Raw genomic sequence first — 111,102 nt, 5'->3', positions numbered from 1 at the left:
CCGGATTGTGGCGTGCCGGTTCTGGCATCGATGCGTCGGACGATGTTTTGAGGGACGTGCTGGGGGCGGATGAAGCGGACAGTCTCGACCTTTTCGATCGCGCGCAGTTGGCGGCGGTGCTGAAGGTCTGTCGTGAAAGCAGTTCGCTCAGCGCGGCCGGCCGCGAATTGTTCGCGCAGTCGCGCAAGCTGAAGACCAGCGGCAACGATGCCGACAGGCTGCGCAAATATCTTATGCGCTTCGGCCTGAGCTTCGAGGCGGTCGCTTCCTCCCAGCGCTGATCAGCGCGGCGCGCCGAGCGGCAGTTCCTGCATGCCGATGACGGCGAGCCAGGCGTAGCCGCGATAGAGCGGGGTGAAGCGGCAGTCGCGTCCGGCTTCCCGTGCCTGTCGCGACGCCTCCCGGGCGAGGCTTTCGCGCGGGGTGACGTGGAATTTGGCGAGCCAGCGGTGCAGCAGGCCGCGGAACCAGCCGGGCAGCCGCTCCTGCTGGCCGAAATCGACGATGTGCAGCGAGCCATTGGTTGCAGCGAGACCGGCGGCGATCGTGCTCTCCCAGCCGGGGATCATCGACAGCGAATAAGACACGAACACGCGGTCGAAGCTTTTGCGCGCAAACAGCGCCTCGGCATCGAAAGCGGTGGCGTCTGCCTGGGCGAGCGTGATCCTGTCCTGCAGGCCGGCCTTGGCGATTGCAGCGCGCGCAGTGACCAGCATCTCGGCCGAGATGTCGAGCCCGTAGAAATGCGCCTCGGGATAGCGACGGGCCGCGAGGATCAGGTTGCGGCCGGTGCCGCAGCCGAGCTCGAGCACCGTGCCGCCAGGCGGCGGCGCGAGTTCCCCGATCATGCGGTCGCGGCCGAGCAGGTAGTATTTGCGGGTCAGGTCGTAGATGTGGCGCTGGTGCCGGTAGACCTGGTCCATCAGGCCGGAATGGCCGACCGAAAGCTCCGGCGCGCTCATGCGGGCTTCTTCACATAGAGGTGGAAGCCGCCATAGATCGCCGAGCGGTCGCGGGCGGTGTAGTGCAGCGACTGGTCCGCTTCGTAGTGCCACTGGCCGAGCAGGGCAGGCGACAGCCGGCCGGGCAGCAGGCTGGGCTCGGCGGCGGTGCGGAAGATGACGCGGGCGCCAGCTGAGGCGGTGCGGGTGATCTCCGCCCACAGCGCGTTGAGCTGGGCGTCGCTCATCCAGTCCTGGGCGTCGAGAAGCACGTAGCGGTCGACCGAGCCGGCGTCCTTGGCGGCGAGATGCTCGGTGAAGTTGGCGTGGTGGACTGCCACGCGGTCGGCATTGGCGCGGATCGTGGCGTAGTTCGCCTGGTCGAGATAGGCGGGCAGGGCTGCCTCGCCCGGCTTGGGATAACGACGGGCAAAAGCCTGCCAGGCGAAATAATTGTCTTCCAGCGGGAAGTCGCAGGCGAGTTTTTCGAGCCGCGTCCTGAGCACGCCGGCCATCGAGCCGTCGCCTGAGGTCAGCAGCGAGTCGTATTGTGCCGGCGGAATGCCGAGGCCGAAAAGCGACGACTTGCGCGAGGTGACGAAGCGCAGCAGGCGGCGCTCGAACACCGGCGCCAGCCTTTCGTCGAAGAAGCGGCGCTGCTCTGCGCGGCCGCGGGCGATCATGATCTCGGCCGGGTTGACGCCGTAAAGCTTGGCGACGCGATGGCCGGCGGCGATGAACAGGCCGAGCAGGCCGGTCTTGTAGAAATTGCCGTCGAAGGTGGCGATGCGGCGCTTGCCGCGCCAGTTGCGGCTTTCCCAGTAAGTGCGGCTGGCCGCGTCGAGATTGGGGGCGATGAAGCGGTCATAGGCATGCGAGTTGTGGCCGATGCCGGCCTCGCCGAAAAAGCGGAACAGATCGGCCTGCGAGGGCAGGTGGCGGACGGCGGCCAGCTTCATCTTGTTGAGGGCGATGTGAGCGCCGTTGAGGTCGACGGCGTCGATCCGGGCCGGCGAGCGGGTCAGGTAGGCGAGGATGTTGCAGCCGCCCGAGGCGATGGTGACGATGCGGTGGCCCTCGGCGAGCTCCATGGCCTCCATGTCGACATCAGGGTCTTCCCAGATCTGCGGATAGACCAGGCCCGAGAACAGAAGGGCAAAGAGCCGTTCGGAAAGGCCTTCCTTCGAAAGGGCGCGGTTCTGGTAGACCGCCTTTCCAACCTTCTTGCCGCGACGAAAGACAAGTTCTCCGGAAACGTCGGTCATGGAAATGCGATTCCCCGCTTCGTTGTTGGGCGCAGCGGGTAACGCACCGGCATGACAGCGCGGTGACGGGCGCATGACGCGGCTGCGACATACTTCGATCGGGGCTTCGATCGGGCCCCGATCCGGGCTCTGATGTGACATGGCGACACCGAACGTGAAGCAACCCATCCGGAGCCGGAGCATTCTTTCCCCGACGGCCCGCCTGTCGGGCGCATCAGCGAAGGAGATACATCATGAAGAAACTCATTCTCGCGTCGGCCGCCGCCGTAGCACTTCTGACCGTTGCGGCATGCAGCGACAGCACGGACAAGACGACGACGCAGAGCGTCGAGCAGCCTTCGGCGACACAGCCTGCGCCGATGACGCCGGCGCCTGCGACGCCTGAGGTAGCCAAGCCGCCGGCAACCGACAACACGACCACGCAGAGCATCACGCCTTCACCCGATACCGGGTCGGGCACGATGCAGAACAGCGAGCCGATGCAGCCCAAGCCGGTCGAGCCGGCAGCCCCCGCGCAGTAATTCGGCGGGAGGAGGAGAGGCCGGAGCAGATGCTCCGGCCTCTTTCATTGGGGCCGGCCGCTTGCATTCTCTTTCGGGAAGGTCAGCGCGAAACGCGCGCCCGCCTGCCCAGGGCGACGATGGCGATGACGCCCAGGGCGAACAGCAGCGTATGTGCGCCGACATGTTCGCCAAGCAGGAAAGCGGAGATCGCCAGCGTGACGAAGGACTGCAGCAGCTGAACCTGGCTGACGCGGGCAATGCCGCCCATACCGAGGCCGACGTTCCAGGCGAAGAAGCCGAGGAACATCGAGCCGAAACTCAGATAGAAGAATGAAAATGCCTGTGCCGGGGAAGCATTGGCGAATTCAGGATGCCAGCTCCACAACGCTCCGGGGATCGAGACTGGCGCTGTCAGGATCAGCGACCAGCAGATGACCTCCCAACCGGGCACGCGGCGCGACAGCTTGCCTGACACGACATAACCAAGGCTCGCCGACAGCGCCGCGAGGAACAGGAACAGGTCGCCGCTTGAAAGCTGCATGCCGTTGTCGCTGATGGCGAAGGTGACGACGAGAGCCGCACCCGCCACGCCGCAAACCCAGAACAACGCCGATGGCCGCTCGCCGCCGATGATGGCGGCAAAGATGCTGGTGGTCAGCGGCAGGACGCCGAGAACCACCCCGCCATGCGAGGCAGGCACAGTCTGCAAGGCGATGGATGAGAAGATCGGGAAGCCGAAGACCAGAAGCAGGCCGGCGAGGAACAAGGCCGGCGCATCGCCTTTCGGAAACCGCCTGCGCAGGATCAGGAGCAGAAGGGCTGCGGCGAGAGAGGCCATGGCGGCGCGGCCATGGGTGACGAACCATGGCGAAAAATGTGTCAGGGCGACACGCGTTGCCGGCAAGGTGCCGCCGAAAATGACGACGCCGAGCGTGCCAAGCGCCAGGCCGATCGTCTCGCGCGATATGGCTGAGCCGGTTTGGGTGGTGTTGCGTGCATCCATGGGCGCAAGGGTTAGCGGGCCTCGGCGCTTACGTCGCGGAATTTCCGTTGGTCCAGAATTTTGGTCCAGATCTACTTCGGTCGGATCTGCTTCGGCCAGATCGTTTTCAGAGTGTTGCCGACAAAAGTTATGCCTGCGGTACGAAGCCGTCTCGCATTTGCGAAGGTTTCATCCTAAGAAGCGGCCATGTCGATTTGGGACCGTCTCGGCGATTTCATTGCGCGTATCTCGGTGTCTGCCGCCAACGGCGTCGCCGATGTCGTGGAGGCCGTGCGCACCGTATTCTCGGGCGATGCGGAAACGCGCCGCCGGGTGGCGTTCTCAGTGGCGATGATCGCCCTGTCAGCCAAGATGGCGAAGGCCGACGGCGTGGTCTCGCAGGCCGAGATCAGGGCCTTCTACGAAATATTCGCGGTGCCGCCGGAGCATGCGCGCGATGTGGCGCGGCTCTACGAGATCGCCCAGCAGGACGTCGCCGGCTTCGAGTTCTATGCCGAGCGCATGGCCAAGCTCTGCGGTTCCGGGCATGCCAATTGCGGCATGCTGGAGGACATTCTCGACGGGCTGTTCCATATCGCCAAGGCCGATGGGCTGATGCATCAGTGCGAAGGCTCGTTCCTGCACAAGGTGTCGCAGATCTTCCGCATCGACGAAGTGCATTACCAGACGATCCTGGCGCGTCATCTCGATCTCGGCGACGCCGACCCGTATCGCGTGCTGGGCATCGAGCGCGGCAAATCCTTCGAGGATGTGCGCAAGCACTATCGCAAGCTGGTCGCCAACAACCATCCCGACAAGCTGATCGCGCGCGGTCTGCCCGAAGAGTTCATTCGCATCGCAACGACCCGCATTGCTGCGATCAACGCCGCCTACGAGATGATCGAAAGGGGGCTCCGGCACGCATGAGCGGTTTCCTGCCTGATCATCCGCATGCCGAGGTGAGGGTTTCGCCCAACTTCGGACCGCGGCGCGACGGCATGAGACCCAACATGATCGTGCTGCACTATACCGGCATGGAGACCGGCGACGGCGCTGAAGCCTGGCTGTGCAATCCGGCAAGCGAGGTGTCGTCGCATTACCTCGTCCACGAGGACGGGCGGATCGTGCAGATGGTGCGCGAGAGCGACCGAGCCTGGCATGCCGGCAAAAGCTCCTGGCGGGGCCTGACCGACGTGAATTCGGCATCGGTCGGCATCGAGATCGTCAATCCGGGGCACACGCTCGGCTATCGCCGCTTTCCCAAGCGCCAAATGCAGGCAGTGGCAAGGCTTTGCCAGGGGATCATCGCCCGCCATGCGATCGTGCCGGAACGTGTCCTTGCCCACTCGGATGTGGCGCTCGGCCGCAAAATCGACCCGGGCGAACTGTTCCCGTGGCGCAGTCTGCACGGTTCGGGCATCGGTCATTGGGTCGCACCTTCACCACGTCGCGGGCACGACACGCTGCGTCCCGGCGACGCCGGGGATGCGGTCGAGGAGCTGCAATCGATGCTCGCGCTCTATGGCTACGGCGTCGAAATCACCGGCCAGTTCGACCCGCAGACAGCAGTAACTATCCAAGCTTTTCAACGACATTTCCGGACAAGCTGCGTTGACGGGGTGGCCGATCGGTCGACGATTTCGACGCTGCGCCGGCTGCTTGCCGCACTCCCCGATGGGCTTGACGACTAGTTCAGGTTGATTCGACAAGGTTACAACCTGTCACCCAATGTGAATTGCCCGGACATTTTTCCCGCCAGTTCCCTCGGCAAATGCATCGCCGTGCAAGGCGCCGGCTAAATCCTGTCAACGCTCCGAAGAGAGCTCCCGGCGTCAGGAAGGGATGCTGCGCGATCATTTCGCGCGGCCTGTCGAGAACAAGGATAACATGAAGTATTTGACCGTTGTTGCGGTGGCTGTTGCCGCCGGCCTGACTTCTTTTGCCGCAAACGCCCAGGGCGGCGCTGTCAAGGCCTCGAAGACGATCATCACCCAGAGCAAAAAGACCGCCAAGATCGAAGAGAAGAAGGCAGACGAATGCCCCTATCTGTTTGGCTGCTCCAAGAAGGCTGAAATCGACACGTTCACCACTGCGTCCATCGCCGGCAAGGGCGCCAGGAACATCAAGGACCAGGCCGCGAAGGCTGCAAACGCAGCCACGACGACCAGGGCAAACGGCAAGCCTTATGGCGAGATCGTCGCCCGCTACGCATCCGCCTACGGCGTTCCGGTTTCGCTGGCGCATGCCGTCATCAGCGTCGAGAGCAACTATCGTCCGAACACGCGTGGCCGGGCTGGCGAAATCGGCCTGATGCAGATCAAGCCGGCGACGGCGCGCATGATGGGCTACAGCGGCTCGTCCAAGGGCCTGTTCAACCCGGAGACCAACATCAAGTTCGGCATGCTCTATCTTGCCAAGGCGCATGAACTGAGCGGCGGCACCACTTGCGGAACGATCCTGAAGTACAATGCCGGCCATGGCGCCAAGCGCATGAACCCGGTTTCCGCGGCCTATTGCAAGAAGGTCCAGGCCCGCATCGGCGGCTAGAGTGCGGTGCGCCCGAACGGGCGCACAAAGTTCGCTTCAAGTGCTTGAAACTACGCATCGTGCTTTCCGAAAATCGGTTCCGATTTTCGGGCCGATGCGCCGATACCCGATGGAGCCTGGCGGCTCGTGCGACAGGCGAACGTTTTCGTTTGCCTTTTGCCGCGCGAACCCTTTTATACGCCCTGCCAGCTGGCCGGGCGGCCGCACGCGCAATTGTCGAAAGGCAGCGCGTGAGGAAAGTCCGGGCTCCATGGATACACGGTGCCGGTTAATGGCCGGCGGGGGCGACCCCAGGGAAAGTGCCACAGAAAGCAAACCGCCGCGGTTTCCGCGGTAAGGGTGAAAGGGTGGGGTAAGAGCCCACCGCGCGACTGGCAACAGGAGCGGCACGGTAAACCCCACCGGGAGCAAAACCGAATAGGGGTGGTGCGAGGGGAAACCCTCAGGGCTGTTTCCGGCTCACCGCCCGGGTAGGTTGCGTGAGGCGCATGGCAACATGCGTCCAAGAAGAATGGCCGCCACGTTTCCGTGCCGCAAGGTGCGGGGGCCATACAGAACCCGGCTTATAGGCCAGCTGGCGCTGCCTTTCTGCTGCATGTTCAGGGCGTTCGGGTGCTTTCCGCGCATTTCGAATCAAGCGCCGGGCCGGCTTTCGGTCGGCGCATCGCTTGGAAATCCTGTGGAACCAACCGCATTCCAGCCCGGCCGGTCGTGCGATGAGCCCGGGGACGGCACAGTCTGTTGCAGACGGGCGCGTTGACATCCTGCAAGGCCGTTGCGACATCCCGGCAGGCGACATGTCGCGCTGGCGGCTGTCAGCCGCCCAGCCGGTCCAGCGATGCCTTCATTGCCGCCCAGAGTTCCTCCACCGGCTCGCAGCCGACCGACAGCCGGACGAAGCCCGGCGTAACGGCATCGCCGCGGCGCAGCCGGCGTTCGGCGACGGTGTGCACGCCACCGAAGGAGGTGGCTGCGTGCATCAGCTCGCAGCCATTGATGAAGTTTTCCGCCCGTTCTTCCGAGCCCAGGTCGAAGCTGATGAGGAAACCGAAGCGATCCATCTGGACACGCGCCAGATTGTGCGAGGGATCGCCCTCAAGGCCGGGAAAACGCAAGGCGGAGACCGCAGGGTGGGCCTTGAGGCGCGGGGCGAGAATCTCGGCCGACGAGCACATGCGATCGAAGCGCATTTCCAGTGTTTCCAGTCCGCGATGCACGAGCCATGCCTCGAACGGACCGGGGATGCCGCCGGCATTCTGGCGCCATTCGGTGACGGCGGCAATGATCTCGGGGCTGCGGCTGGCGACATGGCCGAACAGCACGTCGGAATGGCCGTTGGGCGCCTTGGTGTCGGCGGCCACGACGATGTCGGCGCCGAGGTCGAGGGGGCGCTGGCCGAACGGCGTCATCGTGGTGTTGTCGACGATCAGCAGGCCGCCTGCCGCATGCACCGCGGCGGCGACCGCTTCGATGTCGCAGATGTCGAGCGTCGGGTTGGATGGGCTTTCGATGAAGACGAGGCGATAACCCTCGAAGCTGCCATCAAGAAAGGTCGCCGTCGGGCGGACGTCGGTCTTGACGCCGAAGGCGCCGAGGAAGCGGTCCGCCAGGATGCGCGTCGTGTGGTAGCCGTCGGAGGCGACGAGGATGCGGTCGCCGCTCTTGAGCAGGGCGAAGAAGGCTGCCGAAATTGCCGCCATTCCTGAAGGAAAGCCGACGCAGGGCGCGCCTTCGAGATGTCCAAGCATCTCTTCGGTAGCCGACCAGTTGGCGTTGCTGAAACGTCCATACTGATTGTGGCCGGTGGCGTCGCCGGGTGCGTGGTAGATCGAGGCCATGGTCAGCGGAACCGGGATCGGATCGCCGACCGACAGCTTCGAACGGCGCAGGTGGGCGAGGGTTGCGGCGCGGGCCTTCATGGTCTCGGACATGATCTGCGGTCTCTCCCTGGCAGTCAGAAGACGCCTCAACGCTAGGCCCCAGGTGCTTGCGCGGCAAGATGAAAAGCCACTCCTGCATTATGCCACGTAAGACTTCGTTAGCCTTAAGGGATCATAAAAATCGGGATGCCGCGAAAGGCCCCGAAAGGGTGGTTGCGACGTCGTTGTGTGCCCAGTTCCCGTTGACGCCCATATTGGCCCATGATATCCCAAATCGGTAACCATGATTTCGTTTCAGTAAAGGGTAGGGCGTTCGCCGGACCGGTAGCCGCGGCGGCTGCGGGTCGCGACCTATTTGCTGACTGCAGGGATTTTCAGGGCTTGCGATTTTGGCCGGACCATCAGGGTTCGGCCGTGACGACGAGGGGCGCGGCCGCAACGGCCGGATCAAGCGATGGACCGGTTTCTCTCGAGTGCGGTGAACAGGATCGATGCGAAGGGGCGGGTCTCCGTTCCGGCGCATTTCCGTGCCGTATTGCAGAAGCGCGGCTACCAGGAACTCTATGCGCTGAGGGCGCTGGACGTTCCGGCGCTGGATGTCGGCGGGCTCGATCTTCTCGACCGCTACGAACAGCGCATCGCGCAAGAGGATCCATTCCTGCAGACGGCGGACGACATGTCCTTCTTCGTGCATGGCGACAGCACTTTCCTGAAACTCGATCAGGATGGGCGTATCTCGGTCTCGGATTTCCTGCGGGAGCATACGGGCATCACGACCGATGTGGCCTTTGTCGGTCGCGGACAGTTTTTTCAGATGTGGGAGCCGGAGCGGCTGCGCGCCTATGGCGCGGACGTGCGTGCCCGGCTTTCGAAGCTTCGGCAGGGGACGAAGCCTGGGGAGCAACCGGAATGATGGCAGGCCACGGCGACGACCATCTCGCTGACGGCGGACCGGCCCGCCACATTCCGGTTCTCCTCGCCGAAGTCCTTGCGGCGCTTCATCCGGCTGAGGGCGAAGTGCATGTCGATGGCACTTTTGGCGCTGGCGGCTACACCAGGGCGATCCTGCAGACGGGCGCTTCGGTTGTCGCCATCGATCGCGATCCTGATGCGATCGCTGCAGGCAGGGCGCTCGAAAGCCAGTCCGGCGGCAAGCTGCGGCTGGTTCAGGCGCCGTTCTCCAGCCTCGACGAGCATGTCGACCAGGTCGATGGCGTCGTGCTCGACATCGGCGTTTCGTCCATGCAGCTCGATCAGGCCGAGCGCGGCTTTTCCTTCCGCGCCGACGGCCCGCTGGACATGCGCATGGCGCAGGCCGGCGCCAGTGCCGCCGACGTGGTCAACCGTTTCAAGGCGGGCGATCTCGCCCGCATCTTCGGCTTCCTCGGCGAGGAGCGTCATGCCGGCCGTATCGCCCGTATGATCGAGAGCCGCCGCGACAAGCGCCCGTTCGAACGCACGCTCGACCTTGCCGACGCCATCGAGACGCATATCGGGCGCGCGCCCAAGGACAAGATCCATCCGGCGACGCGCGTGTTCCAGGCGCTGCGCATCTACGTCAATGACGAGCTGGGCGAACTGGCGCGGGCGCTGTTTGCTGCCGAGCGCGCGCTGAAGCCCGGCGGACGCCTCGTCGTGGTGACCTTCCATTCGCTCGAGGACCGCATCGTCAAGCGCTTCATCACCGACCGTTCGAGCGCGCCGTCGCGGTCGCGCTACATGCCGGAACTCGAGGTGATTGCCACCACCTTCACCAAGGCTGGCGGGGCGGTGGGCCCAAGCGACGCCGAGACTGCCATCAACCCGCGTGCCCGTTCGGCCAAGCTGCGGGCTGCCGTGCGCACCGCCGTTGCGCCGCGCGGCGAAGACTTTTCCATCTTCGGACTTCCGAAGCTCCCCGACGTCGGTCAGTCGGGAGAAAGGTGAACCATGTTCCGCACCAGCGACATAATCCTGATCGCCGCGATGGTCGGGGCCGCGGCCTTCACCTACCAGACCAAGCATGAGGCCGAGAACCGGCTCGAGGCGGTGCGCAAGATCGAGGCGCAGATCCGCTACGAGGAAGACACCATCGACCTGCTTAAGGCCGACTGGAGCCTTCTGACCCAGCCGGCGCGGCTTCAGAAGCTCGCCCAGGCCTATCAGTCGGAACTGAAGCTGGACCCGGTGGATGCGCGCCAGATCGTCAATCTCAAGGACCTGCCGGTTCGTGAACTGACGATCGAGGACCTGACCCGGACCGGCGGCATGGCCGCAGCAGGCACCGACCAGACCGTTACCGGAGGCATCGCTCGATGATCGGCTTGTTCGGCAGGAAGCGCATCAAGGTCAAGACCGAGACCGCGATCGTCGTCGACAGCGCCCGCAAGGCGACCGGCGGGCGAACGCGCAACCGCGTCATCATGACGATGGCCGTGTTCTTCGGCATCTACGCCACCATTGCCGGGCGTCTCGTCTATCTCGGCATGCTCGACCCCGATACATCGGCCGGGCCGGAATCCCGCATCACCGCCTCGCGCCCCGACATCGTCGACCGCAACGGCGAGGTTCTTGCCACCGACATCAAGACGGCCTCGCTGTTTGCCGAGCCGCGCCGCATCGTCGACGCCGACGAGGCCATCGAAAAGCTGTCGACGGTGCTGCCCGACCTCAATGTCGAGCAGACCTACAACAAGCTGAAGAGCGGTACGGGCTTCGTCTGGCTGAAGCGCCAGCTGACGCCGAAGCAGCAGGCCGAGATCATGGCGCTCGGCATTCCCGGCATCGCGTTCCGCACCGAAAAGCGCCGCTTCTATCCGGGCGGCGAGACGACGTCCTACATCGTCGGCCTGACCAATATCGACAACAAGGGCATTTCCGGTCTCGAGAAGTATATCGACGACCAGGGCCTTGCCGACCTGCAGGCCTCGGGCCTTGCGGTTGCCAAGGACCTCAAGCCTGTCCGTCTGTCGATCGACCTGCGCGTCCAGCACATCGTGCGCGACGAGATCCAGGCGGCGATGGAAAAGTACCGCGCCGTGGCTGCCGGTGCTGTCGTGATCAACGTCAAGACAGGCGAAATCCTCGCCATGGGCTCGGTGCCCGACTTCGATCCCAACAATCCGTTCAACGCCCAGGACAAGGACCGGCTGAACCGCATGTCGGCCGGCCTGTTCGAGATGGGCTCGACCATCAAGAGCTTCACCACGGCAATGGCGCTGGATTCGGGCAAGATGTCGCTCAACAGCACCGTTGATGCCAGCCGCCCGCTGACCATCGGCCGCCAGACCATCCGCGACTTCCACGGCAAGGGCCGGGTGCTGACGGTGCCGGAAGTGTTCATCTTCTCGTCCAACATCGGTTCGGCCAAGGAGGCCGACGTCGTCGGCATCGAGGGACACCGCGAGTTCCTCAAGCGTCTCGGCCTGCTCGACCGCCTGCAGACCGAGCTTCCGGAATCGGCGCGTCCCACCGAGCCGAAGGTCTGGAAGAAGGTGCACTCGATCACCGCTGCGTTCGGCCACGGCTTCTCGACGACGCCGCTGCAGACGGCAGCCGGTGCGGTCGCGCTGATGAATGGCGGCCGCTACATGATACCGACCTTCCTGCCGCGCACCCTAGAAGAGGCGATGGCCGTCTCGACCAAGGTGGTGAGCGACCAGACCAGCGCCGACATGCGCTATCTCTATAACCTGAACGCGACGGCCCCCGGTGGTTCCGGCAAGCGCGGTACGGTTCCCGGTTATCGCGTCGGCGGCAAGACCGGAACGGCCGAAAAGGTCGTCAACGGGCGCTATTCGAAGGAAAAGAACTTCAACGCCTTCCTCGCTGCCTTCCCGATGGACGATCCCCAATATCTGGTGCTGACCATCATCGACGAACCGAAGATGGAAGGGTCCACCCGTTCGGCCACGGCCGGCTTCACTGCCGCGCCGATGGTGTCCAACATTATCCGGCGTTCGGCGTCCCTGCTTGGCGTAAAGCCAGAATTCGGCCAAGAAGGTGCGGCAACGCTGGCTTCCTACCCTTGATTCCATGGGCGCGCCTGCGGGGCGCGCCAATTGTTTGTAGCGAACGGACCTCAATGAAACTGATAGACCTTGCCGGTGTCCTGCCTGTCGATGGGCTCAATCCCAACGATGTAGAGGTGAGCGGGGTGTCGTCGGATTCCAGGCAAGTCGTGCCCGGAACCGTGTTTTTTGCCGTTGCCGGCAGCAAGGCCGATGGCGCCGCCTATGCCGGGGATGCCGCCAGGCGCGGTGCGCTGGCCGTCGTGGCTGCCAGGGGCGCCGAACTCGGCTCCATCGGCGTGCCGGTGATTTCGGTCGACGATCCGCGCCAGGCGCTGGCGCTCAGCGCCGCCAAGTTCTTTGGCCGCCAGCCCGAAACCATGGTGGCCGTGACCGGCACCAGCGGCAAGACGTCGGTCGCAGCCTTTACCCGCCAGATCTGGGAGCGGGCGGGTTATGCCGCTGCCAGCATCGGCACGACGGGCGTCGTCGCGCCGGGCCGCAACGAATACGGCCAGCTGACGACGCCGGATCCGGTGGCGCTGCACAGGCTGTTGGCCGAACTTGCCAATGCAGGCGTGACCCATGCGTCGATGGAGGCTTCAAGCCACGGCCTCGACCAGCGCCGGCTGGATGGCGTTCAGCTCGCCGCCGCAGGCTTCACCAATCTCGGTCGCGACCACATGGATTACCATCCGACGGTCGAGGATTACCACCGCGCCAAGCTGCGCCTGTTCGACACGCTGCTGCCCAAGGGCGCGCCGGCGGTGATCTTTGCCGACGATGCCTGGTCGCAGCCGACGGTCGACGCGGCCCGCGCCGCAGGTCTCAAGGTGCTGACGGTCGGACGTCATGGCGATTTCCTCAGCCTCAAGCGCGTCGAGCATGAACGCCATCGCCAGCGCGCCGAAATCGAATGCGGCGGCACGATCTATGAGATCGACCTGCCGCTGGCCGGCGACTTCCAGGTTGCCAATTCGCTGGTGGCGGCAGGCCTCGCGATTGCGACGGGCACCGATGTCGCCAAGGCACTGTCGGCGCTCGAGCATCTCAAGGGGGCGCCGGGCCGTCTCGACCTCGTCGGCACTACGTCTTCGGGCGCCCCCGTCTATGTCGACTACGCCCATAAGCCCGATGCGCTGGAGAATGTGCTCGCCTCGGTGCGGCCGTTCACGACCGGCCGCGTCGTCGTGGTGTTCGGCTGCGGCGGCGACCGCGACCGCGGCAAGCGGCCGATCATGGGCGAGATCGCGACCCGACTGGCCGACATCACGATCGTCACCGACGACAATCCGCGCTCCGAGGTGCCCGAGACCATCCGCGCCGCCATCATGGCTGCAGCACCCGGCGCCATCGAGATCGGCGACCGCCGCAAGGCGATCCATGAGGCGGTGGCGCTGCTGCGCGAGGGCGACACGCTGATCGTGGCCGGCAAGGGCCATGAAGAGGGCCAGACCGTCGGCTCCGAGACGCTGCATTTCTCCGACCATGAAGAAGTGCGCAAGGCGCTCGGAGAGGCTGCATGAGCCTGCTCTGGACCTCCGAGGCTCTCGTCGAGGCGACGGGCGGCAGGCCGCTGGGCCAGATGCCCGAGGGCATATCGGGCATTTCCATCGACAGCCGCACTCTGAAGCCGGGCGAAGCGTTCTTCGCCATCAAGGGCGAGGCGATGGACGGCCACGACTTTGCCACCGCAGCCGTCAAGGCCGGGGCAGGGCTGCTGATCGTCGCCGAAGGCAAGCTGCCGGCACTGGGACGGCTGACCGCGCCGATGATCGTGGTGCCCGACGTGCTGGTCGCGCTCGAAAAGCTCGGCATCGCCGCGCGGGCGCGCTCGCGGGCCCGGATCGTCGCCGTCACAGGTTCGGTCGGCAAGACCAGCACCAAGGAAGCCCTGCGCCACGGGCTGTCCTCGGTCGGCAAGGTGCATGCCTCGGTTGCGTCGTTCAACAACCATTGGGGCGTGCCGCTGACGCTGGCGCGCATGCCCGCCGACAGCGACTACGCCGTGTTCGAGATCGGCATGAACCATCCGGGCGAGATCAGCCCGCTGGTGCGCATGGTCCGCCCGCATGTCGCGATCGTCACCTTGATTGCCGCAGCGCATCTTGGCTTCTTCCGCAGTCTCGACGAGATCGCCAAGGCCAAGGCCGAGATCTTCGAAGGCGTCGAACCTGGCGGTGCTGTGCTGCTCAACCGCGACGACGGCCGCTTCAAATTGCTCGAAAAGCTGGCCCAGACTGCCGGCGTCGAGGATATTCTCGGCTTCGGCGAGGATGCGAAGGCCGAGTATCGCCTGCTGAAATGCACGCTCGAGGCCGATCACTCGATGATCGTCGCCCGTATCGGTGGCCGCGATATCCAGGCCCGCATCGGCGCGCCCGGCCGCCATATCGTCCAGAATGCGCTGGCCGTGCTTGGTGCGGCGCATCTGTGCGGCGCCGACGTGCCGACGGTGGCGACCGCACTCGCTTCGATGTCGGCCGAAAGCGGGCGCGGCAAGCGCCACCTGCTGCAACTGCCTGACGGTCCGGTGACGCTGATCGACGAAAGCTACAACGCCAATCCGGCATCGATGAAGGCTGCGATCGAGCTTCTGGACGCCACGCCGGTGTCCGGAAACGGCCGCCGCATCGCGGTGCTTGGCGACATGCTGGAGCTGGGCGACCATTCGGCCAAGTTGCATTCCGGCCTCGCCGACCTTATCAGCTCAACGCGCACCGACCTTGTGCTCATGGCCGGGCCTGAAATGAAGGCGCTCGCCGATACGCTGCCCGAGGGGATCAGGGCCGAGTATCGCAGCGGTGTCGAGGACCTGAAGCCGCTTCTGCTTGAAACGCTTCGGCCCGGCGATGCCGTCATGATCAAGTCGTCGAAAGGCATCGGCTTTTCGCGCCTGGTCGAGGCGATGATCAAGACTTTCCCGGCTCATGCCGGCAACACCACACAGACCTGACCGGGTCTCGGGGGACGGATACGTATGCTAACTTTGCTTGTCGATTTCGCGGACAAGGTGTCGTTCTTCAACGTCTTCCGCTACATCACCTTTCGAACCGGCGGCGCGCTGATCACCTCGGCGCTGATCGTCTTCATCTTCGGGCCGGCGATCATCAACGCGCTGCGCCTGAGGCAGGGCAAGGGCCAGCCGATCCGCGCCGACGGCCCGCAGACCCATTTCAAGAAAGCCGGCACGCCGACCATGGGCGGCCTGATGATCCTTTGTGGCATCATCGGCTCGACGCTTTTGTGGGCCAACATCGCCTCTGTCTATGTATGGGTGGTGCTGTTCGTCACGCTCGGCTTCGGCGCCATCGGCTTTTATGACGACTATCTCAAGGTCACCAAGCAATCGCATCTCGGCCTGTCCGGCAAGGCGCGCCTGGGCATCGAATTCGTGATCGCCGGCATCGCCGCCTGGATCATCATGCACAACGGCCAGGCGCCGTTCTCGTCGTCGCTGACCTTCCCGTTCATCAAGGACCTGCTGCTCAATCTCGGCTGGTTCTTCATTCCGTTCTCCTGCTTCGTCATCGTCGGCGCCGGCAACGCGGTGAACCTGACCGACGGCCTCGACGGTCTCGCTATCGTGCCGATCATGATCGCGGCAGCATCCTTCGGCGTGATCGCCTACCTCTCGGGTAACGCCGTCTTCGCCGAATATCTGCAGATCCACTTCGTGCCCGGCACCGGTGAGCTTGCCGTCATCCTTGGCGCGGTCATCGGTGCGGGCCTCGGCTTCCTGTGGTTCAACGCGCCGCCCGCCGCCATCTTCATGGGCGACACCGGCTCGCTCGCACTTGGCGGTCTCATCGGCACGGTTGCGGTCGCCACCAAGCACGAGATCGTCATGGCTATCGTCGGCGGCCTGTTCGTGATGGAGGCGCTGTCGGTCATCATCCAGGTCGGCTTCTTCAAGATGACGGGCCGGCGCGTCTTCCTGATGGCGCCGATCCACCACCATTTCGAGAAACTGGGGTGGACCGAAAGCCAGGTCGTCATCCGCTTCTGGATCATCGCCGTCATCCTGGCGCTGATCGGTCTTTCCACCCTCAAGCTGCGCTGAGGCCCGCCATGATCCCCGCCACCTCATTTCAGGGCAAGCGAGTAGCGCTCTTCGGGCTGGGCGGTTCGGGGATTGCGACAGCGCGTGCGCTCGCGGCCGGCGGCGCCGACATCGTGGCGTGGGACGACAATCCCGAAAGCGTAGCCAAGGCAGCGAGCGAAGGCATCGCCACCGCCGACCTGCGCGGCATCGAATGGGCCGGCATCGCCTCCTTCGTGCTGTCGCCCGGCGTACCGCTGACCCACCCCAAGCCGCACTGGACCGTCGAGCTTGCGCGCGGGGCCGGCGTCGAGGTCATCGGCGACATCGAACTGTTTGCGCGCGAACGCATCGCCACTGCCCCGACAGCGCCGTTCATTGCCATCACCGGCACCAACGGCAAGTCGACGACTACGGCACTGACGGCGCACATCCTGCAGTCGGCCGGCCGCGACACGCAGATGGGCGGCAATATCGGCCGCGCAGTCATGACGCTCGATCCGCCTCGGGCCGACCGCCACTATGTCGTCGAGTGCTCGTCCTACCAGATCGACCTTGCGCCATCGATCAATCCGACGGCGGGTATCCTGCTCAACCTGACGCCCGACCATCTCGACCGGCATGGCACCATGCAGCACTATGCTTCGATCAAGGAGCGGCTGGTGGCGGGCAGCGACACCGCCATCATCGGCGTCGACGACGTCTATTGCGCCCAGATCGCCGACAGGCTGGAGCGGGTGGGCAAGGATGTCGTCCGCATTTCTAAGCGACTGCCGCTGACCGACGGTTATTTCGCCGACGGCACCGACATCATGGAAGCGATCGACGGCCGCTACAGCCGCATCGCCTTCCTCGAAGGCATCGGCTCGCTGCGCGGTCAGCACAACGCCCAGAACGCGCTCGCAGCCGTGGTCGCCTGCCTGAAGGTCGGTCTCGACCTCGGCGAGATCCAGGCCGGGCTGGAAGGCTTTCCAGGCCTTGCCCATCGCATGGAGCAGGTCGGGCGCAAGGGGCACGTGCTGTTCGTCAACGATTCCAAGGCGACCAATGCGGATGCGGCGGCACCCGCGCTGTCGAGCTTCCCGCGCGTCTACTGGATCGCCGGCGGGCTGCCCAAGGAGGGCGGCATCGAGCCGCTGCGCAGCTTCTTCCCGCGCATCGCGCGGGCCTATCTGATCGGCGAGGCGGCACCGGCCTTTGCGGCGACGCTGGGCGAGGCGGCACCTTACGAGATATCGGGCACGCTGGCGGCGGCGGTCGAGCATGCCGCCGAGGATGCGGCCAAGGACGACAGCGGCGAGGCGGTGGTTCTGCTCTCGCCGGCCTGCGCCAGCTTTGACCAGTTCAAGAACTTCGAAATTCGCGGCGAAGCCTTCAGGCAAGCTGTGAATGCTATTGATGGCGTCAGCGCTATCGGAGGGGCAAGGTAATGGCTAGCCGTCTCGACAGAAGTCCCGTCGCACTGTGGTGGTGGACGGTCGATCGCTGGTTCCTGGCGGCGTTCCTGTCGCTGATGGGGCTGGGCATCGTGCTTTCATTCGCCGCAAGCCCTGCGGTCGCCGAGCGCATCGGCCTCGGCAGCTTCCACTTCGCCACGCGCCAGATCATCTTCACGCTGCCGGCGGCGGCGGTGATGATCGCAGTGTCGTTCCTCGATTCCCGGCAGATCAGGCGCATGGCGCTGGTCATGCTCGGCATCATGCTGGTGATGATGGTGGCGGTGCTGTTCATCGGCGTCGAGGTCAAGGGCGCGCGGCGCTGGGTGTCGCTCGCCGGCGTCTCGATCCAGCCGTCGGAGTTCCTGAAGCCGGCCTTCGTCGTCATCTGCGCCTGGCTGTTTGCCGAACATGACCGCCAGCCCGACATTCCCGGCAACCTGTTTGCCATGATCCTGCTCGGCCTCGTCGTTGCGCTGCTGGTGGCGCAGCCCGATCTTGGCCAGACCATGCTGGTGCTCGGCACCTGGGGCGTGATGTTCTTCATGGCCGGCATGTCGTGGTTCTGGATCATCGCGCTCGGCATGACCGGCGTCGGCGGCCTGGCTGCGGCCTACACCATCTTCCCGCATGTCGCCGGCCGCATCGACCGTTTCGTCACCGGCGAGGGCGACACCTTCCAGGTCGACATGGGCCGCGATGCCATCATCAATGGCGGCTGGTTCGGCGTCGGACCGGGCGAGGGCACGGTCAAGCGGGTCATCCCCGACAGCCATGCCGACTTCGTGTTCTCGGTGGCCGGCGAGGAGTTCGGCATCATCCTGTGCCTGATCATCATGGCGATCTTCGCCTTCATCGTGCTGCGCGGCCTGCGCACGGCACTGCGCGAGCATGACGACTTCACCCGCTATGCGGTTGCCGGCCTCGTTGTCGTCTTCGGCCTGCAGTCGGTCATCAATATGGGCGTGAACCTGCAGCTGATGCCGGCCAAGGGCATGACGCTGCCCTTCATCTCCTATGGCGGCTCGTCGCTGATCGCCATCGCCATATCGATGGGCATGGTGCTGGCGCTGACCCGCAAGAAGCCGGAGAAGTTCCGCCCGACCGGCTACGCGTCCATGCAGCGAAACCCGCTGCCAGCCGAGTAAGATATGACCAAAGGTACCATCATGCTTGCCGCCGGCGGGACCGGCGGCCATCTGTTTCCGGCCGAAGCGCTGGCGCATGAGCTTGCGTCGCGCGGCTGGCAAGTGCATCTCGCCACGGACGACCGGGCCGAGCGTTTCGCCGGCAAGTTTCCGGCGACGGCGATCCATCCGATCAAGTCCTCGACCATCGGTTCCAAGAACCCGATTGCGCTGGCGCGCGCGTTCTGGAGCATCTGGAGCGGCGTGCGCCAGGCATCCCAGGTGATCGCCAGGATCAAGCCTTCGGTCGTCATCGGCTTCGGCGGTTATCCGACCCTGCCGCCGCTCTATGCCGCGACCCGGCGCGGCGTGCCTGCCATGGTGCATGAGCAGAACGCGGTGATGGGCCGCGCCAACAAGGCGCTGGCCAGCAAGGTCGACGCCATTGCCGGCGGCTTCCTGCCCGAGAATGCGGGCGCCAACAGCGCCAAGATCGTGGTGACGGGCAATCCGGTGCGACCGGCGGTGATCGAGGCTGCGAAGATGCCCTACGTGGCTTCCGGCGGCATGGACCAGTTCAACCTCTTGGTCTTCGGCGGCAGCCAGGGCGCCCAGTTCTTCTCCGAGGCTATGCCGGCGGCGATCGCGCTGCTGCCGGAGGAGCAGCGCAAGCGGCTGCACGTCACCCAGCAGGCGCGCAAGGAAGATGCCGACAAGGTCAAGGCAGCCTATGCCGATCTCGGCATCGCCGCCGACGTGTCGCCCTTCTTCACCGACATGGCTGAGCGTATGGCCGCAGCCCAGCTTGTGATCTCGCGCTCGGGCGCGTCGACCGTTTCCGAGATTTCGGTCATCGGTCGCCCGGCGCTGCTGGTGCCTTACCCTTATGCGCTCGACCATGATCAGGCGGCGAATGCCGCGCGGCTGGCGGCGGCTGGCGGCGGCGAAGTGCATCCGCAGGCGACGCTTTCGGCCCAGCGCATCGCCGAGCTTTTGGGCGACGCGATGAGCGATCCGACGCGGCTTTCGACCATGGCCGCTGCCGCAAAGTCAGTCGGCAAAGCGGATGCCACCAGGTTGCTCGCCGACCTCGCAGAGGCTATTGCGTCCAAAACGCCCGTTTCGGAATTCAAGAAGGGAGTGCGGTCATGAAGATGCCGCAGACCATCGGCCTCGTGCATTTCATCGGCATTGGCGGCATCGGCATGAGCGGCATCGCCGAGGTGCTGCACAATCTCGGCTACAAGGTGCAGGGCTCCGACCAGTCCGACAGCGCCAATGTCCAGCGCCTGCGTGCCAAGGGCATCGAGTGCTTTGTCGGTCACAAGGCCGAGAACCTTGGCGACGCCGAGGTGATCGTGGTTTCGACCGCGATCAAGAAGACCAATCCCGAGCTCATGGCGGCGCGCGAGAAGCTGCTGCCCGTCGTGCGCCGCGCCGAGATGCTGGCCGAACTGATGCGCTTCCGCAATGCGGTCGCCATCGGCGGCACCCACGGCAAGACGACGACGACCTCGATGGTGGCGACGCTGCTCGACGCCGGCGGGCTCGATCCGACCGTCATCAATGGTGGCATCATCAACGCCTACGGCACCAATGCCCGCATGGGCGAGGGCGAGTGGATGGTGGTCGAGGCCGACGAGAGCGACGGCACCTTCCTCAAGCTGCCGGCCGACATTGCCGTGGTCACCAATATCGACCCCGAGCATCTCGACCATTACGGCACCTTCGACAAGGTGCGTGAGGCGTTCCGCCAGTTCGTCGAGAACGTACCGTTCTACGGCTTCGGCGTCATGTGCACCGACCACCCCGAAGTGCAGGCGCTGGTCAGCCACATCGAGGACCGCCGCGTCATCACCTATGGCGAAAACACCCAGGCCGACGTGCGTTTCACCAACCACCGCATGGACGGCGCAGTTTCGGTCTTCGACGTGGTGATCCGCAACCGCAAGTCGGCGTCGTCGAGTGTCATCGAGGGCCTGCGCCTGCCGATGCCGGGCCGCCATAACGTCTCCAATGCCACGGCTGCCATCGCTGTCGCCACCGAACTCGGCATTTCGGCCGAGGCGGTGAAGCGCGGGCTGTCGTCCTTCGGCGGCGTCAAGCGCCGCTTCACGCACACGGGCGCCTGGAACGGCGTCGAGGTGTTCGACGACTACGGCCACCATCCGGTCGAGATCAAGGCCGTGCTGCGCGCCGCGCGCGAGGCGACCGAGGGCCGCGTCATCGCCATTGCCCAGCCGCACCGCTTCACCCGCTTGCGCGATCTGTTCGACGACTTCTCGGCCTGCTTCAACGACGCGGACACGGTCATGGTCGCACCCGTCTATGCAGCCGGGGAGGATGCCATCGACGGCATCAACTCCGAGTCGCTTGTGGCGCGCATCCGTGCGGGCGGCCATCGTGACGCCCGCCATATCGAGGGTCCGGCCTCGATCGCGCCCGTGGTGCGCGATCTGGCCAAGCCTGGCGATTTCGTCGTCTTCCTCGGCGCCGGCAACATCACCCAGTGGGCCTATGCGTTGCCGGGCGAACTGTCAGGGGGCGGGGCGTGACCGGTGGAGGCGAGGCGCTGATCGCAAAGCTCGGGGATCGTCTATCGAGCCTGCGCGGGCGGCTGACGCCCAATGCCGAGATGGAAAAGATCACCTGGTTCCGAGCCGGCGGCATCGCCGACGCGCTGTTCCAGCCGGCCGACGAGGAAGACCTCGCCGATTTCCTGAGGGCGGTGCCCGAGGAGATCCCGGTTCTGGTCGTCGGCATCGGCTCCAACCTGTTGGTGCGCGAAGGCGGTATTCCCGGCTTCGTGGTGCGCCTTTCGGCCAAGGGGTTCGGCGAAGCGACCGCAATCTCGCCGACGGGAATCGCGGCGGGTGCTGCGACGCCCGACAAGCGCGTGGCCGCGCTTGCGCATGACAGCGGCATCGGCGGCTTCCATTTCTATCACGGCATCCCCGGCGCCATCGGTGGGGCGCTGCGCATGAATGCGGGCGCCAACGGCGTCGAGACGCGCGAGCGTGTCGTCGAAGTCCGTGCGCTCGACCGCAAGGGCAACCTGCATGTGCTGTCGAATGCCGATATGGGCTACAGCTATCGCCATTCGTCGGCCGCTGCCGACCTGATCTTCACCTCGGCGACCTTCGAGGGATATGCCGAGGACAAGGACGCCATCAAGGCGGCGATGGATGCGGTCCAGCATCATCGCGAGACGGTGCAGCCGATCCGCGAAAAGACCGGCGGCTCGACCTTCAAGAATCCCGAGGGCACTTCTGCCTGGAAGGAAATCGACAAGGCCGGCTGCCGCGGTTTGATGATCGGCGGCGCGCAGATGTCGCCGATGCACTGCAACTTCATGATCAATACGGGCACGGCCACCGGCTACGATCTCGAATATCTCGGCGAGACGGTGCGCAGCCGCGTGCTCGAGAATTCGGGCATTCGCCTGCAGTGGGAAATCAAGCGCATCGGTCAGTTCAAGCCGGGCCACGAAGTGCAGGAGTTTTTGGGGCAAATGCTTTAGGCGCCTCGCTTGGCTGCATCGCGATTGCCATTTTCGAAGCCCTCGGTGCGCCTGCGCCGGGGGCTTTTTGCTGCCTGATCCTTGTTGCCTGCCGTTGCTTTGGAGTCTCAGTAGATTCGCTTCGCGGTCATCAAATCGCAGCGATTTTCAATCGGTGCTTGCCACGGAATCAAGTCTCTGATTCTCTGACCTAAAGCGTTTCCTGATTTGAGTCGCGTAACGCGTAACCCGCGTTTTCATCCGGAGGTCAACTTCCGGAGGGCTGAGATTCAGTCTTTGGAATCAGGGTGTTGTGCTTGGCATTGAGAGGGGATTTCCGGGGATGAAGTCGAAGCACGTTGCTGTCTTGATGGGTGGATTCTCGTCCGAGCGGCCCGTGTCCCTTTCATCAGGGAATGCCTGTGCGAACGAGCTGGAAAGCGTGGGCTACAAGGTCACGCGGGTCGATGTCGGTCGCGATGTCGGCGAAGTGCTTGCGGCGCTCAAGCCCGATGTCGCCTTCAATGCCTTGCATGGGCCGTTCGGCGAGGATGGCACGATCCAGGGTGTCCTCGAATTCCTTGCCATTCCCTATACGCATTCCGGCGTTCTGGCCTCGGCGCTCGCCATGCACAAGGAGCAGGCCAAGAAGGTCGCCAGGGCGGCCGGCATTCCGGTGGCCGAATCCAGAATTCTCGACCGTTTCACCATCCGCAATGAGCATCCGATGAAGCCGCCCTATGTGGTCAAGCCGGTCGCCGAGGGGTCGAGTTTCGGCGTGGTGATCGTGAAGGAGGATCAGTCTCATCCGCCCCAGATCATCTCGTCGCCCGAGTGGCGCTATGGCGAGGCTGTCATGGTCGAGCGCTACATCCATGGGCGGGAGCTGACCTGCGCGGTGATGGGTGATGTGGCCCTGGGCGTGTGCGAAATCGTGCCGACAGGGCATTCCTTCTACGACTACGATTCAAAATATGTTCCCGGCGGCTCAAAGCACGAATGCCCCGCGAAAGTTTCACCGAATATTTACCAAAAAATACAAACACTGGCGCTCAAGGCTCACCAAGCGATCGGGTGCCGGGGCGTTTCCCGGTCTGACTTCCGGTACGACGACCGCCATTCCGAAAATGGAGAGGTCGTCTGGCTGGAAATCAATACGCAACCCGGGATGACGCCCACGTCGCTGGTGCCGGAAATCGCTGCCCAGGCTGGGCATTCGTTTGGTGATTTGTTGAGTTGGATGGTGGAGGACGCTTCGTGTTTGCGGTGAGGTCGGGATACGGCAGGGAGGTGCGCGGCGCGAAGTCCGGCGTCTTCGGGCTGTCCCTGTCTGCGGAGCACTTCGTGCTGCCGCGGCTGCTGCGCAAGCCTGTCCGCATCCTGGCGCGCTTCGGGCGCGGCGAGTTCACGCCTCCGCCTTATGCCGCAACGATGCTGACGGCGTCGTTCCTGGCCGCAAGCTCGCTTTATGGCGCCTATCTGGGCGGTCACATGCCTGCAATGGTGCAGGGTGTGACGGCCCGCAGCGGTTTTGCCGTCGATCAGATCAAGGTTTCCGGGAATCGCGAAACCTCCGAGATCGACATCCTCGACAAGCTGGAGCTCGATGGCTGGACGTCGCTGGTCGGCTTCAATCCCGAGAGTGCGCGCGAGCGCATCGTTTCGCTGCCGTGGGTGCGCGAAGCAGCCGTCCGCAAGGTCTATCCGAACACGATCGAGGTCCGCGTCGACGAGCGCGATGCCTTCGCCATCTGGCAGCATGGCAGCCAGCTCAGCGTCATCGAGAAGGATGGCGCGGTGATCGCGCCCTATGTCGGCGGTCGTCAGGCCATGCTGCCGCTGGTCGTCGGCCTGGGCGCCGCGGAAGGTGCTGCGGCTTTCGTCGCCAAGGTTCAGGCTTATCCCGAGCTGGCGTCGCGGGTGCGCGGCTATATCCGCGTCGGCGAGCGCCGCTGGGACATGCGTCTCGACAACGGCATCACCGTCAAGCTGCCCGAGACCCAGGTCGAGGCAGCCCTTGCCGATCTCGTGGCGCTCGACAAAAGCGATGCGCTTCTGACCCGCGATATCGCCGCGGTCGACATGCGTTTTACGGACAGGCTCGTCGTGCAGCTGACGCCCGAGGCGATGGAGCGTCGCCAGGACGAGCTGAAAGCCAAGCCGAAGGTCGTCAAGGCGGCGACGGGGAAGAGAATATGAGCTGGTTGGGCGGTCAGAAAGATCCGGCTTCGCGCCGCTCGGGCATCCTGACGGTGCTCGACGTCGGTTCGAACAAGGTCTGCTGCGTGGTGGCCAAGCTGAAGCCTGCAGAGGGCAGCCAGCTGCTCAAGGGGCGTACGCACCAGGCCCAGGTCATCGGCATAGGCCACCAGAAGTCGCAGGGCGTGAAGTCGGGCGTCGTCGTCGATCTCGACCGCGCCGAGCATGCCATCCGCCTGGCTGTCGATGCCGCCGAGCGCATGGCCGGGCTGACCGCGGATTCCCTGATTGTCAATCTCTCCGCCGGCCGCATCAAGAGCGAGTCCTTTACCGCCACGATCAATCTCGGCGGGCATGAGGTCGAGGAAGCCGACGTCAAGCGCGTGCTGTCGGCCGGCGCCAAGCAGGCGCTGCGCGCCGAGCGCGAGGTCATCCATTCGCTGCCTATCGCCTTCTCGCTCGATGCCGAGCGCGGCGTGCGCGATCCGCGCGGCATGGTCGGCGATACGCTTGGCGTCGACATGCATGTGCTGACGGGTGATTCCGCGCCGCTGCGCAATCTCGAACTCTGCATCAACCGTTCGCACCTCTCCGTCGAGCAGATGGTGGCGACCCCCTACGCCAGCGGCCTTGCCGCGCTCGTCGACGACGAGCTGGAAATGGGCGCTGCCTGCATCGACATGGGCGGCGGCACCACGACGCTGTCGGTCTTCTCGGAAGGCCGCTTCGTTCATGCCGACGGGGTTCCCGTCGGCGGCAACCATGTGACGATGGATCTGGCCAAGGGGCTGTCGACCCGCCTCGACGATGCCGAGCGGCTCAAGGTCATGCATGGCTCGGCTCTGCCCGGCAGCACCGACGATCGCGACCTGATCAGCATCCAGCCCATCGGCGTCGATGACAATGAAGTGCCGCTGCAGATCCCGCGTTCGGTGATGACCCGCATCATCCGCGCCCGCATCGACGAGACGCTGGAGCTTTTGCGCGACCGTCTCAACAAGTCCGGCTACGGCAATGCCATCGGCAAGCGCGTGGTGCTCACCGGTGGCGCCAGCCAGCTGGTGGGGCTGCCCGAGGCCGCGCGTCGCATTCTCGGCCGCAACGTTCGCATCGGCCGCCCGCTCGGCGTGGCAGGCCTGCCGGAGGCGGCCAAAGGGCCAGCCTTCGCGACGGCGGTCGGGCTTCTGATCTACCCGCAGATGGTGGGCATCGAGAGCCAGTCGGCGAAGGGGATGTCCGGTTACAGGGCGACCGGGACGGGCGGAAGACTGCATCGCATGAGTCAGTGGTTGAAAGACAGTTTTTAGGAATTGACGGGGTCAGCCCCATAGAAGGCCGCACGGCGAAGCGGCTTCAAAGGCAAAAAGGACGAGGACTATGACGATCAATCTCAAGAAGCCGGACATCACCGAGCTCAAGCCACGCATCACCGTGTTCGGTGTCGGCGGTGGCGGCGGCAACGCGGTCAACAACATGATCACTGCCGGCCTGCGCGGCGTCGAGTTCGTGGTGGCGAACACCGACGCCCAGGCGCTGACGATGTCGAAGGCCGAGCGCCTCATCCAGCTCGGCGCGCATGTCACCGAGGGCCTGGGTGCCGGTTCGCAGCCCGAGGTCGGCCGTGCGGCCGCCGAGGAGTGCATCGACGAGATCATCGATCATCTGTCCAACACCCACATGTGCTTCGTCACCGCCGGCATGGGCGGCGGCACCGGCACGGGTGCTGCTCCGGTCGTGGCCCGCGCCGCGCGCGAAAAAGGCATCCTGACCGTCGGCGTCGTTACCAAGCCGTTCCACTTCGAAGGCCAGCGCCGCATGAAGACGGCCGACTACGGCATCGAAGAGCTGCAGAAGTGCGTCGACACGCTGATCGTCATCCCGAACCAGAACCTCTTCCGCCTCGCCAATGACAAGACGACCTTCGCGGACGCTTTCGCCATGGCAGACCAGGTGCTCTATTCGGGTGTCGCCTGCATCACCGACCTGATGGTCAAGGAAGGCCTGATCAACCTCGACTTCGCCGACGTCCGTTCGGTGATGCGCGAGATGGGCAAGGCCATGATGGGCACCGGCGAAGCTTCGGGCGAGGGCCGCGCAATGGCCGCTGCCGAGGCTGCGATCGCCAACCCGCTGCTCGACGAAACCTCGATGAAGGGTGCGCGGGGGCTGCTGATCTCGATCACCGGCGGCCGCGACCTGACCCTGTTCGAAGTCGACGAAGCTGCGACCCGCATCCGCGAGGAAGTCGACCAGGACGCCAACATCATCCTGGGTGCCACCTTCGACGAAGACCTCGAGGGCGTCATCCGCGTGTCGGTGGTTGCCACCGGCATCGACAAGACCGCCGCCGACATGGCAGCAGCGCCGATCTCCATCCGCCAGACGCCGAAGCCCACCCAGCAGCAGCGTCCGGCCGAAGTGCGCCCGGCACCGCAGCAGGCCGCTCCGGTCGAGCAGCCGCGTATGGAAGTGCGCACCAACGATCCGATCGCCGAGGCCATCCGTCTGGCCGAGGCCAATGCAGCTGGCATGGCCCAGCCGCGCCCAGCCGCGCCGACTGAGGATTTCCGCCCGCAGAGCAAGCTGTTTGCGGCTCCGCCAGCCCAGCCGCAGCCTCAGCCGCAGGCCTACCAGCCCGCGCCGCAGCCGTTCCATCAGCCGGCTCCGCAGCAGTTCCACCAGCCCGCTCCGCAGCAGGCGGTGCAGCCGGCTCCGGTCGCCCCGCGCATGCCGCGCGTCGAAGACTTCCCGCCGATGGTGAAGGCAGAGGTTGCCGCCAAGGCGCAGCCGGTCGATCATGAAGAGCGCGGCCCGATGGGCTTGCTGAAGCGCCTGACGAGCGGCCTGACCCGCCGCGAGGAAGAGCCTGCTCGCCTGCAGCCTGCGCAGCCGCGTGAGCCGAAACTGCGCCAGCCGGCCCCGGAACAGCGCCGCGCCGTCAGCCAGGAATCGCAGCTTTACGCGCCGCGCCGCGGCCAGCTCGACGACCAGGGTCGCCTTGCGCCGCAGGCACGGACTCAGGAAGACGATCAGCTTGAGATTCCGGCGTTCCTGCGCCGGCAAGCAAACTGATCTGTGAACGAGCGGTAACATGGTTTGAAAGGCGGGCGTCTCGACGTCCGCCTTTTGCTCTGAAAAGATCATTTAAAACATGAGCTTGTCAGAGCGAGTCGAAGTGGCCTCGCAGTTACACGGAGTAAGAAACCGTGATTTGGAGTCTCTCATCCGGAAGACTATCTTCGCGCCGTCTGGTGCATTTGACCGGGAGTCGGTCTTGGCTTTCGGAAGAAGCAGCAGCCAGATTTGAAATTTCGAGGCGCCTTTCGCCAGTTCTGACGAACGCATGGCGCCTCAAATTCGGCCGGACGGGTGCAAAGGGGATGAGGCCCCGTCCATCAGAGCCGAGAAGGGCCTGTCGCCGTAGAGCGATAGAACAGGCCTGATGTGGACGGGCATATGGGGATCGACTTGCAGGATTTTCAGACAACACTCAAATCGCGCGCGACCCTGTCGGGGATCGGCGTGCATAGCGGTAAGCCCGTGTCCATCCATTTCCTGCCGGCGGATGCCGACACGGGTGTGGTTTTTCACGTTGATGGCCGAGAGTTCCGCGCAATTGTGTCAGAAGTGGGTGCAACGGATCTTTGCACCTTGCTCGGCGATCCCGCGGGCGTTCATGTCGCCACGATCGAACACCTGATGGCGGCACTGTTCGGCCTCGGCATCGACAATCTGGTGATCGAGGTCGAAGGCGCGGAAGTTCCGATTCTCGACGGCAGTGCTGCGCAGTTCGTCGAAGCCATCGACCAGGCCGGTATCGAGACGCTCGACGTCAAGCGCCGCTATATCCGTGTGCTGAAGCCGGTGCGAATCGAAAGCGGGGCCTCCTGGGCCGAGTTCCGCCCCTATGGCGGCACGCGCTTCGAGGTCGAGATCGATTTCGAGAGCCCGGCCATCGGCCGCCAGTCCTTTGCCTCCGACATCAACGACGATATCTTCCGCAAGGAGATTTCGCGGGCCCGCACCTTCGGCTTCATGAAGGACGTCGAGCGCCTGTGGGCAGCCGGCTATGCGCTCGGCTCGTCGCTGGAGAATTCGGTTGTCATCGGCGATGACGATCACATCATCAATATGGAAGGCCTGCGCTTCTCCAACGAGTTCGTGCGTCACAAGACGCTGGACGCGATGGGTGACCTGGCGCTTGCCGGCGCGCGCTTCATCGGCTGCTTCCGCTCCTATCGCGGTGGCCACAGGCTCAACGCATCTGCCCTGCGTCGCCTGCTTTCCGATCGTTCGGCCTTCGAAATCGTCGAAACATCGCGTCGCGAGCGCGGTCGTTCGGCCGAACTCATCGCCGTCAGCGCGGCTGTCCACGCGCCCTGGATGCTCTGATCGCAGCCTTGCGGGGAAGGGTGGTGTGACCTTGTTGCACCACTCGACCGGCGAAATGGCATGTGCGTTCACGTGCCACAAAATTGCGCGATTGGCCGCTGATAGCGTTGCCCGGCACGGCCAGTTGTGATCTATGGCCAGTGCCTAAAAGCGAAACAGCGCCGAAGGGGCGGAACTCAGTGATGTCATTGATACGAGCCGATCGATCGAAATTGCGCGTGACGCCTCTTGCTGTGGCGCTGTCGCTCGTCATTCCGACGCTTGCGCTCTCCGGTTGCATGTCCGGCGAAGCCGATGTCGATCTGGCGACCTATGTCGAGCAGACCGAGCCGGCCGACGTGCTCTACAATCAGGGTCTTGCCAACCTCAATGCCGGCCGCCTGAAAGAGGCAAGCCGCAAGTTCGAGGCGGTCGACCGTCAGCACCCCTATTCCGAGTGGGCCCGCAAGTCGATGGTGATGGGCGCTTTCGCCAGCTATCGCCAGGGCTCCTATGAAGAAGCCATCAATTCGGCGAAGCGTTATCTCGCGCTCTATCCTTCCACCGACGACGCCGCCTACGCCCAGTACATCATCGGCCTGAGCTATTTCCGCCAGATTCGCGACGTCACGCAGGATCAGAAGGAAGCGCGCCGGACCATCGAGGCGATGCAGGAAGTGGTGCAGCGCTGGCCGGCATCGGAATATGTCGACGACGCCAATGCCAAGATCCGCTTTGCCCGCGACCAGCTCGCCGGCAAGGAGATGCAGATCGGCCGCTATTATCTCGAGCGTCGCGAGTTCATCGCTTCCGCCAAGCGTTTCCGCAACGTGGTCGAGAACTATTCGAACACGCGCCACATCGAAGAAGCGCTCGCTCGCCTCGTCGAGACTTACTACGCGATGGGCCTGACCTCGGAAGCGCAGACGGCAGCTGCCGTGCTCGGCCAGAACTATCCCGACAGCCAGTGGTACAAGGATTCCTACAAGCTGTTGCAGACCAACGGCCTGCAGCCGCGCGAGAATGCCGGCTCATGGATTTCCAAGGCCGGGAAAATGTTCTCCGGCGCCTGACCGCAATTCGATGCTCTCCAGACTGTCGATCCGCGATATCGTCCTGATCGAACGGCTGGATATCGATTTCACGCCAGGCCTTTCCGTGCTGACCGGCGAGACCGGCGCCGGCAAATCCATCCTTCTCGACGCATTGTCGCTCGCGCTCGGCGCGCGCGGCGATGCGTCGCTTGTCCGCCACGGCACCAACCAGGGGCAGGTGACGGCCGTCTTCGACGTGCCGCGCAACCACCCGGTGCGCACGCTTCTGGCCGACAATGCCATCGAGGATGACGGCGACGTCATCCTGAAGCGCGTGCAGACGGCCGACGGGCGCACCCGTGTGTTCGTCAACGACCAGCCCTCCAGCGTGACGCTGATGCGCGACATCGGGCGCGCGCTGGTCGAGATCCATGGCCAGCATGACGACCGCGCCCTTGTCGATGCCGGTGCGCATCGCGACGTGCTCGATTCGTTCGGCGGCCATGTCGGCGAGGCCAAGGCGACGGCCGAGGCGTGGAAGTTGTGGCGCGGCGCAGAGCAGGAGCTTTCGCGGCACCGTGCGCGCGTGGAGGCTGCCGCCCGCGAGGCTGAATATCTGCGCGCTTCGGTGACCGAACTCTCCAAGCTCGATCCGCAACCGGGTGAAGAGAGCGAACTCGCGGAACTGCGCGCCGCGATGATGCGGGTCGAAAAGATCGCTTCGGAAATCCAGGATGCACAGGACGTGCTGTCGGGCTCGTCGTCGCCGCTGCCGCAGCTGGCGAGCCTGTTGCGCCGCCTGCAGCGCAAGGCGGCCGAGGTGCCGGGCCTGCTCGACGACGTCGTGAAGTCGCTCGACGAGGCGATGATCTCGCTGGATGCGGCACAATCGGGTGTCGATGCAGCGCTCAGGGCCACCGAATACGACCCACAGCGGCTGGAAAAGGCCGAAGAGCGGCTGTTTGCGCTGCGTGCCGCCGCCCGCAAGCACAATGTCGCCGTCGACGACCTGGCCAAGCTGCGCGACACGATGGTCGCCGACCTTGCCGATCTCGACGCCGGCGAGGGGCGCCTGAATACCCTGGAGGAGCAGGCGCGGGCCACCCGCGAGGCCTATGACCGGATCGCGGCGAACCTGTCCGGATTGCGCAAGGTGGCAGCCGAGAGCCTGCGCAAGACCGTCATGGCCGAACTGCCGGAACTGAAGCTCGAGCGTGCCGAATTCCTCGTCGAAATGTCGAGCGAGACCGACAATCGCATGCTCGAAGGCATCGACCAGGTCGAGTTCTGGGTGCGCACCAATCCCGGCACGCGGGCCGGGCCGATGATGAAGGTGGCTTCTGGCGGCGAGCTGTCGCGCTTCCTTTTGGCGCTCAAGGTGGCGCTTGCCGATCGCGGCTCGGCGCCGACGCTGGTGTTCGACGAAATCGATACGGGCGTTGGAGGTGCGGTGGCCGACGCCATCGGCCAGCGGCTGGCGCGGCTCTCCAGCCGTGTGCAGGTGCTGTCGGTGACCCACGCGCCCCAGGTGGCGGCGCGGGCGGCGACGCATTTCCTGATCTCCAAGAAGGGCAACACCGACCGGGTCGCGACCGGGATCCACGAGATGGACCGTCCGGCGCGCCAGGAAGAGATCGCCCGCATGCTTTCTGGGGCGACCATCACCGAGGAGGCGCGCGCCGCCGCCGAGCGCCTGCTGCGCGAGAACACGGCCGCTATCTCCTGACTTGCCCGAAGGCCAGGCTCCTGATGTCAGGAGCCTTTGCGACCCTGCCGATTTGACGTGGAATTCGCTGGGGGCGGCTCCCGCGCCGGCGCATCCTGATCTATGGTGCCGGCCATTAGAGCATCCTTTGTGCGTCCGAACGGACGCTCAAAGGATGCTCTAACTTATTGAGTCTGCGCATCGTGCTTCCCGAAAATCGGGTCCGATTTTCGGGCCGACGCGCTAAGATGGAGTGCACCATGTCCGAAAAGCCGGTCGAATCGCTGAGCGAAGCCGAGGCCGCAGCCGAGCTCGAACGGCTGGCGCTGGAGATCGCCGGTCATGACCTGCGCTACCATGCCGAGGATGCGCCGACCATTTCGGATGCGGATTATGACGCACTGCGCCGCCGCAACCTCGCGATCGAGCAGCGATTCCCCAATCTGGTGCGCGAGGATTCGCCGTCGAAGTCGGTAGGCGCGGCCGTTTCCGAGAAGTTCGGCAAGGTTACCCATGTCGTGCCGATGTTGTCGCTCGACAACGCCTTTGCCGATGAGGATGTCAGCGAATTCGTCGGCCGCATCAGGCGGTTTCTCAGGCTCGGCGCGAGCGAGCCGGTGGCGATCACCGCCGAGCCCAAGATCGATGGCCTGTCGCTGTCGATCCGCTACGAGAACGGCAGGCTGGTGACGGCGGCGACGCGTGGCGACGGGCAGGTGGGCGAAAACGTCACCGCCAATGCGCGTACCATAGCCGACATCCCCAATGTGCTGTCGGGCGACTTTCCCGAGGTGCTGGAGGTGCGCGGCGAGGTCTATATGAGCCATCTCGATTTCGCCGAGCTCAACCGGCGCAACGAGGAGGCGGGCAAGCAGATCTTTGCCAATCCGCGCAATGCCGCCGCCGGTTCGCTCCGCCAGCTCGACACTTCGATTACCGCAAGCCGACCGCTGCGCTTCTTTGCCTATGCCTGGGGCGAGGTGAGCGACATGCCCGCCGATACCCAGATGGGCATGGTACAGGCCTTTGGCCGCTACGGCTTCAAGGTCAATCCGCTGATGAAGGTGTTCGACAGCGTTGACGGGCTTCTGTCGCAATACCGGATGATCGAGGCCAATCGCGCCGGGCTCGGCTACGACATCGACGGCGTCGTCTACAAGGTCGACCGGCTTGATCTGCAGCAGCGCCTTGGCTTCGTGTCGCGCAGCCCGCGCTGGGCGATTGCGCACAAGTTCCCGGCCGAGAAGGCAACGACGACACTGCTCGGCATCGACATCCAGGTCGGCCGTACAGGGTCGCTGACGCCGGTGGCAAGGCTGCAGCCGGTGACCGTCGGCGGTGTGGTCGTGACCAACGCCACGCTGCACAATGAAGACTACATCAAGGGCATCGGCAACAGCGGCCAGCCGATCCGCGACGGCCGCGACATCCGCGTCGGCGACACTGCCATCGTCCAGCGGGCAGGGGACGTCATCCCGCAGATTCTCGACGTGGTCATGGAGAAGCGTCCGGCGGCCGCTGAGCGTTACCAGTTTCCAACGCGCTGCCCGGCCTGCGACAGCCATGCCGTGCGCGAAGAGGGCGAGGTGGTGCGGCGCTGCACCGGCGGCCTGATCTGCCCGGCCCAGGCTGTGGAGCGCCTGCGCCATTTCGTGTCGCGCAACGCTTTCGACATCGAGGGCCTTGGCGAAAAGCAGATCGAGTTCTTCTTCCAGTCGCAGGACCCGTCGTTGCATATCGGCTCGCCTGCCGACATCTTCACGCTGAAGAGGCGCCAGGAAGGCTCGCTGACCAAGCTCGAAAACATCGACGGTTTTGGCGCGACCTCGGCACGCAAGCTCTATGCGGCGATCGACGACCGACGCCAGGTCGAGTTTTCGCGCTTCCTGTTTGCGCTCGGCATCCGCCATATCGGCGAGACGAATGCCAAGCGGCTGGCGCGCCACTACATCAGCTTCGACGCGTTGCGAACCGCGGGCATGGTTGCGGTGATGCCCGAGGGCAAGGGCGACAAGGGCAATGCCGCCTGGCAGGAACTGACCGGGATCAACGGCATCGGCACCATCGTCGCCGAGGCAGTGGTCGAGTTCTTCGCCGAGGAGCACAACAGGCAAGTGGTGGAGGCGTTGCTGGCCGAGGTTGTGCCGCTCGACGAGGAGCGCATCGGCGACGTGTCGTCGCCGGTCTCCGGCAAGACCGTGGTCTTCACCGGATCGCTTGAAAAGATGTCGCGCGACGAGGCCAAGGCCATGGCCGAGAAGCTGGGCGCCAAGGTTGCCGGATCGGTGTCGAAGAAGACCGATCTTGTGGTGGCGGGGCCAGGCGCCGGCTCGAAGCTGAAAACGGCGAGTGAACTTGGCATCGAGGTCATATCAGAGGACCAGTGGTTCGAACGCGTCGGGCAGGTGGGCTGACCGACTTCATGCGTGCACTTGCCATTGATTTCGAAACTGCCAACGAAAAGCGCAGCAGCCCGTGTTCCGTTGGCCTTGCCTGGATCGAGGACGGCGCGGTCATCCGCGTCGAGGAGCGGCTCATCCGGCCCAGGGACATGCGCTTTTCACGCTTCAACATGGCCGTCCATGGCATACGCCCTGAAGATGTCGAGGACGCTGCCGAATTCCCCGAGGTTATGGAGGAGTTCGAGGCCGATCTTTCCGACACGCTCGTCATCGCCCACAACGCGTCGTTCGACATGAGCGTGCTCAGGGCGAGCTATCAGCTCTATGGCGTCAGCTGTCCCGACATCGACTATGTCTGCACGCTCAAGATGGCCAAGGTGGTGTGGCGTGAGCTTGCCTCGCACCGGCTCAACGAGGTGTCGCGCCATATCGACTTCTCGTTCAGGCACCACAATGCGGCCGAGGATGCGCATGCATGCGGCGAGGTGGCTCTGGCTGCGGCGCGCAAGCTGAACGTGTCGTCGCTGCGCGACCTGCCGATCAGGCTCGATATGACGACCGGTCGTCTCCATGCGGGCGGCAACACGCCTTGTTCGGTGAAGCCGGCACCGAGGAAGCCGAAAAAGAGCTGAGTTTCGCTGATGCCTTGGCTCAAGCGAATTGATGTGACAGCGACGAACGACTGACCTATTCAAGGCCTTTTTCAGGGAGGCTTGAAGCGTGAGCGATCGTCTGGCGCAGTTTGCGCGCGGTGCCCGGATGAGCGTGCCGGTGGTGGTCGCTTCGGGACCCTTTGCCGTGCTGTTCGGCGCGCTGGCCGTGGACAACGGCTTCACGGTGGCCGAGGCCACCTTGATGAGCGCCACGATCTTCGGCGGGGCCAGCCAGCTGGTCGGCATCGAGCTGTTCGGGCAGCACGTCGCGCCGTGGCTGATCGTGCTGTCGATCTTCGCGGTCAACTTCCGCCATGTGCTCTATTCGGCCGCCATTGGCCCGCACATCGCCCACTGGCCCTGGGTCCAGCAGGCAATCGCCTATTTCTTCCTGACCGACCCGCAATATGCCGAGGCCGAGCGCATTCGCGAGCAGGGCAACAAGGTCAGCTTCGTCTGGTACATGGGCATGGCGCTGACGCTCTACACATGCTGGGTGGTGGAGAGCGGCATCGGCGCGCTGTTTGGACGGTTGATCCCCGACACCCATGCGCTGGGCCTCGACTTCCTGCTGCCGATCTATTTCCTCGGCATCGTCATGAGCTTCCGCAACCGGCCGCGCTGGCTGCCGATCGTGATTGCCAGTGCGATCGCCTCGATGGTTGCCTACAAGACCGTGGGTTCGCCCTGGCATGTCTCGCTCGGCGCGCTTGCCGGCGTGCTGTTTGCCGCGGCAATGCCTGTCCGCACGGCAAAGGCCAACTCATGAGCACGACATTCTGGATCATCATTGCCAGCGCGGTGGCGACCTACCTGACGCGCGTCGGCGGCCATCTGGTGCTGTCACGCTTCGAACGCCTGCATCCGCGCGTCGAAGCCGGGCTCAATGCGGTGCCGGCTGCGGTGCTGACCACCCTTGTGGCGCCGGCCACCCTGTCGGCCGGACCGGCTGAACTGGCGGCACTTGCGGTTGCGGCAGTCGTTTCGCTGCGCAGCGGCCTGATGGCGATGTTTTTGGCCGGGGCTGTGACCCTGATCGCGCTGCGGCACTTTATCGGCTGAGTTCAGGGACCGTGCCGCCGCCTTCCTAAAGCGGCCGGCAAACCGCCGGCCCCAGATGAGGCCGGCAGCAAATCATTCGGCTAGGGAATGGGCGTCGTCGCCTTTTCCAGCCAGGCGAGCGCTTCGCCGTCCAGCATCGGTCCGATCTCCATCAACACCCGGGCGTGATAGGCGTTGAGCCAGTCGAGTTCGTCGCGGGTGAGAAGGTCGGTGCGCAGCAGCCGCTGGTCGAAGGGCGCCAGCGTCAGCGTCTCGAAACCATGCATGGCGATGTCGCCGCCCGGCAGCTCGTCGGGGCGCGTCACCAGGATCAGGTTCTCGAGGCGGATGCCATAGTGACCTTCCTTGTAGTAGCCGGGCTCGTTGGACAGGATCATGCCCGACAGCAGCTTTTCCATGCCGGTCTTGGCGATGCGCTGCGGACCCTCGTGCACGGCGAGATAGGAGCCGACTCCGTGGCCGGTGCCGTGGGCGAAGTCCAGCCCGTGACGCCATAGCGCCATGCGGGCGAGCGCGTCGATATCGGCGCCGCGCGTGCCGGCGGGAAACCGCACCGTCGAGATGGCGATCAGGCCCTTGAGCACGAGCGTGAAGCGTTCGCGCATCTCCTCCGAAGGCTTGCCGACAGGGACGGTCCGGGTGATGTCGGTGGTGCCGTCCTGATATTGGGCGCCCGAATCGAGCAGGAACAGTTCGCCGTCAGCCAGCACGCGGCTGGTCTGGCGCGAGACGCGGTAGTGCATGATCGCACCATTGGGGCCGGCGCCCGAGATGGTGTCGAAGGACACGTCGCGCAGCGGCATCTGGGTTTCTTCGCCGGTGAGGCGACGGGCTTCCTCCAGCCTGGTGACGACTGATATCTCGTCGATGCTGCCAGGCGCCTGGCGATCCAGCCAGCACAGAAGCTTGGCGACGGCGGCACCGTCGCGACGATGGGCGGCACGGGAGCCTGCGATCTCGGCGCTGTTCTTGGTGGCGCGGGGCAGGCGGGCAGGGTCCGTCGCCAGGATGAGCGAGCCGCCATTGTCCTCGATCAGGGCGCGCAGCTTTTCGGCCGCGAGGGCCGGGTCGAGCGCAATCTGCCGACCAGAGCGGGCGAGGGCGGCGATGTCGGCTTCGAGGTCGGCGGGCGCCTTGATGTCGGCAAGCTGGGTCAGATAGGCCTCTTCGGTGCGGCCGAGCTTGCGCTTGTCGAGATAGACGGCATGCGAGCCGTCGGCCGCAAGCACGGCAAAGCCGAGCGCCAGCGGCGTGTGGGGCACGTCGCCGCCACGGATGTTGAAGGTCCAGGCCAGCGACGATGGGTCGGTGAGCACGGCGTGGGTTGCGCCTTCGGCCGAGATGGCCGCGGCGAGGCGCTTGAGCTTGTCCTTGGCGAGCTCGCCGGCAAAAGTTTCCGGATGTATCTCGACCTTGGCATGCGGTGCGTCCGGCTGGTCCTGCCAGACGGCGTCGATGGGGTTCTCTGTCAGCGGCACGAGCGTTGCGCCGACCTTTTCAGCCGAGGCCTTCAGCGCCTTGACGTCGCCGATGGTGTGCAGCCACGGGTCGAAGCCCAGGCGGGTGCCCTTGGCGAGGTTTTCGCGGATCCACAGGGCAGGCGGGGTCTCGATCAGGCTCTCGATGGTGAAGATGCCGAGATCGACCTGGTCGCGCACCTGCAGCGTGTAGCGGCCGTCGACGAAGACATAGGCGCTGTTGGCAAGCACGATGGCGACACCGGCCGAACCCGAGAAGCCAGTCAGCCACTTCAGACGCTCGGAACGGGCGGCGACATACTCGCCCTGGTGCTCGTCGGCGCGGGGCACGATGAAGCCGTCGATGCCGTTCTGCTTCATCCACTGACGAAGCAGGGCGACGCGCGGTTTGCCGACGCTTGGGTCGCCTGATGATTCAAAGGACTGGAACATGGTTGTTTCCCGGGAGAGCTTGATTGTCGGCGACGTTATCGTCGCGTGCAAAGACTGGCAACGCCGCCGGCTTGGGCCAGCGGCGGCGGTCCTGGCGATGACGCAAAAACGGCGTCAGTTCTTGAGGTGGATCGTGACCCAGCCTTCCCTGTGGAAGGTCTCTATGTGGCGGAAGCCTGCCGCGACATAGGCTTCGAGCACCGCGTCATGCTGGCGGTCGAGGATGCCCGACAGCACCAGCGAACCGCTGGCGGCCAGATGTGCGGCCATCTCGGGGGCGAGCAGGATCAGCGGCTGTGCCAGGATGTTGGCGACGATCAGCGCGAAGGGGCCGCGCGCGGCGAAGATCGGGTTGTCGAAGCCTTCGGCCGTCGCCGTCTCGACATGGGCCTCGACGCCGTTGAGGCGGACATTGGCGGCGGCGACATCGGTCGCCACCGGGTCGATGTCGGTGGCGAGAACCGGGATCGGCGCCAGCTTGGCGACCGCGATTGCCAGCACAGCACTGCCGGTGCCGAGGTCGAGCGCGTTGACCGGCTTCTCTGAGGTCACGACCTTTTCGATCATCTCCAGGCAGCCGGCCGTGGTGCCATGGTGCCCGGTGCCGAAGGCAAGGCCTGCCTCGATCTCTATGGCGATCTGTCCGGGGCGCACATCCTCGCGGTCGTGGCCGCCATGGACGATGAAGCGCCCGGCCTCGACCGGCTTGAGGCCTTCAAGCGACTTCGCCACCCAGTCGACATCGGGCAGCACCTCGCGGCCGAGCGGACCCTTATGGCCCGCCTCAGCAATGACCTCGGCCATGCGCCGCGCAATGTCCTCGACCTCGCCGTCGGCATAGAGCGACACCTCGTGGATGTCGCGGTCCTCGTCGACCTCGATCACGGCGATCGGCCAGCCATCTTCCTCGAAGGCGGTCTCGAGGGCGGCGAAGATGCGGTTGGCGGCTTCGCGGCCGGTGGTGATGTGCAGCCGTGTCTGGGTCATGTCGGGTCCGAAAGGGTCAGCCTTCTTTGGCAAGCCGCTGGAGCTTGGCAAGCGCGGCGGTTGGGTTCTCCTCATAGGCGATGGTGCCGAAGAAATCACCCTTGCTGTTGAGCAAAAGCACCGAGGCCGTGTGGTCCATCGTGTAGTCGCCGCCTTCGGTCGGCACCTTCTTGGAGTAGATGCCGAAAGCCTTGGTCATCGCGGCGATCTTTTCCGGCGTGCCGGTGATGCCGATGATGCGGTCGGACACGTTGGTGACGTAGCTGTTCATCACGTCGGCCGTGTCGCGCTCGGGGTCGACCGAAACGAAATAGGCGCGGATGTTCTTGCCTTCGTCGCCGAGCTGCTTGAGCCAGCCGTCGAGTTCGAACAGCGTCGTCGGGCAGACTTCGGGGCAATGGGTGAAGCCGAAGAACACGGCGCTCGGCTGGCCACGGAAGGCCGCCTCGGTGATTTCCTTGCCCTTCTGGTCGACGAGGACGAAAGGCGCGCCGAAGGCCTGGGCGGTGTTCTGCTTCTGGTACCAGTCGAAGGTCAGCCAACCGACGCCGGCTGCCATGAGGACCAGAATGCCGGCAAGGATCGTGCGCATCATCGGGGGAGGGTTCTTTCGGTTTGGGGTGTCGGCGGGATCAGAAGCACCAGGACATGCCGGCGTCGACGAGCGACATGAAGATTCCGCCCGCTTTGTCCAGCCAGGAGGCGAAGGCAAGGCCCGAGGCGGCCGCAAACGCTGCTGCGCCGAGCGCGAGCCACGCGGTCGTCGAGAGCGATATTGGCTGAGCCTGTTTCATCGCTCATTCATAGCGCGATGCGGGCTTTGCCAAAAGTGACATGTTGACGCCGTCTCTGTGCTTGGGAACACCATTTCGCGAGCGCGACGAAGACTTGCGCCTTGCAACCGACAACTGGCGGACCCAAGTTCTGACAGCATCAGATCCCCAGGAGGTTACCATGCGGCTCAGCCTTTTTGTCCTTGCCACCGCCCTTGCAGTTGGCGCCACAGCTCCGGCGTTGGCCGAACAGGTGGGCGAGGTCGGCGTCGACTGGCTCGGCAACGACATCCTCGTCGAGGCGATCAAGGACCCCAAAGTCGAGGGCGTGACCTGCCATGTTTCTTATTTCGACCGCGGCGTGATCGACCGGCTGCAGAAGGGCAACTGGTTCGAAAACCCGTCGGACACGGCGATCTCGTGCCAGCAGACCGGACCGATCACCATCGGCGACATCAGTCTGAAGCAGGGTGGCGAGGAAGTGTTCAAACAGGGCATCAGCCTGATCTGGAAAGAGCAGGTGGTGAACCGCATCTACGACAAGCAGAACCAGACGCTGATCTATCTCGCCCATTCGCGCCAGGTGCAGAACGGCTCGGCCAAGATGTCGATGACGACGGTACCGCTGTACAACCAGAACGTCACCTGGACCAAGGGCAAGCCGCAGTAGCTTGCAGCGCGTGTGGGGCGGGCGTAAACCCGCCTCATGAACGATCAAGCCGACCTTCGCTTCAAGAATGACGAACCGCGCATCCACCCGACCTCGGAGCTGAAAGGCTGCCGGCTCGGCCGCCATGTCGCCATCGGCGAGCGCGTGGTGCTGCGCGAGGTCGTTGTCGGCGACTATTCCTATTTCGAGCGCCATTCGGAGGCGATCTACACCACCATCGGCAAGTTCTGCTCGATCGCGGCCAACACGCGCATCAACGCGCTCGATCACCCGATGGAACGGCTGACGACGCACAAGGTGAGCTACCGGCCGAACGAGTATTTCCGCTATCTCGGCGTCGACGGTGAATTTCGCGAGCGTCGCAGGGCAAAGCCCGTCAGCATCGGGCACGATGTCTGGATCGGGCACGGGGCGGTGGTCATGCCCGGCGTCAGCGTCGGCAATGGCGCGGTCATCGGCGCGAACGCCGTGGTGACCCGCGACATCGCCCCGTTCGAGGTTTTTGTGGGCGTGCCGGCGAAGCGGCTGAAGATGCGTTTTCCGGCGGAGATCATTGTCCGCATAGAGGCGCTTGCCTGGTGGGACTGGCCCGCCGAGCGGCTGTTCGAAGCCATTCCCGACATGCAGACGCTGCCGATCGAGGCGTTTCTGGACCGCTGGGGCTAGGCTGTCTGCGGCCGCGCCCCAGCCATCGTCTGTGGAGGTGCGTATGGCTGATATCCGCATCAAGCGTGTCTATGAGGCACCGTCGCCCGATGACGGCTTGCGCGTACTCGTCGACCGCGTCTGGCCGCGCGGCGTCAGCAAGCAGGCGGCTGCGGTCGATCTCTGGATGAAGGAGATCGCGCCTTCGACCGAACTCCGAAAGTGGTTCGGCCACGAGCCAGCGCGCTGGGATGAGTTTCGCTCACGCTACCTTGCCGAACTCGATGGCCAGCACGCGCAACTCGAAGCGTTGCGGACCCATACCGGCAAGCGGCCGTTGACGCTGGTCTATTCGGCCCGCGACGAGACGCATAACCAGGCCGTCGTTCTCAGGGAGGCGCTGGCGGCATTGTGACCGATGGCCTGGGTGGAACCAGAGCCGCTATCAGGCGGTTTTTCCTGCGAAACGAGGAAATGCCGCGATGTTCGAGCGCCTGTTCACCCGCATTGCCAACAAGGTCGCCTATGCCTCCGGCACGCCCCTGTCGTTCCTGCTGTGCTGCCTGGTTATCCTTGTCTGGGCGGTGACGGGGCCGATGTTCGACTTTTCCGATACGTGGCAGCTGATCATCAACACCGGCACGACGATCGTAACCTTCCTGATGGTGTTTCTCATCCAGAACACCCAGAACCGCGACAGCGCGGCCATCCAGACCAAGCTCGACGAGCTGATCCGCGTCGGCGACGCGCGCAATCTCCTGATCGGCATCGAGCATCTGACCGAAAGCGAGGTCGAGGACATCAGGAAGAAATGCGAGGAGGCAGCGAAGCGCAATCGGAAGACGAGAGGGTAGGCGTCCAGCTTTGCGCCTGCAGGTTGACGATCCCGCCTTGGAGGGACAAGATCATGGTGGGGTTTGGGTGCGTTGTGACTGACTGGTTGAAGATACTCAGCGAACAGGCCGAGACCGGCGCGCAGATGGCGCTCGAGGTGCCAGCCACGCTCGCCAGCCCCGACATCAGCCGCGACCAGGTGAAGAAGCTGTTTGCCGCGCTCGAGCAGCAGGCCGAGTTCGTCGAAAAACTCAGGCAGGTGCTCGAGGCCAACGATTTCGAACCGGAGGTGCTGGTCGCAGCCGAGGCGCTGGAAGACCAGTATGCCGAGCTTGCAGCCTCCGCCGCCGAGCGGTTGCGCGACATGCGCGCCGGAACACGCTCAGTGCCCAGCCAGTAGGATTGTCGCGACCGGGAGCGAATCGGTCGTCACGAATGTCGTCGCTCGCCGCCGCAGCCTGACAAGCGGGCCGCGGCCAGTCATGCCATTTGACCGATGCGACCCTGAGACACGGGTCCCGGATGCCAGCAGCGTGCGCCCTATCAGGACGTTTCTAATTGGGCGGGGCGCCCTTGTGGATCACTTTCCTGATTTCGGCGCGGAAGGCCGGCGTGTCCTGGGCACTGTGGACGGAAACCGCGTGCTGGACGGCAGCATTGATCAATTCGTCCTCGCTGTCGGCCGAAATGGCAACCGTGCACTTCATTTCGCTGGGGTATTCACGGCAGTCGATATACTGGCGCATCGTCATCGCCTCCCTGCGTGATTAGTTTAGTGCATACTAATACTATTCCTGCGCAGGCGGGGCGGCAACCGATTAGTGGCAGGGGGCTTGGGGCAAGCGTATGAGCCTTGGCCTGGGGTTGCCGGCGAACGAGCGTCGCCAGCGCCTTACGCCGCCGGCAGCCGGATTTCGAAGCGCGCGCCTTTTTCTGCGCTCGAAAGCCGGATCGTTCCCTCATGGGCGTTGAGCAGCGTCGTCACGATGCCGAGGCCCAGGCCGGTACCGCCGCTTTCGCGCCTGGTGGTGAAGAAGGGCTCGAAGATGCGTTCGCGATTGTTTGCCGACACGCCATGGCCGTCGTCGGCGGCAGCGATGACGACGATGCCGTCCGAACTGCTTGCGTCCAGTACAAAACGGCTGGCGCCATGACGCAACGAGTTGTCGACGAGATTGGAAAGGATTGCCGCTCCGTTTTCCGGCGAGATGGCAAAGCGGGTGTCGGCGCCCGAAACGATCGAAACATCGACACCTTCGACAGGGGCGAGGTGGCAGAGGATTTCGGCAAGTGACGTGCTCTGGCCGGACAGGCCGGGATTGTCGGCACGGGCCAGTTCGATCAGGCGGCGAACCAGGCGGTTCAACCGGTCGGTGTCGGCGACGATGTTGTCGAGGAAGCGTATCCGCGTGGCCGGGTCCATGTCGTCGCCGGCGTCGCGCAGCAGCTCAGCGGCGCCCTGAATAGCCGTCAGCGGCGATTTCAGCTCATGCGAGACATGGGTGGCGAAAGTGCGGATCGTGTCAGATCGCGCCTGCAGCTTGCGCGCCATGTCGAGGAAGGCCTTCGACAGTTCCGCCATCTCGCGCGTGCCATGATGGGCAAGCGGGCGGACGGCGTCGACTTCGCCTTCGGCGATGCGTGCGGTCCGCTCCATCAGATTGTGCATGGGGCGGGTTATGGTGCGGATGAAGACGAAGGCGATCAGCAGGGTGACGCCGACGACCGTGGCGGACGCGGCGATTGCGCCTTGCGACACCAGTGCCGCGCCGGCGTCTGCGCCGAAGCGCTGCTCATAAATCTGGAAGCAGAACAGCCCTACCAGCGGCAGAGCCATCACGGTCATCAGGATGGCCAGCACGACGATGCCGATCGGTGGGCGCCATTTGTCGTTCACGCGCCGCACCGCCCGAGCCGGAAGCCCACGCCGTGAACGGTCTCGATCACGTCTGTGCAACCCGATGTGGCAAACTTGGCGCGGATGTTTCTGACGTGGCTGTCCACGGTGCGCTCGGAAATGTGGATGTTGGCGGCATGGCTGGCCTCGATCAGCTGATTGCGCTTCAGCACATGCGCCGGCCGGACCATCAGCGTCTTGACGATGGTGAACTCGGTGGCCGTAAGATCGAGGTCGCGATTGTCGAAGCTGACCGCCCGCCTCGCCGGATCGAGCGCGAGGCGGCCGTGAGCCAGGCACTGCGGCGCGGCATCCATGGGGGCGGTGCGTGCACGGCGCAGGATGACGTTGACGCGCGCCACCAGCTCCCTCGGACTGAACGGTTTGGTGACGTAATCGTCGCCGCCCATCTCGAGGCCGAGGATGCGGTCGATTTCCTCGTCGCGGGCCGAGAGGAACAACACCGGCACGTCGGAGGTGCGCCGGAGCCTGCGGCACAGTTCCAGCCCATCCATCTCGGGCATGCCGACATCGAGCACGATCAGGTCGGGCATGCGGCGTTCGATGCGCTCAAGGGCCGCCATGCCGTCGGCCACGGGCTCGGTCTCCATGCCGGCCTTGTCGAGGGCAAAGCAGATCACGTCTCGGATATGAGGATCGTCGTCGACGACGAGTATGTGGCGGGACATCGCCGTCACCGCGGAGCATTCATGGTGGGAACAAGCGGCTGCCCGAGATACCGTGCGAGCCGGTGGTTGCGGAAGCTCCACGCACGCCAGTTCTGCTGGTCGATGCGGAAACGGTCCGTTTCGCGCCAACGCGCCCAGAAGCTTGGCTCCATGTCTGCCCCCATGCCGTTCGAGCGTTTGTAGGCCAGATCTAGCGCGGGGATCGCGGCAGGCCCGAGCGAATGCAGATATGACCAGTCCAATTCAGTTCCCCTGCCGGACATTTCACGACTATGGGTAACGTTGTAGTGGGCGATGATTGCGGCGAAGTTGACGAAACAACAGGTGTAGAGAACCGCAGAAAGCGTCAGCATGTTGGCGCCCAGCAACCATTCGTTCGACTTCTCGAGCACGATGCGGGCGACAATCAGCACGATGCCCGTCGCCACCAGCCCCATCCAGATGAAGGCAGCGACGCGCCAGTAGGTCAGCGAATAGATGTCGACATAGAGATCGAGCCGCAGGATCGACGATATCACCAGCACGACGTTCTGCGCGGACCAGAGATAGACAAGAGCGCGGATGCGACGATCGGCCGACGTTGGACTGCCGGGCCTGAGGGCGGCAAGCACGAAGACTGCGGCAAGCAGGGCCGTGACGATCAGGGCATAGGCGCCTCGATGGGCATAGGCTGCATAGGTCAGCCCGGCGGGCAGCTCGACGCCGCCCCAGAGATAGGCGCCGTCGAGCACGGTCTGCACGGCAAACAGCAGGTTGAACACGACGAGGGCGCGCAGGATCGCGGCCGTGCCGAACATCGCCTGTTGCAGGGTGGAGACCGTGCTGCCGTCCTGGTCGGGTGTGGAGGTTCTCACCGTGGAAGAGATGTATCTGCGGCACCAGCGAGGCAGTCGCGGCCGGAGGAAGCCCCAGACGAGCCCGATCACGATGAGCCAGAAGGCCAGCCGCCAGATGTCGAGAAGGTCGAGGATGGCCCTCAGGTCGATGAGCGATATCCAGTGGCCGATGACGGGGTTTGCGATGCCGAAGAGCGTGATGAACACGCCCCCCCAGCGCAACAGTGAGCGTCCATGCCGCGAGACTTGCGAAGCGCACGCCTTTGCCGGACCTGGTCAGTTTCCGCAGGCGCGGGACGTCGTGCATCAGGCTGAAGGGAACGGCCACGAGAAATCCGGCGACGAGCTTGAGGACGTTTGTCGAGCCTGATCGCAGGCGCGCCGAGATCGACAGGGCAAAGACAGAAAGTCCAGCAGTCGAAACCGCTGCCGAAAGCGGGCTGACATTCTCGGCAAGCGGCAATACGGCCGCGGTGGCGATCGCCAGCTTGGCCAGGAGCGGACCGGGGTAGGGCGATCTCGGGTGGAGGGCGATCAAGGCCGCGGCGACAAGGCCCGCGAAGATGAACAGGGAGATGCCCAAGGGCTGTCTGAACAGCAGGAAATCTGCTGCCAGCGTCAGCAGCAGAACGATGCCGATCCTGGTGGATAGAGCTGCCGGAGACGCGGAGAGCTTCATGCGCTGCGCTCCATCTCGCCGGCCCGGCGTTCTGTCGATTTGACCCTGGAAAGCGGGATGACCGCAGCAGGCGTGTGGGGCCGAGCTGGATCAGCCAGCCACCAGGCTTCCGAGAGGAGCCTTACGGGCAGTTGCAGGGGCGTGCGGGCAGCGATGTCTGATGTCGTTTGCATGCGGCATATGTGCCGCCGCATCGGGCAGGCATGGTGGCCGGAACGAGGATATGTTCAGGAGTTTCGTGCAGGTTTCGTGCAGGGCGTCGTCGAATGGCAACGCGCCGGATGCTCACACCGGGTTCACGAACCCGTCCAGCACCTTTTTCTGGCCGGCCTTGTCGAAGTCGATGGTCAGCTTGTTGCCGTCGATGGCCGAGATGTTGCCGTTGCCGAATTTCTGGTGGAACACCCGGTCGCCGACCTTGAAGCGCGACGGTTCGGTGGCGACGGATTTTGCCACCAGTTCGCCGTCGATGGTGCGCCCCTTGACCGAGCCGCGGCCGGCGCCGAAGCCGGAATCGGTCTCGCCATAGCCGATGCGCTCGACCGAGTGGCCCGAGCGCGAGCCCCAGTTGCGGTCGGTGGCCTCGGTGCGGTTCTGCTGCGCCCGCTGCCAGCCGGGCGTGGCATAGGTATTGGAGAAGGATTTCTGGCCGACATCGTCGAAACGCGAGGCGCCATAGGGATTGCGGCTGCCGCCGCCATAGCCGCCATATGAATTGCCGGCATCCGCCACCTCGACATGCGCCTCGGGCAATTCGTCGAGGAAGCGCGAGGGGATCGTCGATTGCCACAGGCCGTGGATGCGGCGGTTGGAGACGAACCACAGATGCAGGTTCTTCTTGGCGCGGGTCAGGCCGACATAAGCAAGGCGGCGTTCTTCCTCGAGACCCGAGCGGCCGCCTTCGTCGAGCGCGCGCTGGTGCGGGAACAGGCCTTCCTCCCAGCCGGGCAGGAACACGGTCTCGAATTCGAGGCCCTTGGCCGAGTGCAGCGTCATGATCGAGACGGCGTCGAGCTGCTCGTCCTGCTCGGCGTCCATGACGAGCGCGACATGCTCGAGGAAGGAACGCAGCGACTCGTATTCCTCCATGGAGCGGATGAGCTCCTTGAGGTTTTCGAGCCTGCCCGGCGCTTCGGCCGAGCGGTCGTTCTTCCACATGTCGGTATAGCCGCTCTCTTCGAGAATGATCTCGGCGAGTTCGGTGTGCGGGGTGTTGTCGAGCGCCTTCTGCCAGCGTTCGAAATTGGCCGCGACCTCGCGAAGGGCGGCGCGCGGCTTGGGCTTGAGCTCATCGCTTTCGGCAAGCTGGGCGGCCGCCTGGAGCATCGGCATGCCGAGCGCGCGGGCGGTGTCATGGATCTGACGAATGGTGGCTTCGCCGAGGCCGCGCTTGGGCACGTTGACGATGCGCTCGAAGGCGAGGTCGTCGGCCCCTTGGGCGACGACCCGGAAATAGGCCATGGCGTCGCGGATCTCCTGACGCTCGTAGAAGCGCGGGCCGCCGATGACGCGGTAGTTGAGGCCAAGCGTGACGAAGCGGTCTTCGAACTCGCGCATCTGGAACGAGGCGCGCACCAGGATCGCCATGTCGTTGAGATTGTGCTTCTGGCGCTGCAACTGCTCGATCGTCTCACCGACGGCGCGGGCCTCCTCCTCGGAATCCCATGCAGCGTGAACATTGACCTTGGCGTCGTCGGGATCGGCCTGTTCGGTGAACAGGGTCTTGCCGAGGCGACCCTCATTGTGGGCGATCAGATGGGCGGCAGCGCCCAGGATGTGGGCGGTCGAGCGATAGTTGCGCTCGAGCCGGATGACGACGGCGCCGGGAAAATCCTTGTCGAAGCGCAGGATGTTGTCGACCTCGGCGCCGCGCCAGCCATAGATCGACTGGTCGTCGTCGCCGACGCAGCAGACGTTCTTTTGCCCCGGAGCGCCGGTCTCCTGGGCCAGGAGGCGCAGCCACATATACTGGGCCGTATTGGTGTCCTGGTACTCGTCGACCAGGATGTATTTGAAGCGCTTGTGGTATTCCTTGAGCACGTCAGGATAGGCGCGGAAGATGCGGATCGGGTGGCACAGAAGGTCGCCGAAATCGCAGGCGTTCAGCGTCTGCAACCGGTCCTGATAGGCCCTGTAGAGCTCGCGGCCCTTGCCATTGGCAAAGGAGCGGGCATCGCCCTCGGGAATCTCCGACGGGCCGAGGCCCTTGTTCTTCCAGCCGTCGATCATCATGGCGAACTGGCGCGCCGGCCAGCGCTTGTCGTCGAGGCCCTCGGCCTGGATCAGCTGCTTGATCAGGCGGATGACGTCGTCGGTGTCCAAGATGGTGAAGTCGGAACGCAGGCCGGCCAGCTCGGCATGGCGGCGCAGCATCTTGACGCCGATGGAGTGGAAGGTGCCGAGCCAGGGCATGCCTTCGACCGCTTCGCCGACAAGATGGCCGATGCGCTGCTTCATCTCGCGCGCCGCCTTGTTGGTGAAGGTGACGGCGAGGACCTGACTGGGATAGGCGCGACCCTGGCTGAGGATATGGGCGATGCGGGTGGTGAGCACGCGCGTCTTGCCGGTGCCGGCGCCGGCGAGCACGAGAACCGGGCCCTCTGTCGTCTCGACGGCCTGGCGCTGCTCGGGGTTCAGGCCCTTGAGGTAATCGGGCGCCGATGGAGCCTGCCGCGCGGCCATGGCGCGCGCGGCGATACCGCTGGGCGCAGGCGTGCTGGCAGCCCGGGGCGGCATCCCGCCGGGCTCGTCGAAAAAGGGCATGTCGTCCGGAAAGTCTGACATTTGCCCCGAATGTAGTGATTCGGGGCGGAAAGGCCAGCCGCGTCTCTGTTTTGTTCTGGTTTTGCCGGGAAAAGCGACGGCATTGACCCCGCCGCTGCCGCCTTGCTAGCTTGCCACACGGCTTGATGTGGCCGGCAGTCCGCGCCCCGACAAGGGTATGGCGAACACATCGGACGCTTCCGTCACTGATCCCGTGGGATGGTGAGAGCATCGGCAATGCGGGCACTGATGGGATTTCTCGCCACATCCAGAGGATCGAAAGATCATGCGAACCTATCGTGACGCAAAGGCGATGGCGAAGGCCATGCGCGAGGCGCTTGCCCAAAAGAACCTCGATGTCAGCCACAGCGAGGCGCTGGAAATCGTCGCCCGCCAGTTCGGCGTCGACACCTGGAACATCCTGTCGAGCAAGCTGGACAAGGCGGAAGAGCCCTCGGCCGGCGTTGTGAGTTTCACCCAGCCGGTGCCGATCTTCCGCATCTTCGACGAAGACAAAGCGAGGGGCTTTTATGAAGGCTTTCTCGACTGCACGATCGACTGGGAGCATCGCTTCCATCCCGGCGCGCCGCTCTACTGCCAGGTGTCGCGCGGAGGCTTGAGGCTGCACCTGTCGGAGCATTCCGGCGATGCCAGCCCCGGTGCGACGGCCGTCTGCTACATGAAGGGCGTCGAAGCCTTCCAGAAAGGCTTGATCGCCAAGAACTACAAATACAACCGGCCTGGCCTGGAGAAGCAGGAGTGGGGGCTGGAGTGCGAGGTGATCGACCCGTTCGGCAATCGCATCCGCTTCATGGAAAGCCAGGACTAGGCAGCTTTTGACCGGGCAGCTTTCGAAACGCGCCTGCGCTGCTTTCGGCGCGGGCGCGCGGAACTTCACGCAACCGTGACACCAACTACATTTGCATACGCTACACTCGCCGCCTGAAGTCGAAGACAGGGAGCGAGACATGACAGGACCTGCCATCACCCAGGCGATGATCGATGCCTATGACGAATACACCCATCTGACGCTCGACCGGCGTGGCTTCATGGAGAAGCTGACCAAGCTGGCGGGCTCCGGCGCGGCAGCGGCGGTCATCGTGCCCATGCTTGCAGCCAACCAGGCGCGCGCGGCAATCGTCGCCGACGACGACAAGCGCCTGAAGGCCGAGGATATCGCCTATCCGGGCGCCACAGGCGAAATGAAGGGCTATCTGGTCCATCCCGCCGACCAGTCGGGCAAGCTGCCGGCGGTCATCGTCATCCACGAGAATCGCGGCCTGAACCCGCATATTCGCGACGTGGCGCGGCGCTTTGCGCTCGAAGGCTTCGTCGCGCTGGCTCCCGACTTCCTGTCGCCGCAGGGCGGAACGCCTGCCGATGAGGACAAGGCGCGCGAGATGTTCGGCAAGATGGACGCGGCGCAGACAACCGCAAATGGCGTGGCGACGGTGGCCTTCCTCAAGGCCAATGAGCTGTCCAACGGCAAGGTCGGCGCGGTCGGATTCTGCTGGGGCGGCGGCCTGGTCAACACGCTGGCGGTCAATGCGCCGGAGCTTTCGGCCGGCGTCGCCTATTACGGCGCCCAACCCAAGGACGAGGCTGACATTGCCAGGATCAAGGCGGCGCTGATGCTGCATTATGCCGGCAAGGATGAGCGCATCAACGCGGGCATCGATGCCTACAAGGCGGCTCTGGAGAAAGCCGGCAAGGAGTTTCAGGTCTTCGTCTACGATGGCGCGCAGCATGCCTTCAACAACGACACGTCGGAAGCACGCTACGACAAGGCGGCGGCCGATCTCGCCTGGGGGCGGACGGTCGCGTTCCTGAAGGACAAGCTGGGATAGGGCGTTTTCCGCTTCGATCCTGAATCCCGTCCACGGAAAAGCCCGCGCACATGGCGCGGGCTTTTTCGTCTGGCTTGAAGTCAGAGCCCGAAATGCCCCTTGAGTGCGGGCACCGCCTCGACGAGGCCGTTGACGGCGGTGGGGCCGGCGGCAGTCTTGGCCTGGCTGATCAGGGTCTCGCCTGCCTGCTCGATCTGGCTCGTGTCGAGACCGAGCGATTGCAGCTGCGAGAAGCCGTTGACCATGGCGCCGGCTTTTTCGCCGAGCAGGCCGCCAAGCGCCGAGCTCAAGCTGCCGAACAGGCCGCCCTGGCCGCCGGAAGCAGCCATGACGTCGTTGTTGTGGGCGAGGTCGTCGGCGCCGGGTATCTTCGAGAAGATCCCGGCACTGGCCACCCCGCCGGACTCATGTTCGATCACCGAAAGCAGCATGCCGACAGCCTTCTCGGCTATCGCCGGATCGACGCCGATCTGGGTCGCTACGGAATCGACGATGTCCTGAGCATTCATGCCTTGCCTCCTTAGCCCTGGGCCTTCAGCTTGGCGTTGCACTGGCTCCAGAATTGCGGCCACTTGGCGCCTGCAGGCAGCGTGCCAGCGGACTTTTCGCTCTGCCATTCGGTCGAGCATTCATGGATGCGCTGACGGAAGGCGACTTCACCCGGCGACAGCGGCTTGCCGTTGGCCGAGGTGGCGGGCATGGCCTGCTTGGCCGAAGCGACGGTGGGTTCGGCCGGCATCGTGGCATCGGATTTGTCGTTCTTGATGCTGGCGCTGCAGCTTGACAGGAAGTCGGGCCACTTCTGGCTGCCGAGCGTGCCGGCCGTCTTGGCCGCCTGATATTGCTGGCTGCAGATCTGCTGGGTGGTCTGATGGCCGGCTGTGTTGCCTGAGGCGGCCGATGCGGACTTGGTGATTGCTGACTTGGTGGTGCTGGTGTTGGTGTTTGCCGGCGCCATGGCATTGGTCTGCTTCTTGGCGGGGGCGGTTGCGGGCGCTGCGTTTGTGTTCATCGCTGCGCTGCACTTGGACAGGAACTCAGGCCATTTCTCGCCATTCAGGGTGTTGGCCTTCTTGGCGGCCTGGTATTGCTGGCTGCAGGCCTTGGTGGTCGATTGCGCCGCCGACGGGTTGGCGGCGAAGCCTGGCGTGGCGAGCGCCACGAAGGCCACCCCCGTCAGGCCGAACGCACATGAAGTTACAAGCCTGGAAAAGCTCATTGTCTCGTCCTCCTTGCGGACAAAGCTGCGCCCCCCGGGACGAACCATCCGTCCCGACCAGAAACGAGCTCATGGAGGCATCGGAATGCGCCAGTGGATCGCCGGAGAATGGGCGAAGACGCTGCGTGCATGGCGAAGCCAGCGCAGCCATGCTTCGCCTCGATTGTGGCGGCACTCTCGGGGCCGCGGCACATGACAAAAATTTAATATTTCGGAAAGGTTAGGCCCTGCGCGGGCGCGAATTCAGGCGACGCCGCGCTTGGACCGCGCCTGGCGCAGGATGACCCGCCAGCGCAGCATCTCGATCGGGATCGGCTCGTTGTTGTTGGCGATCTCGAAGATCTCGTTGTTGAGGTTGCGGAGCGAACGCCAGAAGTCGTAGTCGCTGATGCGCGGATCGCAGGCGAGCTTGCTGGCAGTCGCTTCGATGTCAGTGTGCATGCCTTGCCTCAGAGACGTCCGGTGCCCGCCGCGACTCAACTTCGCCTGTGTGGAAGTGTCGGAGCGGGGCGCGGTCCAGGCAACGAACCGACGGCTGCAAAGCATGTTTATGAACAGGTAACGTTAATCCTGGCAGCCTGATGTGGCCGTCAGGCCACTATGCCGGCTTGCGCTTGATGCCGATCGAGCGGCCGGCCCGTTCGGGCATGGGCAGGGCCGCATGGGCGGCGCGCATGGCATCGAGATTGGCCATGATATCCCCAGGGAAGGGGGCGACCTTGGGGCCGGTCATGTCGACATGCAGCGCGAGATATTCCGATGTCGCCGCCAGCCAGCCATCGACATGGCGCAGCTCCTGATAGACGCGCAGGCGCTTGTCGTCATGGTCGAGCAGTTGGAAGGTCGCGGTGACCAGATGCTCGAGATGCAGCTCCTGCACGTAGCAGACATGGACTTCCGCCGTGTAGATGGTGAGTTTCCTGTCGCGGACGTAAGCTGCGCCCATGCCGAGCGCATCGAGCGCCTCGTCGCTGCAGCGGTCGAACAGCACGTTGTAGTAGGCCATGTTGAGATGGCCGTTATAGTCGATCCAGCCTTTCTCGATCTCCATGACGCTTGAGACGAATGGCACTGGCATGGACGATCCTCTTCGACTTGGCCTTTGGTGGCGCTGGACAAACCACCGATGCTGGCAGATTACCGGAGCATAAGATGCCGGCAAGGCGCCAGGCTGTTCCAATCGCGGAGGAAAACATGGCTCTGAGCGACCTGAGGGCGATGGTCCGGAACGAGGAGGGCATTGCCACGGCGCTCGGCATCCTCAAGCAGAAATTCGGCGAGCGCTTCCAGACCGGCCAGTCGATCCGCGAGCAGCACGGCCACACCACCACCTACCTGCCCAACCAGATGCCCGATGGCGTGATGTTTGCCGAAAGCACCGCAGATGTGCAGGACGTGGTGCGCGTCTGCGCGCAACATCGTGTGCCGGTGATTGCCTTCGGCACGGGCACGTCGCTGGAAGGTCATGTCAACGCGCCGGCCGGCGGCATCTCGGTTGATACGTCGCGAATGGACAAGATCCTGTCCGTCAATGCCGAAGACCTCGACTGTACGGTCGAGGCGGGGGTGACGCGCGAGGCGCTGAACACGCATCTGCGCGCCACCGGCCTGTTCTTCCCCATCGATCCTGGTGCCAATGCCAGCCTCGGCGGCATGGCTGCGACACGGGCATCGGGCACAAACGCGGTGCGCTACGGCACGATGCGCGAGAACGTGCTGTCGCTCAGGGCCGTCATGGCCGACGGCAGCGAGGTTACGACCTCGCATCGTGCCCGGAAGAGTTCGGCCGGTTACGACCTGACACGGCTTTTGGTGGGGTCGGAAGGCACGCTCGGCATCATCACCGAGGTGACGCTCAAGCTGCAGGGCATTCCGCAGGCGATTTCGGGCGGTGTCTGCCCGTTCCCGTCTGTCGAGGCGGCGTGCCAGGCTGTCATCGCGACCATCCAGATGGGCATTCCTGTGGCGCGCATCGAACTGGTCAATGCGCTTCAGATGCGGGCAATGAAGACCTACTCCAAGCTCGATTATCCCGAGAGCCCCTGCCTTTTCCTCGAATTCCATGGCTCGGATACCGGGGTGGCCGAGCAGGCGGAAACGTTCGGCGAGATCGCGGCAGAGTTCGGCGGCGGGCCGTTCCTGTGGACCAAGGTCGCCGAGGAACGCGCCAAGCTGTGGAAGGCGCGGCACGACGCCTACTGGGCGTCGCAGACGCTGCGTCCCGGGGCGCGGGCGCTGTCGACAGATGCCTGCGTGCCGATCTCCAGGCTGGCCGAATGCATTGCCGAGACCGAGGCCGATATCGAGCGGTTGGGTCTTATCGCACCCATCGTCGGCCATGTCGGTGACGGCAATTTCCACACGCTGGTGCTGATGGACCCCAACGACGCGGCCGACATCGGCAAGGCCGAGGAGTTCGTGAAGCGGCTGGCCGAACGGGCCATATCGATGGACGGCACCTCGACCGGAGAGCATGGCATCGGCCAGGGCAAGATGGGGCTGATGGAGCGTGAGCACGGCCATGGCGTCGAGGTGATGCGGGCGATCAAGAGGGCGCTCGACCCGCTCGACATCATGAACCCGGGCAAGATACTGCCTGCGGCTCGGTAGGGGCGTTGACCCGTTGACGCCGGCTTGCTAGTGCGGCGGCGTCCAACAAGGAATCTTATGCGCAGAGACTTCAATCGCTGAAGCGTCGGCACATGCCGATGACGGCCTCACAGCCGAACGGGTGCTCGCACCCATCTCTGAACTGCATATTCCAAGGACAAATCCATGAAACACGCTCACGGCGCGACGATCCGCGCCTATTCCCCAACCGATTGCGATCGCCTGGCCGACATCTGGCTCGAGGCATCGCGCGTCGGCCATCCTTTCCTGTCGGAAGCTGACTTGCTGGACCAGCAGGTCAAGGTCAGGGACATCTACCTGCCGCAGGCCGAGAACTGGGTGGTCGAACTGGACGGCAAGCCGGCGGGCTTCATCGGCCTGATCGACGACTTCATCGGCGGCCTGTTCATCGACCCTTCGGCGCATGGTCTCGGGCTGGGCAAGGCGCTGGTGCTGCAGGTGGCGGGACTCAAGGGCGCGCTCGACGTCGAGGTCTATGCCGACAATGATGCGGCGCTCGGCTTTTACCGGCGCCTCGGTTTTGCCGAGACGTTGAGGCATGCCCAGGATGATGAGGGGCGGGCGCTCGAAGTGGTCCGCATGCACCGGCCGGCTTGACCGCGCCATAGTTCGGGCGGACAGTCCGGTTGCCTCCCTGCGAGGCAACCGGATGGTCAAGGCCCGGATGATCAAGGCGAGGACATCGACATGGCGGTTTCGCAAAAGCAGGAACAACGGCTGCTGACGAAGGACGAACTGGAACTGGTGCAGAAGTCGCGCCACCCAGGGGTGCAGGAGCTTTCGGACAAGGAACTGCGCGACGTGACCAAGCTGTTGCGCGAGCGGCGCGACAAGGTCCAGTCGGACGCGCATCGCATGCGCCGCGAGATGCGCGGCAAGGCGGCTCCCAAGGGCGCGCAGCCGGTGACCAAGGATCACGGCACCAAGGCCAAGCTCAGCGTGCTGGCCATGGGCATGCGGCGCCTGAACGGCGAGCAGGAGCGCAGGCGCCAGCTGGGCGCGCGCATCGCGCTGGTCGAGAATGCCCGCCACGCGCTGGCGCTGAAGGAGAAAAAGACGGCGAAGGCCGACGATTTCAACACCCGGCACGCGCATGAGGGCATGCGGGCGGTGGAGAACACCAAGGCAAAGAGCCTCGTCAGGCCGATGGAGCGCGGGCGCCTGCGCAAGGCGGCGGCGGTGGCACAGGCCAAGCGCGACGCGCGCTAGAGATATTCAGGTGAGGCCGGCTTGCAAATGCAGGCTTCCTCCGCTTCCGGTACTCACGTACCTAAATGTACGCTCCGTTCCGGTTCTCGGAAGCCAGCATTTTCAGCTCGGCCTGACCTGAATCTCGCGCATCTCGCAGGCTGACGTGCTGAACGGGGTCGCATTTCTCTGTACAGGTGTCGCGCGGCGTTGACGTGCCGGAGCGCACAGCCCAACATGTCACCAAATGACCACGCTCCTGCGGTTAAAAGCCTGGGACACTAACCTGTTTGCCCCGAGGCAATGCTCGCTCGCCTGTTCGTGATTTTTGGTGGCCTGTTCGTGCTGGCGCTTTGTGCGGCGCTGGTGGGGCCGTATTTTATCGACTGGTCGGGCTACAAGGCCGACTTCGAACGCGAGGCCAGCGTCATCCTCGGCCGCAAGGTGACGGTGCAGGGCGATGTGACGGCGCGAATCCTGCCGTTTCCGTCGGTGACCTTCTCCGACGTCGCCGTGGGCGGCGGCACGAACGGCGAGCCGGCGATGACCGTGGAGACCTTCTCCATGGATTCCGAACTGGCGCCGTTCCTGCGCGGCGAGTTCCTGATCTTCGACATGCGGCTGGTCCGGCCGGTCGCCACCATCGATGTCGCCGCCGACGGCACCGTCGACTGGGCGATACGCCCCTCGACGCCCTTCGATGCACGGCAGATATCGATCGAGAAGCTGACGATCAGCGACGGCCAGGTCACGCTGCGCCACGAAGTGAGCGGGCGCGAGCATGTGCTTTCCGGCATCGACATGGCCGTCTCCGCCAAGGCGCTGACGGGGCCGTGGCGGATCGACGGCACGGTGAAGGTCGACGGCATGCCAACGCAGCTGTCGGCGTCGACGGGCGCGCTTGAGCCGACCGGCCAGATGCGGCTGAGGGTGCGCGCAACGCCGGAGCGTTTCGGCGTCGTGCTCGACAGCGACGGCAATGTCAGCATGGACAAGGGGCGAGGGCTCTATTCCGGCAGCTTCACGCTGCTGGAAAACCGTGCGGCGCCGCAGGGACAGCCTGCCGCCGATGCCACGAAGGCGCCGGCAAAACCCGTCGACCCCGGCTTCCGCGTGAAGGGCAGGTTCGCGCTCGACAATGCAAGGCTCGGCATCGAGGAATTCCGTTTCGAGACAGGCCCGCTCGAGGATCCCTACACCGCCGATGGCACAGCCGAGATCGACCTCGGCGCCTCGCCGCGTTTTTCCGTCTCGACCAAGGGCGCGCAGGTGCGTTTTGACGAGGCCGTGGGGGGCGAGACCGGTGGAGCGGGGTTGTCGGTTTCCGAGCGTCTGACGGCGCTGGAAAAGACGCTGGTGGCACTTCCCCGGCCGACGATACCCGGCACCGTCGACGTCGACCTGCCGGCGATCGTTGCCGGCGACACGACGGTTCGCGACGTCAGGCTCAAGGCCGAGCCGTCGGATGATGGCTGGGAGCTCAAGTCGCTGGCAGCAACCTTGCCGGGCCGGGCGCGGCTGGAGGCGGAGGGCTTCCTGCATACCAAGGATGCGCTCGGCTTTGACGGGCAGCTGCTTCTGGCGGTGGGACAGCCGTCCGGTTTTGCCGCCTGGGTGGCGAAGGACATCGACGAGGCGGTGCGCCGGCTGCCGGCAGCGGGCTTCAAGGCCAAGGTTGCGCTGACGCGCGAGCAGCAGCGCCTCGACGACATCGAGCTGATCCTCGGCAAGGCCAGGTTTACCGGCGAACTCGATAGTTTGCAGCCCGGTGATGCCCGTGCTTCGGTGACGATGAAGCTCGATGGCAGCGAGCTCGACCTGGAAGGCATGCGCGCCTTTGCTTCGCTTTTCGTCACCGACCAAGGCGCCAACCGCTTCGCCGACACGGACCTCGACCTCGCGGTGAAGGCGGGACCGGTGAACTTTGCCGGGCTGAGCGCCGACACGCTCGATACCGCGCTCAGGCTGCGGGAAGGCGTGCTGGAGATCGACAGGCTGTCTGTGGGTGGGCTTGCCGGGGCGTCGCTGAGTGCAACCGGCAGGATCAAGGACTTTCCCAAAGCGCCGACCGGCAATCTCGACGCATCCATCGTTGCCGTGGACCTTGCACCGCTGGTGTCGCTTGCCGCCCGGCAATGGCCCGACAATCGCGTGCTGAGCGGGCTCGCCGCGCGTTCCGCCGCATATCCCGATCTTCTGACCGATGCCCGCATCGACTTCGTTGCCAGTGCTGCCGAAAACAGTGACGGATCGGCCGGCCTGGCACTCAGCGCCAAGGGCGAGGCGGGCGGTTCCGATCTTCTGGCGACGTTGTCGGCACCCGCCTATTCCGGTGTGCCGGAAGCAACCGATATCAAGCTCAACCTCTCGGCGCGCAACAATGACGCCACGGCGCTTCTCGCCCTGGCTGGCCTGCCTGTCCTGCCGCTGGGCATGACGGGGCAGGGCGAACTCGAAATCGCAGCGACTGGCGCGGCGCGGAACGGCCTTGACGTCACCGCCAGCATGGCCGGCGAGGACGCATCGGCCGGTTTTACCGGAACGACGACCCTGCGCGACGATGTGGCGAGCCTGCGCGGCAGGGTGACGCTGCAGGCAGCCGATATCGAACCCTGGCTGATGACGACGGGCGTTTCGGTTCCCGGCATGGGCACGGGCACCGCGGTGGAGCTTGTCGCCGACGCCGATCTGTCCCAAGGGCAGCTGGCGCTCGGCAAGCTTACGGGCACCCTCAACGAACGCGCGTTTGCGGGCGATCTCAAGGCGACGCTGGTCGAGGGCGTGCCGTCTCTTGCCGGTTCGCTCAAGGTCGACGAACTCGACCTGAGGCCATTCGCCGAGATGCTGCTTGGCGCCAACGCGCTTGCGGTCGAGGGGCGCGGCTGGCCAAAAACAGCCTTTGCCTCGAAGTCGGCGGTGCCGTTCAATGCCGAACTGGACATCGTTGCCGACACGCTGGCAGCCGAGCCGCTGGCGGTGGTGAACGACGCGTCGCTGGGCCTCAAGATCGACGGGCAGTCGCTCCGGCTGTCCAACATCAGGGGCAAGATCTTCGGCGGCAGCCTCGAGGGGCTGGCCGAACTCAAGAACAATGACGGCACGGGACTTCTGACCGGCCAGCTCAAGCTCGACGGCGCCGACGTCTCGGCCATTCCTGTTGCGGCCGGCCTTGGCGGCAAGGGCGGTTTTTCGGCCAGCCTGTCCGGCAGCGGCAAGTCGGTCGAGGGGCTGGTGGCGTCGCTGTCAGGTTCGGGAACGGCTGTCGTCGACGGTCTTGTCGTGCCGGGCTTCAACCCTGACGCCTTCGGGTCGCTGATTGCCAAGGCCGATGCGTTGGGACGGGATGTCAATGCGGCGCGGGTGGTGGGATTCGCCCCGGCGATAGCGGGCGATGGCAGTTTCAGCGCAGATCGGGCCGATGTCGCCTTTACCGTGGCCGCCGGCATCCTGCGGGCGCCGCCTCTCACACTCAAGAATCCTTCGGCCACGCTGACAGCGGACCTGCGTGCAGATCTCAATTCCGGCACCGTGGCGGGCACTGGCGGCATCGCCTACGCATCCGGCGAGGAAGAGGTCACCGGCTCGGAACCCACGCTCAACTTCCAGCTCGAAGGCAGCCCCGGTGCGACGAACCTTACCTTCGACAGCGCGCCGCTGGCGCAATTCCTGACCCAGCGGGCGCTGGAGAAGGAGCAGGCCCGCGTCGAGGCGATGCAGGCGGTTCTGCTGGAAAAGCAACGGCTGCGGCGCGAGGCTCGCTATTTCGCAGCCCAGCAGGCCGAGCGCGAGCGCATTGCCGAAGAGGCGCGTCTCGCCGAGGAGGCGCGCATCAAGGCGGAGCAGGAGGCGAAGGCCGCGGCCGAAGCGGCCCGCCTGCAGGCCGAAGAAGAAGCCCGTGCGGCCGAAGCGGCGGCCAAGGCCAAGGCCGAGGCGGACGCCGCAGCCGAGAAGGCGCGGCTTGCCGCAGAGGAGGCGGCGCGCCACGAGGCCGAGGCCCGGGCGAAGCAGGAAGCCGAGGCAGCGGCCAAGCGAGACGCCGAGGCCAAGCTGGAGGCCGAACGGAAGGCCAGGCAGGCCGAAGAGGAGAAGGCGAGGCGCGATGCCGAGGCTGCCAAGCCCGAGCCTGCCAAGCCCGAGCCCGCGTCGGAGATTGAACGCGCGCCACTGCCCGAGGCTCGGCCGCTGGACATGCCGGTTGCGCCTGCCGAGCCGATAACAGCACCGGATCCGGCACCAGTGAAAAAGAAGATCGAACCGCTCAGTCTCGACGAATTCCTGAAGTCGCTGGAGCCACAGTAGGGCAGGCTGTGGCGTCATCTGAGCGCCAGGGCAGCACCTGTTGATGCCATGGCTGTCGGCGTCGACGTCTAGGCGGTCTCGACCTCATCGATCCCGCCCAACGTCCCCAATTTCGCCTGTTGGAGCACAAAGAGCCGAAGGGCGGAGGACAGATTGGCGTCGCGCGGGCGGTTGGCGTCGACTTCGGCGACGAGGCCGGCGAGCGTCATCTTACGCATCGCCGCGATGGCCAAAAGATCGTCGTAGAACGGTTTTTCAAGCGAGTAGCTGGTGCGGTGGCCATGGATGCTCACCGAACGCTTGGCGACAAGGCTCATGGTTTGCGGTCTTGAGGGTTGTCGTCCCGGGGCTCGCCGTCTTTGGACCTGCGGTCGCGGCGATGGGCCTCGACGAATTTCTCGGCCTGCTCGATGGTGAGCCTGTCACGCTGCTTTTCGGCCTTGGTGCGGCCGTGGAGCGCGCGATTCTGTTCGGCCTGGGCCTCGCGATCGCCGCGCGCCTTCTGCTTCTTGAACTGGCGGAGATTGACGATATCGGCCATGGCGACCGTCCGGGGTTACTTCTTGCGGAAGGCGTCGAGCGAGACGACTTCGGCGCCCTTGCCGGGTGCAGCTTCGTCCTGGGCTTCCTTGCTTTCCTCTGCGGCCGCGGCCTTTTTCTTCGATTCCTTGCGCTCGGCCGGCTTGACGACGGCCACCGGCTCGACTGGGGTCGGCTCGACTTCGGCAGTGTCGGTCTTGACCTCGAACTCGAGCTCGAAATTGACCGAAGGATCGTAGAAGCCGCGCACCGCCGAGAAGGGGATTTCGAGCTTCTCGGGGATATCGGAGAAGGAGAGGCCCACTTCGAAGCCGGTGTCGGTGACCTTGAGGTCCCAGTACTGGAACTGGATGACGATGGTCATCTGCTCCGGATAGCGCTCGCGCAGGCGGCTGGAGATGCGCACGCCCGGCGCGCCGGTCATGAAGGTGATGAAGAAATGATGGTTGCCCGGCAATCCTGTTCGCGCGACTTCCGCCAGGACCTTGCGCATAACGCCGCGCAGTGCCTCCTGGGCAAGAATGTCATAGCGGATCTGGTCTTCGGCCATAGGACAGTACGGGTCCGATTGAATCGTTCCCTTACCTGTAATCAAGCTTGAGGCCGGCGTAAACCGGATATAGCGCCGTATTGAAGCTTGGTCATGTCGCGATCGGGCGACGCTTGCCATAGGCGCGCAGGAAGCAGCGCACGGCATTGGTCGCGGCTGCCTCGAGCTGCTCCTCGGAGACGGTGTCGCCGAAGATCAATGCCATCTGCAGATCGGCATTGACGAGTGCCAGGAACTGGCGCGCGGCGACGTCGGGATCGTCGAGATCGAGCCAGCCGGCAAGCGTCAGGCGTGCGAAACGGGCGGCCAGTGCTGCCCAGGTCTTGGCCGGACCCTGGTCACGCCAGCCGGCGAACAGTTCGGGATAACGCTCGCCCTCGGTCTGCAACAGCTTGCGCAGGAACTTGCCGTCGCGGTTGCACAGGCAGTTCTGGTTGAGCCTGACCGCAAAGGCGACGAGCTCGGCTTCGAGGTCGACAGGCTTGTCGGGGAAGGTGGCAAGCGTGTCGAAGACGCCGACATTGATGCGCTCGGTGATCTCGCGAACCACCGCAACCAGCAGGTTCTCCTTGTCGCCGTGGTGATTGTAGACGGTCTGCCGGGACACGCCGGCTTCGGCTGCGATCAGGTCGATATTGGCGCCGGCAAAGCCTTCCCGACAAAAGACGCGGGCCGCGGCGTCGAGGATCGAGAGCCGCTTGGCAGAATGGCTGCGCAGGATGGAAATGTCAGGAGCAGTCGCTTGTGTCATCATTTCTATATACAGCTGATTGACGATTTGGACAAGCATGTCTAAAAATCTGGACGTAATCGAGTTTCGGGTCGGGAGGAGTCGCAAACTCGCATTGCCGAACGTCCTTGGATTGCGTGTCGCGACTGCGACCGAAACCAGACTGAAAGAATCACGCCATGACACCCCAATTCCTCCGCGTAGCGGTCGTGCTCGGCCTTTTGTCGGCCATCGGCCCATTCGCCATCGACATGTATCTCCCAGCGCTGCCGACCATCGGCGCCGACCTCAACGCAGGCACCGCGGCCGTTCAGATGAGCCTCCTGGTGTTCTTCCTGTCCATGGGGTTGGCGCAGATCGTCGTCGGCCCGATCTCCGACATGATCGGCCGCAAGGCGCCGCTCTATATAGGTCTCGTGCTGTTCGCCATCGGCGCCGTCGGCGCGGCGGTGGCCCCCAACATCGAGTGGCTGATCGCCTTCCGTTTCCTGCAGGGCCTCGGTGCCTCGGCCGGCATGGTGGTGCCGCGCGCAATCGTGCGTGACCTGCACACCGGAACCGAGGCAGCGCGCCTGATGTCGCTGCTCATGCTCGTCTTCAGCGTGTCGCCTATTCTTGCGCCGCTGACCGGCAGCCTGATCATCGAAAGTCTCGGCTGGCGTGCCGTGTTCTGGACGGTGACGGGTGCTGCGGTGCTGGCGGTCGTCCTTCTGGCAACGTCGCTCAAGGAAACGCGTCCGGCCGATCATCGTGCCGAAAGCTCGATCCGCAGCGCGCTCGTCGGCTACCGCTTCCTGCTCGGCGACCGCAATTTCCTCGGGCTGACCGCGATCGGCGGTTTCGGCATCGCCAGCTTCTTCGTCTATCTCGCCAACTCGTCCTTTATCCTGATCGATCACTACGGGCTGTCGCCGTCGATCTACAGCGTGTTCTTCTCGATCAATGCGGTCGCCTTCATCGGCATGTCGCAGCTGACGGGCTGGCTGACCGAGCGGTTCGGGTTGAAGCGCGTGGTGCGGGTGGCTGTCGTCGGCTACGCCACGATGATGGTGGTGCTGCTTGCCGTCTTCGCCTCGGGCGTCGATCGCCTCGACGTTCTCGCCGCGCTTCTATTCGTCGGCTACGGCTTCCTCGGCCTCGTCATTCCGACGACGTCGGTGCTGGCAATGGAAGAGCATGGCGAGATCGCCGGAACGGCCTCGGCCCTGATGGGCACGCTGCATTTCGCCATCGGCGCGGCCGCCATGGCGGTGGCCGGGCTGTTCTTCGACGGCACGCCGCTGCCGATGGTCGCAGGAATCACGATCTCCGCCGTCATCGCGTTTGCGCTCGCCCAGGTGACGCTCGGCCGTGGCCGCAACGTCGCCGAGATGCCGGCCGAATGAGCTTTTGGGGCCGGGCGCATGCCCGGCCCCAAGTCACCGGACAGCAGGCTCGTTACATGCGCTGCTGGCCCAACCATTCTTGGCCGACTTCACCCAGCCTCGATATCGTCTTGTTTACCTATGGGCCGGTAAGTCTCCGCAAGACCACCGGAAGTAGCGACGACGCCAGAGGCCTGCGGAAAATCTTGAAATTCATCCCTTCGGCCCTGCTGCTGCTGTTTGCAGCGACGTTCTTCTGCGTATGGCTGCTGGAGCGCCGCCGGCGGCACCTGCTGTTTTTCGCGCTTGCATTCGCGGCGGTCGGGGGCGGCACCATCGTGCAGTTCGCCCTGTGGCCGCCCGATATCGGCTACAACACCATCGTCTCCGCCATGCTTTATGCCGCAGGCCCGCTGCTTCTGGTGGAGGGCGTGCTTGCGCGCTCCGGCAGGTCGATGCCGCTGGCCCTGCACGCGGCCTGGTTTGCCGCGATCGTCGGCGTGCTGTGCTATTTCTACTATGTCGACAACAATCTCCAGATCCGCGTCTATGCCCTCAATATCGGCATGGGCTGCATTGTCCTGAGCGGCGCCTGGAAGTTGCGTGACCTGGTGCGCGGCAATGTGATCGACCAGGCCATGGTCTGGCTGCTGTTTGGGCTCGGGGTCACCTTCTTCGTGCGCGTGCTGCTCGACAAGAGCTCGATCCCTTCCGACGACATCGGCGCGTTCTTCGAATCCGAGTTCTGGATCTGGGCGCAGTTCAGCATGTCCGTGCTCGGTGCGGCCAGCGGGCTCGGCCTGCTGGTGGTGGTCTGCGCCGACATCGTGCTGGCGCTGAAGGCCGAGCGCGACACCGACCCGCTGACCGGGCTGCTGAACCGTCGCGGCCTGCAGGGGCGGGAGGCGCGCCTGCACCCTGTCGGTGGCCACAAGCCGCTCAGCGTCGTTGCCTGCGACATCGATCGCTTCAAGGGCATCAACGACCGCTTCGGCCACGCTGCCGGCGATGTGGTGCTGACAGGCTTTGGCGGCATCATCAGGCGCAGCCTGGGTAAGGGAGACGTGGCGGCGCGCACCGGCGGCGAGGAGTTCGTCATGGTGCTGAAGGACAGAACCGTCGACGACGCATTCGCCTTGACCGAGCGGTTGCGGCGCGAGATCGCCGGCTTGAGCTTTTCCGAATTGCCCGACGATTTCCGCGTCACCTGCAGCTTCGGCATCGCGCAATTCCATCCGGGCGAAGATCTTTGGGACGCCATCGCCCGTGCCGACAAGATCCTCTATGCGGCCAAGCGCGCCGGCCGCAACCGCACCTTTGCCGAGGGCGTGCAACTGCCGAGCGCAGCCTAGCCAGGCGGCGGGCGTTCCAGCAGGAAGCGCAGGCATCCGCTACGGCCTGGGCCCGTCCATGTGCTGTTTTCCGGCGGTGCCTTCACAGGCTCGCCTCGGCAAGGACAAAGCGCAGCCGTTCTTCGACCGATGCCTTGGGCAGCGCTACGATCTCATAGCCGAACTCGGCGTAGATCCGCACCGACGAGGCATGGGTGGTGACCGCTTCCCCGAATGACTGCTTCCTTTCGCCGTCATTGGCAAAGATCTCCGGCCATGGCGGCGCGATGAAGACCTTGGGGTTGTAGCGGAAGCGTTCTGCTGCGGTCCTGAAATGTGCCGGCGCCGGCATGCCCATCATCCGGTGGTATCCGGCAAGTTCCGTCACGCCGCGGTCAAAGAAAACCGGCCCCTCCTTGTCCAGCGCCAGGCGGTAGGACTGCATGTCGAAGGCGAGCATTATTTCGGCGAACAGGGCAGGGTCGTTCTGGTGGGTGGCTGGCCCGCCAATCGCTGTCTGGTCCCGGATAATGGCCCGGCCGGCCTCGGCCGTCGTGGCGAAGCCCCGGCGGCCGAGGGCCTCGATCAGCGTGGTCTTGCCCGAGCCGGGGCCACCTGAAAGCACGAAGAAGCGGTCGCAGTCGCGATGCATTTTTGTCTCCAGAGATGAGGTGAGGGGGCGTCGACTGCGGTGCGCGTGCACGGACGTGAAACGGCCTGCGCGGCAATCGTACGCGCGCGGCAGGCAAAATGACCGGAAGGTCCGGCGGGGTCGAAGCCCAGAGGTAGTGAGGGGGGAGAAGTGGAGGTTTCTGTTGCCAGGTACCTCCGAACCCCGCCTAGAAGTGCGAACCGCTAGGACTTAATTTGAAGCTATCGCACCGCATTAAGCAGCGAGACGTGCTTCCGCATAGTTGTCGTTGGCAACTATAAGTTTAGCCCGATAACGGTGGTACAATGCCGAGCAAAAGTCCGATCTTTACACCCTCGTCGATCCTATTTCGCCCCCAGCAAAAACCGTCGCTCTATTGCACGACGACTTTTGGTGGAGGCGCCGGGTACCGCCCCCGGGTCCGAATGGCTTATTTCATCGGCAGTTTATCGCCATAGTCAGTCAAGCTGACGGTGCGAATATAAGGATGCGGCGCTCAAAAGGGAAGGGCGGAAAGCCGCCTAACCTCTCCATCCGCAACAGATTTATGATGCCACGCGAACTCCGAGGGTTGACTCGCGCCTTGCGCGAACAGAAGCTCGCCACGCTGGGGAAAGCTTGCATTGCGCATGAACCGGTCAAGGCCGGCAGTCCCCGCGGGAGATGACGTCAATCTGTCGACGAGGGGAATACTCATGAGCGACTATCTTGCAGACGTGAAGAAGTACGATGCCGGCGCCAAGGAAGAGGCGGTCAGCAAGATCGTCAAGCATCTCGGCATCGCACTGCGCAACCGCGATTCCTCGCTGGTCTCCTGCACCGACCCCAAGGAGCTCGACCGGGTGAAAGCCGGCTGGATTGCCAAGAAGCTCGGCGTCGAGGACGCCAAGAAGGCCGATGGCGCGCTGGAGAAGGTCTGCAAGGCCATGTCGGCCGACCACACCAAGAACCGCGTCACTTTCTACTACCTGGTCGCCAAGGAACTCGGCAAACTCGGCGCGATCTGATCCCTTACCGATCGAATCCTGAAAACCGGGCCGGATTTCGGTTCGGTTTCGGGTGGTTCAGGCCGGGCGGCGCGTGCGCTGCCTGAATTGCCTGTGGCATCGTTGAACGCCGCGCCGTCCGAGCGCAGCCTTGACGCATGGACGCCCGCGTCAATGCGCCTGGGGACAGGAAGCGCATTCGTTTCCAGAGCCGGCCCACTCCGCTATGATCTGGCAAACGACGAATCGAGCCCGACCGATGCGCCAGTATCTCGACCTACTCAGCCATGTCATGGAAAACGGTTCCGACCGCGGCGACCGGACCGGTACCGGTACGCGCTCGGTGTTCGGCTACCAGATGCGTTTCGACCTGGGAAAAGGCTTTCCCGTCCTCACCACCAAGAAGCTGCACCTGAAGTCGATCATCCACGAATTGCTGTGGTTTCTGGCCGGCGACACCAACATCAAGTATCTCAAGGACAACGGCGTTTCGATCTGGGACGAGTGGGCCGACGAGAACGGCGACCTCGGCCCGGTCTATGGCAAGCAGTGGCGCTCGTGGCCGACGCACGACGGCGGCGAGATCGACCAGATCGCCAACCTGCTGGTGCAGATCAGGAAGAACCCGAACTCGCGTCGGCTGATCGTCTCGGCCTGGAACCCGGAAGAAGTGGACGCGATGGCGCTGCCGCCATGCCACTGCCTGTTCCAGTTCTACGTCTCCGACGGCAGGCTTTCGTGCCAGCTCTATCAGCGTTCGGCCGATATATTCCTTGGCGTGCCGTTCAACATCGCGTCCTACGCGCTGCTGACGATGATGGTGGCGCAGGTGACGGGGCTGAAGCCGGGCGATTTCGTCCATACGCTTGGCGACGCCCACATCTACCACAATCACTTCGAGCAGGCCCGTGAGCAGCTTGGGCGCACGCCAAAGGCGCTGCCGACGATGTGGATCAATCCCGAGGTCACCGACCTGTTCGCCTTCCGCTTCGAGGATTTCAGGCTGGAAAACTACGTCGCCGACGCCTCCATCCGCGCGCCGATCGCGGTTTAGACAAGAGCGGACTTTACGCCGTCTGCCTTCCTTCCAGCACCGGGGGCTGGCCGGCAGGCGCAGGCGCCGATCGGGCCTCTCCGTGAAGGATGTGATCGGCTTGAACCGTCAGGCGCATGCCTTGCGGGATCGGGTCAGCAGCCGCTATGGCTCGACGACCTTGCGGGCCTGTTCAAGCTGATTGGCAAAGTTGATGCAGCAATTTGCGCAAATGACGTTGCCAAATGGCCGAAATATACGCCGAACGTTCGGTATCTGCGAGCATGCCCCTCGTCGTAACCGTGGGGCTGGAGAAGCCCCGAACAAGGCGTCGTCCAACCAGATGATCAACTCGTGGAAAGCCTTTGGTTTCTTACGGATGGTGTCTTTGCATCGCCGACAAGTACCATCAGGGGAGTGGACACAACGCCCGTTCACGTCCCGACGAAAACGTGGCAATACGCTGCCGCTTTTCCGGCGCACGGCGCTCTAAAGCTCCCTCAGCCGTTGCGGCGCGTCGGCGTTGCCTATCGCGCGCGTCAGTTGGATCGCCAGCACAATGGACGCCACCAGCAGCAGCAGGACCAGGGCCAGATAGGCGAAGGGGATTGAAAGCGCCTCTGGCGGAGGATCGAACACGCCGGTCAGGAGCTTGACCAGCATCCAGGCGATGGTCAGTCCCGACGCCAGTCCGAAGACCAGCCCGCCGAGGGCCACCAGCAACCCTTCGCCCCACAGGAACGCCGCGAGCTGGTGGGGCTTGGCGCCGATCGCCGAAAGAATGGCGAAGCTGCGCCGCCTGTCGAGGAAGCCGAGGCCGAGCATAAGGCCGGCGGCAGCGACTGCCAGGGCAAGCGCAAAGCTGAGTTCGATCGTCGTCAGGCTCGAAAGGTCCACGGCCGTCAGGCTGGAGCTGATGAGATGGGCGGCGGAGCCCACATCCTTGACCTTGAGGGCGGGGTCGCCAGCCAGCGCTGCCGCAGCTTCGCTGGCCAGATCCGCCGGGTCGCCCCTGGCGTGCATCAGCACATATTCGCTGGCGTCCGAACCGGTCAGTTCGGCGACATAGGCAGCGTTGGCGACCAGGAATGAGTCTCTCGGCGCGGTTGGGAATTCGCGAACCACGCCGATGAAGGTGAACGGCACCTGATGGTACTGATGGTCGGAAGCGTTGAGGAGGCGGAGATTGATGATGTCGCCGACCGAAAGCTGGAAGTCCTGCACGGTTTCTTCCGACACCAGCACGCCATTCGGTGTCTCGGCGAGGCGCGCGAGGATGTTGGCGGCCTTGCCGCCGGCAAAATAGGCGTCTGGAAAATCGGTGGCGTCGTCGATCGACACCGGGTCGATGCCATAGAGATCCTGCAGGTCGTTGCCGACATAGGCAAAGCGGTGCTGCATCGGCTGGACCGCGTCGGCCGAGGGCAGGGCGGCGAGCTGGTCCAGCCTGGCTCCTGCCGGATGCGCCTCGGTCCCGAACACGGTGACGTCGGCGCCGTTGGTGAGCTCCGCATCGACCCGCGATTGAGCATTGTAGGTGGTGTTGAAAACAGCCGTGGAGACGGCGAAGGAGACAGCGAGCGCGGTCATGGCAATGCCCGCAGTGATGCGCGCCGCCTGATGCGACAGGGCCGCGGCCACGATGGTCGAGAGCTTGCCGGCCGCTGGCCTGACCAGGGCCTGCAGCAGCATGCCATTGGCGGCGATGATACGGGCCGAGACGCGGATGGCGAGCAGCGCCGAGCCGATCCAGAACAAAGCCGGCGCGATGAAAGCGTTGTAGTCGACCGCGGTGGCGGCGACGCCCTCGGGCGCGAGCACCACCTGGTATCCGGTGCTCGCCGACTGCCAGAACAGCACAAGTGCCGCGCACAGCAGCAGCACGTCGAGCCAGAGCCGTGCCCACAGGGGCCGGGTGGTGCGGCCGATAACGCGGCGCGATGCGCTTATGCTCTGCGTGCGGCTGTCGCGCCAGGCAGGGTAGAGGAAGGTTGCCAGCGCAAGCAGCATGCCCGTGAGGATGGACAGGCCCATCGCCACCATGCCGAACCCGGCATCGCCGCCGAGCCGCAACTTCGCGAAAAGCAACGCCATCCCGAGCCCGAGTGCAATGCCGATACCGCCGACGAGCAACGCTTCGGCCGAGGCGAGCACGAGGATGCGGCGCAGGCTCGCGCCGCGAACCCTAAGCAGTGCCTGCTCGGCCCGGCGCCGGTCCGCACCGGCTGAACTGACTGCTATCGTGAGCAGGCAGGCCAGGGCGATGCCGGGAATGCCGAGGAACAGGAACAGCACCGCGGCATAGAGCGAATCGCCCCTGACGGCGTCGAGCCGGGCGCCAAGATTGTTGGCGACCAGCGCCTGTCCCGCGACCCTGGCTTCGAGATTGCGTGCCGCACCCGTGACGATCGTCCAGGCGTCGCTCGGTCGCGCCGGCAGCGTCGTCCGGTCGAGCCGCACATGCAGCTGGGTGCGCGTCGTGTCCGGTCGAGCGGTCTGCTGCGGACCGAATACCCGCTGCCACTGATCTGATGGCAGGACGAGCACGTTGTCGGGTGGCGCCTGCGGGGCGGCCTGGGGCGGCAGGCCGACGCTTTGGAACAGGGCATCGGCGTCCGGCAGCTCGATGATGCCATCGATCTTCACGTCGACGGGGGGCAGGGCCACGCGCTTGATGGTGACGATGTCGCCCGGTGCAACATGCAGGTTGGCTGCGGTCTGCTGCGCGGCCAGCACGCCGTCGAGCCGGCCGGACAGCAGCCGCACTTCTTCAGGAAAGTCTTTGAGATAATTTTCGTCGAAGGCGATCGCCTTGCCGGGGCCGGTGGTCTGTACCGTGCCGCCGGCGCTGGCCTCCAACCCGTCGACATTCGCAAAGGACACCTGCCGGACGGCAGTGGTGCCGGCGGACGCGGTGATCGCGTTGCGAACGACTGCGGAATCTGCGTCCGGCGCCAGCTGGACCTGCCAGTCGACAGGCACGGCGGAGACGGCGCGACGCGTCATCGAACTGCTGCTGTCGGCAAGGAAGGCTGCAAGCGATGCGAGCAGCGCAACGGTCACCGCGATGCCGGCGGCGACACCGGCGAGGCGTCCGAACCGGCGGCGCAGCAGGCCGAACAGCCAAAGGCGGGTCACGCGCGCCTCCGTTCCGGTTCGACCGGGTGCGAAAGTCGGCCATGGTCGAGCAACCAGCGCTGGCTCATGCGTTCGGCCACCGCCTCGTCATGCGTGGCGATGAGCAGCGCGGTACCGGTCTTGCGCAGAACGTCGATGGTAAGGTCGATGAAATGCCTGGCGGTTGCGCTGTCGAGCTGGCCTGTCGGCTCGTCGGCCAGCACCAGTCGCGGGCCGGCTGCAAGCGCGCGCGCCATGGCGACACGCTGCGCCTGACCGCCCGAAAGCTCCTCAGGCAGCTTTTGGGCAAGGGCCGACAGTTCGAAGCGCTCGAGCATGGCTGCTGCCTTGGCCTCGATGTCGTCGTTGCGCTCCAGCAAGACCAGCGGAAGGCTGACATTCTGCAGGACGGTGAGCGCCGGAAACAGGCTCGGCGTCTGGAACACCAGGCCGACCTTGCCGGGTCGCAGTGAGGAGCGTGGCCCAAGGGCGGGCCAGGCGACCGCGCCGAGCGTCGGGCTGTCGAGGCCGCCCAGGATATGGAGCAGCGTGGTCTTGCCGCTGCCCGACGCGCCGACCAGCGCAATACGGTCGCCGGCATCGATCTGGCAGCTGACGTCGGAAAGCACGGTCAGGGCGTCGTCGCTGCCGTCGGCGAAGCTCCTGGAGATGCCGGAGGCGGTGACGAGGGCATCAAACATTGTCGATGCGCCCGTCCGCGAGATGGATGATGCGATCGGCCCGCGCGGCAAGGGAGGCGCTGTGGGTGGCGACGAGCGTCGTTTTGCCGGCGGCACGGCGCGCCTCGAAATAGTCGAGCAGGCGCTCCTCCGCCACGCGGTCGATCTCGGCGGTCGGTTCGTCCGCCACCAGCAGCGGCGGATCGGCGGCAAGTGCGGCCGCAAGTCCCGCTCGCGCCGTCTCCCCGCCGGAAAGCTGCGCCGGATAGGCGCGCTCGCGATGCGACAGGCCGACCGCCTGCAGCAGGGCGGTGAGCCTTTCTCTGTCCTTGCGCCCCGACAGTTGCATCGACAGCAGGATGTTCTCACGCACCGTCAGGTGCTGGAAGAGATTTCCCGACTGCAGCAGGATGCCGAAGTTTTCGGCGCGGATCGTGGCCCGATCGGCCTCGGGGCGGCGTGTCATCAGACGGTCGCGGACGGTAACGTAACCTCCGTCAGGTTCGTCGAGACCAGTGAGGCAGGCCAGAAGTGTCGACTTGCCGCTGCCTGAGGGCCCCATCACCGAGACCATCTCGCCAGCCGACAGGAACAGGCTGACGCCGCGCAGCGCCGCGATCTCGTCGTCGCCGACATGGTAGAAGCGGTAGAGTTCGTACGCCTCCAGAACGCTCATGTCAGCGCCATTGGAACGATTCCGACATCAGCTTCCATTGGTCGACATTGTCGGCGCCAAACGGGGCGTAGAGTTCGAGCGCCACGAGCTTTTTGTCCTTGAAATAGAGATAGCGCTGGTTTTCGAGCCGAACCTGCTTGTTGGTGACCTGGTTGGGTGCGGAGTTGGAGCTGTAGGCGATGCGGATGGCGTTGCCGGCCGGCAGCCTGACTGCTTTCACGCCGCCGATCTGCACGGCGCGCTCTTGGCTTTGGAGGACGGGCAGGTAGTCCTTGCGGACGCTGTCGACCGTTGGCGGTTGGGCTGCGTCGCTGCGGGTGACCACCACGCCGTCGAGTTTGTCGACGAAACTGGCGCCTGTCGGAAGATCGGTGCGCGCCCAGCCTTCGGGCACCTTCAGGGCGTAGCCGTCCTTTGAGGCGTAGTCGATGAAGACCTGGCTGTCGGGAATGTCGCCGGGTGGGTTCTTTTCAGCAGCCACGGGCTTTTCGGCTGCGCTCGCCCCGGACGCCGGGACAGCAGCAGCCGTTGCGATTGCCACGAGAGCGAACGTGCTGGACAGAACCGCCATCCGGAGCATTGCTGAAACTCCTCACCTCGCGACAGCGACCACTGCGCATTTTCATCATGCCATTGCGAGGTTACCGAGGCTTCGCGGCCGCCATACGCTTTCGTAAGGTTGGCCTTCGGGCTTGCGAGACCCGTCGCGTTGGACTGCCGGCGGGGGATCGACTAGAGCTTGGGTCGTGGGTGCGGCTTGCCGATGGCTGCCTGCAGAGAGCGGGAGAGGGCGGAATATGTCGAAACACAGGACGTGGGAAATGCGGTCGGGGCTCTTGGCAGTGAGCCTGCTTGCGGCCGTTCCGGCGTCCGCCAACGACACGACGGCACAACTCGGCGCCGGCGGGCTGATACTCGGCCGCAACGACCTTATCGCCATGGAGAGCGAGGACCTGTTCATCTCCGCGGACAAGGTGACGGTCGACTATGTGTTCCGCAACAATTCGGACAAGGATGTCGAGACGCTGGTTGCGTTTCCGATGCCGGACATCGAGGGCAGCCCGTATGCCAATGTCGATATCCCTGTCGATGCGTCCGACAATTTCCTCGGCTTCTCCGTGTCGATCGACGGGCAGGAGGTGAAGCCTCAGCTGCAGCATTCGGTCTATGCGGTTGGCATCGACATCGGCAAGGAACTCGACGCCAACGGCGTTCCCTATTTCCCGTTCGGCGATGCGACGCTGAAGGCGCTGGAGATGCTTTCGCCCGAGGTCGCCGCCGACTGGCAGGAACGCGGCCTCATCACCATCAACGAATATGACGAGGGTTCGGGCATGAAGAGCGTGCGCGAGCCGCTCTGGCAGTTGCGTTCGGCCTATTGGTGGAAGGCCCGTTTTCCGGCCGGCAAACCGGTGAAGGTGGCACACAGCTACACGCCGAGCGTCGGCGGCACGGCCGGCGTGAGCTTCTACATGGATGGCAAGTTCCAGGGCCGATACGACGATTACAAGCGCAGATATTGCCTCGACGACGGTTTCGAACGTGCGGTCACGAAGGCGGCAAAGGCTGCCGCCGACGGTTATCCGCCCTACACCGAGACCTGGCTTTCCTATGTGCTGACATCAGGTGGCAACTGGGCGCTGGGCACCATCGGCAAGTTCAGGCTGACCATCGACAAGGGCGATCCGGCCAGCATCGTCAGCTTCTGCGGCACTGGCGTGAAGAAGACCGGCCCGACGACCTTCGAGATGACGGCGCAGGATTTTAATCCCGAACGCGATATCGATATTCTGATCCTGCAGCCCTACGATACCGGCAAATGAACGGCCGGGCGTAGATTCGCCCTGACAGGGAAGCGCGTCCGATGGAAGTTGCGATCTATGTGGCGATTGCCGAGAACGGCGTGATCGGACGCGACAATGGCTTGCCGTGGAGACTGTCGAGCGACCTCAAGCGCTTCAAGGCCGACACGATGGGCAAGCCGATCGTGATGGGCCGCAAGACCTGGGAGAGCTTTCCCAAGCGGCCGCTGCCGGGGCGATTGAACATCGTCGTTACGCGCGACACGAATTTCCGCGCCGAAGGCGCCGAGGTGGTGCATTCGCTGCAGGATGCCATCACGCTGGCGACCGCGCGCGGGCGCTGCATGCCCGATGCCAATGACATCTGCGTGATCGGCGGCGGCGAAATCTATCGCCAGGCGCTGCCGCTGGCCGACCGGCTGCACGTTACCCATGTGATGGCTTCGCCCGATGGCGACACGCGCTTTCCCGAAATCGATCCCGAGATCTGGGCGGTCGAAAGCTCGGAGGATTTTCCATCAGGTGAAAAAGACAGCCATGCGACACGCTACACAGTTTATCGCAAGCGTCCCGTCACGCATTAAGCGTGTACTCATACATCTGTAGTGAAAAGCGCGGGTGCATCCCGTGGTCGCGTTGAAAGCGCGTGATTGCATCCCTATAGATGGTGTCGGTAAATAAGCGGCCGTCTCAGGCGCGGCCGTCATTGTTTCGCAGTTGAAAGGACATTCATGCCCTGGAACAATCAAAATGGAGGCGGCGGCGGCCCATGGGGTGGCGGCGGCAGCGGCGGCGGGGGCGGTGGCCCCTGGGGACAGGGGCCGCGGCCGAGCGGACCTCCCGGATCGCCTCCCGATCTCGAGGACATCATTCGCAAGGGCCAGGACCGGCTCAAGCGCGCCCTGCCTGGCGGCGGCGGCTCGAGTGCAGCCCTGTTCGGCCTGATCGCGGTCGGTCTGGTGGCGCTGTGGGCCTATCAGGCCGTCTATACCGTGCAGCCGGACGAGCTGGCGGTGGAATTGCGCTTCGGCAAGCCGAAGGAACAGCTGTCGCAGCCGGGCCTGCACTTCCATTGGTGGCCGATGGAAACCGTGGAAAAGGTCAACACCGCTGAAAAGCTGGTCAATATCGGCGAAGTCCGGGGTACTGCGTCTTCGGGCCTGATGCTGTCGGGCGACCAGAACATCGTCGACGTCAAGTTCTCGGTGGCCTACCAGGTCGCCAATCCGACGGCCTATCTGTTCAATGTCGCCGATCCCGACGTGATGGTGCGCCAGGTGGCCGAGAGCGCGATGCGCGAAGTGGTCGGTCGTCGTCCGGCACAGGACGTGTTCCGCGACGACCGCCAGGGCATCGCCGGCAACGTGCGCGACATCATCCAGCAGACGCTCGACAGCTATGGCACCGGCATGACGGTCAACGCCATCTCGATCGAGGACGCAGCGCCGCCGCGCGAAGTGGCCGATGCGTTCGACGAGGTGCAGCGCGCCGAGCAGGACGAAGACCGTTTCGTGGAGGAGTCCAACCAGTACTCCAACCAGAAGCTCGGCCAGGCACGCGGCGAGGCAGCGCAGGTCCGCGAAGATGCGGCCGCCTACAAGAACCGTGTCGTGCAGGAAGCACAGGGTGAGGCGCAGCGCTTCATCTCGGTCTATGACGAATATGCCAAGGCGCCTGACGTCACCCGCAAGCGCCTTTACCTCGAGACGATGGAGAAGGTGCTTCAGGGCTCCGGCAAGGTGATCGTCGAGCAAGGCAACGGCCAGGGCGTAGTGCCCTATCTGCCGCTGCCCGAACTGCAGAAGCGCGCTCCGGCGGCGGGAGGCAACTGATGTCCAATCGTCTTCCCATCATCGGCATCTTCTTTGCCATCATCCTGTTCCTGCTCTGGTCGTCGATCTTCGTGGTCAACGCCCGCCAGCAGGCGATCGTGCTGCGCTTCGGCGAGATCGTCGACGTCAAGACCGAGCCGGGCATCTACTTCAAGGCGCCGTTCTCGATGTTTGAGGCCGACAACATCCAGATCATCGAGGACCGCGTCATGCGCCTCGACCTCGACGATATCCGCGTGCAGGTCTCGGGCGGCAAGTTCTACGATGTGGATGCCTTCGTGGCCTACCGCATCAACGACGCCCGCAAGTTCCGCTCGGCGGTTTCGGGTAGCGTGGAACTGGCCGAACAGCGCCTGCGCACGCGTCTCGACGCAGCGCTGCGCCGGGTCTACGGCGTGCGCGGCTTCGAGTCCGCCCTGTCGGAAGAACGCGCATCGATGATGCGCGACGTGCGCGACCAGTTGCAGCCCGACGCCAATGCGCTCGGCCTGCAGGTCGAGGACGTCCGCATCCGCCGCACCGACCTGACGGCAGAAGTTTCGCAGCAGACCTACGACCGCATGAAGGCGGAGCGTCTGGCCGAAGCTGAAAGGCTGCGCGCCCGTGGCCGCGAAGCGGCGCAGCGCATCCGCGCCCGTGCCGACCGCGAGGTCGTCGAGATCGTCGCCGAGGCACAGAAGGAGTCCGAGATCCTGCGTGGTCAGGGCGAAGCCGAACGCAACTCCGTGTTCGCCGATGCCTTCAAGCGCGATCCTGAGTTCTTCGACTTCTACCGGTCGATGAGTGCCTATGGCACCGCGCTCGACGCCAACGGCACCACCATGGTGCTGTCGCCGGAATCGGAATTCTTCCGTTACTTCCGCAGCCCGGACGGCGGTGCAGCTTCTGCCGCGCCCAAGGCAACGCCCGCCCCGCAGGCCGGCGCTGCCGCTCCCAGCACCAGCAACTGACGGTGCAGGATCTGATCGTCGCCATAGGCCTCGTCCTCGTCATCGAGGGCGTCGTCTATGGCGGCTTTCCCGCTCAGATGAAGCGGCTCGCGGCCCAGATGGCCGACATCCCTGACAATGCTTTGCGCCTGTTCGGCCTGGTGGCAATTGCCATCGGCGTCGGCATCGTCTGGCTCATCAGGGGATAACGGATGATTTATTCCCTTCCGATAGCAATGGTCGCAAACAGGCCTTATTTGTTTCCATCATGACGCTTCGCGTCCGGACGGCCCGGCGCGATCAACGCCAATGCAGCCCGGGAGGCTTCCCTGATGAATTCCACAACCCTTTTGCGCGCCATGCGAAAGGCTTCTCTGGCTGCAACGACGGCGCTGATGATCGGCGCGGTGGCGGCACCGACCTTCGTTGCCCCGGCTTTTGCGCAAGGGCCTGAATCCGTCGCCGACCTCGCCGAAGGGCTTTTGGGCGCAGTGGTCAACATCTCGACGTCGCAGACGGTGAAGAGCGGCGACGGCGACAACGAAAATGCCGTGCCGGTGCCGCAGCTGCCCGAAGGCGCACCTTTCCAGGACTTCTTCGACGACTTCTTCAAGAAGCGCGACGGCCAGGACGGCGCCGCGCCGCAGAAGGTGCAGTCGCTTGGCTCGGGCTTCATCGTCGATGCCGAGCAGGGCATCGTGGTCACCAACAACCACGTCATCGCCGATGCCGACGAGATCGAGGTCAATTTCTCCGACGGCTCGAAGCTGAAGGCGACGCTTATCGGCACCGATACCAAGACCGACATCGCCGTGCTCAAGATCGATCCGAAGGCCAAGAAGCTGACGGCGGTGAAGTTCGGCGATTCCAACAAGATGCGCATCGGCGACTGGGTGATGGCGATCGGCAACCCGTTCGGCCTTGGCGGTACGGTGACGCTGGGCATCGTGTCGGCGCGCAACCGCGACATCAATTCCGGCCCCTATGACGACTTCATCCAGACTGACGCGGCGATCAATCGCGGCAATTCGGGCGGCCCGCTGTTCAACATGTATGGCGAGGTGATCGGCATCAACACGGCGATCATTTCGCCGTCGGGCGGCTCCATCGGCATCGGCTTCTCGATCCCGTCGGAGATTGCGGCCGGCGTGGTCGATCAGCTTCGGCAGTTCGGCGAGACCCGCCGCGGCTGGCTGGGCGTTCGCATCCAGCCGGTGACCGACGACATCGCCGAAAGCCTCGGCATGACGTCGGCCAAGGGCGCGCTGGTTGCCGGCATCATCAAGGGCGGACCGGTCGACAACGGGGCGATCCAGCCTGGTGATGTGGTCATCAAGTTCGATGGCAAGGACATCGTCGAGATGCGCGACCTGCCGCGCGTCGTGGCCGAGAGCCCCGTCGGCAAGGCCGTCGACGTGGTCGTCGTGCGCAAGGGCGTCGAGCAGACCGTCAAGGTGACGCTCGGCCGCCTCGAGGACGGCGAGAAGCTGGCCGAGGGCGAAACCGGCAAGCCGGGCGAAGGAGCCGACAAGGGCGCCGAAGTGGCCGCGGTCAGCGTGCTTGGCATGACGCTTGGCGAACTCAACGACGACACGCGCGCGAAATTCGGCATTGCCGGAGACGTGACCGGTGTCGTGGTGACGGCGGTTGCCAAGGATTCGGCAGCGGCCGAGCGCGGCATCGTCGCCGGCGAGGTCATCACCGAGATCGGCCAGGAAGAGATGAAGTCGCCCAAGCAGGTCACCGACCGCATTGCGGCGCTGAAGGAGCAGGGGCGCAAGAACGCGCTTTTGATGCTGGCGTCCAAGACGGGCGAGCTGAGGTTCGTGACGCTTCGGATGGATTGAGGCCGGCGGCAATTCGCCTGCCTCGGCAGATCGCCGGGGCTGGCCTTCCTGCGTGGAAAAGAAAAAGGCGGCTAGTTGGCCGCCTTTTTTCGTGATCGCCAGTCGTCGCGCGACAGGCGGTAGTAGACATGACGCTTGAGATGGGCGTCGGCGACCCTGGGATGATCGAAATCGCGTGCCGGGTCGTTGCTCATGCCCAGCCGCTTCATGACAGACGTCGAGCGGTCATTGTTCCACACGGCGAACGAGACGACCTCGTCGAGCCCGAGCCGGTCAAAGCAGAATTCGAGCCAGGCTTCGGCAGCTTCGGTGACGTAGCCCTTGCCCCAAAACTCGGGGGCCAGGCGCCAGCCGATCTCGATCGTACCCTTGGGCATGAAGGGCTCGAGATCGGTCGGGTTGATGCCGACAAAGCCGATGCATTGGCCCGTCTCCGCGATCTCGACCGCGGTAAAGCCAAAGCCGTCGCGGTCGATGTTGCCGTGCAGCTTGTCGAAAAGCGCATCGCTCTCGGCCCTGCTGCGGCGAACGCCGAAGAACTCCATCACCTGATCGTCGGAGTTGATGCGATGGAAGAGTTCGCGGTCGCGTTCTTCCCAGTTGCGCAGGATCAGGCGATTTGTGCGGATCGGTTGCATCAGGCGAACTCGGCGCGGCTGTAGCCCTGCAGGTAGAGCAGGGCCGTGAGGTCCGCATTGTCGATGCGGATTTTTGCCTGGGCCGCTACCGACGGCTTGGCGTGGAGGGCAACGCCCGAGCCGGCGAGGCGGATCATGTCGAGATCGTTGGCGCCGTCGCCAACCGCGATTGCGTCATCCGGGGTGAGGCCCAGGCGCGCGGAAATCTCGTCGAGCGCCACCGCCTTGGCGGCGCGGCCGAGGATCGGCTCGGAAACCTGGCCGGTCAGCCGGCCGTCGGTCTCGATCAGGTGGTTGGCGCGGTTCTCGTCGAAACCGAGCATGGCTGCGATGCGCGAGGTGAAGACGTCGAAGCCGCCCGACACCAGCGCCGAATAAGCTCCGTGGGCCTTCATGGTGGCCACCAGCGTCTTGCCGCCGGACGCAAGCGTCAGCCGGTTCTTGATGATGCCGTCGATGACCGAGGCATCGAGCCCGGCAAGCAGGGCAACGCGTTCGCGCAGGGCGGGCTCAAAGGCGATCTCGCCATTCATCGAGCGTGCGGTGATGTCGGCGACGCGATCCTTGACGCCGATCTCGTCGGCCAGTTCGTCGATGCATTCCTGGTCGATCATGGTCGAGTCCATGTCGGCGATCAGGATCTTTTTCCTACGTGTCGCGTTGTCCTGAACGGCGAAATCGATGGGCTCGCCCGACAGCGCCGAAGCGAGCGCCTGGCTTGCCGCTTCCGCCGCAAGGCCCGATGGCAGGGCGATGTCGCAGGCGATGCCATCTGCCAGCCAGACAATGCCGCTTGCGCCGAGGGCGCGTGAGGCCTTATCGGCAAGGGACGGCTGCAGCAGTGCGCGGTCGGGATGGGAAATCAGCGTGGCGACGAGCGGCATCGAAAATTCCGGCAAGAACGAGGGGCGCATCAAGAACGCGACCCTGATAGCCGGGCCTACCGCCAGCGGCAAGTCGGCGCTGGCGCTTAAGCTGGCGGAACGCGACGGCGGCGTGATCGTGAACGCCGATTCCATGCAGGTCTATGGCGTGCTCAACGTTCTGACCGCGAGACCCGGGGCCGATGAGTTGGCGCGCGTTCGTCATTTCCTTTACGGCCATGTCTCGCCGGCGACAGCCTATTCGACCGGTTCGTGGCTGCGCGATGTGGCCGTGCTCGCCGACAGCGGACTGTTCGACGAGCACCGACCTGTTTTCGTCGGCGGAACCGGCCTCTATTTCCGGGCGCTGGCCGAAGGCATTTCCGAGATGCCCGAAATCCCCACTGATATCCGCGACCGCTGGCGCTGGCGCCTCAACGAGGAAGGCGCGCCCAGGCTGCACCGTCTCCTGATGAGGGTCGACAGCGAGGTTGCCATGCGGCTCAAGGCCAGCGACGGCCAGCGCATCGTGCGTGCGCTTGAAGTTCTCCAAGCCTCGGGACGGTCGATCCTCAAATGGCAGGCCGACCGCGGCCATCCGATGATCGATCTCACCACCGCGCGTTTCATCGTCATCGAGCCGGAGCGGCAGGAGCTGATCAGGCGCATCGACATGCGCTTCGACAAGATGATCGAGGCCGGCGCCCTGGACGAGGTCAAGGCGATCACGGCGATGCGGCTTGCACCCGAACTGCCGGCGATGAAGGCCATCGGCGTGCGCGAGCTGGCAAGCGCCATGGCCGGCGAGATGAGCTTCGACGAGGCCATCGAGGGGGCGAAGATCGCCACGAGACAATATTCGAAGCGCCAGTCGACCTGGTTCCGCAACCAGTTCGGCCCGGAATGGCGCCGCATCGGCGGCGAGGTCGGCCGCCCCGGCGGGCTCGCCGACGATTGACCGGCCTTGTGCCGGGGTTGGCATTTGCAGCTGCCGATTAACGGTCCGTAAGGCGCGGCATGGCATAAAAGCTGGTGGGGTTTGACCAGGGTGGCCATGCGCTTTCACAAGGCTGAAACCGCGTTTTTCGTCTTTATCGCGCTGATTTTGACGGCAGCGCTGGCGATATTCTATGGCTGGAGCCTGCTGCACGGGCCTGCTGACCAGCTCTATATGCCCGGCCGGGTCGCAGCCATCGAGCAGGTGCAGGTGCTGCTGCTGGCGGTCATGCTGCTTCTGGCCGGCACGCTGGTGTTCGGGCTGTTCTTCATTTTCCCGCAGATCCGCACCCAGGTGAAGGAAGGCGGCAAGCTGCGCGAGATGACGGCGTCGCTGAGTGCGCGCTCGCGCAATCTGGAACAGGCCGCGCTGACCGATGGCCTGACGGGCATGCAGAACCGGCGCTATTTCGATGACGCGCTCAAGGAATATCTCGGCGAATTCCGGCGTATCGGAAAGCCGGTCGGGCTGATGATCCTCGATCTCGACCATTTCAAGCTGGTCAACGACACCTATGGCCACGATGTCGGCGACGAGGTGCTGCGCTCGGTCGGCAAGTGCCTGAAGAATATGACCCGCTATCACGACGTGGTGGCGCGGCTGGGCGGAGAGGAATTCGCCATTGTTGCGCCCAACATGGACCTGGAACTGCTGCAGCGTTTTGCCGAGCGCATGCGCAAGGCAATCGCCTCGCTTGCCATCGATGCGGGCACCGCCCAGCTCAATGTGACGTCGAGTGTCGGGTTAGCACTTTGGGATCGCGAGGAGAGCGCCGAAGATTTTTACCGACGCGCCGACAAGCAGCTCTACGAAGCCAAAAGGCAGGGCCGCAATCGCGTGTGTGCCTGACGCGGCCATGCGTGCCTCCGGCACGGCGATCCCCAGATGGAATGTCATGTAGGGGTGGGGAGCCGACTTTGTCGGCTGACGAGAGTCCTAACGCAACGCGCCTTTGATCAGCATGTGGCGGTCGCCGACCCGTGTCACCCGCAGCGGCAGTCCGGCCTGTCGTATTTGTGTCTCGACTTCTTCAATCGTGAAAGCCGCGCACAGCGAGTTGTAAAAATCTTCCTTGAGAATTGGATGCTCGTCGGGCGCCACTGTCTCGACAATGTTTCGCGCGTCTTCTTGCGTGGCTGGCCTGATCAGGTCCATCACATGAACAGCTGCCCCCTGCCGTCCCAATCGCCGCGCTTCGCGCCACAGCACCATCGGATCAGGGAGGTGGTGCAGAAGGTCCTTTGAGAGGATCGCATCGAAATCATGCTCACGCAGTGCCAATCCCGGGATGTACCCCTGCATCACCACAATGCGGGCTTCGTGGTTCGCTGCACGCACTGCCTGGGCCGCCAATTCGATCATCGCCGCGGAGCCATCGACCGCGGTTATGCGGATATCAGGGCATGCCTCCGCCAGCCTCAACATTACGTCGCAGGGGCCACAGCCGAGGTCGATGACATCTTTCAAGGCCTGCGGATTGTCCACCAGCAGATGATCGACGAACAGCTGATTTGAACTTGCGAAGTCGGCATTCGCATAGGCGAGGGACTGCTCGGCATCAGCCATGATCTCAGGCTCGAGAGTTCTCTGCATGGGACACCCCGGTTTCGAACCAACGGCAGTGGTATCTCGCGTGACCGATTGTACAGCCAGCGGTCCGCAGTGACAAATGGGCAGGAATACGCCCTGGTTGGCGATGCCGCCGAAACCCGGCGCGCCACGTGGTCTTGCGGACCATCGCCTTGGCGCGTGGGCGTGAACTCGGCGAGCGCAAACGAGTTTCCGATTATTGGCGATTGCCGCCCTTTGCGCGCCCAAGCGGCAAAGTACTCAACGGTTTAGCCGATCTGCCCCATGGAGCGCCCGCCCCGGTGGGGTCGGGCGTCCTTCCAGCTCGCTGGCAGGCTCTCAGCCGCTGCTGCGTCCACCGAAGGTGGTCGGGCGCAGGCCGAAGCGGGTGTCAAAATCGCCGTCGGGCTCGGGCCGGGACGGCGGTTTGCGGTAGTCGCTGTCGCCGGCCTGGCGCTGGACGTCGACCGTTTCGGCAAAACCCAAGGCCGCCTGCGGCTTCGGAACATTGCGCAGCCGCTCGACGATCATGGCGAGATCGACGTCGTTGCCGTCGCCGCCTGGTGCTTCGGCGGCTCGCTTCTGGGTGCCGGGGATCAGGTTGGGCGGCAGCTTCTCGAACTTCAGCCGCATCGTCGTCGCCACGCCTTCGCCAAAGGCGATCGCCTCGCGCTGTCCCATCGACGACAGGAACGACAGTGTCGAGGCCGAGGAATCGGCGATGGCCGAGCGGATGATCGCCTGGTCCTGTTCATTGGCGAGGCGCATGGCGAAAACGGTCGAGCACTGCGACAGGATCGTCGGGTCGAGCTCGCCCGGGCGCTGCGTGACAACGCCGAGATAACAGCCATATTTGCGGCCTTCCTTGGCGATGCGCGACAGCGCATGGCGGGTGGGCGCGAAGCCGAGACGATGGTCGGCCGGCATGTAGCGGTGTGCCTCCTCGCAGAGCAGCAGAAGCTTGAGCTTGCCTTCGCTCCAGAGCGCGAGGTCGAAGGCGAGGCGGGCAAGCACCGAACAGACCGAATTGACGACCTCGGAGGGCAGGCCGGCCATTTCGAAGCAGGTGACCGGGCGCCCCTGGGTCGGAACGCGGAAGATGTTGCCGATGGTCTCGTGGATCGTGTCCTCGATCAGGCGCGAATGGAACATGAAGCGGTAGCGCGGGTCGGACAGAGCCGATTCGATGCGCGTGCGCAGCGACTTCAGGATCGGGCGCTCATTCTTGGATTCGAGCATGCCCATGCGATCGTCGATCTGCTTGATGAGATCGGCGATGCGATAAGGTACCGGCGTGTCGGCGGTCAGCGCGTCGACGCCACGGCGCAGGAAGGCGCCGCCATTGGGATTGCGGTAGAGGTTCTTGGCGACCGGGATGAGGTCGCGCAGGGCGTCGATCTCTTCCGCATCGGTCTCGCGGCCGCGGAACAGCACCTCGGCGAATTCCTCCAGCTTGAACAGCCAGAAGGGCAGGTCGAGCGAGTTGGTGTCGACCTTGACGCAATATTCGGGCAGCGAGGCCGCGAATTCGTTGTGCGGGTCGAGGATCAGGACGCGCAGGTCGGGGCGCTCGGCGATCATCTTGCGCATGAGCAGCGACACGGCGGTCGACTTGCCGACGCCGGTCGTGCCGACCACGGCGAAGTGACGGGCGAGTGTCTCGTCGATGGCAATGCAGGCATCGATGTTCTCGTCCTGCGACAGCTGGCCGATGGTGACGGCATGGCGGCCGGCGAGATCGTAGACGGCCTGCAGGTCGCGGCTGCGGATGCGGTGGGCGACGGCGCCGACATAAGGATAGGTGGTGATGCCGCGGTCGAAGACTGGACGTTTTTCGGTTCCGAGGTCGCGGACCTCGCCGATGAGTTCGACACTGACTTCGATGGGGTTGTCGCCCTGCGGGCTCCAGGAGCGGTCGGCCTTGCCGATGGAATAGACGAGCCCGATGGTGCGAGATGCGCCCAGATTGATCGAGATCATGCGGCCGACAGCCCAGAGCCCCGATGCCGCCGCGCCGCCGCTTTCGGCAAAGGCGCTGATGACGGCGCGGGCGCCGTCGCACTGTACGACATGGCCGAGAATGCGCGCGTCGTCCTGAAGCGGATCGCGGCGTTCCTGCGACGTGGTTTCGCCTGCTGCTGCCTGGCGTTCAACGTACATGCTGAGATTTTTCCCCAATTCTCTGCTGGAACCTTAGCGCTGTGCGGTTAAGGGCGGGTGAGGTCGGATGGTGTCGCAAAGGTTAAGCGGATGCGGAGAATTGGAGCAATGACGTTCGCCTGACGTTGCGGAAAAATCTGCTGACGTCAGGTTGACAGTGGGGCTTTTTGCGCATTAACGTCCGCCCCGATGAACACGACACTCATTCTCGTAGTAGGATTGCGCATGGGCAAGGCGGTGTAACCGCCGGGCGAAATCCCCCATGCGCAGATGCAAAGGCTCCCTCGGGGGCCTTTTTTATTGCCCGAAACAGGACTAACAGAGCAGCAACCGCCAAGTATGGCGAAGGAAAGACGGAACGGACCGATGAGCGGACATAGTGACAGCGGACGGCGCGAAATGACTGGCGCCGAGATGGTGGTTCAGGCGCTGAAGGACAACGGCGTCAAGCACCTCTTCGGCTATCCGGGCGGCGCGGTCCTTCCGATCTATGACGAGCTGTTCCAGCAGGACGATGTCCAGCACATCCTGGTGCGCCACGAGCAGGGCGCAGGCCACGCCGCCGAGGGTTATGCGCGCTCGACCGGCAAGGCTGGCGTGATGCTGGTGACGTCGGGTCCTGGTGCCACCAATGCGGTGACGCCGCTGCAGGACGCGCTCATGGACTCGATCCCGCTGGTCTGCATCACCGGTCAGGTGCCGACGACACTGATCGGTTCCGACGCCTTCCAGGAATGCGATACCGTCGGCATTACCCGTCCCTGCACCAAGCACAACTGGCTGGTGAAGGACGTCAACGACCTGGCCGGCATCCTGCACGAGGCCTTCCATGTCGCCACCACGGGGCGTCCGGGCCCTGTTGTGGTCGACATCCCCAAGGACGTGCAGTTCGCCAAGGGCATCTACACGCCGCCGCAGACCGCGCCGCGCACCTCCTACCAGCCCAAGATCCAGGGTGACCTCGAGAGGATCAAGGAGGCGGTCGCGCTGATGGCCACCGCCAAGCGGCCTGTCATCTATTCCGGTGGCGGCGTGGTGAATTCCGGCACCGAGGCCAGCCATCTGCTGCGCGAACTTGTCGACCTGACCGGCTTCCCCATCACCTCGACGCTGATGGGGCTGGGCGCCTATCCGGCTTCGGGCAAGAACTGGCTCGGCATGCTGGGCATGCATGGCAGCTACGAAGCCAACATGGCGATGCATGATTGCGACGTCATGGTGTGCATCGGCGCGCGCTTCGACGACCGCATCACCGGCCGCCTCAACGCGTTTTCGCCGAACTCGAAGAAGATCCACATCGACATCGATCCGTCGTCGATCAACAAGAACGTGCGCGCCGACGTGCCGATCCTCGGCGATGTCGGCCGCGTGCTCGAAGACATGGTGCGGTTGTGGCGGGCGACCGCCAAGGCCGACAAGAAGGCGCTGTATCCGTGGTGGGAACAGATCGCCAAGTGGCGCGCGCGCGATAGCTACGCCTACAAGGCGAACAGCGAAGTGATCATGCCGCAATATGCGATCCAGCGGCTCTACGAGAACACCAAGCATCTCGACACCTACATCACCACCGAGGTCGGCCAGCACCAGATGTGGGCTGCCCAGCATTACGGCTTCGAAAAGCCGAACCGCTGGATGACGTCAGGCGGCCTGGGCACGATGGGCTACGGCCTGCCGGCGGCTCTCGGCGTGCAGATCGCCCATCCTGAATCGCTCGTCATCGACATCGCCGGCGACGCCTCGGTGCAGATGTGCATCCAGGAGATGAGCGCAGCGCTCCAGTACGATGCGCCGATCAAGGTGTTCATCCTCAACAACTCCTACATGGGCATGGTACGCCAGTGGCAGCAGCTGCTGCACGGCAACCGCCTGTCGCATTCCTACACCGAGGCGATGCCCGACTTCGTCAAGCTGGCCGAGGCCTATGGCGGCCACGGCATCCGCTGCGACAAGCCGGATGAGCTCGATGATGCGATCAAGGAAATGATTTCGGTGAAGAAGCCGGTGATCTTCGATTGCCGCGTGGCGACGCTCGCCAACTGCTTCCCGATGATCCCGTCTGGCAAGGCGCATAACGAGATGCTGCTGCCTGATGAGGCGACCGACGAGGCGGTGGCGAATGCCATCGACGCCAAGGGCCGCGAACTGGTGTGACGAACCGAGTGCGGCCTTCGAGGGAAGGCCGCACAATCAACGAGTTGGCGCAAAAGCCTCAGATCGAGATTCATTCATGAACGCACAGCTACAAGCCACCGGTTCGGCCTATTTCATCGCCAAGGAAACGGCGCTGCCGGAAAATCACACATTGTCGGTGCTGGTCGACAACGAACCGGGCGTGCTCGCCCGTGTCATCGGCCTGTTTTCGGGCCGCGGCTACAACATCGAAAGCCTGACCGTCTCTGAGACCGAGCATGAGAAGCATTTGTCGCGCATCACCATCGTGACGCGCGGCACGCCGCATGTGCTCGAGCAGATCAAGCACCAGCTCGAGCGCATCGTGCCAGTGCATCGCGTGGTCGACCTGTCGGTGCGCGCTGCCGAGCTCGGCCAGGAGCGGCCGCTGGAGCGCGAGCTGGCGCTGGTCAAGGTTGCCGGAACGGGCGACGCCCGGGTCGAGGCGCTGCGCCTGGCGGACGCCTTCCGCGCCAGCGTGATCGATGCCAACACCGAACACTTCATCTTCGAGATCACCGGCAAGGTGTCGAAGATCGAGCAGTTCATCGCCATCATGAAGCCGCTCGGCCTTGTCGAAGTCTGCCGCACCGGCGTGGCGGCGATGAACCGCGGCCCGCAGGCGATGTGATCTGGTCCACACCACGGACGTAAAAAAAAGCCGCCGATGCACTGCACGGCGGCTTTTTGATTTCTAGAAACCAGCTCCTGCCGGCTTCAGAAACCTACATTCTCGTTGATGTAGAAGGTGTTGAGCAGCGAGACGCGCGGGCGCTCGATGGGCGTCTTGATCTTCGGGCGGCCGTGCCAGCTCATCTTCATCAGCGAGTGGTAGGCCTTCAGCACGACGAAGGCGTAGCCGACATTGGGCAGGAAAGGCAGCGTCTTGACCGGCTCGAGCCCGTAGGATCCGACATTCAGCAGGCCCTTCAGCGACGCCTGGTAGAGGGTCGTGCCGAGCTCGCGCTGGCTCTCGTCGGCCGGGCAGTAGAGCTGCATGGTGACAACCTTCTTGCGCGCGTCGGGGTGCGGCTTGATCTGGTAGCCGTCCTTGTCGCTGTAGAGCACGGGCTTGGCCACCAGCCGGAGGTCGTCGACGCTTTTGACCTTGTCGCCGCGGGCGCGGATTTCCAGGCCTTCATGAAGCTGGCGGCGGATGGCGCTTTCGACTTCGCTTGACGTCAGCGTTTCCGACACCGCCGCCCACATGTCGCGCAACTCGGCATCCACCTTGCCGATATTGTCGCCATAGAGCCGCAACGCCATGCGGGTGGCGTCGCCCGTGATCGGGTCATAGCCTTCGGTCGGGATCGATTTGATCAGGTCGGCGTAAAAATCGCGCGGGAAAAAATCGCGAAAGAAGATGTGCGGGAAGGGCAGGGAGAAACGGTCGGCCGCCTCGATGCTCGCCACGGCATGGGCGATGAGTTCGCGCGTAAGGCTGCTGGGCTCGGTCTTGGCGAGTGCTGACATTTCTCTTCCCCTTGAGAATGTTCGATCGTCCGCTTGCTGGCGAACTGGCGCAATGAAACCCTGGATAGGTATTCGGCTAAGGGGTTCGCTTACGCCGTGTCCTGGCCGCGGTCAATATGGAAGCCTGTGCCGAACGATAGGTGCAGCGAGCCCGCTTCTGCCGACCCAGAACGTGCCGAAACACGCGGAATCTTGTTGATCCGGCTCAATAAGGACAGTATTGCTGACGTATAATCCCGGGAGGAGGAAAAGGTGACCTACGACGCGTTCCTCGCATTGCTGGTCTATGCCTTCGTGACCTCGATCACGCCGGGGCCGAACAATTTCATGCTGCTCGCCTCGGGCGTGAATTTCGGCTTTCTGCGAACCATCCCGCACATGCTGGGCATCGGCTTCGGCTTCCTGTCCTTGCTGCTCGGTGTCGGCTTCGGGCTGGGGGCTGTGCTGACGGCCTTTCCGGCGCTGCATACCGTGCTCAAGATCGCTGGCGGCGCTTACCTGCTCTACCTCGCCTGGCGCATCGGCATGTCACGCTCGCTTGGCAAGGACGGCGACGTGAAGGCTCGGCCGATGAGCTTCATCGAGGCATCCGCCTTCCAATGGATCAACCCCAAGGCCTGGGTGATGGCGGTCACGGCCATGGCCGTCTACACCAATCCGGAGGCGCCGTTCCTGTCGGTGCTGTTGATCTCGGGTGCCTTTGCCCTGGTCAATCTGCCAAGCGTTTCGAGTTGGGCCGGCTTCGGTATGGCCCTGCGTGGCTTCCTTGCCGATCCGGTGCGGCTGAAATGGTTCAACATCGCCATGGGCCTGCTTTTGGCCGCGACGCTCTGGCCGATGCTCAAATAATCAGAAAAGCTCGATCGCCGGTCTTGTCAGCATCAGCCAGAAGATGGCGATGACGCTGAAAAAGGCAGGGAATCCGCAAGCGAACCAGATCCGGTAGAGGCGGAAATAGCGCGCCGGCAACGCCTTGCCTGTGCTGGCGGACGAGCGTGCGAGATTTCGCAGCTGGATCTGGATGAACACCACCGGCAGCCAGAACAGACCGGTCAGCACATAAAGCGACAGGGACAGCACAATCCACGGTTCGTCGAGCGGCCAGCCGACCTCATAAGCCAGCCAGGCGCCCGATATTGGCTGGAGGATGACGGCCGTGGCGGTGAAGACCGTGTCAGCGATCACCACAGTGCCGGCGACATGGGCGATGGTGGCTGCGTCACGCGTGCGGTGGGCCATGACCATGAAGAAGGCTATGCCGGCGCCGGTGCCGAACAGGACCGTGGCGCCGATGACGTGGGCGAGGCGCAGCAATTCTTCCATGCTCAGCGCTCGTCCAGGATGGCGAGCGCGACCAGTGCCAACACGATCGACGGCAGCACCTTGACCAAGGGGCCGAGCGGATCTGCCCAGAGATTGGGGGCAAGGATGGTCGCCGATCCGAGATAGGCGAGGGACAGCGCGATCATCCCCTTCAGTGCCAGTCCGGCATGGCGGCGAAAGGCAATGCCGATGCCCAGCGCGATGTCGGCTAGGCTGGTGGCCAGGGTGATCCCCGCAGCGACAGCGGCGGTTGTGCCTGCCGAAACCAGATGCGCGGAGGAAGCATTGAAACGCAGCAGGGCGACTATACCTGATAGCAGCCAGAACAGGCTCAAGGTCGCAAATATCAGTGGCTTGAGCAGATAGAGCCGGGCAAACCATACATCCTGCACGCCGGCGGGATTTCGGGACAGGATATCGCGCAGTGGCTGCAACTGCCGTTCATTGCTGCTGCGATGGCCGGACACGCCGCCAGTGGCAACCTCAAGTGCGGTGGAGCGCAGCGGCGAACGCCAGCCGAGATGACCAAGCAGATCGGCGGTCCCCGATGCCAGGCGGGCGCACAGGCCGGGCAGGTGAAACACCCTGGCCGGGGCCATGCCGAGCCATTGGCAATGTATCGCCACGGTTTCGGCGAGGGTCAGTATCTCCGGCGCGGCAAGGTCGAGGTCGCTGCCGGGGGCAATCGCTCCGGCCAGCGTGTCGCAGACCGTGCTGGCTACATCGTCAAGTGAAACGAACTGCATCGGGCTTTGGCCGTAGACCAATGGGGTGACCACAGGGAATGCCGCCAGCGCCCGCAGCAGCGCCGAGCCGCCATGGGCGGGGGCGCCGACAACGATGGCCGGTCGCAGGATGACAAAGGGCACGCCCGACGATTTGAGAGCGTCGTCGGCCAGGCGCTTGGTGGCGAGGAACGGTGTTTTGGCGGCCGCGCCGTCGGTGCGCGCCGATATCTGGACGAACAGGCGCAATGACAGGCTCGCTGCCTGGTAGAGTGCGGCCATGCCGACCTGCTGCACGGCCACGACATCGTCGCGCGCGCCATCCTGAAGCGCTCCGGCGCAGTTGACCACAGCATCGATACCCGACAGCAGCGGACGCCAGTCGTCGGGCTGCGACAGCGTGGCGATGTCTGCCTTGCGCCATTCGATTTCAGGCAGGCGGCGCGATGCGACCTCGATGCTGCGCGCAAGGCCGACCACCTGATGGCCGCGGCCGGCCAGAAGCCTTGCCACCGCCGCCCCGATGAAACCGTTCGCCCCTAGAATCAGCACGCGCATGGCCGCACGATACAGTGCCGCAGCGCATTGCGACGCGCGGAGAGAACTCCGGCAGCGACATTTTTAGTTGGTCCCGTGGCTCTTGGGCCGGGTGATGCTGGCCCAAGTCAGCCGCTTGCCCGGTGTGCCGCGCGAGCATAACCTTCGGCCCATGTCGCACGATCATCATCACGACCACGATCACCATCATGACAACGAACTGGACCCGATGGCAGCACGGGTGCGGGCGCTGGAGACGATCCTGACCCGGAAAGGGTTGATCGACCCGGCGGCGATCGACGTCATTGTCGACACCTACGAGACCAAGGTCGGCCCGCGCAACGGTGCGCGCGTCGTGGCGAGGGCGTGGTCCGATCCCGAATTCGCCGACTGGCTGAAGCACGACGCCACCGCGGCCATCGCGTCGCTCGGTTATACGGGGCGGCAGGGCGAGCACATGCAGGCCGTGTTCAACACCGAAGCGACGCACAATCTCGTCGTCTGCACGCTGTGCTCCTGTTATCCGTGGTCGGTGCTGGGGTTGCCGCCGGTCTGGTACAAGGCGCCGCCATATCGCAGCCGGGCGGTCATCGACCCGCGCGGCGTACTCGAGGAATTCGGGCTCTCGCTGCCTAGGGACAAAAAGATCCGCGTCTGGGATTCGACTGCCGAACTGCGATATCTCGTCGTGCCACAGCGGCCCGAGGGCACCGACGGTTGGAGCGAGGAAAGGCTCGCCGATCTGGTGACGCGCGATTCCATGATCGGCACCGGCATCGCCAGGGAGGCTGCATGAACGGGCCGCACGATCTCGGCGGGCAGATGGGGTTCGGCCCCGTCACACCCGAGAAGGACGAGCCTTACTTTCACGCCGAATGGGAGAAGCGTGCCCTTGGCGTGACGCTGACGGCGGGTGCGATGGGGGCCTGGAACATCGACGAAAGCCGGCACGCCAGGGAATCTCTGCACCCGGCCGACTATTATTCGTCCAGCTATTACGAGATCTGGATCAAGGCGCTGGAAACCCTGCTCAAGCGGCACGCATTTGTCACCGCCAACGATCTGGCCGCCGGCGATGCCGTCGATCCGACGGCAACGCCAAAGCGAGTGCTGAAGGCTGAGAATGTGCCGGCTGCGCTTGCCAAGGGCGGCCCTTGCGACCGGCCGGTAGCGGAACCTCAGCGGTTTGCGGCCGGCCAGCGCGTGCGCACCAAGAACTTCCATCCGATTGGTCACACCCGCCTGCCGCGTTATGCCCGCGGCAAGGAAGGCGTGATCGACGCAGTGCGCGAAGGTTTTGTATTTCCCGACAGCAATGCCCCCGGCCGGGGCGAAAACCCTGAATGGGTCTACACGGTGGTGTTTTCGGCGCAGGAATTGTGGGGGGAAGGCGCCGACCTGACGCTGGAGGTCAGCATCGATGCCTGGGAGAGCTATCTTGAACCGGCCTGAAGTGCGGCTGACGGTCGGGGATGGCGGGATCGACGCCCCGGTCTTTGCCGAGCCTTGGCAGGCCGAAGCCTTCGCCATGGTGGTTGCCCTGCACGAACGCGGCGTCTTCAGCTGGGCTGAATGGGCCGAGCGGCTGTCGGCGGAGGTGAAGCGGCCCGACGCGGCAGCTGATGGCAGCGACTATTACGAGCGCTGGCTGGCCGCGCTCGAGCGCCTGCTGGCCGACAAGGGTTTTGCCGGACGCGACGAGGTCGATATCGTTGCCGCCGCCTGGGAACGGGCAGCACACGCAACGCCGCACGGTCAGCCGATCCTGCTGGCGAACGATCCGGAAGGCCTTTGATTTCGCAATGAATGCGGTCGCTTCTGCTCGCCTAGAGCGGCCGCCACATCCGGTGCACAGTGTGGGTTTTCCGGCCGATCTCGAAACCGGAAAAGCTCCGGATCAGGTGAAATCCCTCGCGCTCCCAAAAGGTGCGTCCGCGCGTATTTTCGTCGAGAACCGCGATCAGAAGTCGTTTTGCGTTGCGCGTTTTTGCAATGGCTTCGATGTGTTCGAGGAAAATGCGGCCGAGGCCCAGTCCTCGTTTTTGCGGGGCAAACAACAGCAGCCCGAGATACGCGTCGTCAGTCTCGGGATAACCGAAGGCCAGATCAGCGATCGCGACAAGCTCGCCGTCAGGCATGAACATGCCGAGCTTGCACGATGCCGCGAGATCGCCGCCCGGCGGGCAATCGGTGAAGAACTCGTCAACCGTCGTCCCGGAAGGGGCCGAGCCGGTTTCCAGCAGGACGAAATCGGCAGCCCGCTCGTACAATCCCAACACAGCCTGGCTATCGTCCCTTGCAGCCAATCTGCGGATTTGAGGGAGGTCGGTATCAGTTGGCACAATATGTTCCCTCATCGGTCGGCTGCTGCGGCGCGGCCCGAAGCTGATCGGGCGGGTCTTGACGGGTGTAACAAAGTGGCAATGTCCAGGTGAGTACATTCTAGTCTGGACCATGGGGGCACAATGTTTGCACGGCGCTGCATCCTCTTTGCCACTTTTTCCGCTTTTTGCGTGGTGTCGATTTTTCTGGCTCCGTCACATGCTGTTGCGGCGTCGGTTTTCCTTGAGGACCAGACCTGGACCGAACTGCGCGATCGCATCGACGCAGGCACGACCAGCATCATCATCCCGATCGGTGGCACCGAGCAGAACGGCCCCGCCATGGCGCTGGGCAAGCACAATGTGCGGGTGAAGTTTCTGGCCGAGAAGATCGCCGAGCGACTGGGCAGCGCATTGGTGGCGCCCGTCATCTCCTATGTGCCGGAAGGGACCATCGATCCGCCGACGGCCCATATGAAGTTTCCAGGCACGATCACGATCAGCGACAAGACTTTCGAGCAACTGCTTGAATCCGCAGCCCGCAGTTTCAAGCTCCATGGCTTCAAGACGATTATCCTGATCGGCGATCACGGCAGCTACCAGGACAATGAACGCGCGGTGGCCGATCGTCTGAACGGCGAATGGCGCAAGACACCAGTCCGCGTTTTTGCGGCTCTCGAATATTACAGGATCACCCAAGGCGCCTATGTGCAGCAGCTCCTGGCTGCCGGTGCCAAACAGTCCGAACTCGGCAAGCATGCGGGTTTGGCCGACACCTCGCTGATGCTCGCCATCGATCCGTCCCTGGTGCGCCAGGACCGTATCGCTGGCGGGGCGAAATTCGGTGCGGCCGATGGCGTCTACGATGGCGACCCGACGCGCTCGTCGGCCGCGTTCGGCCAGCTTGGCGTCGAGCTGATCGTTGCGGGAACGGTCGAGGCAATCAACAACTTCATTGCAAAGCAGCCAAAATGACTGGAGCGTTCAAGCTTCTTTCGGGAGTCTTCGCACCATCGCTGGTGTTGGTGATGTTGTCGGCAACCACCGTCTTGGCCGGCTCATGCCCCGAAGACTGCAGCGAGCCGCCGGCATCGTCGGCGCCGATCAACATCTACAGCCAGACGACGTCAGACCATCTGAGCCCGGTGACGAAGGATGCGCTGCCGCGGGTCTATGTGCCCAACCATTCGTCCAACAGCGTGTCGGTGATCGACATGGTGACGCTGAAGGAGGTCGACCGGTTCACGGTCGGGCTGCAGCCGCAGCACATTGTCCCGTCATGGGACCTGAAGACGCTGTGGATCGCCAACAACGCCAGCCGCACGAAGAAGGGCAGCCTGACGCCCCTCGACCCAAAAACCGGCAAGCCGGGCACCGCCATTCCGGTGAACGATCCCTACAACATGTATTTCCTGCCCGATGGCAGCTCGGCGGTCGTCGTCGACGAAGCCGTGAAACAGCTGGACTTGCGCGATCCGCAGACCATGGCGCTGAAGTCGGTCATCCCGACGCCGACCTGCCACGGAATCAATCACGCCGATTTTGCCGCGGACAACAGCTACGCCATATTCACCTGCGAATTCGGCGGCGGTGGCCTGGTGAAGGTTGATCTGCAAAACCAGAAGGTCCTTGGCAGCCTTACCTTGTCTAAGAAAGGCATGCCGCAGGACATCAGGCTTTCGCCCGACGGCAAGGTTTTTTATGTCGCCGACATGATGAATGACGGTGTCTTCCTGATCGATGGCGACAGCTTCACCGAGATCGGCTTCATTGCCACCGGCGTTGGAACACACGGCTTTGCGGTCAGCCGCGACGGGACACGGCTTTACGTCTCCAATCGCGGTACCCACCACATGGATCAGTCCCATCCAAAGGGACCGGGCAGCGTTTCCGTCATCGATTTCGCCACCCGTGCGGTCGTCGCGCAATGGCCCATACCGGGCGGAGGCAGCCCCGACATGGGCAATGTCAGCGCCGACGGAAAACAACTGTGGCTGTCCGGCCGCTTCGACAACGAGGTGTACATGTTCGACACCACGACAGGTGCCGTTGTGAAGGTTCCTGTCGGCGCCGAACCCCATGGCCTGACGGTGTGGCCACAGCCCGGCAGATACTCCCAAGGACATACCGGTAACATGCGCTGAGCCTGCACCGGTCTTTGTGCGTCGCCATGCGATGCTGCGCTGGCCGTTGAATGCCGCGACTTTCCCGAGGCGGATTTGCCCAAATGGCCAAATCCCTTGCCCTTGGCGGCCGAATCCTGTCAGTCAAACCTATGGAATTCTCACCTCAGCAGGACGAAGCGCTGCAGGCCGTGGCGCGCTGGCTCAAATCCGGAAAGCCGCAGGTTTTCCGCCTGTTCGGTTATGCCGGCACTGGCAAGACGACCTTGGCGCGCTATTTCGCCGAGCATGTCGACGGCCAGGTGCAATTCGCCGCCTTCACCGGCAAGGCGGCCCAGGTGCTGCGCTCGAAGGGCGCCACCAACGCGCGTACGATTCATTCGCTGATCTACCGGCCCAAGGGGGAAGAGGCGATCGCCGATGAGGCGACCGGCAAGACGTCGATGTCGCCGACCTTTTCGCTCAATCGGCAGAGCCCCATCGCCAAGGCCAAGCTGGTGGTCATCGACGAGTGTTCGATGGTCGACGAGCAGCTTGGGCGCGATCTCCTGACCTTCGGAACGCCGGTGCTGGTGCTGGGCGATCCGGCGCAGTTGCCGCCGATCTCGGGCGGCGGTTTCTTCACCGAGCACGAGCCGGATTTCCTGTTGACCGAAATCCATCGTCAGGCGCGCGACAACCCGATCCTGAGGCTGGCGCTCGACGTGCGCGAGGGCCGTGAGTTCATGCGCGGCGACTATGGCACCGCCCAGGTGATCGGCAAGGAAGACGTGACCCAGGATCTGGTGCTCGACGCCGACCAGGTGCTCGTCGGCACCAACAGAACGCGCAAACGCTACAATCAGCGACTGCGCGAGCTGAAAGGCTTTACCGCCGGCTATCCGCAGGCGGGCGACAAGCTGGTGTGCCTGCGCAACGACCCGGCCAAGGGCCTGCTCAACGGTTCGTTGTGGAAGGTGATGACGTCGTCGCGTGAGACGGTGAAGCCGGGCATCAATCTTCTGGTTGCACCCGAAGAGGACGATCCGGATCGCGGCGTCGCCAAGATCAAGCTGTTGAAGCAGACATTCGAGAACCCCGACGAGGACATCCCCTGGGGGACCAAGAAGCGCTACGACGATTTCGACTATGGCTACGCGCTGACGGTGCACAAGGCGCAGGGCTCGCAGTGGAATAATGTCGTGCTGTTCGATGAAAGCTGGGCTTTCAAGGACACGCGTCAGCGCTGGCTCTACACGGCGATCACGCGTGCGGCAGAGCGGCTGACCATCGTGCGCTAGCGATTGACGTGAGGCTGAGGTGCCTCAGGCGACGATCTCGAAAAACACTGCAGTGGCGTCGTCGGACACCTTGAAGCGTGGGAAACGCTTGCCGTCAGGGTCTTCGATCCGCTCGATGTGGCGCAGTTCCTGCAAGAGCTGGGCGAGACCGGCATCGCCGGCCGTGCGGACGAATTCAGCGACGCCGTAGCGGTCGTACTGGTCGACAAGGGCGGCAAAACCGTCGGAGCACAGCAGGCCGCGGGCGGGCAGGGTTACGGCCAGTTGCTCGCTGACGACATGATCGGCGGCATCAGGTTCGGTTCCCAGCGTCCATACCGAACCGCCTGGTCGGTTGTAGGCGGCGCGGCGGCGGCGCAGCTCGTCGCGCACGACGGGCGCGTCGGCGAGCGCCTGATGCGTTGCAAAGCCGCCGGATTGGGCGATCGCCTTGCGTGCACCGTCGCGTTCATAAGCATGGGCGCTCTTGATGGCGCTGGTGTCGAATTCCCGTCCGTCGGCGTCGATCAGGAAAAGACGGCAGTCGCCCAGGCCGTGGGTGACCACGACATCGTCTTCGACGCGCAGCATCTGGAACCCCGCGACCGGCATGTTCCATGGCTCGATCGGCAAGGCGTGGGCCGCCTCATGCACCACATTGAAGGCACGCTGGTTGAGCTCGCGCACGACATCGGCAACCTCGCGGCCGTCGCGAACCAGCTCTTCGAAGGTGCTTCTGGCGAAGCGGGCAAGCCAGGCGGCATCAGAACCGTGGAGGCCGACGATGCTGTTGCCGCCGAGCCCGGTGGCTCCGTCGATGACGAAGGCGCAATTGGCGTTGCCGCCGGCGCTGTCTTCATTCGGGCGCGATGCGGAGCCTGGGGCGGTGATGGAATCGATGATGCGAATGCTTGGCATGATGACCGATGTCTGGCCGGTACCGGTGACCGGATTGTGACGACAGCCTGGTCGGCTGGACTTACCCCGGCCTTCCCAATTTCCCTGGTGCGCGATGCAGGGTTGTAGTCGGCGTGGTTTGTGCCAGATTGGCGTGAGCCAACGATCGGCGGTCGCCAATGGACAGCAGCGAGTTTCAGCAAGTCATCGGTCTCGGTCAGAACTGCCGCTCCAAGTTTTGGATCAGGCAGGCATTTGGCCGGGAGGTTTCGAAAAGAGGCGTGTTCGATTGGCAGGTTACGCCGACCGACACCGTGATCGAGTATTTCCGCCGCGATTTCGCCGGCATGTTCGAGCGCGAAGATCTCGCCATCCGCAATGGCATCGTCTTCAATCGCCGCTTCGGGACGACGCACAACCACGAGTTTCCCAAAGGCCTGTCGGACGGGGGGCTGGACGCTCTCTACCCTGTCGCCCGGCAAAAGCACGATGCCTGGTGCGCGGTGACGAAGAACGCGCTGCGCAGCAATCTGTCTGCGCTTGTCGTGCTGGGCATGCCGGTCACTCCCATCCAGGAGCAGATGATTTCCGACCTGCTGGCCGAGGCAAATCGACAGAGACCGTTCCTGCTGCTCGCCTCTCCTGAGGGCGACGTGGGTGGGGACTGGAGCGGCAATCAAGATGTGTGGACGAAGCATCTTGCCGGGTTTCGTATCGTGCCGCCCTTGTCGATCAGGCTCGCCAACCAGTTGCGCCGGCTCCGCAAGAACATCCGCTATCTCAAACCCCGCCGCTATCGTGGCATCGGCCCTCGCGACCAAGAGCGGGTCGAGTTCTCCTAGACGTGCATTCCAAAGGACGCTCTGACTGTCAGATGTCGTCTGCCGGCTTCGCTCCCAGCCATTCCCAGGCCTTGGCTTCGTCGGCGGCGGCAAAATGTTTCGTTTCGATCGACGTCAGCGGTGCGATGAGCCCGACCATGGGCCCCATCCAGGCCGGGCCGCCGACCAGCGCATAGCGCCGGATATGCTGGAACGCCTTGAGCTTGCCCTTGAAGGTGTCAGGGTTGAACAGCGTCGACCAGTCGAAGCCGTCATAGCCCGATGCGCGCAGCAAGACGTCGATCTTGTCGTGGCCCTGATAAGCCGCGTCGAGCAGGCCAAACGCGTTCTCGACATCGGCATTGGTGAAGTGACCGACGATCTCGAAACCGAAGACGTCACTCTTGTCGGTGTCGATGCGCCGAAAGACGGGAGGGGCGTCCATTGAGCTCATGCGAATTTCCTCTTGATACCAGTGGTTTGGCACGGCGGCGGCGATGCGTTGCCGCGCTTTGATACTGGAACACACAAAAGCGCTCTCTGTTCCCATCCAAGGCGTGCTAGGTGCTTGAATTCAGTGAACCGATGCGAGCTGCCGATGCCTGCCAAGCTGTCCGTCAACGTCAACGCCATCGCCATGTTGCGCAACCGTCGCGATCTGCCGTGGCCGAGCGTCACTGGGCTCGGCCGCATCGCACTTGCCGCCGGCGCCCATGGGCTGACGGTGCATCCGCGTCCCGACCAGCGGCATGTCCGCTTTTCCGACCTGCCCGAAATCAGGGCCCTGATCGATGATGAGTTTCCCAAGGCCGAGTTCAACATAGAGGGCTATCCGACCGAGGATTTCCTGCAGCTCGTCGAGAAGCACCAGCCGGAACAGGTGACGCTCGTTCCCGACGATCCGACGCAGGCCACCTCCGATCATGGCTGGGACTTCGTTGCCCAGGGCGCATTCCTCAAGCCTGTCGTCGCCCGGCTGAAGAAGGGCGGCTTCAGGGTGTCGCTGTTTTCCGATGCCGATCCGGCAGGGGTGAATGCTGCGCGCGACACGGGCGCCGACCGGATCGAATTATTCACCGGCCCCTATGGCGCCTGCCATTCCGACCGGGCGCAGGCAGCCAGGGAATTGGACCTGCTCGGCAAGACGGCCGATGCGGCGATGGCCGCCGGGCTTGCCGTCAATGCCGGCCATGACCTCGTCGTCGACAATCTGCCCGCACTCATCCACCGCGTTCCCAGGCTGGCGGAAGTGTCGATCGGACACGGCTTGACGGCTGATGCGCTGGAGCATGGCATGGCGAACACGATCAAGCGGTATCTGAAAGCCTGCGGATGGTGACGAGCCTTGCGTTTTTCGCATAGATCGAACGTCAGCTGTCACAAAACGGCTGTTGCTTTTGCGATACAGCAAGCGTAGAGCCCCGCGGCTTCACGGAGAGTCGTTCATGGCCGATGCCGGCGCTGGCAAAGCGGAAACAGGCGGGCAGGCGGTCCAGAAGGACGGCCATTCCCAGGATATCAGGATTCTTGTCATCGGTGCGCTGGGTGTCGTCTTCGGCGACATCGGTACGAGCCCGATCTACGCATTTCGCGAAGCGCTGGTTGCCTCGTCGTCGGGCGGGCAGGTGGCTTCGCGCGAAGATATCCTTGGCGTGCTGTCGCTCATCATCTGGGCACTGACGATCATCGTCACGATCAAATACGTCATGTTCGTGCTTCGAGCGCACAATCGCGGCGAGGGCGGTACGCTGTCGCTGATGGCGCTGGCGCGGCGCAGCCTGCCCAAGCACTCGGGAATAATCCTGGCGCTCGGCATGGTCGGCGCGTCGCTGTTTTACGGCGATGCGGTCATCACGCCGGCGATTTCGGTGCTCTCGGCGGTGGAAGGCCTGAAGGTCGTGACACCTGCCTTCGATCCTTATGTCGTGCCGCTGACGCTGATGATTCTGGCTGTCGTCTTTGCGGTGCAGCGCTTCGGCACGGGCGGCGTGGCGATCGTGTTTGGGCCGGTGACGCTGATCTGGTTCATCGCCATCGGCTATTCGGGCGTCGTGCACATCGCCGACGACCCCGAGATCCTGCTTGCCGTCAATCCGATCTACATCGTCCAGTTTCTGATGGATCAGCCGGAGGTGTCGTTCGTCACCATCGGCGCGATCTTCCTGGCGGTGACGGGCGCGGAAGCGCTTTATGCCGACCTTGGCCATTTCGGCCGCCGTCCGATCGTGCTGGCGTGGCTCATCATCGTTTTCCCCTGCCTGCTGCTCAATTACGCAGGGCAGGGCGCGTATGTGCTGTCGCATGGCGGCACTGTCGGCCATCCCTTCTTCGAGATGAACGAGGGCTGGATGCTGGTGCCGATGGTGCTGCTGGCGACCGCAGCAACCGTCATCGCCAGCCAGGCGGTGATCAGCGGCGCCTATTCGCTGACCCGCCAGGCGGTGCAGCTCAACATGCTGCCGCGCCTTGCCATCCTGCACACGTCGGAGACGACGCTGGGCCAGATCTACATGCCGCGCGTCAATCTGCTGCTGGCCCTGGTGGTAATGCTTCTGGTCGTCGGCTTCGGTGAGTCGAGCAAGTTGGCTGCGGCCTACGGCATCTCGGTGACCGGCAACATGCTGGTGACGACGCTGCTGCTGTCGATCGTGATGCTGCGTATCTGGCGCTGGCCGCTCTTTGCCGTCATTGCCGTCATCACCGTCTTTGGGCTGATCGACGTCGGCTTCTTCCTGTCCAACATCGTCAAGGTGCATGAGGGCGGCTGGGCGTCGCTGCTGGTGGCCTTTGCCATCGTCATCGTCATGTGGACCTGGGTGCGCGGCAGCCGCTATCTGTTCGACAAGACGCGCAAGAACGAGATTCCGCTGAACTTCCTGGCGGAAAACCTGAGCAAGAAGAAGCCGCAGCTCGTTCCGGGTACGGCGGTGTTCCTGACCAGCGATCCCGACAGCGCGCCCACCGCGCTGATGCACAGCCTCAAGCACTACAAGGTGCTGCACGAGCAGAACGTGATCCTGTCTGTCGTAACCGCCCAGCAGCCGATCGTGCCCGACAGCGAGCGGGTGAAGATGGAGCAGGTCAATGACCTGTTCATGCGGGTCAAGCTGAAGTTCGGCTATATGGAGCAGCCGAACATCCCCAAGGCGCTGGCCATCTGTCGCAAGCAGGGCTGGAAGTTCGACATCATGACGACGTCGTTCTTCCTGTCGCGGCGCTCGCTGAAGGCATCGCCCAATTCGGGCATGCCGGGATGGCAGGACAGGCTGTTCATCGGGCTGGCGCGAACGGCTGCCGATGCGACCGAATACTTTCAGATCCCGACCGGGCGCGTGGTCGAGGTCGGCACCCAGGTCTCGATCTAGAGCGCCGCGCGTCCATTCCGGCGCGCAGAGGACGTTCTAACTCTTGGAAACTGGGCATCGTGCTTCCCGAAAATCGATTCCGATTTTCGGGCCGATGCGTCGGCGGGGCAAAGTGAAGCATTGCCAAAGATCTGCTCGCCCGTGACTGTCTGATACGGGCGGACGCAAACATGAGCGGCAGAAAACTTCACATCGCAATCGCCGGCGCCGGTCCTGCAGGGCTGGCGGCGGCACTCTACCTTAAGCGTGACGGTCACAAGGTGACCGTCTTCGAGCGCTTTGCCGAGCCGAAGGCGCTGGGGTCCGGGCTGATCCTGCAGCCGACCGGGCTGACCGTGCTCGGCGACCTCGGGCTTCTCCGCGAAATCCTGGAATTGGGCAGCCGCATCGACCGGCTGCACGGCACGGACGCAGAAAGCGGGCGCACGGTGCTGGACGTTCGCTACGATGCCCGCAGCGGCGGCCGTTTTGGTGTGGCGGTGCATCGCGCAGCGCTGTTCGGCGTGCTCTATCGCGCGGCTCGGCGCGAGAAAATCGAGATCGTCACAGATGTCGAACTGGAGCGGATCGACAGCGGCGAGAACCCGCGACTGCTCGACGCGAGCGGGCGAGCTGTCGGAACGTTCGATCTCGTCGTCGACGCAACCGGCGCACGTTCGAGGCTGCGCGGCAGTGCCGGGCTGACGGATCAGCCCAGGCCGCTCGAATATGGTGCATTCTGGGCTTCGCTCGCCTGGCGTGGCGAAGGATTTCACCCGAATGCGCTTATCCAGCGCTACCGCCGCGCCAGCGTCATGATCGGGGTGTTGCCGATAGGTCGTGCGGAACCAGGCGGGCCCGACATGGCGGCATTCTTCTGGAGCCTGAAACCAAACGAGGCCGAGCGGGTTCGCACGGAAGGGCTCGGCGCCTGGAAAACGCGGGTCGCGTCTTTGTGGCCGGAATGTTCTGCCTATCTCGACCAGATCGACGATTTCAACCAGCTGACTTTGGCGCGCTACGGCCATCATACGCTGGCAAAACCGGCGGCACGGGGCTTTGCCGTCATCGGCGATGCCGCCCATTCGACCAGCCCTCAGCTGGGGCAGGGCGCGAACATGGCCTTGCTCGACGCCGCAGCCCTTGCCCATGCGCTCCGTAAGCATGGTGAGGTCGATGTGGCGCTCTCTGCCTATGCGCGGTCCCGCCGCGCGCATATCAGACTTTTCCAGGCACTCTCGCTTGCGTTCACGCCGTTCTACCAGTCGGATGCGGTGCTGCTGCCGTTCCTGCGTGACAGGCTGGTGGCGACGGTGGCCAAGGTGCCGCCTGCGCCGCAGCTGCTGGCCTCGATCGTTGCCGGCACACTGGTCGATCCTTTTGCCGCGATCGGGCTCACGGAAGCCGATTGGCTTGGCCTCACGAAAGAGGTCGAGATCCCGGCTTGAGCCGCCATGCGGTTGTGGCTACGCTGCGGCATATCAACCGAGGGGCGTGTCATGACGGGCTCGATTTCGCGTGGAATGCGCCAGCTGCTTGCGGCGATGATACTGGTCGCCGCGGGCTGCATGCCCGCGCTGGCCGATGCGACGGTGCCGACGGCAGACATCGAGGGCTCCGCCGACAACGCGCTTGCCAAGCGTTATGACGGTTCGTTCATCGTCTACTACCAGAAGCTCGACTACACTGACTTCACGGTGCCGATGGCCGCGCTGAAAGCCGATGCCGATCCCGACAAGCGCGACAAGAACAACAACCGGGTGTTCAGGCCGGAGAAGGCGGAAGAGGTCGAGGGCACGCTGACGCGCATCTTCTATGTCCTGCCCGATGGCCGTTCGCCACTCGAAGTGCTGCGCAACTATCAGGACGTGGTGCAGGCGGCCGGCGGCGAGGTGGCGTTCGAGTGCAAGAAGGAGGAGTGCGGCGGCGATGCCTCGCGCTCGGCCTCGAGCGGCGGCGGCGACATGAGCCTGATGATGAACTTCTTCTATGACAGCGACCTGGGCGTCGAGGCATTCTCGAATGCCGCCTGCGCGGCGTCGTCAGGGGTCGCCGACCAGCGCTATTTTAGCGCCAGGGTACCGCGCGACGGCGGCGATGCCTATGTCACTGTGCAGACCTTCCAGCTGCTTGACGATCTCTACTGCAAGGAACTGAACGGACGCACCGTGGCCATGGTTCACGTGATCGAGCCCAAGGCGCGCGACAAGAAGATGGTGCTGGTGGAAGCAGCCAAGATGGCGGATTCGCTTTCGACCAGCGGCGGCATATCGCTCTACGGCATCTTCTTCGACACCGACAAGGCCGACATCAAGCCGGAGTCCGAGCCGACACTGAAGGAGATCGCCAAGCTTCTGGGCGACAATCCGGCACTTGCGGTGGCCGTTGTCGGGCACACCGACAACCAGGGCAAGTTCGACTACAACATCGACCTGTCCAATCGCCGGGCGGCGGCGGTGAAGTCGGTGCTGGTGTCGCAATATGGCATCGATGCTGGACGGCTGACCGCAGCGGGCGCCGGCATGATGGCGCCGGTCGCGACCAACGACAATGACGAGGGTCGGGCCAAGAACCGGCGCGTGGCGCTGGTCAAGCTGAACTGACCTGCGGCGTCGCCGGGTCCGTCGTGCGGCAGCGGACCCGGGCCCAGGTGAAATTGCAATCGAGGATGCGATCGGAGCAACTCCAGGAAAGGTGTGAAGCGGTTTTCCATCGGGAATTGCGTCTGATCCAGGAGGGGGCCAGATGAAGGACGACGACCAACTGGCGCGGCAGGGGCTGCGTGGTCTTCACGCCTTGTCGGCGTTTTTCATCGGGTTTTTCGTGCTTTTGCACATGGCCAACCATCTCGTCGGTCTGGGCGGGCAGGAGACGCACATCGCCTTCATGGCGAAGGCACGGCAGATCTATCGGCAGCCATATGTCGAAGTGGCCTTGATCGGCCTCATCCTGTGGCAGGTCGGCAGCGGGCTGTTCATGCTGGTGCGCAACCTGACCAGGATCAAGGGAGTGGCCGCGTGGGCGCAGGCCCTGTCAGGTGGCTATCTCGCGCTGTTCCTGCTTGTTCATGTCACGGCCGTCATCGCCGGACGCGCCGCCTTTGGCCTCGACACCGACTTTCGCTACGCGGCCGCGGGATTTTTCGCGGCACCCTGGCACTGGTTCTTTGCGCCGTATTATTTCCTCGGCGTGCTCGCGCTGTTCGTTCACGTCGGCTGCGCGGCCTATTGGAACGTCGGCGCGAGCCGGCCGATGCTGGGCGCAACCCTGCTCGGCGGCTTTGCCGGGCTGGGCGCGCTGTTTGCGGGGCTGATCGTCATGGCGCTGTCGGGGGCACTGTTCACGGTCGCCATCCCCGCGCATTATCTTGCGCCCTACGGACAGTAGGCTGCTTGGCCTCGGTCGCTGGTAGGGCACAGAAGGCCTGTGTGCACAACGCGTCGGCGCTGATGTGGCCGAAGCTCCGCCGATCAGGGAATGATCCGGCGCTGGCGCAGCTCGCCGAAGGTGCGCATGAACATCTCCTCAGTGTCGACGAATTCGTGGAAGCCGAAGCGGCGCGCCTTGCTGCCGTCGGCGAAGAAGTCGTAGTCCCAGCCGAAGACGAAGTCGGCGAAGCGCCAGGACGACACGTCGCTGTAAGGCGTGTCGACCAGCCCATGCCGGGCCTTCATCTTGTCCCAAAGCGGCTGTTTGTCGCCCATGATGGTGTCGAGCGACATCGGCAAGGGCGGGGCTGTGTCGATGCCGAAGTTTGCGGCGATCTGCGGCCACATCTCGTTCCAGCGAAACAGGTCGCCATTGGTGATGTTGAACGCCTGGTTGGCGCAGCGTTCGTCTGTTGCCGCCCAGACGGTGGCCCGTGCCAACAGGTCGGCATCGGTCATCTCGATGATCTTGTCATAGGCGCCGGGTTTGCCGGGAAAACGCAGCGGCAGGCCGAGTTCCCTGGACATGGAGGCATAGACGGCGATGGCGATCGCGAGGTTCATCGGGTTGCCCAGTGCCTGGCCGATGACAACAGAGGGGCGCAGTGCCGACCAGCTCCAGCTCTTGCCTTGCTGCCGGTCTTCCAGAAGATCCTGCTGGTCGATGTTGAATTCGGGCGGCATGTGCTTGGCGTCGGTCTCGCGTGCCGGCGTCTTGAACGGCCCGAGATGTGCGCCATAGACCTTGTAGCCCTGCATCAGGCTGATGTGGCGCAAGTTCTTGGCTGCCGGCTCGACCGTGTCGACGACGTTGCGCAGCATGGCGACATTGGGCTCGACCAGTTCCGCCCAGCTTGGCCGGTCCTGATAGGCGGCGTAGAAGATGTGGGTGACGTCGCTCAGGCTGCCGAGCTTTTCCCTGGCGTCCTTGATATCAAGCAGATCCACCGCGACATGGCGGATCTGGCCCTGGCTCGGGCCACCGCGTCGGGACAGCCCGACAATGTTCCAGTTGCCGAGTGCTGCCAGATGGCTGGCGAGATTGCTGCCGATGACGCCATGGGCGCCGACGATGAGTGCGGTGTTGGTTTTCATCATCCAAATCTCCTGTGGACTGCTGATATGGACTTAAGGATCAGGATGAATTAGACGTCGTTTCATCTCAGTATTTATGACGTGAGTTCACAATGATGCGTGTCGACGTCAACCGCTTCGGCGAGATGGAAGTGTTTGCCCGGGCGGTGGAATGCGGCGGGTTTTCGGCCGCGGCGCGGACGCTGGCGATGTCGCCATCGGCCGTCAGCAAGCTGGTGTCGCGGCTGGAGAGCCGCCTCGGAGCACGACTGGTTAATCGCTCGACCCGCCGTCTGCAACTGACACCCGAAGGCTGCGCCTTTTATGAGCGCAGTGTCGTCATCCTTGCCGATCTCAAGGAGGCGGAGCAATGCGCGGCATCAGGCGAAGCGCCGCGCGGACGCCTGCGCGTCAACGCCAATGTGCCTTTCGGGACACATTTCCTTTTGCCGCTGCTGCCACGGTTCCTGGCCCGGTATCCCGATATTTCGGTCGACGTCGCCTTGTCCGACACGGTTGTCGACCTGCTCGAGGCGCGGGCAGACGTGGCGATCCGGGCCGGTCCGATGAAGAGCTCCAGCCTTGTCGCACGCAAACTCGGCGCAACCCGCATGACGATTGTCGGCGCGCCGGCCTATTTCGCGACGCGCGCGATGCCGCGCAGTGCTGAAGAATTGAAAGGGCATAATCTGCTTGGCCCGTCTTATGTGCGCAGCATGCCGGGATGGCCGGTTTTGCAGGACGGCGTCGTTGTCGAGGTCGCGCCCACCGGCAACGCGCAGGCAAGCGATGGCGAGGCTTTGCGCGCGCTCGCGCTGGCCGGCCTCGGGCTTGCGCGGATGGCGGCGTTCCAGGTGCGCGACGACCTCGCGGCCGGCAGGCTGGTTGCCGTGCTCGAACAGGCCAATCCCGGCGACCTCGAAGACGTCCATGCAGTCTTCCTTGGTAGCGGCGGCCCGGTGCCGGCACGGGTGAGGGCGCTGCTCGACTTCCTGGTCGAGGCGGTCGATCTCGGTTTACCTCCTCGACTGCTTTAGGTGGTCAGCGCGGATTGAGCGCGTACAGCCTTATCGCCTCCATCAAACCCGACTGTGCCTCTTGGGTTAGGGGTGTCGGTTGCGCGACGAAAGCGCCGGCGGCCGAGGCCTCGGTCAATTGTTCGGGGCTGAGTTGCGCGAAAACGGTGTCCCTCGCGACTTTTGTCGACTGGTCAGAGGTTACGCCAGGCATCTGCGCGAACATCAAAAGATAGCGATAGCTGAGCGCCAGGTCCCTTGGCGCGATTTCACCTTGCTCATAAACGGTGCTGAGCCGGCGGATTGCGGTCGGTTCGCCCTGTTTTGCAGCTTCCGTCCACCATCTTATCGCCTCGTCGTACTGTTGCGCGGCGTAGTAGTGTTCGGCGACTGAGGTCTGGGCCAGATGATAGCCTTGCTCGGCGGCAACCAGCTTGTATTTCAGGCCGAGAACATTGTTCTCGGGAACGACACCTGGAAATTGCCCGTCGTAATAGCATCCAACCTTATAGGCCGCGAGCGGATCGCCCGAGGCGGCTGATTTGCGAAACCACTCGAAGGCTTCGCTTGGATTGGCTTCGGTGCCGATGCCATTGTTGTGCATCATTCCCAGATGATATTGGGCCTCCGGATTTCCTTCGACGGCGAGGGTGAGCATTCCTCTGAATAGCTGTTCATAACGATCGGCGGCGTACGTCGTGTGATTTCCGAACAGCAAGATGAGGAATGAGACGATCCAAAATGCTCTATGCAAGGCTTTCATTTTCATGACTCCAGCATAGTTCGGGCCAGATCATATTCTTGGAGCGGCGGAACTCTGGCAAGCCAAATCTCCCGCGGTGAGGGCGGGGCCGGCCTGCCGGGTGCATATGCATGGTGTGCGACCAAGCGACATTTGTTGAACACCGCGCACTTGCCCATTGCGGGGCCTTGAAAATTGCGGCATAAGCCGAACCGTAACGTACGGTACGGCTCCTTTGGAGCGAGCCGACGGAGCGCGACAGGCTGGGAACGATGTTGCAGACAACCACCGAGATGATGGAAGGCGAGGGGCCGACAGCGCGTCAGCAGGACGTGCTCGACGCCGTGCTGCGCCTGCTCGTCGAGGAAGGCGACCGCCTGACCATGACGGCGGTTGCGCGCCGCGCCAGCTGCTCCAAGGAAACATTGTACAAATGGTTCGGCGACCGTGACGGCCTGCTGACCGCCACCGTGCAGTGGCAGGCGGCCAAGGTTCGCGTCACGCCGGTGGACCGCAAGGGCCTTGACCTTGCCGCACTGACCGCCAGCCTCGAACGTTTTGCCTCCGACTGGCTGCGGGTGATCTCAAGCGACACCTCGATTGCGCTGAACCGGGTTGGGGTCGTGCATGCCGGATCGGACAAGCGCGACCTCGGCGCCATCGTGCTCGAGCGCGGTCGCTTTGCGCTGGGCCGGCGCCTGAAGCCGGTGCTGGAAGCCGGCCGCGAGGCAGGGCTACTCGAATTCGACGATGCCGAGACGGCATTTAGGACATTCTTTGGGCTGGTCGCCCGCGACGTGCAGATCAGACTTCTGCTCGGCGACCGGCTGAAATTGACTGAGGCGGAGATGGACGGCGATGCCGTGCGCGCGACGCAGCAGTTCCTGGCTCTTCATGGAGCGAAAACCGGGCCGAAGGCCCTTTGACTGCAAACGGGAAGGAACCCACCAATGCGTGTCTATTACGATCGTGATGCCGATCTCAATCTGATCAAGGGCAAGAAGGTCGCCATCATCGGCTACGGCAGCCAGGGTCGCGCGCATGCGCTGAACCTCAAGGATTCGGGCGCCAAGGAGCTGGTGATCGGCCTGAAGGCCGGCTCGGCGACCGCCAAGAAGGTCGAGGCCGACGGCCTCAAGGTCATGACCGTGGCGGAAGCCGCCAAGTGGGCCGACCTGATGATGATGGCCACCCCCGACGAACTGCAGGCCGACATCTATCGCGACGAGATCGCTCCGAACATCCGCGACGGCGCGGCCATTGCGTTCGCCCATGGCCTCAACGTGCATTTCGGCCTGATCGAGCCGAAGGCTTCGGTCGACGTCGTCATGATCGCGCCGAAGGGCCCGGGTCACACCGTGCGCGGCGAATACCAGAAGGGCGGCGGCGTGCCGTGCCTGGTCGCCGTTCACCAGGACGCTTCGGGCAACGCCCTTGACCTCGCGCTCTCCTACGCCTGCGGCGTCGGCGGCGGCCGTTCGGGCATCATCGAGACCAACTTCAAGGAAGAGTGCGAAACCGATCTGTTCGGCGAGCAGGTGGTCCTCTGCGGCGGTCTGGTCGAGCTCATCCGCGCCGGTTTCGAGACGCTGGTGGAAGCCGGCTACGCGCCTGAGATGGCCTATTTCGAGTGCCTGCACGAAGTGAAGCTGATCGTCGACCTGATCTATGAAGGCGGCATCGCCAACATGAACTACTCGATCTCGAACACCGCCGAGTGGGGCGAATATGTCACGGGTCCGCGTATCATCACCGCCGAGACCAAGGCCGAGATGAAGCGCGTGCTGCACGACATCCAGACCGGCAAGTTCACCTCTGACTGGATGCAGGAATACCGTTCGGGCGCAGCCCGCTTCAAGGGCATCCGCCGCATGAACGACGCTCACCAGATCGAGGAAGTCGGCACCAAGCTGCGCGGCATGATGCCGTGGATCTCCAAGAACAAGCTGGTCGACAAGGCCAAGAACTAAGAAGTCCTGCAGCGACAGCTGCAAGAAAAAGGCCGGCGGAGCGATCCGCCGGCCTTTTTCATTGGCTGATTGTGGAAACCGGCTCGTCAGCCATAATGCCAGGCGGGCTTGGCCTCGGTGCCTTCGAATTCGACGCCGACGCGCTCGCTCTTGCGCCAGCGGACAACCGCACGGTAGCCGATGCCGTCGACCGGAACATAGAGAAGGAAGCGTTCGGGCACGCGTGCGTCCAGCGGCACGCGCAGTTCGGCGCCACCGCTGTTCTGGTTGCGGATGGTGACGGCGATCTCGGAGTTCTTGACGCCGGTGATGATCGTCGCGCCCTTGAGCACACGATTGCGGTGCTCGCGCTGAGGTTTGGCTTCGGTCTCGTCGGTCATCGGTCGGCTCTTCGGTGCGGCCGCGTGGCTGCATCTCCGACGGCTTCATACACTTGACTTGTAAATATCATGTTATGCGATCTGCCGCGCCGACGCGGCAGACCGACCAGGCGAGCGTGTTCAGCGATAAGGCGACCAGCACTGTTGGCGGGGGCCGTTGTAGGGCTGGAAGGTGTTGTCCCAGGCCCGATACGAACGGTAGCGGTTATAGCACCAGCGGACATGGGCCGAAGATGCCTCGCCGCGATAGATGCGGCGCGGCTGGACATAACGTGGCTGGTAGTAACGCGGCTCGTAATAGCGGTACGCCGGAATGCCGAAGTTCAGGTAGATTCCGGTGCCGCTGAAGTTGCGCCGGTGCTGCGGGCGGTGCCGCCAGCGCCAGTCGTCCCTCCAGCCGTCACGACGCCAATCGTTACGTCGCCAATCGTCGCGGCGCCAGCCATCCTGACGCCAGTTTTCACGGCTCCAGCTATCGCGGCATCCCGGCAGGCTGCCGCAGCGACTTTGGACTGGAATGGGGGTGAGATCCGTTGGCTGGGCGTTGGCCAATGGCATGGACCCCAGGCTGATCGGCCCGGCCGATACGGCAAAGGGCAAGCCGGCGACAAGGCCGAGGGCGACAAGTCCCGAACGGGCAAGGGATGAAAGGGTGCGTTGCATGGTCGTCTCCATAGTCCGAATCCCAAAGGCCCCAGCCCACAGTTTCGATCCAGGTGCCGCATTTTCCGCTGCGCAGCCTGAACGTGCAATGAACGACTTGCTTGCCCCCGACGGGGCTTGTGTTTGACGCATCTTGCGGGCAATGCTCGCGTCCATGTCGCTGCGCCTTGCCACCTTCAATGTCGAGAACCTGATGAACAGGTTCGATTATTCCGGCTATCGCAATCAGCTCAACGAGGATCGAACGCTTGCGCTGTTCGAGATACACAGCGAGGCCGAGTACAGGGTGCTCGAGCAGGCCCGTGCCATTGCGCATGCCGATGACATGCGGCAACTGACCGCGCTCGCCATCGCCGAGACACGCGCCGACATCATCTGCCTGCAGGAGGTCGACAATATCGAGGCGCTGAAGGCCTTCGAATATGGCTATTTGTTCAAGATGGTCGGGCAGGGCTACCAGCACAAATACACGACCTCCGGCAACGACAGCCGTGGCATCGACGTGGCTGTGATGATGCGGGCCGAGACCGCGCAGGGCCAGCCGATCGAGTTCGTGCGCATGACCAGCCACGCGCATGTGACCTTCGAGCAGTTCGGGCTGCACACGCCGGAACTCGCAGCACTGGGGCAGGAGCCGTTCGAACGCATCTTCCGCCGCGACTGCCTGGAGATCGACGTCAAGATCGGCGGCAAGCCGCTGACCATCTATTCGGTGCACTTCAAGTCGATGGGCTCGCCGCGCAATGGCCTGAACGGCCGCGACGCGACCATGCCGATCCGCATCGCCGAGGCCAAGGCCGTCAGGCGCATCATCGAGGACCGCTTCGGCAAGGATCATGTCGCCGACAAGCGCTGGGTGATCTGCGGCGACATGAACGACTATCGCCAGAAGCTGGTGATCGGCGGCGACAGCTACCAGGGCTACAGCTTCACGCCCGTCAACGAGACGGGCTCGTGCCTCGACGTGCTCTTGGCTGACGGCTTTGCAGAGAACGTGGTCGAGCGCCTGCCGGAGATGGAGCGCTGGACGCTCTACC

The 111,102-nt window shown here is 64.1% G+C and carries 110 protein-coding genes and 2 other RNA genes (2 of these 112 cut by a window edge); 71 read left to right on the top strand and 41 right to left on the bottom strand.

Annotated elements, in window-relative coordinates; translation table 11 throughout:
- Window positions 1-281, top strand: partial view of an RNA repair transcriptional activator RtcR gene (rtcR, locus tag B015_RS0115380; RefSeq protein WP_018428607.1) — the 3' end only. Its footprint begins 1,330 nt before the window's first position; only the last 281 of its 1,611 coding nucleotides appear in the window; the start codon falls outside the window, past its left edge; its stop codon occupies window positions 279-281.
- Here the strand turns inward: rtcR and B015_RS0115375 are convergent, their stop codons facing one another.
- Complete coding sequence (locus B015_RS0115375; protein WP_018428606.1) at window positions 282-962, bottom strand: class I SAM-dependent methyltransferase; 681 nt, start codon at window positions 960-962, stop codon at window positions 282-284.
- Window positions 959-2,206 (bottom strand): DUF3419 family protein, encoded by a 1,248-nt coding sequence (locus B015_RS0115370; RefSeq protein ID WP_018428605.1) that lies wholly within the window; start codon window positions 2,204-2,206, stop codon window positions 959-961. The genes B015_RS0115375 and B015_RS0115370 overlap by 4 nt, the downstream gene beginning before the upstream one ends.
- Window positions 2,207-2,439: 233 nt before the next feature.
- On the opposite strand from B015_RS0115370, the gene B015_RS30940 reads away from it, so the two are divergent.
- On the top strand, window positions 2,440-2,727 hold the full coding sequence (locus B015_RS30940; protein ID WP_018428604.1) for a hypothetical protein: 288 nt from the start codon (window positions 2,440-2,442) through the stop codon (window positions 2,725-2,727).
- A gap of 82 nt (window positions 2,728-2,809) precedes the next feature.
- Here B015_RS30940 and B015_RS0115360 read toward each other — a convergent pair whose 3' ends face one another.
- Window positions 2,810-3,712: a DMT family transporter gene (locus B015_RS0115360; RefSeq protein ID WP_018428603.1), complete on the bottom strand. Its 903-nt coding sequence runs from the start codon at window positions 3,710-3,712 to the stop codon at window positions 2,810-2,812.
- A gap of 186 nt (window positions 3,713-3,898) precedes the next feature.
- On the opposite strand from B015_RS0115360, the gene B015_RS0115355 reads away from it, so the two are divergent.
- The 4 genes from B015_RS0115355 to rnpB all read left to right on the top strand — a co-directional run bounded on the left by B015_RS0115355 (window position 3,899) and on the right by rnpB (window position 6,820).
- Window positions 3,899-4,618, top strand: a complete 720-nt coding sequence (locus B015_RS0115355; protein ID WP_018428602.1) for a DnaJ family molecular chaperone — start codon at window positions 3,899-3,901, stop codon at window positions 4,616-4,618.
- Window positions 4,615-5,382, top strand: a complete 768-nt coding sequence (locus B015_RS0115350) for an N-acetylmuramoyl-L-alanine amidase (RefSeq protein WP_018428601.1) — start codon at window positions 4,615-4,617, stop codon at window positions 5,380-5,382. Before B015_RS0115355 ends, B015_RS0115350 begins: the two co-directional genes overlap by 4 nt.
- Window positions 5,383-5,578: 196 nt before the next feature.
- Window positions 5,579-6,238: a transglycosylase SLT domain-containing protein gene (locus B015_RS0115345; protein WP_026227317.1), complete on the top strand. Its 660-nt coding sequence runs from the start codon at window positions 5,579-5,581 to the stop codon at window positions 6,236-6,238.
- Between the two features lie 185 nt (window positions 6,239-6,423).
- Window positions 6,424-6,820, top strand: an RNA gene (gene rnpB, locus B015_RS32295) — RNase P RNA component class A.
- A gap of 233 nt (window positions 6,821-7,053) precedes the next feature.
- Here rnpB and B015_RS0115340 read toward each other — a convergent pair.
- Window positions 7,054-8,169, bottom strand: coding sequence for a cystathionine gamma-lyase (locus B015_RS0115340; protein WP_018428599.1), 1,116 nt, complete (start codon window positions 8,167-8,169; stop codon window positions 7,054-7,056).
- A 403-nt stretch (window positions 8,170-8,572) separates the two neighbouring features.
- Here B015_RS0115340 and mraZ point away from each other — a divergent pair, with 403 nt between their 5' ends.
- The 23 genes from mraZ (at window position 8,573) to B015_RS0115225 (ending at window position 35,637) form a co-directional block, all read left to right on the top strand.
- The gene (mraZ, locus tag B015_RS0115335) at window positions 8,573-9,031 is read left to right on the top strand and encodes a division/cell wall cluster transcriptional repressor MraZ (RefSeq protein ID WP_026227316.1); all 459 of its coding nucleotides are present in this window, start codon (window positions 8,573-8,575) and stop codon (window positions 9,029-9,031) included.
- Window positions 9,028-10,044, top strand: a complete 1,017-nt coding sequence (rsmH, locus tag B015_RS0115330) for a 16S rRNA (cytosine(1402)-N(4))-methyltransferase RsmH (protein ID WP_018428597.1) — start codon at window positions 9,028-9,030, stop codon at window positions 10,042-10,044. Before mraZ ends, rsmH begins: the two co-directional genes overlap by 4 nt.
- Before the next feature lie 3 nt (window positions 10,045-10,047).
- Window positions 10,048-10,416, top strand: a complete 369-nt coding sequence (locus tag B015_RS0115325) for a hypothetical protein (protein ID WP_018428596.1) — start codon at window positions 10,048-10,050, stop codon at window positions 10,414-10,416.
- Window positions 10,413-12,128: a penicillin-binding protein 2 gene (locus tag B015_RS0115320; protein WP_018428595.1), complete on the top strand. Its 1,716-nt coding sequence runs from the start codon at window positions 10,413-10,415 to the stop codon at window positions 12,126-12,128. Before B015_RS0115325 ends, B015_RS0115320 begins: the two co-directional genes overlap by 4 nt.
- Before the next feature lie 53 nt (window positions 12,129-12,181).
- Window positions 12,182-13,633, top strand: a complete 1,452-nt coding sequence (locus B015_RS0115315) for a UDP-N-acetylmuramoyl-L-alanyl-D-glutamate--2,6-diaminopimelate ligase (protein ID WP_018428594.1) — start codon at window positions 12,182-12,184, stop codon at window positions 13,631-13,633.
- The gene (locus tag B015_RS0115310; RefSeq protein ID WP_018428593.1) at window positions 13,630-15,063 is read left to right on the top strand and encodes a UDP-N-acetylmuramoylalanyl-D-glutamyl-2,6-diaminopimelate--D-alanyl-D-alanine ligase; all 1,434 of its coding nucleotides are present in this window, start codon (window positions 13,630-13,632) and stop codon (window positions 15,061-15,063) included. The genes B015_RS0115315 and B015_RS0115310 overlap by 4 nt, the downstream gene beginning before the upstream one ends.
- A gap of 24 nt (window positions 15,064-15,087) precedes the next feature.
- Complete coding sequence (mraY, locus tag B015_RS0115305; RefSeq protein ID WP_026227315.1) at window positions 15,088-16,170, top strand: phospho-N-acetylmuramoyl-pentapeptide-transferase; 1,083 nt, start codon at window positions 15,088-15,090, stop codon at window positions 16,168-16,170.
- An 8-nt stretch (window positions 16,171-16,178) separates the two neighbouring features.
- Complete coding sequence (gene murD, locus B015_RS0115300) at window positions 16,179-17,579, top strand: UDP-N-acetylmuramoyl-L-alanine--D-glutamate ligase (protein WP_018428591.1); 1,401 nt, start codon at window positions 16,179-16,181, stop codon at window positions 17,577-17,579.
- Entirely contained in the window at window positions 17,579-18,733 is a 1,155-nt protein-coding gene (ftsW, locus tag B015_RS0115295) for a putative lipid II flippase FtsW (protein ID WP_018428590.1), read from the top strand. Before murD ends, ftsW begins: the two co-directional genes overlap by 1 nt.
- Window positions 18,734-18,736: 3 nt before the next feature.
- Window positions 18,737-19,864: an undecaprenyldiphospho-muramoylpentapeptide beta-N-acetylglucosaminyltransferase gene (murG, locus tag B015_RS0115290; RefSeq protein WP_018428589.1), complete on the top strand. Its 1,128-nt coding sequence runs from the start codon at window positions 18,737-18,739 to the stop codon at window positions 19,862-19,864.
- Entirely contained in the window at window positions 19,861-21,267 is a 1,407-nt protein-coding gene (murC, locus tag B015_RS0115285; protein WP_018428588.1) for a UDP-N-acetylmuramate--L-alanine ligase, read from the top strand. Before murG ends, murC begins: the two co-directional genes overlap by 4 nt.
- A complete protein-coding gene (murB, locus tag B015_RS0115280) occupies window positions 21,264-22,232 on the top strand; it encodes a UDP-N-acetylmuramate dehydrogenase (protein ID WP_018428587.1) in 969 nt (322 codons plus the stop codon). Before murC ends, murB begins: the two co-directional genes overlap by 4 nt.
- A gap of 322 nt (window positions 22,233-22,554) precedes the next feature.
- A complete protein-coding gene (locus B015_RS0115275) occupies window positions 22,555-23,481 on the top strand; it encodes a D-alanine--D-alanine ligase (protein WP_018428586.1) in 927 nt (308 codons plus the stop codon).
- On the top strand, window positions 23,469-24,410 hold the full coding sequence (locus tag B015_RS0115270; RefSeq protein WP_018428585.1) for a cell division protein FtsQ/DivIB: 942 nt from the start codon (window positions 23,469-23,471) through the stop codon (window positions 24,408-24,410). Before B015_RS0115275 ends, B015_RS0115270 begins: the two co-directional genes overlap by 13 nt.
- Entirely contained in the window at window positions 24,407-25,717 is a 1,311-nt protein-coding gene (gene ftsA / locus B015_RS0115265; RefSeq protein WP_018428584.1) for a cell division protein FtsA, read from the top strand. The genes B015_RS0115270 and ftsA overlap by 4 nt, the downstream gene beginning before the upstream one ends.
- A gap of 70 nt (window positions 25,718-25,787) precedes the next feature.
- On the top strand, window positions 25,788-27,482 hold the full coding sequence (ftsZ, locus tag B015_RS0115260; RefSeq protein WP_018428583.1) for a cell division protein FtsZ: 1,695 nt from the start codon (window positions 25,788-25,790) through the stop codon (window positions 27,480-27,482).
- A gap of 384 nt (window positions 27,483-27,866) precedes the next feature.
- A complete protein-coding gene (gene lpxC, locus B015_RS0115255) occupies window positions 27,867-28,802 on the top strand; it encodes a UDP-3-O-acyl-N-acetylglucosamine deacetylase (RefSeq protein WP_018428582.1) in 936 nt (311 codons plus the stop codon).
- Between the two features lie 182 nt (window positions 28,803-28,984).
- The gene (locus B015_RS0115250) at window positions 28,985-29,854 is read left to right on the top strand and encodes an outer membrane protein assembly factor BamD (protein WP_026227314.1); all 870 of its coding nucleotides are present in this window, start codon (window positions 28,985-28,987) and stop codon (window positions 29,852-29,854) included.
- 10 nt (window positions 29,855-29,864) lie between these two features.
- Complete coding sequence (recN, locus tag B015_RS0115245) at window positions 29,865-31,541, top strand: DNA repair protein RecN (protein WP_018428580.1); 1,677 nt, start codon at window positions 29,865-29,867, stop codon at window positions 31,539-31,541.
- A 239-nt stretch (window positions 31,542-31,780) separates the two neighbouring features.
- A complete protein-coding gene (gene ligA, locus B015_RS0115240; protein ID WP_026227313.1) occupies window positions 31,781-33,934 on the top strand; it encodes an NAD-dependent DNA ligase LigA in 2,154 nt (717 codons plus the stop codon).
- A gap of 8 nt (window positions 33,935-33,942) precedes the next feature.
- Window positions 33,943-34,554 carry a 3'-5' exonuclease gene (locus B015_RS0115235; RefSeq protein ID WP_018428578.1) on the top strand — a complete coding sequence of 204 codons (612 nt, stop codon included), beginning with the start codon at window positions 33,943-33,945 and terminating at the stop codon, window positions 34,552-34,554.
- 127 nt (window positions 34,555-34,681) lie between these two features.
- On the top strand, window positions 34,682-35,344 hold the full coding sequence (locus B015_RS0115230) for an AzlC family ABC transporter permease (RefSeq protein ID WP_018428577.1): 663 nt from the start codon (window positions 34,682-34,684) through the stop codon (window positions 35,342-35,344).
- Window positions 35,341-35,637, top strand: coding sequence for an AzlD family protein (locus tag B015_RS0115225; RefSeq protein ID WP_018428576.1), 297 nt, complete (start codon window positions 35,341-35,343; stop codon window positions 35,635-35,637). Before B015_RS0115230 ends, B015_RS0115225 begins: the two co-directional genes overlap by 4 nt.
- An 80-nt stretch (window positions 35,638-35,717) precedes the next feature.
- Here the strand turns inward: B015_RS0115225 and B015_RS0115220 are convergent, their stop codons facing one another.
- The 4 genes from B015_RS0115220 to B015_RS33595 all read right to left on the bottom strand — a co-directional run bounded on the left by B015_RS0115220 (window position 35,718) and on the right by B015_RS33595 (window position 39,328).
- Window positions 35,718-37,547 carry an aminopeptidase P family protein gene (locus tag B015_RS0115220; protein ID WP_018428575.1) on the bottom strand — a complete coding sequence of 610 codons (1,830 nt, stop codon included), beginning with the start codon at window positions 37,545-37,547 and terminating at the stop codon, window positions 35,718-35,720.
- A gap of 114 nt (window positions 37,548-37,661) precedes the next feature.
- Window positions 37,662-38,534: a 50S ribosomal protein L11 methyltransferase gene (locus B015_RS0115215; protein WP_018428574.1), complete on the bottom strand. Its 873-nt coding sequence runs from the start codon at window positions 38,532-38,534 to the stop codon at window positions 37,662-37,664.
- Between the two features lie 16 nt (window positions 38,535-38,550).
- On the bottom strand, window positions 38,551-39,129 hold the full coding sequence (locus tag B015_RS0115210; protein WP_026227311.1) for an SCO family protein: 579 nt from the start codon (window positions 39,127-39,129) through the stop codon (window positions 38,551-38,553).
- A gap of 37 nt (window positions 39,130-39,166) precedes the next feature.
- Window positions 39,167-39,328, bottom strand: coding sequence for a hypothetical protein (locus tag B015_RS33595; RefSeq protein WP_018428572.1), 162 nt, complete (start codon window positions 39,326-39,328; stop codon window positions 39,167-39,169).
- 160 nt (window positions 39,329-39,488) lie between these two features.
- Between B015_RS33595 and B015_RS0115200 the strand changes: the two genes are divergently transcribed.
- The 5 genes from B015_RS0115200 to B015_RS0115180 all read left to right on the top strand — a co-directional run bounded on the left by B015_RS0115200 (window position 39,489) and on the right by B015_RS0115180 (window position 41,856).
- Window positions 39,489-39,977 carry a CreA family protein gene (locus B015_RS0115200; protein ID WP_018428571.1) on the top strand — a complete coding sequence of 163 codons (489 nt, stop codon included), beginning with the start codon at window positions 39,489-39,491 and terminating at the stop codon, window positions 39,975-39,977.
- 36 nt (window positions 39,978-40,013) lie between these two features.
- Window positions 40,014-40,643, top strand: coding sequence for a DapH/DapD/GlmU-related protein (locus B015_RS0115195; protein ID WP_018428570.1), 630 nt, complete (start codon window positions 40,014-40,016; stop codon window positions 40,641-40,643).
- A gap of 43 nt (window positions 40,644-40,686) precedes the next feature.
- Complete coding sequence (locus B015_RS0115190; RefSeq protein WP_018428569.1) at window positions 40,687-41,037, top strand: DUF488 domain-containing protein; 351 nt, start codon at window positions 40,687-40,689, stop codon at window positions 41,035-41,037.
- A gap of 67 nt (window positions 41,038-41,104) precedes the next feature.
- Window positions 41,105-41,476 (top strand): low affinity iron permease family protein, encoded by a 372-nt coding sequence (locus tag B015_RS0115185; RefSeq protein WP_018428568.1) that lies wholly within the window; start codon window positions 41,105-41,107, stop codon window positions 41,474-41,476.
- Window positions 41,477-41,550: 74 nt separating this feature from the next.
- A complete protein-coding gene (locus tag B015_RS0115180; protein ID WP_026227310.1) occupies window positions 41,551-41,856 on the top strand; it encodes a hypothetical protein in 306 nt (101 codons plus the stop codon).
- Window positions 41,857-42,010: 154 nt separating this feature from the next.
- Here B015_RS0115180 and B015_RS0115175 read toward each other — a convergent pair whose 3' ends face one another.
- The 5 genes from B015_RS0115175 to B015_RS0115155 form a co-directional block, all read right to left on the bottom strand.
- On the bottom strand, window positions 42,011-42,208 hold the full coding sequence (locus B015_RS0115175) for a DUF1059 domain-containing protein (RefSeq protein WP_018428566.1): 198 nt from the start codon (window positions 42,206-42,208) through the stop codon (window positions 42,011-42,013).
- A 140-nt stretch (window positions 42,209-42,348) separates the two neighbouring features.
- The gene (locus tag B015_RS0115170) at window positions 42,349-43,353 is read right to left on the bottom strand and encodes a HAMP domain-containing sensor histidine kinase (protein WP_245262186.1); all 1,005 of its coding nucleotides are present in this window, start codon (window positions 43,351-43,353) and stop codon (window positions 42,349-42,351) included.
- Window positions 43,350-44,042 carry a response regulator transcription factor gene (locus B015_RS0115165; protein WP_018428564.1) on the bottom strand — a complete coding sequence of 231 codons (693 nt, stop codon included), beginning with the start codon at window positions 44,040-44,042 and terminating at the stop codon, window positions 43,350-43,352. The genes B015_RS0115170 and B015_RS0115165 overlap by 4 nt, the downstream gene beginning before the upstream one ends.
- Before the next feature lie 5 nt (window positions 44,043-44,047).
- Window positions 44,048-45,085 carry a DUF4153 domain-containing protein gene (locus B015_RS30935; protein ID WP_018428563.1) on the bottom strand — a complete coding sequence of 346 codons (1,038 nt, stop codon included), beginning with the start codon at window positions 45,083-45,085 and terminating at the stop codon, window positions 44,048-44,050.
- Window positions 45,086-45,842: 757 nt separating this feature from the next.
- Window positions 45,843-48,341, bottom strand: a complete 2,499-nt coding sequence (locus B015_RS0115155) for a UvrD-helicase domain-containing protein (RefSeq protein WP_018428561.1) — start codon at window positions 48,339-48,341, stop codon at window positions 45,843-45,845.
- 265 nt (window positions 48,342-48,606) lie between these two features.
- On the opposite strand from B015_RS0115155, the gene B015_RS0115150 reads away from it, so the two are divergent.
- Together B015_RS0115150 and B015_RS0115145 are read left to right on the top strand one after the other, a co-directional pair.
- Window positions 48,607-49,149 carry a glyoxalase superfamily protein gene (locus B015_RS0115150; protein ID WP_018428560.1) on the top strand — a complete coding sequence of 181 codons (543 nt, stop codon included), beginning with the start codon at window positions 48,607-48,609 and terminating at the stop codon, window positions 49,147-49,149.
- A 139-nt stretch (window positions 49,150-49,288) separates the two neighbouring features.
- A complete protein-coding gene (locus tag B015_RS0115145; RefSeq protein ID WP_026227309.1) occupies window positions 49,289-50,167 on the top strand; it encodes a dienelactone hydrolase family protein in 879 nt (292 codons plus the stop codon).
- Between the two features lie 80 nt (window positions 50,168-50,247).
- Here the strand turns inward: B015_RS0115145 and B015_RS0115140 are convergent, their stop codons facing one another.
- The 4 genes from B015_RS0115140 to B015_RS0115125 form a co-directional block, all read right to left on the bottom strand.
- Window positions 50,248-50,676: a DUF2780 domain-containing protein gene (locus B015_RS0115140; RefSeq protein WP_018428558.1), complete on the bottom strand. Its 429-nt coding sequence runs from the start codon at window positions 50,674-50,676 to the stop codon at window positions 50,248-50,250.
- 11 nt (window positions 50,677-50,687) lie between these two features.
- Window positions 50,688-51,386 (bottom strand): hypothetical protein, encoded by a 699-nt coding sequence (locus B015_RS0115135; RefSeq protein ID WP_157632745.1) that lies wholly within the window; start codon window positions 51,384-51,386, stop codon window positions 50,688-50,690.
- Window positions 51,387-51,629: 243 nt separating this feature from the next.
- Entirely contained in the window at window positions 51,630-51,827 is a 198-nt protein-coding gene (locus B015_RS0115130; RefSeq protein ID WP_018428556.1) for a hypothetical protein, read from the bottom strand.
- 157 nt (window positions 51,828-51,984) lie between these two features.
- Entirely contained in the window at window positions 51,985-52,464 is a 480-nt protein-coding gene (locus B015_RS0115125; protein WP_026227308.1) for a thioesterase family protein, read from the bottom strand.
- A gap of 116 nt (window positions 52,465-52,580) precedes the next feature.
- Between B015_RS0115125 and B015_RS0115120 the strand changes: the two genes are divergently transcribed.
- From B015_RS0115120 to B015_RS0115105, 4 genes are all read left to right on the top strand, one after another.
- Window positions 52,581-53,996 carry an FAD-linked oxidase C-terminal domain-containing protein gene (locus tag B015_RS0115120; RefSeq protein WP_026227307.1) on the top strand — a complete coding sequence of 472 codons (1,416 nt, stop codon included), beginning with the start codon at window positions 52,581-52,583 and terminating at the stop codon, window positions 53,994-53,996.
- 165 nt (window positions 53,997-54,161) lie between these two features.
- Window positions 54,162-54,614 (top strand): GNAT family N-acetyltransferase, encoded by a 453-nt coding sequence (locus tag B015_RS0115115; RefSeq protein ID WP_018428553.1) that lies wholly within the window; start codon window positions 54,162-54,164, stop codon window positions 54,612-54,614.
- 90 nt (window positions 54,615-54,704) lie between these two features.
- Window positions 54,705-55,226, top strand: coding sequence for a hypothetical protein (locus B015_RS0115110; RefSeq protein WP_018428552.1), 522 nt, complete (start codon window positions 54,705-54,707; stop codon window positions 55,224-55,226).
- A gap of 282 nt (window positions 55,227-55,508) precedes the next feature.
- A complete protein-coding gene (locus B015_RS0115105; protein WP_018428551.1) occupies window positions 55,509-59,504 on the top strand; it encodes an AsmA family protein in 3,996 nt (1,331 codons plus the stop codon).
- A 68-nt stretch (window positions 59,505-59,572) separates the two neighbouring features.
- Here the strand turns inward: B015_RS0115105 and B015_RS0115100 are convergent, their stop codons facing one another.
- From B015_RS0115100 to B015_RS0115085, 4 genes are all read right to left on the bottom strand, one after another.
- Window positions 59,573-59,821, bottom strand: coding sequence for a ribbon-helix-helix domain-containing protein (locus B015_RS0115100; protein WP_018428550.1), 249 nt, complete (start codon window positions 59,819-59,821; stop codon window positions 59,573-59,575).
- Window positions 59,818-60,045: a DUF4169 family protein gene (locus tag B015_RS30930; RefSeq protein WP_018428549.1), complete on the bottom strand. Its 228-nt coding sequence runs from the start codon at window positions 60,043-60,045 to the stop codon at window positions 59,818-59,820. The genes B015_RS0115100 and B015_RS30930 overlap by 4 nt, the downstream gene beginning before the upstream one ends.
- Before the next feature lie 15 nt (window positions 60,046-60,060).
- Complete coding sequence (locus B015_RS0115090) at window positions 60,061-60,594, bottom strand: SspB family protein (RefSeq protein WP_018428548.1); 534 nt, start codon at window positions 60,592-60,594, stop codon at window positions 60,061-60,063.
- 91 nt (window positions 60,595-60,685) lie between these two features.
- Window positions 60,686-61,345 (bottom strand): TetR/AcrR family transcriptional regulator, encoded by a 660-nt coding sequence (locus B015_RS0115085; RefSeq protein ID WP_026227306.1) that lies wholly within the window; start codon window positions 61,343-61,345, stop codon window positions 60,686-60,688.
- Between the two features lie 158 nt (window positions 61,346-61,503).
- Between B015_RS0115085 and B015_RS0115080 the strand changes: the two genes are divergently transcribed.
- Entirely contained in the window at window positions 61,504-62,709 is a 1,206-nt protein-coding gene (locus B015_RS0115080; RefSeq protein WP_018428546.1) for a multidrug effflux MFS transporter, read from the top strand.
- 185 nt (window positions 62,710-62,894) lie between these two features.
- A complete protein-coding gene (locus tag B015_RS0115075) occupies window positions 62,895-64,040 on the top strand; it encodes a GGDEF domain-containing protein (RefSeq protein WP_018428545.1) in 1,146 nt (381 codons plus the stop codon).
- An 82-nt stretch (window positions 64,041-64,122) separates the two neighbouring features.
- On the opposite strand, the gene B015_RS0115070 is transcribed toward B015_RS0115075, so the two are convergent.
- Both B015_RS0115070 and ssrA read right to left on the bottom strand, forming a co-directional pair.
- Window positions 64,123-64,671, bottom strand: a complete 549-nt coding sequence (locus B015_RS0115070; protein WP_040456245.1) for an AAA family ATPase — start codon at window positions 64,669-64,671, stop codon at window positions 64,123-64,125.
- Window positions 64,672-64,820: 149 nt separating this feature from the next.
- Window positions 64,821-65,182: a transfer-messenger RNA gene (gene ssrA / locus B015_RS32570) on the bottom strand.
- Between the two features lie 184 nt (window positions 65,183-65,366).
- On the opposite strand from ssrA, the gene B015_RS0115065 reads away from it, so the two are divergent.
- The gene (locus tag B015_RS0115065; protein WP_018428542.1) at window positions 65,367-65,678 is read left to right on the top strand and encodes a DUF2853 family protein; all 312 of its coding nucleotides are present in this window, start codon (window positions 65,367-65,369) and stop codon (window positions 65,676-65,678) included.
- 238 nt (window positions 65,679-65,916) lie between these two features.
- Window positions 65,917-66,711: a thymidylate synthase gene (locus tag B015_RS0115060; protein ID WP_018428541.1), complete on the top strand. Its 795-nt coding sequence runs from the start codon at window positions 65,917-65,919 to the stop codon at window positions 66,709-66,711.
- Window positions 66,712-67,179: 468 nt separating this feature from the next.
- On the opposite strand, the gene B015_RS0115055 is transcribed toward B015_RS0115060, so the two are convergent.
- The 4 genes from B015_RS0115055 to B015_RS0115040 are packed head-to-tail and all read right to left on the bottom strand — an operon-like array spanning window position 67,180 to window position 71,644.
- Window positions 67,180-69,828, bottom strand: a complete 2,649-nt coding sequence (locus B015_RS0115055; RefSeq protein WP_018428540.1) for an ABC transporter permease — start codon at window positions 69,826-69,828, stop codon at window positions 67,180-67,182.
- Window positions 69,825-70,508: an ABC transporter ATP-binding protein gene (locus tag B015_RS0115050; protein ID WP_018428539.1), complete on the bottom strand. Its 684-nt coding sequence runs from the start codon at window positions 70,506-70,508 to the stop codon at window positions 69,825-69,827. The genes B015_RS0115055 and B015_RS0115050 overlap by 4 nt, the downstream gene beginning before the upstream one ends.
- Window positions 70,501-71,163, bottom strand: a complete 663-nt coding sequence (locus tag B015_RS0115045; RefSeq protein ID WP_018428538.1) for an ABC transporter ATP-binding protein — start codon at window positions 71,161-71,163, stop codon at window positions 70,501-70,503. Before B015_RS0115045 ends, B015_RS0115050 begins: the two co-directional genes overlap by 8 nt.
- 1 nt (window position 71,164) lies before the next feature.
- Window positions 71,165-71,644, bottom strand: a complete 480-nt coding sequence (locus B015_RS0115040; protein WP_245262182.1) for a hypothetical protein — start codon at window positions 71,642-71,644, stop codon at window positions 71,165-71,167.
- A 316-nt stretch (window positions 71,645-71,960) separates the two neighbouring features.
- On the opposite strand from B015_RS0115040, the gene B015_RS0115035 reads away from it, so the two are divergent.
- From B015_RS0115035 to B015_RS0115010, 6 genes are all read left to right on the top strand, one after another.
- The gene (locus B015_RS0115035) at window positions 71,961-72,986 is read left to right on the top strand and encodes a DUF4424 domain-containing protein (RefSeq protein ID WP_040456243.1); all 1,026 of its coding nucleotides are present in this window, start codon (window positions 71,961-71,963) and stop codon (window positions 72,984-72,986) included.
- A gap of 41 nt (window positions 72,987-73,027) precedes the next feature.
- A complete protein-coding gene (locus B015_RS0115030; RefSeq protein WP_018428535.1) occupies window positions 73,028-73,549 on the top strand; it encodes a dihydrofolate reductase in 522 nt (173 codons plus the stop codon).
- A 147-nt stretch (window positions 73,550-73,696) separates the two neighbouring features.
- Complete coding sequence (gene hflK, locus B015_RS0115025) at window positions 73,697-74,797, top strand: FtsH protease activity modulator HflK (protein WP_018428534.1); 1,101 nt, start codon at window positions 73,697-73,699, stop codon at window positions 74,795-74,797.
- Complete coding sequence (locus B015_RS0115020; protein WP_018428533.1) at window positions 74,797-75,747, top strand: protease modulator HflC; 951 nt, start codon at window positions 74,797-74,799, stop codon at window positions 75,745-75,747. Before hflK ends, B015_RS0115020 begins: the two co-directional genes overlap by 1 nt.
- A gap of 2 nt (window positions 75,748-75,749) precedes the next feature.
- Window positions 75,750-75,935 carry a DUF2065 domain-containing protein gene (locus B015_RS0115015; protein ID WP_018428532.1) on the top strand — a complete coding sequence of 62 codons (186 nt, stop codon included), beginning with the start codon at window positions 75,750-75,752 and terminating at the stop codon, window positions 75,933-75,935.
- A gap of 123 nt (window positions 75,936-76,058) precedes the next feature.
- The gene (locus B015_RS0115010) at window positions 76,059-77,573 is read left to right on the top strand and encodes a Do family serine endopeptidase (RefSeq protein WP_026227303.1); all 1,515 of its coding nucleotides are present in this window, start codon (window positions 76,059-76,061) and stop codon (window positions 77,571-77,573) included.
- Window positions 77,574-77,644: 71 nt separating this feature from the next.
- On the opposite strand, the gene B015_RS0115005 is transcribed toward B015_RS0115010, so the two are convergent.
- Together B015_RS0115005 and serB are read right to left on the bottom strand one after the other, a co-directional pair.
- Window positions 77,645-78,211, bottom strand: coding sequence for a GNAT family N-acetyltransferase (locus tag B015_RS0115005; protein ID WP_018428530.1), 567 nt, complete (start codon window positions 78,209-78,211; stop codon window positions 77,645-77,647).
- Window positions 78,211-79,095, bottom strand: a complete 885-nt coding sequence (serB, locus tag B015_RS0115000; RefSeq protein WP_026227302.1) for a phosphoserine phosphatase SerB — start codon at window positions 79,093-79,095, stop codon at window positions 78,211-78,213. Before serB ends, B015_RS0115005 begins: the two co-directional genes overlap by 1 nt.
- Between serB and miaA the strand changes: the two genes are divergently transcribed.
- Together miaA and B015_RS0114990 are read left to right on the top strand one after the other, a co-directional pair.
- The gene (miaA, locus tag B015_RS0114995) at window positions 79,079-80,032 is read left to right on the top strand and encodes a tRNA (adenosine(37)-N6)-dimethylallyltransferase MiaA (RefSeq protein ID WP_040456241.1); all 954 of its coding nucleotides are present in this window, start codon (window positions 79,079-79,081) and stop codon (window positions 80,030-80,032) included. The genes serB and miaA overlap by 17 nt on opposite strands.
- Window positions 80,033-80,128: 96 nt before the next feature.
- A complete protein-coding gene (locus tag B015_RS0114990) occupies window positions 80,129-80,920 on the top strand; it encodes a GGDEF domain-containing protein (protein WP_018428527.1) in 792 nt (263 codons plus the stop codon).
- 87 nt (window positions 80,921-81,007) lie between these two features.
- On the opposite strand, the gene B015_RS0114985 is transcribed toward B015_RS0114990, so the two are convergent.
- A complete protein-coding gene (locus tag B015_RS0114985) occupies window positions 81,008-81,637 on the bottom strand; it encodes a class I SAM-dependent methyltransferase (protein WP_245262181.1) in 630 nt (209 codons plus the stop codon).
- A gap of 342 nt (window positions 81,638-81,979) precedes the next feature.
- On the bottom strand, window positions 81,980-83,800 hold the full coding sequence (locus tag B015_RS0114980) for an ATP-binding protein (protein ID WP_018428525.1): 1,821 nt from the start codon (window positions 83,798-83,800) through the stop codon (window positions 81,980-81,982).
- A gap of 366 nt (window positions 83,801-84,166) precedes the next feature.
- Between B015_RS0114980 and B015_RS0114975 the strand changes: the two genes are divergently transcribed.
- Window positions 84,167-85,951 carry an acetolactate synthase 3 large subunit gene (locus tag B015_RS0114975; protein WP_267322242.1) on the top strand — a complete coding sequence of 595 codons (1,785 nt, stop codon included), beginning with the start codon at window positions 84,167-84,169 and terminating at the stop codon, window positions 85,949-85,951.
- A 76-nt stretch (window positions 85,952-86,027) separates the two neighbouring features.
- Window positions 86,028-86,600 carry an acetolactate synthase small subunit gene (ilvN, locus tag B015_RS0114970; RefSeq protein ID WP_018428523.1) on the top strand — a complete coding sequence of 191 codons (573 nt, stop codon included), beginning with the start codon at window positions 86,028-86,030 and terminating at the stop codon, window positions 86,598-86,600.
- A gap of 86 nt (window positions 86,601-86,686) precedes the next feature.
- On the opposite strand, the gene B015_RS0114965 is transcribed toward ilvN, so the two are convergent.
- Complete coding sequence (locus B015_RS0114965) at window positions 86,687-87,442, bottom strand: hypothetical protein (RefSeq protein WP_018428522.1); 756 nt, start codon at window positions 87,440-87,442, stop codon at window positions 86,687-86,689.
- A 252-nt stretch (window positions 87,443-87,694) separates the two neighbouring features.
- On the opposite strand from B015_RS0114965, the gene B015_RS0114960 reads away from it, so the two are divergent.
- On the top strand, window positions 87,695-88,291 hold the full coding sequence (locus tag B015_RS0114960) for a LysE family translocator (protein WP_018428521.1): 597 nt from the start codon (window positions 87,695-87,697) through the stop codon (window positions 88,289-88,291).
- On the opposite strand, the gene B015_RS0114955 is transcribed toward B015_RS0114960, so the two are convergent.
- A complete protein-coding gene (locus tag B015_RS0114955) occupies window positions 88,292-88,765 on the bottom strand; it encodes a DUF2269 domain-containing protein (RefSeq protein ID WP_018428520.1) in 474 nt (157 codons plus the stop codon).
- 2 nt (window positions 88,766-88,767) lie between these two features.
- A complete protein-coding gene (locus B015_RS0114950; protein ID WP_018428519.1) occupies window positions 88,768-90,048 on the bottom strand; it encodes an SDR family oxidoreductase in 1,281 nt (426 codons plus the stop codon).
- A gap of 151 nt (window positions 90,049-90,199) precedes the next feature.
- Between B015_RS0114950 and nthA the strand changes: the two genes are divergently transcribed.
- The 3 genes from nthA to B015_RS0114930 are packed head-to-tail and all read left to right on the top strand — an operon-like array spanning window position 90,200 to window position 91,822.
- Window positions 90,200-90,823 carry a nitrile hydratase subunit alpha gene (gene nthA / locus B015_RS0114945; protein WP_026227300.1) on the top strand — a complete coding sequence of 208 codons (624 nt, stop codon included), beginning with the start codon at window positions 90,200-90,202 and terminating at the stop codon, window positions 90,821-90,823.
- Window positions 90,820-91,479 carry a nitrile hydratase subunit beta gene (nthB, locus tag B015_RS30925; RefSeq protein ID WP_018428517.1) on the top strand — a complete coding sequence of 220 codons (660 nt, stop codon included), beginning with the start codon at window positions 90,820-90,822 and terminating at the stop codon, window positions 91,477-91,479. The genes nthA and nthB overlap by 4 nt, the downstream gene beginning before the upstream one ends.
- Window positions 91,466-91,822, top strand: a complete 357-nt coding sequence (locus B015_RS0114930) for a nitrile hydratase accessory protein (protein WP_018428516.1) — start codon at window positions 91,466-91,468, stop codon at window positions 91,820-91,822. The genes nthB and B015_RS0114930 overlap by 14 nt, the downstream gene beginning before the upstream one ends.
- A 31-nt stretch (window positions 91,823-91,853) precedes the next feature.
- Here B015_RS0114930 and B015_RS0114925 read toward each other — a convergent pair whose 3' ends face one another.
- On the bottom strand, window positions 91,854-92,384 hold the full coding sequence (locus B015_RS0114925; RefSeq protein WP_040456240.1) for a GNAT family N-acetyltransferase: 531 nt from the start codon (window positions 92,382-92,384) through the stop codon (window positions 91,854-91,856).
- 108 nt (window positions 92,385-92,492) lie between these two features.
- Between B015_RS0114925 and B015_RS0114920 the strand changes: the two genes are divergently transcribed.
- From B015_RS0114920 to B015_RS0114910, 3 genes are all read left to right on the top strand, one after another.
- Complete coding sequence (locus B015_RS0114920; protein WP_018428514.1) at window positions 92,493-93,323, top strand: creatininase family protein; 831 nt, start codon at window positions 92,493-92,495, stop codon at window positions 93,321-93,323.
- The gene (locus B015_RS0114915; protein WP_018428513.1) at window positions 93,320-94,492 is read left to right on the top strand and encodes a YncE family protein; all 1,173 of its coding nucleotides are present in this window, start codon (window positions 93,320-93,322) and stop codon (window positions 94,490-94,492) included. Before B015_RS0114920 ends, B015_RS0114915 begins: the two co-directional genes overlap by 4 nt.
- Window positions 94,493-94,623: 131 nt before the next feature.
- Window positions 94,624-95,751 (top strand): ATP-dependent RecD-like DNA helicase, encoded by a 1,128-nt coding sequence (locus tag B015_RS0114910; RefSeq protein ID WP_018428512.1) that lies wholly within the window; start codon window positions 94,624-94,626, stop codon window positions 95,749-95,751.
- A gap of 24 nt (window positions 95,752-95,775) precedes the next feature.
- Here B015_RS0114910 and B015_RS0114905 read toward each other — a convergent pair whose 3' ends face one another.
- The gene (locus B015_RS0114905; protein ID WP_018428511.1) at window positions 95,776-96,648 is read right to left on the bottom strand and encodes a protein phosphatase 2C domain-containing protein; all 873 of its coding nucleotides are present in this window, start codon (window positions 96,646-96,648) and stop codon (window positions 95,776-95,778) included.
- A gap of 158 nt (window positions 96,649-96,806) precedes the next feature.
- Here B015_RS0114905 and B015_RS0114900 point away from each other — a divergent pair, with 158 nt between their 5' ends.
- Entirely contained in the window at window positions 96,807-97,469 is a 663-nt protein-coding gene (locus tag B015_RS0114900; RefSeq protein ID WP_018428510.1) for a hypothetical protein, read from the top strand.
- 28 nt (window positions 97,470-97,497) lie between these two features.
- Here B015_RS0114900 and B015_RS30920 read toward each other — a convergent pair whose 3' ends face one another.
- Window positions 97,498-97,902 (bottom strand): STAS/SEC14 domain-containing protein, encoded by a 405-nt coding sequence (locus B015_RS30920; RefSeq protein ID WP_040456239.1) that lies wholly within the window; start codon window positions 97,900-97,902, stop codon window positions 97,498-97,500.
- Between the two features lie 144 nt (window positions 97,903-98,046).
- Between B015_RS30920 and B015_RS0114890 the strand changes: the two genes are divergently transcribed.
- The 5 genes from B015_RS0114890 to B015_RS30915 all read left to right on the top strand — a co-directional run bounded on the left by B015_RS0114890 (window position 98,047) and on the right by B015_RS30915 (window position 104,179).
- Window positions 98,047-98,787, top strand: coding sequence for a pyridoxine 5'-phosphate synthase (locus B015_RS0114890; protein WP_018428508.1), 741 nt, complete (start codon window positions 98,047-98,049; stop codon window positions 98,785-98,787).
- 106 nt (window positions 98,788-98,893) lie between these two features.
- Window positions 98,894-100,813: a potassium transporter Kup gene (locus tag B015_RS0114885; RefSeq protein ID WP_018428507.1), complete on the top strand. Its 1,920-nt coding sequence runs from the start codon at window positions 98,894-98,896 to the stop codon at window positions 100,811-100,813.
- 170 nt (window positions 100,814-100,983) lie between these two features.
- Window positions 100,984-102,240, top strand: a complete 1,257-nt coding sequence (locus tag B015_RS0114880; protein ID WP_018428506.1) for an NAD(P)/FAD-dependent oxidoreductase — start codon at window positions 100,984-100,986, stop codon at window positions 102,238-102,240.
- Between the two features lie 51 nt (window positions 102,241-102,291).
- A complete protein-coding gene (locus B015_RS0114875; protein WP_157632744.1) occupies window positions 102,292-103,395 on the top strand; it encodes an OmpA family protein in 1,104 nt (367 codons plus the stop codon).
- Between the two features lie 142 nt (window positions 103,396-103,537).
- Window positions 103,538-104,179, top strand: a complete 642-nt coding sequence (locus tag B015_RS30915) for a hypothetical protein (protein WP_018428504.1) — start codon at window positions 103,538-103,540, stop codon at window positions 104,177-104,179.
- Between the two features lie 83 nt (window positions 104,180-104,262).
- On the opposite strand, the gene B015_RS0114865 is transcribed toward B015_RS30915, so the two are convergent.
- Entirely contained in the window at window positions 104,263-105,318 is a 1,056-nt protein-coding gene (locus B015_RS0114865) for an SDR family oxidoreductase (RefSeq protein WP_018428503.1), read from the bottom strand.
- An 89-nt stretch (window positions 105,319-105,407) separates the two neighbouring features.
- On the opposite strand from B015_RS0114865, the gene B015_RS0114860 reads away from it, so the two are divergent.
- On the top strand, window positions 105,408-106,331 hold the full coding sequence (locus B015_RS0114860; protein WP_018428502.1) for a LysR family transcriptional regulator: 924 nt from the start codon (window positions 105,408-105,410) through the stop codon (window positions 106,329-106,331).
- A gap of 4 nt (window positions 106,332-106,335) precedes the next feature.
- Here B015_RS0114860 and B015_RS0114855 read toward each other — a convergent pair whose 3' ends face one another.
- The gene (locus B015_RS0114855) at window positions 106,336-107,079 is read right to left on the bottom strand and encodes a tetratricopeptide repeat protein (RefSeq protein WP_018428501.1); all 744 of its coding nucleotides are present in this window, start codon (window positions 107,077-107,079) and stop codon (window positions 106,336-106,338) included.
- A 245-nt stretch (window positions 107,080-107,324) separates the two neighbouring features.
- Here B015_RS0114855 and B015_RS0114850 point away from each other — a divergent pair, with 245 nt between their 5' ends.
- Both B015_RS0114850 and ilvC read left to right on the top strand, forming a co-directional pair.
- The gene (locus B015_RS0114850) at window positions 107,325-107,978 is read left to right on the top strand and encodes a TetR/AcrR family transcriptional regulator (protein WP_018428500.1); all 654 of its coding nucleotides are present in this window, start codon (window positions 107,325-107,327) and stop codon (window positions 107,976-107,978) included.
- A gap of 24 nt (window positions 107,979-108,002) precedes the next feature.
- On the top strand, window positions 108,003-109,022 hold the full coding sequence (gene ilvC, locus B015_RS0114845; RefSeq protein ID WP_018428499.1) for a ketol-acid reductoisomerase: 1,020 nt from the start codon (window positions 108,003-108,005) through the stop codon (window positions 109,020-109,022).
- Between the two features lie 86 nt (window positions 109,023-109,108).
- Here ilvC and B015_RS0114840 read toward each other — a convergent pair whose 3' ends face one another.
- Both B015_RS0114840 and B015_RS0114835 read right to left on the bottom strand, forming a co-directional pair.
- Complete coding sequence (locus tag B015_RS0114840; RefSeq protein WP_018428498.1) at window positions 109,109-109,402, bottom strand: hypothetical protein; 294 nt, start codon at window positions 109,400-109,402, stop codon at window positions 109,109-109,111.
- Window positions 109,403-109,522: 120 nt separating this feature from the next.
- Complete coding sequence (locus B015_RS0114835) at window positions 109,523-110,065, bottom strand: BA14K family protein (RefSeq protein WP_026227297.1); 543 nt, start codon at window positions 110,063-110,065, stop codon at window positions 109,523-109,525.
- Window positions 110,066-110,219: 154 nt separating this feature from the next.
- On the opposite strand from B015_RS0114835, the gene B015_RS0114830 reads away from it, so the two are divergent.
- Window positions 110,220-111,102, top strand: partial view of an endonuclease/exonuclease/phosphatase family protein gene (locus tag B015_RS0114830; RefSeq protein ID WP_026227296.1) — the 5' portion only. It continues 230 nt past the right edge of the window; 883 of the gene's 1,113 nt are visible here — the first part of the coding sequence; it begins with the start codon at window positions 110,220-110,222; the stop codon falls past the right edge of the window.

Origin of the sequence: Hoeflea sp. 108, from assembly GCF_000372965.1 — a bacterium.
GTDB lineage: Bacteria > Pseudomonadota > Alphaproteobacteria > Rhizobiales > Rhizobiaceae > Aminobacter.
This window is presented reverse-complemented; position numbering and strand designations above follow the sequence as displayed.

What these genes read in the sequence shown, in the direction of transcription:
- B015_RS0115235 (WP_018428578.1), top strand. Translation starts at nt 33,943, where the DNA reads ATGCGTGCACTTGCCATTGATTTCGAAACTGCCAACGAAAAGCGCAGC.
- B015_RS0115155 (WP_018428561.1), bottom strand. Translation starts at nt 48,341, where the DNA reads ATGTCAGACTTTCCGGACGACATGCCCTTTTTCGACGAGCCCGGCGGG.
- B015_RS0115185 (WP_018428568.1), top strand. Translation starts at nt 41,105, where the DNA reads ATGTTCGAGCGCCTGTTCACCCGCATTGCCAACAAGGTCGCCTATGCC.
- B015_RS0114860 (WP_018428502.1), top strand. Translation starts at nt 105,408, where the DNA reads ATGATGCGTGTCGACGTCAACCGCTTCGGCGAGATGGAAGTGTTTGCC.
- B015_RS0114890 (WP_018428508.1), top strand. Translation starts at nt 98,047, where the DNA reads ATGCCTGCCAAGCTGTCCGTCAACGTCAACGCCATCGCCATGTTGCGC.
- B015_RS33595 (WP_018428572.1), bottom strand. Translation starts at nt 39,328, where the DNA reads ATGAAACAGGCTCAGCCAATATCGCTCTCGACGACCGCGTGGCTCGCG.
- B015_RS0115360 (WP_018428603.1), bottom strand. Translation starts at nt 3,712, where the DNA reads ATGGATGCACGCAACACCACCCAAACCGGCTCAGCCATATCGCGCGAG.
- B015_RS0114915 (WP_018428513.1), top strand. Translation starts at nt 93,320, where the DNA reads ATGACTGGAGCGTTCAAGCTTCTTTCGGGAGTCTTCGCACCATCGCTG.
- B015_RS0115310 (WP_018428593.1), top strand. Translation starts at nt 13,630, where the DNA reads ATGAGCCTGCTCTGGACCTCCGAGGCTCTCGTCGAGGCGACGGGCGGC.
- B015_RS0115020 (WP_018428533.1), top strand. Translation starts at nt 74,797, where the DNA reads ATGTCCAATCGTCTTCCCATCATCGGCATCTTCTTTGCCATCATCCTG.
- nthB (WP_018428517.1), top strand. Translation starts at nt 90,820, where the DNA reads ATGAACGGGCCGCACGATCTCGGCGGGCAGATGGGGTTCGGCCCCGTC.
- B015_RS0115125 (WP_026227308.1), bottom strand. Translation starts at nt 52,464, where the DNA reads ATGCCAGTGCCATTCGTCTCAAGCGTCATGGAGATCGAGAAAGGCTGG.
- B015_RS0114925 (WP_040456240.1), bottom strand. Translation starts at nt 92,384, where the DNA reads ATGAGGGAACATATTGTGCCAACTGATACCGACCTCCCTCAAATCCGC.
- B015_RS0115215 (WP_018428574.1), bottom strand. Translation starts at nt 38,534, where the DNA reads ATGACCCAGACACGGCTGCACATCACCACCGGCCGCGAAGCCGCCAAC.
- B015_RS0115045 (WP_018428538.1), bottom strand. Translation starts at nt 71,163, where the DNA reads ATGAGCGTTCTGGAGGCGTACGAACTCTACCGCTTCTACCATGTCGGC.
- B015_RS0115110 (WP_018428552.1), top strand. Translation starts at nt 54,705, where the DNA reads ATGGCGGTTTCGCAAAAGCAGGAACAACGGCTGCTGACGAAGGACGAA.
- hflK (WP_018428534.1), top strand. Translation starts at nt 73,697, where the DNA reads ATGCCCTGGAACAATCAAAATGGAGGCGGCGGCGGCCCATGGGGTGGC.
- B015_RS0114885 (WP_018428507.1), top strand. Translation starts at nt 98,894, where the DNA reads ATGGCCGATGCCGGCGCTGGCAAAGCGGAAACAGGCGGGCAGGCGGTC.
- B015_RS0115130 (WP_018428556.1), bottom strand. Translation starts at nt 51,827, where the DNA reads ATGCACACTGACATCGAAGCGACTGCCAGCAAGCTCGCCTGCGATCCG.
- B015_RS30930 (WP_018428549.1), bottom strand. Translation starts at nt 60,045, where the DNA reads ATGGCCGATATCGTCAATCTCCGCCAGTTCAAGAAGCAGAAGGCGCGC.
- B015_RS0115140 (WP_018428558.1), bottom strand. Translation starts at nt 50,676, where the DNA reads ATGAATGCTCAGGACATCGTCGATTCCGTAGCGACCCAGATCGGCGTC.
- B015_RS0115225 (WP_018428576.1), top strand. Translation starts at nt 35,341, where the DNA reads ATGAGCACGACATTCTGGATCATCATTGCCAGCGCGGTGGCGACCTAC.
- B015_RS0115135 (WP_157632745.1), bottom strand. Translation starts at nt 51,386, where the DNA reads ATGAGCTTTTCCAGGCTTGTAACTTCATGTGCGTTCGGCCTGACGGGG.
- B015_RS0114920 (WP_018428514.1), top strand. Translation starts at nt 92,493, where the DNA reads ATGTTTGCACGGCGCTGCATCCTCTTTGCCACTTTTTCCGCTTTTTGC.
- B015_RS0115050 (WP_018428539.1), bottom strand. Translation starts at nt 70,508, where the DNA reads ATGTTTGATGCCCTCGTCACCGCCTCCGGCATCTCCAGGAGCTTCGCC.
- B015_RS0115030 (WP_018428535.1), top strand. Translation starts at nt 73,028, where the DNA reads ATGGAAGTTGCGATCTATGTGGCGATTGCCGAGAACGGCGTGATCGGA.
- B015_RS0115320 (WP_018428595.1), top strand. Translation starts at nt 10,413, where the DNA reads ATGATCGGCTTGTTCGGCAGGAAGCGCATCAAGGTCAAGACCGAGACC.
- B015_RS0115105 (WP_018428551.1), top strand. Translation starts at nt 55,509, where the DNA reads ATGCTCGCTCGCCTGTTCGTGATTTTTGGTGGCCTGTTCGTGCTGGCG.
- mraY (WP_026227315.1), top strand. Translation starts at nt 15,088, where the DNA reads ATGCTAACTTTGCTTGTCGATTTCGCGGACAAGGTGTCGTTCTTCAAC.
- B015_RS0115065 (WP_018428542.1), top strand. Translation starts at nt 65,367, where the DNA reads ATGAGCGACTATCTTGCAGACGTGAAGAAGTACGATGCCGGCGCCAAG.
- B015_RS0115315 (WP_018428594.1), top strand. Translation starts at nt 12,182, where the DNA reads ATGAAACTGATAGACCTTGCCGGTGTCCTGCCTGTCGATGGGCTCAAT.
- B015_RS0115275 (WP_018428586.1), top strand. Translation starts at nt 22,555, where the DNA reads ATGAAGTCGAAGCACGTTGCTGTCTTGATGGGTGGATTCTCGTCCGAG.
- B015_RS0115090 (WP_018428548.1), bottom strand. Translation starts at nt 60,594, where the DNA reads ATGGCCGAAGACCAGATCCGCTATGACATTCTTGCCCAGGAGGCACTG.
- B015_RS0114835 (WP_026227297.1), bottom strand. Translation starts at nt 110,065, where the DNA reads ATGCAACGCACCCTTTCATCCCTTGCCCGTTCGGGACTTGTCGCCCTC.
- B015_RS0115035 (WP_040456243.1), top strand. Translation starts at nt 71,961, where the DNA reads ATGTCGAAACACAGGACGTGGGAAATGCGGTCGGGGCTCTTGGCAGTG.
- B015_RS0115100 (WP_018428550.1), bottom strand. Translation starts at nt 59,821, where the DNA reads ATGAGCCTTGTCGCCAAGCGTTCGGTGAGCATCCATGGCCACCGCACC.
- murC (WP_018428588.1), top strand. Translation starts at nt 19,861, where the DNA reads ATGAAGATGCCGCAGACCATCGGCCTCGTGCATTTCATCGGCATTGGC.
- serB (WP_026227302.1), bottom strand. Translation starts at nt 79,095, where the DNA reads ATGCCGCTCGTCGCCACGCTGATTTCCCATCCCGACCGCGCACTGCTG.
- B015_RS0115080 (WP_018428546.1), top strand. Translation starts at nt 61,504, where the DNA reads ATGACACCCCAATTCCTCCGCGTAGCGGTCGTGCTCGGCCTTTTGTCG.
- B015_RS0115145 (WP_026227309.1), top strand. Translation starts at nt 49,289, where the DNA reads ATGACAGGACCTGCCATCACCCAGGCGATGATCGATGCCTATGACGAA.
- ligA (WP_026227313.1), top strand. Translation starts at nt 31,781, where the DNA reads ATGTCCGAAAAGCCGGTCGAATCGCTGAGCGAAGCCGAGGCCGCAGCC.
- B015_RS0114965 (WP_018428522.1), bottom strand. Translation starts at nt 87,442, where the DNA reads ATGTCAGCACTCGCCAAGACCGAGCCCAGCAGCCTTACGCGCGAACTC.
- B015_RS0115355 (WP_018428602.1), top strand. Translation starts at nt 3,899, where the DNA reads ATGTCGATTTGGGACCGTCTCGGCGATTTCATTGCGCGTATCTCGGTG.
- B015_RS30915 (WP_018428504.1), top strand. Translation starts at nt 103,538, where the DNA reads ATGAAGGACGACGACCAACTGGCGCGGCAGGGGCTGCGTGGTCTTCAC.
- B015_RS0114980 (WP_018428525.1), bottom strand. Translation starts at nt 83,800, where the DNA reads ATGTACGTTGAACGCCAGGCAGCAGCAGGCGAAACCACGTCGCAGGAA.
- B015_RS0115115 (WP_018428553.1), top strand. Translation starts at nt 54,162, where the DNA reads ATGAAACACGCTCACGGCGCGACGATCCGCGCCTATTCCCCAACCGAT.
- B015_RS30940 (WP_018428604.1), top strand. Translation starts at nt 2,440, where the DNA reads ATGAAGAAACTCATTCTCGCGTCGGCCGCCGCCGTAGCACTTCTGACC.
- nthA (WP_026227300.1), top strand. Translation starts at nt 90,200, where the DNA reads ATGTCGCACGATCATCATCACGACCACGATCACCATCATGACAACGAA.
- B015_RS0114990 (WP_018428527.1), top strand. Translation starts at nt 80,129, where the DNA reads ATGCGCTTTCACAAGGCTGAAACCGCGTTTTTCGTCTTTATCGCGCTG.
- ftsZ (WP_018428583.1), top strand. Translation starts at nt 25,788, where the DNA reads ATGACGATCAATCTCAAGAAGCCGGACATCACCGAGCTCAAGCCACGC.
- B015_RS0115010 (WP_026227303.1), top strand. Translation starts at nt 76,059, where the DNA reads ATGAATTCCACAACCCTTTTGCGCGCCATGCGAAAGGCTTCTCTGGCT.
- recN (WP_018428580.1), top strand. Translation starts at nt 29,865, where the DNA reads ATGCTCTCCAGACTGTCGATCCGCGATATCGTCCTGATCGAACGGCTG.
- ilvN (WP_018428523.1), top strand. Translation starts at nt 86,028, where the DNA reads ATGAACGCACAGCTACAAGCCACCGGTTCGGCCTATTTCATCGCCAAG.
- B015_RS0115230 (WP_018428577.1), top strand. Translation starts at nt 34,682, where the DNA reads ATGAGCGTGCCGGTGGTGGTCGCTTCGGGACCCTTTGCCGTGCTGTTC.
- B015_RS0114840 (WP_018428498.1), bottom strand. Translation starts at nt 109,402, where the DNA reads ATGACCGACGAGACCGAAGCCAAACCTCAGCGCGAGCACCGCAATCGT.
- B015_RS0115340 (WP_018428599.1), bottom strand. Translation starts at nt 8,169, where the DNA reads ATGTCCGAGACCATGAAGGCCCGCGCCGCAACCCTCGCCCACCTGCGC.
- ilvC (WP_018428499.1), top strand. Translation starts at nt 108,003, where the DNA reads ATGCGTGTCTATTACGATCGTGATGCCGATCTCAATCTGATCAAGGGC.
- B015_RS0115220 (WP_018428575.1), bottom strand. Translation starts at nt 37,547, where the DNA reads ATGTTCCAGTCCTTTGAATCATCAGGCGACCCAAGCGTCGGCAAACCG.
- B015_RS0114905 (WP_018428511.1), bottom strand. Translation starts at nt 96,648, where the DNA reads ATGCCAAGCATTCGCATCATCGATTCCATCACCGCCCCAGGCTCCGCA.
- B015_RS0115005 (WP_018428530.1), bottom strand. Translation starts at nt 78,211, where the DNA reads ATGCAACCGATCCGCACAAATCGCCTGATCCTGCGCAACTGGGAAGAA.
- B015_RS0115325 (WP_018428596.1), top strand. Translation starts at nt 10,048, where the DNA reads ATGTTCCGCACCAGCGACATAATCCTGATCGCCGCGATGGTCGGGGCC.
- B015_RS0114975 (WP_267322242.1), top strand. Translation starts at nt 84,167, where the DNA reads ATGAGCGGACATAGTGACAGCGGACGGCGCGAAATGACTGGCGCCGAG.
- B015_RS0114910 (WP_018428512.1), top strand. Translation starts at nt 94,624, where the DNA reads ATGGAATTCTCACCTCAGCAGGACGAAGCGCTGCAGGCCGTGGCGCGC.
- lpxC (WP_018428582.1), top strand. Translation starts at nt 27,867, where the DNA reads ATGGGGATCGACTTGCAGGATTTTCAGACAACACTCAAATCGCGCGCG.
- B015_RS0115195 (WP_018428570.1), top strand. Translation starts at nt 40,014, where the DNA reads ATGAACGATCAAGCCGACCTTCGCTTCAAGAATGACGAACCGCGCATC.
- B015_RS0114985 (WP_245262181.1), bottom strand. Translation starts at nt 81,637, where the DNA reads ATGGCTGATGCCGAGCAGTCCCTCGCCTATGCGAATGCCGACTTCGCA.
- mraZ (WP_026227316.1), top strand. Translation starts at nt 8,573, where the DNA reads ATGGACCGGTTTCTCTCGAGTGCGGTGAACAGGATCGATGCGAAGGGG.
- B015_RS0115120 (WP_026227307.1), top strand. Translation starts at nt 52,581, where the DNA reads ATGGCTCTGAGCGACCTGAGGGCGATGGTCCGGAACGAGGAGGGCATT.
- ftsA (WP_018428584.1), top strand. Translation starts at nt 24,407, where the DNA reads ATGAGCTGGTTGGGCGGTCAGAAAGATCCGGCTTCGCGCCGCTCGGGC.
- B015_RS0114955 (WP_018428520.1), bottom strand. Translation starts at nt 88,765, where the DNA reads ATGGAAGAATTGCTGCGCCTCGCCCACGTCATCGGCGCCACGGTCCTG.
- B015_RS0115070 (WP_040456245.1), bottom strand. Translation starts at nt 64,671, where the DNA reads ATGCATCGCGACTGCGACCGCTTCTTCGTGCTTTCAGGTGGCCCCGGC.
- B015_RS0114875 (WP_157632744.1), top strand. Translation starts at nt 102,292, where the DNA reads ATGACGGGCTCGATTTCGCGTGGAATGCGCCAGCTGCTTGCGGCGATG.
- B015_RS0114850 (WP_018428500.1), top strand. Translation starts at nt 107,325, where the DNA reads ATGTTGCAGACAACCACCGAGATGATGGAAGGCGAGGGGCCGACAGCG.
- B015_RS0115175 (WP_018428566.1), bottom strand. Translation starts at nt 42,208, where the DNA reads ATGACGATGCGCCAGTATATCGACTGCCGTGAATACCCCAGCGAAATG.
- B015_RS0114950 (WP_018428519.1), bottom strand. Translation starts at nt 90,048, where the DNA reads ATGCGCGTGCTGATTCTAGGGGCGAACGGTTTCATCGGGGCGGCGGTG.
- B015_RS0115250 (WP_026227314.1), top strand. Translation starts at nt 28,985, where the DNA reads ATGTCATTGATACGAGCCGATCGATCGAAATTGCGCGTGACGCCTCTT.
- murD (WP_018428591.1), top strand. Translation starts at nt 16,179, where the DNA reads ATGATCCCCGCCACCTCATTTCAGGGCAAGCGAGTAGCGCTCTTCGGG.
- B015_RS0115370 (WP_018428605.1), bottom strand. Translation starts at nt 2,206, where the DNA reads ATGACCGACGTTTCCGGAGAACTTGTCTTTCGTCGCGGCAAGAAGGTT.
- B015_RS0114865 (WP_018428503.1), bottom strand. Translation starts at nt 105,318, where the DNA reads ATGATGAAAACCAACACCGCACTCATCGTCGGCGCCCATGGCGTCATC.
- rsmH (WP_018428597.1), top strand. Translation starts at nt 9,028, where the DNA reads ATGATGGCAGGCCACGGCGACGACCATCTCGCTGACGGCGGACCGGCC.
- murG (WP_018428589.1), top strand. Translation starts at nt 18,737, where the DNA reads ATGACCAAAGGTACCATCATGCTTGCCGCCGGCGGGACCGGCGGCCAT.
- B015_RS0115345 (WP_026227317.1), top strand. Translation starts at nt 5,579, where the DNA reads ATGAAGTATTTGACCGTTGTTGCGGTGGCTGTTGCCGCCGGCCTGACT.
- B015_RS0115200 (WP_018428571.1), top strand. Translation starts at nt 39,489, where the DNA reads ATGCGGCTCAGCCTTTTTGTCCTTGCCACCGCCCTTGCAGTTGGCGCC.
- B015_RS0115350 (WP_018428601.1), top strand. Translation starts at nt 4,615, where the DNA reads ATGAGCGGTTTCCTGCCTGATCATCCGCATGCCGAGGTGAGGGTTTCG.
- B015_RS0114900 (WP_018428510.1), top strand. Translation starts at nt 96,807, where the DNA reads ATGGACAGCAGCGAGTTTCAGCAAGTCATCGGTCTCGGTCAGAACTGC.
- B015_RS0115165 (WP_018428564.1), bottom strand. Translation starts at nt 44,042, where the DNA reads ATGTCCCGCCACATACTCGTCGTCGACGACGATCCTCATATCCGAGAC.
- B015_RS0115150 (WP_018428560.1), top strand. Translation starts at nt 48,607, where the DNA reads ATGCGAACCTATCGTGACGCAAAGGCGATGGCGAAGGCCATGCGCGAG.
- B015_RS0115210 (WP_026227311.1), bottom strand. Translation starts at nt 39,129, where the DNA reads ATGATGCGCACGATCCTTGCCGGCATTCTGGTCCTCATGGCAGCCGGC.
- B015_RS0115060 (WP_018428541.1), top strand. Translation starts at nt 65,917, where the DNA reads ATGCGCCAGTATCTCGACCTACTCAGCCATGTCATGGAAAACGGTTCC.
- B015_RS0115375 (WP_018428606.1), bottom strand. Translation starts at nt 962, where the DNA reads ATGAGCGCGCCGGAGCTTTCGGTCGGCCATTCCGGCCTGATGGACCAG.
- B015_RS0114880 (WP_018428506.1), top strand. Translation starts at nt 100,984, where the DNA reads ATGAGCGGCAGAAAACTTCACATCGCAATCGCCGGCGCCGGTCCTGCA.
- B015_RS0114855 (WP_018428501.1), bottom strand. Translation starts at nt 107,079, where the DNA reads ATGAAAATGAAAGCCTTGCATAGAGCATTTTGGATCGTCTCATTCCTC.
- B015_RS0115085 (WP_026227306.1), bottom strand. Translation starts at nt 61,345, where the DNA reads ATGACACAAGCGACTGCTCCTGACATTTCCATCCTGCGCAGCCATTCT.
- ftsW (WP_018428590.1), top strand. Translation starts at nt 17,579, where the DNA reads ATGGCTAGCCGTCTCGACAGAAGTCCCGTCGCACTGTGGTGGTGGACG.
- B015_RS30920 (WP_040456239.1), bottom strand. Translation starts at nt 97,902, where the DNA reads ATGAGCTCAATGGACGCCCCTCCCGTCTTTCGGCGCATCGACACCGAC.
- B015_RS0115190 (WP_018428569.1), top strand. Translation starts at nt 40,687, where the DNA reads ATGGCTGATATCCGCATCAAGCGTGTCTATGAGGCACCGTCGCCCGAT.